The organism is Pseudomonas sp. KD5, from assembly GCF_012932895.1.
GTDB lineage: Bacteria > Pseudomonadota > Gammaproteobacteria > Pseudomonadales > Pseudomonadaceae > Aquipseudomonas.
Window position 1 is genome coordinate 57,672 of the sequence record NZ_JDWJ01000005.1, and the last position, 110,749, is coordinate 168,420.

A 110,749-nucleotide genomic window follows, 5' to 3' on the forward strand; every position below is an offset into this window, starting at 1 on the left:
GATGGCGCGCATCTTTGCTTCGAGCACTTGTCCAGCGGCAGAATGAACAGCTGGGACGTACGCGGCAGCATCGTCCTGCACACCCCGGACACACTGCCGCACAAAATCCAGTTGCCCAGCGAACTGCTCGCTCACCTCAGCACTCAGCTCAATCCGCCAGCCTCCCCCCAAGTACTGGAACGTCTGGCCCGGGAGCTGGATGACAGTTTCAGCAACGACACTCTGTGCCTGGCATTTCACCAGGGATGGACCGAGCGCCTGAGAGAGCAGATCGACGGCGGGTACGATGACAATCTGCTCGCCTGGCTCAAAGCCAGCCCCTGCCTCCAGAACCCTACGTCGCTGCTCGAACAGTGGGGGACTCTCGGCCATCCGTGGCACCCGAACTACAAGACCAAACTGGGCTTGAGCGCCGCTCAGGTCATCGCTTTCTCGCCAGAATTCGAAGCGAGTTTTCCGATCGTGCTGTGCGCCCTGCACCGCCAGTACGCACATGTTGAAGCGCTGGCGGGCACCACGGATTACTGGGATTGGTGGCAAGGTCACTTCCCACAGGCCGCCGAGCAATTGCAACGCCATTTGCAGCAAATGGGCCTGGACGCAAAGGACTACCTCCCGCTGCCGTCGCACCCATGGCAAGCCCATGAAGAGCTGCCACGTTCGTTTGCCAACGAGATCGCCGACAACCTGCTGATCGTCACTGACATCGTGGCTTTTACCGGTCACCCGACCATGTCCTTCCGCACGGTCTTGCCGCAGGCCAGTCGCACGGCACCGATGGTCAAACTGCCGGTGGCTTTGCGCCTGACCAGCGTGCAGCGCACCGTGTCGCCGCGCTCGGCCCGGATGGGTCCGCGCATCAGCCAACTGATATTGGACATCCTCGATCAGGAACCGCAGATTCAGCGCCTGCTGAACATCGTTCCAGAGCGCATCGGCGTGCATTACGCACCACTACCGGCCGATGACGAACGCTCCCGGCATGCTGGCGTGCTGTATCGCGACAACCCGCTGACCCTGCTGCAAGTAGGCGAGTTGGCGGTGCCGGTCGGCAGCCTGTTCGCCGTCAACGAATTCGAACAACCGTTGCTGCGTGATTGGGTCAGACTGGCTCAAGGCCGGGACGACAGCGAGGCCATGCTGACGTTCTTCGATGATTACCTGTCGATTGCGGTACCAAGTCTGCTGGGCATCTATCTGATGTACGGCGTGGCGTTCGAAGCGCATCAGCAAAACAGTTTCATGGTGATGGGCGCTGACGGGCAGTTGAATCGGCTGCTGTTGCGTGATTTCGGCGACGTTCGTATCGATCGCAAAACCCTGCACGCCAAGGGTATGGATATCCAGCTGCACGATCCGAAAATGACCCTGTATGACGACGCCGGCTTTGTCCGCGACAAACTCCTGCACACCACTTTCATGTGCCACCTCGGTGAGCTGACCTTGCTTTGTGCCCGCCACTGGAATGTGCCGGAAAATATCCTGTGGGAGCGATTGGCAGCGCACGTTGCACAGTGCTTCGAGACCTTGCGCGAGCGCGTTGAACCGGCACGTTGGGAATGCGAGCGCCAGGCCTTGCTGGAACAGGATTGGCCCGCCAAATCGTTCATGCGCATGCGCTTGCTCGACAGTCATGCCGACATCGTCGGACGCCTGAGTAACCCGCTGCGACCCAACACCCATGCTCGCTGACAGTCGCGCCCTGCGACTGCTGATCGTCATCCAGTTTGTCTCCATGGGCGCAATGGAAATGAGCGGCCCGTTCTGGCCCTTGCAGATCCAGCATCTGCTCGGGCCCGAAGGCGCCGGCTACACCGCGCTGTTATCGGCGATGGTCTATGCCGGCCCGATGCTGGCGGCCATGCTCCTGACCCCCCTGTGGGGCCGGTTGGGGGATCGCACCGGACACAAACCGATGATTGTTCGGGCGTTGCTGGCCCTCGCACTGTGCCAAGGGTTGGCGGCTATCACCCTCGACCCGTGGCTGCTGGTGGGCATTCGCGTGATGCAAGGCGCATTGGCCGGTTTTCTCGCTGCCGCGCAAGCCTACGCCTTGGCCTGCTGCGACAGTGCCAAACGAGGTCACACCCTGGCCCGCCTGCAATCGGCAACCGCCGTCGGCTCGTTGATCGGCCCGGTGCTGGGTGGCTGGCTAATGGACGTCTCGGGGTTTGCCTTGCTGTGTTATGGCGCGACGGCGATTTGCCTGCTGTGCGCACTGGGGAGTTTTTTCCTGCCGGCCGACAAAGCGCGAACCACGAAGAAAAAACCGGTTGAGCCGGTTGCCCTGCCCAAAGGCTGGCTCAGTGGAATCCTGTTGGTGATCGTGTTGATTCAGGCGGCGAAGATGATGCCGCAGTCGTTCTACGCCCTGTACGTCGCGAACATCCTGCATGCCCCAAGCTGGCTGATCGGTGCCACCTACGCGGCGAGCGCCGCGACCCTGGCCATTTCCGCCCCGCTGTGGGGACGCCTGTTCGACCGCTGGCAGCCGGCCTACACCTTGCGCGTCATCGAAGGCGTGGCCTGGTTATGTGCCCTGACGCTGGCGGCCACGGCATTGGCCAATGAATGGCTGGGCTTTCTCGTCAGCCGACTCGTCTGGGGTATCTGGCAAGGCGCCCTGCTGCCCGTCGCCTATGCCCTGATCGCCAACACCGTTTCCATCACCCAGCAGGGCTTCGCGCTCGGCCTCGGCAACAGCGCGGCAAAGGCTGGTGCTCTGCTCGGTGTCGTCCTTGGCGGAATAGGCATGGGCCTGGTGGGCCTGGCCCACAGTTTCTGGCTGGTGGCGCTGACCTACGCCATAGCCGCCATCGGTATCCGCTGGGTGCGCTCGTTCAACGCCACGCCTGACCGCTCGACCTTATCGCCCCACACTTATCACAACTAAAAAAGACCACGTCATGACCCGAACCAAACTCTCCCTGCTGATCCCGCTACTTGGCACCTTCAGCGCCCAGGCCTGGGCCGAGGACACCGAGCAGCAGCCCGGTACATTGAACATGCAAGCCACCGTCGTCTCCGCGACTCGCAGCGAAGCGAGCATTGCTTCGATTCCGGGCTCGGTCCAGGTGATCGACGAGCAGCAAGTCCGTGAGCAGAGTGGTGCGGGTCGCCGGGTCTCCGACATCCTCGGGCAACTGGTCCCAGGTATTGCGCCATCCAGCGGCGGGATGAGTAACTTCGGCCAGACGCTGCGCGGGCGCAACATGCTGGTGTTGATCGACGGCGTATCGCAGAACGCCACGCGCGACAACTTCCGCCAGCTCAACAGCATCGCCCCGGCCAGCATCGAACGCATCGAAGTGATCTCCGGCGCCAGCAGCATTTACGGTGCCGGTGCTTCAGGCGGCATCATCAACATCATCACCAAGCGCAATCAGGGCCAGGACATTGCCTACAGCAGCAAACTGGGCCTGACCAGCGGTAACAACCTCAACAGAAAAGGCTTCGCCTACGAAGCTTTCCAGAGTGTCACCGGGCGCAAGGATGCGTTGGACTGGTATGTGTCTGCCGACCTGACCCAGCGCAACGATCAGTTCGACGGCAACGGCAACCGCATCCCCCAGGACACCTCCCAGGGCAGCAACATGGATACCGAAACCTATGACCTGCAAGGTCGTTTCGGTTATGAGCTGGATGCCGACAAGAAACTCAGCCTGTCGCTGCAGGACTACAAGGACCAGCAGGACACCGGCTACACCAAAGACCCGAAAAACTCGCAGCAAGCGGTGGCAGTCAAAGGTCTGAAACTCGACGACCAACCCTATACCCATAACCAGGCGGTCAACCTCAACTACACCGACAAGGACTTCTACGGTCAGGGCCTGCAACTGGAAAGCTACTGGCGCCGCGCCGATGCACTGTTCTTTCCGGACCTGTCGCGGGGCAAGGCCGGGATCTCCGACAACAACAGTGTGCAGGACGTCTACGGCCTGCGCGCGGCCATCGACACGCCGCTGCCGTCGATCGGGAGCGCCACGGGCAATCTGGTCTGGGGGGCTGACTATGACAATGAGCGCTCCCGTCAACGAGGTGATCAATACACGCTGAAGGGCCTGACCTATACCAAGACCGGCACCACCTACGAGCTGGGCCCGGACATCGAAACCACCACCAAATCGCTGTTCGGGCAGATGTCCTGGGACATCGGTGACTGGACCTTGCGTGGCGGTGTACGCCGCGAATGGATCGAAAGCGACGTCTCCGACAGCATCGCCTACGGTCAGATCGTCCAGACCGGCATACGCGCAACGCTGCCCGGCGACACCCTCAAATACGACGCCACGCTGTACAACCTGGGGGCGGTCTACCACCTGAGTGAAAACCAGGACGTCTTCGCCAATTACAGCCAGGGGTTTTCGCTGCCGGATATCCAGCGCTTCATGCGTGACGTCAGCAGCACCTTCGACATCCAGAGCCTCAACGCCCAAGCCATCAAGGTCGACAGTTACGAGTTGGGCTGGCGTGGCAACTGGGACCAGTGGCAAGCCGACGTCACCGTGTACGAAAACACCTCGGACGTGACCCAGTTCTACGATGCCAATGATCGCGTATTGCGTCTGATCAATCAGAAAGAGCGAGTTCGCGGCATCGAAAACAGCCTGACCTACCGCGCGACCGATCACTGGTCGGTGGGTGGCACTTATGCCTGGGCCAAAGGCGAGACCGAGCAGAACGGCAAATGGATCGATCTGCCGGCCACGCGCATCTCACCTGCCAAGACCACACTGTTCGTCGGCTACACCGAAGACGACTACAGCCTGCGTCTGCAAGGCATGCGTTTGGCCAATTACGATGCCGCCGCCAAGGACAACAATGGACGCGACATCGAAGGCTATACGCTGGTGGACCTGCTCGGCTCCGTGCAACTGCCGGTCGGTCGTCTTGAAGGCGGCGTGTACAACCTGACCAACCGCACGTACCAGAACCTGTTCACCCAGGCCAACGCCAGAGCGCCGTATGCCAACGCTGAAGGCCGCACGCTGAGCATGAGCTACTCGATCGATTGGTAAAAACCGGAGCCGGCTTGCCAGCGATGCGATCTCGCGGCAATCGCCGGCAAGTCGGCTCCAGTGTTACAACCCGCGCAAATCCCGCTCTTCGATCGGCCGGCTCTGACGCAGGCGCTTGCCGCCCAGCACCACCCAGTCGATCAACCGGAACAGGCATTCAATGCCGAACGACAGCAGCAACGCGCCGCTCATGCCCCAGATCATCGCTTCCGGCGTCAGCAGGATCTGGTAGCTGTAGCCGTTCCAGGTTTCCTTGCGAATATCCGGGTCGGCCGCCAGCACCACTTGCAGGAAGCGGATGTACCACGGGCCCTGCATGGCCTGGAATTGCTTGTCCAAAGCCAATTGACGGGTGAGCAAGGTGCTCAGGCTGTCGGCATCGCTGCGAAAGATCGGGTCTTCGCTGGCACGGTAATGGGCCACCAGCGCCTGCATGTCGCCCTTGAAAAATTGATTGGCAGTGCCCTGAAAACCGCTCAAACCGCTCTGCGCCTCGATCAGATGCGCCTCGACCCGCTTGGCATAGTCGCTGATAAACCCAGGCACCTGGACACCAATCAACAGGCCTGCCGCAAACAACACCAGCCGTAGATAACTGAGCAACATGGGGGGAGAGATCCTTATTCGGTCTTGCCCTGGCTGACGCATTCACCGCGTCGCCAGAGGCTCCATTGGCCCGGTTCGTAGCGGGTCCAGGTTTCGTTTTCGGTCAAGGGTTCGGTGGCGATCACCGTGACCACGTCGTTGGGCGTGGTTTCGGCCTGGAAGTCGACGATCACATCGACATCCTTCAAGCGTGCCGGGCCGAACGGGGCACGACGGGTGATCTGCGCCAGCTTGGTCGAGCAGTAGCAGAACAACCAGTCGCCATCGCTAAGCAAGCAGTTGAACACGCCTTTGCTGCGGTACTCGGCGCAAGCGGCCACCAGGTCTGGCAGCAGTTCTTCGATGTCCACCGGCTCGGGGAACGCAGCACGCACCCGGTTGAGCAAATCGCAGAATGCCGCTTCGCTGTCGGTATCGCCGACGGGGCGGTAGAAACTGGCGGTCGGGTTGAAGTCGGCCAACTGGCCATTGTGGGCGAAACACCAGTTGCGACCCCACAACTCGCGCACAAACGGATGGGTGTTGGACAGGCAGACCTTGCCGACATTGGCCTGACGGATGTGGCCGATTACCACTTCGCTCTTGATCGGATAGCGCTGCACCAGGTTCGCCACTTCCGACTCGCTGCTCGCCGCCGGGTCCTGGAACAACCGCAGGCCACGGCCTTCATAGAAAGCGATGCCCCAACCGTCACGGTGCGGTCCGGTGCGGCCGCCGCGCTGCATCAGCCCGGTGAAGCTGAACACGATATCGGTCGGGACATTGGCGCTCATGCCCAATAACTCACACATGCTCGGACTCTCGATGAAAGGCAGGGGCACTGTTACAGACGCGGTTCAACCCGCAAACGCTGCGGGTTGCTCGGTACCGGTGGCCGGCCGTAACGATCATCACCGGCACCGCCAAACGGTTGATCGCCTTCAGGCTCGTCGGCCCGCGCCGCAGCCTTGGCGGCCTCCGCCCGCTCCTTGCGAGCCTTGGATGCGCGCTCGATCGGGAAACGGATCGCCACGAGCACCAGGTAAAGGCCGAAGGCAATCATGCCGTACATGAACAGATCGGAAATCGCCCGCCAGGCGTTGTTGCCGACCTTGAACAGCAGATCCAGCGCAGTAATGGCAATGGCCGGGGCGACCTTTTCCTTCACCGGGTCGATGATGGTCGGGCTGAACAGCAACACCGCCATCAGCAGCCGCAGCGGCTCACGTAGCCAGCGCCACATCCAGCGGGTGATGCGCATCCACACCAACAGGCAGCCTAAAGCGGCAAAGGCGTAGAGGCCCCAAGCGATCAGATAGTCGTTCTCGGTCATGGTGTCCATGGCAAGGCAGGCAAAGAGGCGCTTATAGTAACGACTTTTCGCACTTCAGGCTGCCCCGCCGTCTGCGATCCCCCAATTTCGTACAACGTTCGAGAGTCCTTCATGCCCCTATCCGCCAACGTTTCCGACGCGCCCATTGCCCACAAGGCCGACGGCGATGACCCGTATGCCTGGCTGCAGGAGCGCGACACCGACGCAGTGCTCGATTACTTGAAAGCCGAAAACCGCTATCAGGAGGCGCAAACCGCCGATCAGGCCGGGCTGCGCGAAACCCTGTTCGAAGAGATCAAGGGGCGGATTCTCGAAACCGATCTGTCGCTGCCCTCGCCCTGGGGCCCGTACCTGTATTACACCCGCACCACGGCCGGCGACGAATACGCCCGTCATTACCGCTGCCCACGTCCGACCGATGGCAGCCTGCACATCGACGAAAGCCAGGAACTCCTGCTACTCGATCCGAACGTGCTGGCCAAGGGCGGTTTCTTTTCCCTGGGCGCGTTCAGCGTCAGCCCGGACCACCAGCGCCTGGCCTACAGCATCGATTCCAGTGGCGAGGAGGTTTACACGCTGTTCGTGAAGGAATTGTCCAGCGGCCGCGTCAGCGAACTGGAATTCCAGGACTGCGACGGCAGCATGACCTGGGCCAATGACAGCCTGACGCTGTTCTTCGGTGAACTCGACGACACCCACCGCCCACACAAACTGTTCCGCTATCGGCTGGACGGCACCGCCGCCGAAGAAGTGTTCCATGAACCAGACGGCCGATTCTTCCTGCATTGCTACCGCTCAAGTTCCGAACGGCAATTGCTGCTGTCGCTGGGCAGCAAGACCACCAGCGAAGTCTGGGCGCTCGACGCCTCGCTGCCGCACCAGGCCTTTACCTGCCTGGCGCCGCGGGTCGAAGACCATGAATACGACGTCGATCACGGCAAACTCGATGGCGAGTGGACGTGGCTGATCCGCACCAACCGTGACGGCATCAACTTCGCCCTGTACCAGGCCGCCGACACCGGCGTCGCGCCGACCGAAGCCGACTGGCAGAACCTGATTCCCCATAGCGACACGGTGATGATCGATGGCATGAGCCTGAACGCCGAGGCCATGACCTTGAGCCTGCGTGAAGGAGGCCTGCCGATCATCGAAGTCTACCCACGGGACTTGGTGCCGTATCGCGTGCAATTACCGGATGCGGCTTACAGCCTGCATGTGCAGAACAGCCTGGAATTTATCAGCGACAGAATCCGTCTGCGCTACGAGGCCTTGAACCGTCCGGCGCAAATCCGCCAACTGATCCTGGCCACCGGCGAGCAGAAAGTCCTCAAGGAAACCCCGGTGCTCGGCCCGTTCGACGCCGACGCGTACGTCAGCCAGCGGCTTTGGGCGACGGCACCGGACGGTACGCAAGTGCCGATCAGTTTTGTGGTCAAACGCGAGTTCCTCGGCAAGCCGACGCCACTTTATCTGTACGGCTACGGCGCCTACGGCGAAAGCCTCGACCCATGGTTCTCCCACGCCCGCCTGAGCCTGCTGGATCGCGGGATGGCATTTGCCATCGCGCATGTTCGCGGCGGCGGTGAATTGGGCGAAGCCTGGTATCGCGCCGGCAAGCAGGAGCACAAGCACAACACCTTCAGCGACTTCATCGCCTGCGCCGAACACCTGATCGCCAACGGCTTCACCACCTCATCGCAGCTGACAATCAGTGGCGGCAGCGCCGGTGGCCTGCTGATCGGCGCGGTGCTCAATCAGCGGCCGGAGCTGTTCGGCGCGGCAATAGCCGAAGTGCCGTTCGTCGACGTGCTCAACACCATGCTCGACCCGGAGTTACCGCTGACCGTCACCGAATACGACGAATGGGGCAACCCGCAAGAGCCAGACGTCTATGATCGGATCAAGGCCTACGCACCGTATGAAAACGTCACCGCGCAAGCCTATCCGGCAACGCTGGTGATCGCCGGCTACAACGACAGTCGCGTGCAGTACTGGGAAGCGGCCAAGTGGGTGGCGAAATTGCGCGCGACCAAAACCGACACCAATCCCCTGCTGCTCAAGACTGAATTGGGCGCCGGGCATGGCGGGATGAGCGGGCGCTACCAGGGATTACGTGACGTAGCCCTCGAATACGCATTTGTTTTGAAGGTTTTGGGCATTGCCTGAGGAACTTGGCCCGGCGTCCCGGTCTTAACACCAGACGCCGGACCCGACACAACCCACAGGGGATAATTGGTGACTGAAGGCCCGCCCCCGCAAAAGACCACAAGAAAAAGACCGTGACGACATGTCAGAACCGACCTTACTGAACAAAGAAATTCGCGACTGGCTGATGGACTGCGGCCTGTTCGATCAACTGCTGCCGGCCGACTTCGTGGCGGCTTCAGGTTACTTCAGCATCAGCACCATCGCCGAAGGCGAAGAGATTTTCCGTGAGGGCGATGCCGGCAGTTTCATGTGCATCATCCACACCGGCCAGGTCGCGGTGCAAAAGACCAACAGCGAAGGGCAACGGGTGACCATGGCCACCTTGCGCAGCGGGCGGGCGTTCGGCGAAATGGCCGTGCTCGACGGCGAACGGCGCTCAGCCAGTTGTGTGGCCGCGAGCAACTGCCAGTTGCTCAACCTGGGTAAGGACTCCCTGGAAAAGATGCTCAACGAGGCACCGAAAATCGCCGCCAAGATCATCCGCGCCCTCGCCGTCTCCCTCTCCAAACGCTTGCGCATGGCCGACGGACAACTGCTCTCGCATTAACCGCCCGGCGTTTTGATTTTGGTCGTGCTCGGCTCAAGGCCCGGCAAGGTCTGGTCCTTGGGCGGGTTGGGCATTTCGATCGGCGGCAACAACGGTGGCCCACCGTTGCCGGTCTTGGGCACAGTGGTCGGGGTAATCTGCGGGTACGGCGTCGGCGTGGCAGTGCCGGGTGAACCGGGTATCGGCGTGGGGCCGGTGGGGATGGTTTGCTGCTCCTGGGCCTGCACTGCAGTTATCGAGAGCGCGGCCAGGGCAATGGCCGTTAGAATGGTGCGCTTCATCAATGGCTCCGTTGGCCTTGTGGTCTTTTGCAGGCTACTCCCAACCGCGTTCGTTTGCCTTCTTCCGTCTGTCCATTTCTCCCCATGAGAGCCCCATGAAACGTTTCGTTCTGCTCGACACCACCCCCATTCCTGAAAACGGCGGTGCCCTGTGCCTGTTCGAATACGGCGAGGACTTCGTCATCAAGATTCAGGGCGGCGATGGCGGGCAGTTGATGAACACCCGCATGCACGGCTCCGAAGATGCCCTGGCGGAAATCCCCTGCCGCAAGGTCGCCGGCCGGCCGAATTCGCGGGTATTGATCGGCGGCCTGGGCATGGGCTTCACCCTCGCCTCGGCGCTCAAGCATTTGGGCAAGACCGCTGAAGTGGTGGTCGCCGAACTGGTGCCCGGCGTGGTGGAGTGGAACCGTGGGCCGTTGGGCGAAAAAGCCGGCAACCCATTGCTCGACCCGCGTACGGTGATCCGCCTGGAAGACGTGGCCAAGGTGCTGCAAGCCGAGCCGCAGGGTTTCGATGCAATCATGCTCGACGTCGACAACGGCCCCGAAGGCCTGACCCAGAAGGCCAACAGCTGGCTCTACTCCGCCGGCGGCCTGAGCGCCTGCGCCAAGGCCCTGCGACCCAAGGGCGTGCTGGCGGTGTGGTCGGCCAGCGCTGACCGGCAGTTTTCCGACAAGCTGAAAAAGGCCGGCTTCAAGGCCGAAGAAGTACAGGTCTTCGCCCACGGCAACAAAGGCACCCGCCACACCATCTGGATTGCCGAGAAGCTCAAGGGCTAGGCTAAACTTCAACACATAACCGTCATTAGTCTTTTACAAAGGTGAACCCATGAGTTCGTCAACGCCTCCAACCAACACCTCAAAGTTGGACCGCATCCTCGCCGACAACCAGCGCGACAAGGAAATGGGTTACCGCGACAAGGCCCTGAAGATGTACCCGCACGTGTGCGGCCGCTGCGCCCGTGAGTTCTCCGGCAAACGCCTGAGCGAACTGACCGTGCACCACCGCGACCACAACCACGACAACAACCCGCAGGACGGCTCGAACTGGGAACTGTTGTGCCTGTATTGCCATGACAACGAGCATTCGCGTTATACCGATCAGCAGTATTTCGACGAAGGCTCGCTGAGTACGCCAAAGATTGCCAAGGCGACGCATAACCCGTTTGCGGCGTTGGCCGGACTGATGAAGAAAGAAGACTGAAGATCTTCGCCAGCCATGCTGGCCTCTTCGCGGGCAAGCCTCGCTCCTACAGGATTACGCGACTACCGCGTATGACATTGATCCGTAGGAGCGAGCGGTGCGGCGATCCGACTTGCCCGCGAAGGCTATATCCCTGACACCACCAATCTCCAAACTGAACACCCCTCCCCCAATCCCCGTATAATCGCGCTTTTTTCCCGAAGGCACCCCGCTCGTGGCAGACAAACGGTATAGCTGCATTGGTTTGTATAACCCCAAATCACCGGAGAACGTCGGTTCGGTGATGCGCGCCGCCGGTTGCTATGGCGTGGCGTCGGTGTTTTACACCGGCAAGCGCTATGAGCGCGCCGCCGACTTCGTCACCGACACCAAGAAAGTCCACTACGACATTCCGCTGATCGGCATCGATGACCTGAAGAAAATCCTGCCGCTGGGCTGTGTACCGGTCGCGGTGGAACTGGTCGACGGCGCCCGCTCGCTGCCGGAATACACGCACCCGGATCGCGCCCTCTACATCTTCGGCCCCGAAGACGGTTCGCTGGATAAAGAGATCCGCGACTGGTGCGAAGACGTGGTCTATATCCCGACCACCGGCTGCATGAACCTGGCGGCCACGGTCAACGTGGTGCTGTACGACCGCATGGCCAAGGGCAACAACACCCGATCGGGCCCGAAATTCCGCTGAATCACCGCACATCCGATGGAACGAGCCGACCGCCTCGACAGTCAGCTTAATTATCCATTCTTGAAGCCTGGAGACAGATCATGAGCGACCTCAAACGCGTAGAGCGCATCGAATCCACCCCGTTCCAGACTCAGCCCGCGCAGAACGTCCAGGGTTGGGAGCGCATCGGTTCCCTGGCCGGCGGTGTGGTGATGGTCGGCAAAGGCCTGCGGCGTGGTGGTGTGTTCGGGTTGCTTCAAGTGGCCATTGGCGGCGTAGCGATGGCGCGGGGTATTACCGGGCACAGTTCGGCGAAAAGCTTTCTGGAAAAGAGCCGTCAGGACATGGTTAACGCTCGGGCCAGGATTGAGCGTGCCGGGGAAGAGTTGAGTCGGTTGAAGGCCAATGCCAAGGCGGCGACCAAAACCGCCACCGTGACCGGGAATGATTCTTTGAAGTCGCCGAAAGCCGGGGTTTGATCCGGAATTTTCGGTGAGGCTCAGGGCCTCTTCGCGGGCAAGCCTCGCTCCTACGGACAATAACGCGATCGCCACAACCTGTAGGAGCGAGGCTTGCCCGCGAAGGCGGTATTACTGAAGCAACCCGGTATCAAGCACTTTGGAAGACTCGCCAATAACGCTCTCACTGAGCTGAACAAATTCCTTGGTATCGACACTCTCCAAACGCATCGCCCCACGCAATACATCATCCAGCGAACGCTTGTTGCGGGTCTTCAGGCGAATCTCGCGATCCAGTTCCTGCAGCAACACCACCGCTTTGGCCACTTGGGCCGGGTTGATCTGCTCCCCGCGCAAGGTCGTGACCTTCTGGCTGGCCTTGGCCAACTTGCTCTGCAAGCCCTCATACCGCTCGTCACTCATGCCGCCCGCTCGGCGCACCAGTTCGATGGCGTAATACTCGGCAAACCCTTCGCTGATCCAGTCGCTGCGCTGGCTGTCGTTGATCCGCCCGAACACCTGAGCCAATTCACGCATCAAGGCACTGGTGCCGCTTTCGCTGACCAGCGGCAGGCGGCTATTGAGATAGATCGATTCCCGCGCGGCCAGGCTGCCACGCCACATCGGGTCATTGGCGCCGACGATCAGCAGTTTGCTGGGGTGACGCGGAAAAACTTCCTGCACTTGCGGCCACACGAACGTCAGCAGCGTCAGCACATCCATGCGGCGCATCCCCTGGCCTTGGGGCGAGGCCACGGTGACTTCGGTTTCCCCCAACCGAGTGCGACGGCTGCCGAGGTTACCGGCGAGCATCCAGCCAGTGGGACGGTCGAACAGACGCGAGACGTTATCGATGCGGAACTTGTTTTTGCCAATCCGCGGCCAGCCGGTTTCGACGCTTTTCCAACCGGTGGGCAATTCGAATTCCAGTCGTGACACCAGCTCGATACCATCCTGCTGATCGAGTTTGGCCGCAGGCACCAGGTCATCGCCACGCATCAGCGCCCACGTTGGCGTCATGCGCGTGTCGAAGCTACCGCTCTTGCGCCCATGGCTGATGCGCACGCGGTAGGTCAGGCTGGCCTTGTCGGCGGCCGGGCGCCAGACACCACGGGCCTGCGTGCCCGGTGTGAGCTGCCATTGGCCATCGGCCTTGAAATCGCTGTAGTGACTGCCGTCGCCCAAGTCGAAATCCAGACTGCGCACCGCCGAGCCTTGGGCCAGGGTCAGGCGCACTTCGGCCTGATCGCTTTGCGGCAACAGGCGCACGTGATAATCCAAATCGACTTTCTTCGCCGCCCACACGGGCGAACTCAAGGCCAGCAGACCGACAGCCAACGCCCGCAGCACTCCCACCGCCATACACACTCCTATTGTGGCGAGCGAGCTTGCTCGCGCCGGGCTGCGTAGCGGCCCAAAACTCTCGTGATCACCGCCGATTTTGTGAGTGCTGCGCACTGTAGCGCCAGCCCGGTCAAGCGGGAGCAAGCTCCCTCGCCACAGACTAAATGGCATCGGGAATTAACCCGCGCGAAAAATCAGATGATCTTCCCAATCGTCTTCGGCCACGCTGCCTTCGGCGAGCATGCGCCCGGACTGGGAAATACGTTCGTGATGCACCGCATCACGATCACCGCACACCAGGTGATGCCAGAGCGGCAGGTCCTTGCCTTCGCTGACCAGTCGATAACCGCAGGTCGGCGGCAACCATTTGAACTCATCGGCCTTGCCCGGCGTGAGCTGGATGCAATCGGGGACAAAGTCGCGACGGTTGGGGTAATCGGTGCACTGACAGGTTTTGAGGTCCAACAGTTTGCAGGCGATGCGCGTGTAGTAGACGGCGTTGTCGTCTTCATCCTCGAGCTTTTGCAGGCAGCACAGGCCACAGCCGTCGCACAGCGATTCCCATTCCTCTTGATCGAGTTGATCGAGGGTTTTGCGTATCCAGAACGGTTCGACTTTGGCGGCCATGGCTCAAGCTTCAACATCAGGTGGTGAAAAGGCCGCCAGTCTAGTGCCAAGGCACCGGCGGGCCAAGCATTGGCGACTGCCGGTACGACGGCACTTGTCAGTTTTTGCGCTACCCAGTAGCTTTGCCAGTCGCAAGGAGCCCTACCCAAGTGCCATTAACGCTCAACCGCGTTGCATTCAGGTGAACTGCTGGCTCAAGAAATCCTGGCGCTCAGCTCAACTGTACCCGCCGGTTTTTTACGACGACCCCCACTTTCAAACGTAAAGGAATCTCTTGATGAGTGCTAATCCACGCGTTGCCGATTACGCCATTCACCCTCAGTTCACCGATCGCTGGTCGCCCCGCGCCTTCACCGGCGAAACCATTCCCGAAGAGACCTTGCTGAGCTTCTTCGAAGCCGCCCGCTGGGCGCCATCAGCGTACAACTCGCAGCCTTGGCGGTTTCTCTATGCGCGTCGCGACACGCCGAACTGGGAGCGCTACCTGGGCCTGCTGAACGAGTTCAATCGCAGCTGGGCACAGCACGCCTCGGCGCTGGTAATCGTAATCTCGAAAACCACCTTCGTGGCACCTGGCGCCAGCGAAGAAACCCCGGCGCTGTGGCACACCTTCGACACCGGTTCCGCCTGGGGCCACCTGGCGTTACAAGCGAGCATCAGCGGCTGGCACACCCACGGCATGGCCGGTTTCGATCAGGAGCTGACCCGCAAGGAGCTGAACATTCCTGAGGGTTATGCGCTGCACGCCGCCGTGGCGATCGGCAAGCTGGGCGACAAGGCGACACTGGCCGAGTACCTGCAAGCACGTGAAGAGCCAAGCCCGCGTCGTCCGCTGAGCGAGTTGGCGGCTGAAGGTAATTTCACCCTCTAAACGCGCCGGACCTGATCATTCCCACGCAGAGCGTGGGAACGATCAGCTGGGTGAACTCAATACCCGCGCGCGAAATCCACTTCCCCACGCAACGCTTCACCCGCCTGATACGCCCGCAGGTTCTCGACAAACAGCTTCACCATCGCCGGTGGCGAAGTCGGTGCCGAGCTGTGGCCGGTCAGCAGCAGTCCCCACGCGGTCCAGAACGGATGACGTTGCGGCAGTGGTTCCTGACGGCAGACGTCGATCACAGCCCCGGCCAGATGCCCTTCCTTCAAGGCTTCCACCAGATCCGCATCGACCACTGCAACGCCGCGCCCGACGTTGATGAACAACCCGGTTGCCTTGAACTGCTTGAACAGGGCAGCGTCATACAGGTCGTGCGTATTGGGGGTATTCGGCAGCAGATTGATCACGTAATCCACCTCACCGACCAGGCGCGGCAAATCGCTCAGCGCGCCGACTTCGACAAAAGGCGCCTGCTCCCGGGCGGTGCTGGCGATGCCGTATAACTCGACGCCAAACGGCAGTAGAAACTGCGCCACTGTCTGACCGATGTCACCGGTGCCGACAATCAGCACCTTTCGTCCAGCCAGGCTTTGACCCTGGCGATTGTCCCATTTGCGCTCGACCTGGCTGACCAGCCGCGCCAACACTTCGCGCTCGTGGCCGAGCATGTAAGTCAGCACGTATTCAGCCATGACCTGACCAAAAATCCCGACCGCGCGAGTCAGCCGATAGTGCCGTGGCAAGCCATCGGCCAGCAGCGGCGTGATACCGGCCCAGGTCGACTGCAACCATGCAGGCATGTGACCCTGACGCAACAGCGTCGCCAGCAGGTCCGGCTGACCAAGCCAGACCTGGCAGTCGGCGGCCTGACGGGCCAGTTCGGCGGAGTCGCCGCTGGTCAATACTTCCAGATCAGGCGCTGCCTGACGCAACAGTTGGGCATACACAGGGTGGTCGTGTTCAGCAATCAGAACGCGCATGTTTCAAACCTTTCAAAAACAGTGCAGACGACCGCCGACGGAGGATCACTCCATCGTCACGGCCATCGCCAAAATCATTCCAGTGTTTCATAAGGCTCTGAACAGAGCCTGTCTGCCGATTACATCGGGTCGTTGCGGCGCAGCAACTCTTCCGGCAAGTGTTCGATGTATTCATCCTCGGCCGGTGGCATTTGCAGGTGGTAGCCCTGCTTGTCGAGGTTCTCCAGTACTACAGCAATGTCTTCGCGCGACAGCTTGCGCTCGGGGGTCAACACCAGGTCGAAAGCGTGGATGGCTTTGCCGAAAGCCGCCATCAGGGGTTCAGGCACGCGCTCCAGTGCATCGCTTTTGAGCACATAGAGGTACATCCCGCTTTTCTTCGAGCTTCGATAAATCGAGCAAATACGTTTCAAGGCTGTTCTCCGGCGGTGGCCAGGCTGTCGAGCAGCGCCTGGCCCATCAATTCGCGGCGCCAGCCACGCAGCGAATCAGGCAATTGGTAAGGACCATTGGGGAAGCCGCTCTTGAGCAGCGCTTCCAGGGTTTTCTTGCGCAGCATCAGCTCCGGCGCGATGTTCAGGCGCTCGGCTTCGGCCTGGCCGATGGCGCGCAGCTGTTTGACCAGCGCGGCGGCTTCCACCGGCAATGGCTCCGGCACCGCTGGCGGCCACTGATCAGGCGACACACTGCCAGAGCGCTTGATCAGATCAAGCAGAAATTCGCCGTCCTGACGCACGGTGCGCGGGTGCATGTCTTCGATTTTCGCCAGTGCGCCGAGGTTGTCCGGTTGGGTGCGTGCCAACGGCCACAGTGAATGTTCACGGATAATGCGGTTGCGCGGCAGATCACGGGCGCGGGCTTCACGCTCGCGCCAGGCGCAGAGTTCACGCAACACGGCGAGTTGGGCGCGGGACAGCTTCCAGGCCAGTTTGGCGTCGCGATAGACCTCGTACGGGTCGACCTCGCGCCGCAGATTGGCGACCAGCTCGGCTCCGTCTTCCAGGACCCACGCGTATTTTTCGTCAGAAAGCTTCGGACGCAGCTGTACGAAAACCTCTGCCAGATGCACAGCATCTTCGGCGGCGTAGCTGATCTGAGTCTCGGACAGTGGACGTTGCAGCCAGTCGGAACGGGTCTCGCCCTTCGGCAGGTCGATGCCGAGCACCTCCTGCACCAGCCGCGAATAACCCATGGAGAAACCCAGGTTCAGGTAAGCGGCGGCCAGTTGGGTGTCGAACAGCGGCGCCGGCAGGCTGCCGGTCAGGCGCAGCAGGACTTCGAGGTCTTCGCTGCACGCATGCACGACCTTGACCACGGCCTGGTTTTCCAGCAACGCGGCCAGAGGCTGCCAGTTGTCGATGGTCAGTGGGTCAATCAGGTAAGCGCGTACGCCATCGCCGATCTGCAGCAGGCCTGCGATCGGGTAAAAGGTGTCGACCCGCATGAATTCGGTGTCGAGGGCAACGAATGGCAGCTGCTGCCACTCGGTGCAAAACTGACCGAGGCTATCGTTGTCGCGAATCCAGTGAATATCGATGGCCACACGGCTCTCCCTTGAAGAATGGCGCGCAGTATATATCGCCCCCGGCGATTTCCGCGCATCCACTGAACAAGAGCTTTAGCGAAAATACCTGCCGAACAGCAAGAATTGTCTGACAGGTGAAGACTAGCTGTCCTTACGCAACACGTAGACCCGCATCCGCGTGCAACCCGGTACCAAGTCCTGGTGACTGAGCAAGCAGAAACCCGCCTGCCTGAACTCGGCCTCAAGCTCGGCCTTGCTGGCCTGTGGCTGGGCCTGTGCGCCCTCCACGTCCGAACGCTCGAGCTTGAAACGCCCATCAACCCGCACCGCCACAATCACCGTATCGCGACTGACCCGGTGGAATTCGCGCAACATGGCCAATCGATGCTCGGGACAGGCGATGCGTTGAAACAGTTGCAGGCAAAAAATGCAGTCAACCGCATTCGCCGACAAGCCGATGGTGAAGGCTGAACTCTGAAAGGTCTTGATCCGTTTCAGCAGGTTCTGCGGATGGTGGGTGCTAGCATGATCGAGCATGTCCTGAGATGGATCGGTCGCGAGGATCACCCGGTTCGCATGCTCGGCCAGCACCGGCCAGAAACGCCCGACTCCACAGGCCACATCAAGAATCAATCCCGGTTCGCCAGCGACCTGCAGCGCGTTACGCACCAATTGCTCTTCGCGCCAGAACGTCAAACGCCCCGCCAGGCCGCGCGGTCGCGGCTGTTTACAGACGCGGGCGTGTTCCTGATCGTAGCGCCGGGCGAACTCAAGCTCGAAGGCGGATGGGGGCTGCGCGGACATGTGTAATGGCTCTTGTTGGATGTTCCAGGCGCCGCAGATTAGCGGTCGTTACGTGAAAAAAAGGTCGAGTCGCTCATTTTTTGGCCAGCACACCGTCGCCCATTGCGCCGCGGCATCCGGCGAACATATCCAGCCCCGGGTTGTAGACCGTGCTGTTGACCTCCAGCAGACCGAGCATCGAATGGAACAGGTTGTCCTGGCTCAAGGGCTTTTCACGATTCTGCTGCAGGCAATGGGTGTCCACCGAGAACGACTTTTGATAGCTGTCGGAGAACCACGCCATCATCGCTACATGTTTCTGTTGTTCCGGTGCGAGCATGTAAGGCGTGCCATGCAGGAACAGGTTGTATTCGCCCAGCGACTCGCCGTGGTCCGACAGATATAGCATCGCGGTATCAACTTTGCCCTGGTTGCTGCGCAACAGATCGATCAGGGTCGACAGCACGTGGTCGGTATACACCAGCGTATTGTCGTAGCCATTGACGATGCTTTCGCGGCTGCAATTGTTCAGCGCATTGCTTTCACACACGGGCGTGAAGTGTTCGTACTCTTTCGGGTAGCGCTTGAAGTATTCCGGACCGTGACTGCCCATTTGGTGCAGGACCAGCACGGTGTCTTTATTCAGCGTGTCGATGAAGTGCTGCATGCCTTGCAGGAGAATTTCATCGCGGCACTCACTGTTGGCGCACAGCACCGGGTCTTTCAGGTTGCTCACGTCGTCGACAGTGACCCGATCGCAGGTTCCTTTGCAGCCTGACTGGTTATCGCGCCAGATCACCTCGAGACCGGCGTGCTTGAGCACGTCCAGCAGACCTTCCTGATTCTTCGCCTTGCTGGCGTCGTAATCCTTGCGGCCCATGTTGGAGAACATGCAGGGCACCGACACTGCCGTTTCCGTGCCGCACGAATGCACATCGGTGAAGGCGATCAGGCCGGATTCCTTACTCAGTTTCGGCGTGGTGTCGCGGTCATAACCCAGGATGCCGAAGTTCTCGGCCCGGGCACTTTCGCCCACCACCAGTACCGTCAGGGATTTACGGTCATGGGCCTGCCAGGCCGGTTTTTTCTGGGCATCTTCACCCAGTTTGGCGAATGGTTGCCGTGCAGACACCACTTGCTCACGCAGATAACCGAACGAGGCACCGATGTAGTTGCTCGGCACCACCATCAGGCGCAATTCATGGTGATTGCGAAACAACGACGACAGGCCTTGATAGTTGACCAATGCGACACCGCCGATCACTGCAACCGAGGCGACGCTCACCAGCACTTTACTTAATAACTCACGGTGCCAGCGACGGTAATTAACCGGGATTTTCCACAACAACCACGACGGCAAGACGCCGAGCAACACGATATAAACAAACAGTTTTAGCGAGAGTAAGTCGCGTACTTCCGTGGCATTGGTTTCGGCGAAGTTACGCAACATACCGGCGTCGATCAGCACGCCATATTGGCTCATGAAGTACGCCACACCGGCACTGATCAGAAAGATCAGCGTCAACACGGGTTTCATCACGGGCCGGAATGCCAGCAAGGTCAGCACAATGTTGAAGGCCGCCAGGATCATCAGCCCGAACGCGACACGCATGACGATGCCTTGACCGTCTGCTGCGGTGATATCGAAGAGGTGTTGCCAGAGAACTAAATTGAACCCTGCCAATAGAAAGGCACTGGAAACCAACGTCACCCATTCGGGGCGCACGGCTTTGAACTTCAACATGTGATCGGCTGTTCCTGAAAAGAAGTGCCCGCGGCAAATGTGAAAATTTCATTGACCGAGAGGCCACAAATCTTAAGCAGTCAACCATCAATATTTCGTGAAAAAGAAGCCAACGAATAGTTGGCTTCTGGCATTAGGCCAAAACGTCCAACACTGGCGACCCGTTTCAAGCCTGATGCAGATACCAGCGCCAGTCCTGCTCACCGACTTCGCCCATGAATTGCCGGTATTCGGCTCGTTTTACTGCCAGATAGACGCCAAGAAACTCACTGCCGAACGCTTCCCTGGCCCAATTCGAGCCTTCCAGCGCTCGCAACGTGGTCAACCAGTCGGTCGGCAACAATTGCGCAGCCTGGGCGTAACCGTTGCCCTCCACCGGCGCCCCGGGGTCAAGTTGCTCGCGGATGCCGCGATGAATACCGGCCAGGATCGCCGCCGCTGCCAGATACGGGTTGGCGTCGGCACCACAGATGCGATGCTCGATATGCCGGGAGAATGCCGGCCCGCCGGGCACCCGCAAACTCACGGTGCGGTTGTCCACGCCCCAAGTGGCCGCCAGGGGTGCGTAGCTGTTGGTCTGGAAACGACGGTACGAGTTGGCGTTCGGACAGAACAACAGCAACGCATCGAGCAATGTGGCGAGCATCCCCCCGACCGCGTGTTTGAGCAGCGGCGTGCCGTCCGGGGCCTCGCTGGCGAACAGGTTATTACCGTCCTTGTCCGCCAGGCTGACATGCATGTGCATGCCGGTGCCGGCCAGGTCATCGAACGGCTTGGCCATGAAACAAGCCGTCATCCCGTGCTTGTGCGCCACGCCCTTGACCAGCCGCTTGTAGCGCACGGCTTCGTCCATCGCCTGCAAAGCGTCGGTGCGGTGTTCGAGGGTGATTTCCACCTGCCCCGGCGCGTATTCAGAAATCGCCGTGCGCGCCGGAATGCCCTGGAGCTTGCAGGCGCTGTAGAGGTCGGCCAGAAATGGCTCGATCTGTTCCAGTTCACGCAAGCCGTAGACCTGAGTCCCGCGTGGCCGCCCGCCATCGACATCCCGCGCCGGTTGCGGCCGACCGTTGCCGTCGCGCTGCTGATCCAGCAGATAGAACTCCAGCTCCGCCGCCATCACCGGGTAATAACCGTCGGCCTGCAAGCCTTCGATGACCTTGGCCAGCAGGTGCCGTGGGTCGGCGATGGTCGCGGGCATGCCCTCCTGCGGATGCATGCTGACCTGCACCGCCGCCGTGGGAATCAATCGCCACGGCATGCGCTGCAAACTGCCGCTGACGGGATAAGCGCGGCAATCGATATCACCGACGTCCCAGACCAGACCGGAGTTTTCCACGTCATCGCCATTGATGGTCAGTCCCAGGATGGTACTCGGCAGTGGCCGACCGCTTTCATACACCGCCAGCAACTCATCGCGATGCAGCAATTTGCCGCGTGGCACACCGTTATTGTCGAGGATGAACAGCTCGAACATCTCGATATCCGGGTTCTGTTCAAGAAACGTCAGGGCTTGTTCTTTGGTAGCGAAGGATGTCGTGGCACAGCTCATGGGAATTCTCGTCTATCCGCGTCAGGCAAACGCACAGGCGCCGCCGGTTTGATCCCGGCGCACAGCGCGGGACCTATCAGAACAATCAGCGGGAGATGCAGGAATCCGGCGGGCGCGCGTGACGGCAGTGCCACAGCGCCCAGAAGGCCAGTTCGGAAGGGAGTGCGACTGGACAACCGTCCATAGAGAAGACCGCAGTAAACAGATGCGCAGCAGCGTCACACGGGCGGTTAAGCCGTTAAATCGGGATTTGAAGAACCTTGGGTGTGGATTGGCTAAACAATTGATTATTCGCTAAAGGGGATTAGCCGAGCGGGACGTTATTTAATTTCTAAATACTGCTCCTGACTTTCTGATTTGCCGCCTCCAAGGCTCGCGCGCCTAATCGGCTCCTTGTTCCTGAAGGTCCGATTATGGAAAACGTTCGCGCAACCTCCCGCCCTGCCCTCTGGCTGATGTTCAGCATCATTCTTGTCGCCCTGAATCTGCGTCCTTCCATGGCCGCTGTCGGCCCGTTGCTGTCTGCCATTCGCGGTGACATCCCGCTGAATTTCAGCATGGCCTCGCTGTTGACCATGTTGCCCGTCATGGCCATGGGACTGGCGATGTTCTTTGGTATCGGTATCAGTCAGCGCTTGGGCGAGCAGCGCACCGTAGTGCTGTCGCTGCTGATCATCGGCCTGGCCACGGTGTCGCGGTTGTTCCTTGATTCGGCGGCGGAACTGATCCTGAGCGCCGTGCTGGCCGGCGTCGGCATTGCGCTGATTCAGGCGCTGATGCCCGCCCTGATCAAGTCCCGTTTCAGCGACAACGTTTCCGTGTGCATGGGTCTCTACGTGACGTCGATCATGGCCGGCGCGGCAATTGCGGCGTCATTCGCGCCGTTGGTGATGACCCGCACCGGCAGTTGGCGAGTGGGGTTGGCGATCTGGGCGGCACTGGCGCTGGCGGCGTTGCTGTTCTGGTGCGTTCAACGCACGGGAATGCCGACATTGGGGGAAAAGTCGTCCCGCAAAGAATCCTTTTTCCGCAATTCCCGCGCCTGGCTACTCGCAATCTTCTTCGGCCTGGGCACGGCGTCCTACACCTGTGTGCTGGCCTGGCTGGCGCCGTACTACGTGGAAAAAGGCTGGAGCGAACAACAGGCCGGCTTGTTGCTGGGCTTTTTGACGGCCATGGAAGTGTTGTCGGGGCTGCTGACACCCGCCATCGCCAACCGCAGCCGTGATCGGCGCCTGGTGCTGGTGGTGTTGCTGGCCCTGATCATGGCCGGTTTTTGCGGGCTGATTCTGAGCCCACGACACCTGAGCCTGCTGTGGCCGTGCCTGCTGGGACTGGGCATCGGCGGGCTGTTCCCGATGAGCCTGATCGTGTCGCTGGATCATCTGGACAATCCCCAACGCGCGGGCGGGTTGACCGCCTTCGTGCAAGGCATCGGTTACCTGATCGCCGGCCTCTCGCCGCTGATCGCCGGGATGATTCGCGATCAACTGGGCAGTTTCGAATGGGCCTGGTGGTCACTGATGGGCGTCATGGCACTGATGATCCTGATGGTCCTGCGCTTCGATCCGCGGCATTACGCCAAACACATTCATTAACCCGGAACCCCCATCATGAAACGCACAGGTTTTGCTGCCGCTCACGTCGGCATGTTGCTCTGGGCGCTGTTGATTGCCGTCTCGTTTTCCGCGGCAGCCCAGGTCAGCCAGGCCATCGACCCGATTCTGCTGACCGGGTTGCGCTTGTTGTGTTGCGCCTTGGTGTTTTTGCCCTTGTTGCTGTTCAAGGGCGATACCGCCATGACCGCCCGCGGCCTGCTCGGTCATGCCGTGCTCGGCATGTTGCTGGCACTGTACTTCGGCTCGTTGTTCGAAGCACTGCGTTACACCTCGGCGGTGAACACCGGGACGATGTTTACTCTGGTGCCGTTGCTGACGCTGCTGTTCGAAGCCATCCTGACACCCGACAGCCGCCTGAAACAACGCGTGTTGCCCATGCTGGTTGCCGCGGCCGGCGCCGTGCTGCTGGTATTGAAAGGCGCAGGTCCCGGCGAACTGCCGTCGCTGTACGCGGTATCGGTGTATGCGGTCGGTTGCCTGGCAATGGCGCTCTACTCGCCCCTGAGTCAACGGCTCAAGGCCAACAGTCTCAAGGGGCGCGGCCCGGTGGGCATGACTTTCTGGAACATGCTGTTCGGCGCACTGTTTCTATTGGTGTTCTGTGGGTTCAGCGGCGGCTGGCGCTCGGCGTTGTTGCTGAGCGGGAGCGATATCTGGTGGTTGATCTACCTGGCACTGTTCGCCACCCTGACAACTTTCTGGCTGCTGCATCGAGCCATTGGCGTGATCGCTCCTTCTTCAGTCATTTCCTACATCTACCTAAGCACCCTGTTCATCACACTGTTCCACTGGTTGTGGTTACGCCAGTCGCCACGCGCACTGGAAATCTTCGGCGCGTTGCTGGTGGGCGTAGGCATGTTGGCGCTGTTAATATCCAGCCGCGATGCGATGCCTGCACAGCAATCAGCGCTGAAGGCCTCTGGCCATGTTTCGGGTGATTGAACTCACAAGTCGTGTTCATAACACTATCTGTCCCACAACCGACCATGAAACATCCTACAAGGCATTCTCTTGGCACTATCGTTCCGTTAGGATCGTTCGCACACGTTTGCGCACAGTCGGCGCAAGGAGCACAGCGGGACAGAACGGATGCTGAACAGTAACTTGCTTAGAAAGCTCGATATGCAAGACCTCATGGTGTTTGTTGCCGTGTATGAGCAAAGCAGCGTCACAGGTGTGTCGGAGGCACTTTGCGTCAGCCAGTCCACCGTGAGTTACTGCCTGAAGAAACTGCGCACAAGTTTCGAAGACGAGTTATTCATCAATACCCGCACGGGTATGCGCCCCACCTACAAAGCCAGCACCATGTATGCCCATGTGCTGAAGATTCTCGAAAGCATCAACCTGTGTCACGCCGGGACACCGACGTTCGATCCGTCTCTGCAACCGGTCACCTTCAATATCTGTGCGCCGGAATACTTCGAGCAACTGATCCTGCCGCGCCTGTTGAAGAGCTTCGATTTCGCCGACCTGCCGGTGATGGTCAACATGCACAAGTTCGAAACCGACATCCCGGCCGAAGAACTGCGCGACGGCAGCCTCGACCTGGTGATCTGTTTCGGCCCGAACTTTCATCGAAGCCACACCGACTTCAACTCCAGACGGCTACTGGAGGACGATCTGGTCTGCGTCTTCGACAAACGCGCCACGCCGCTGGAGCCGCGCTTGAGCCTGCAAGCGTTCACTGAACGTCGGCATGTATTCCCGACGCCCTGGACGTCCACCACCAACATGGTTGACGGCTGGCTGGCTCAACAGGCCCACAAACGCCAGATTGTCGCGCGCTCCAACAGCTACAGCGCGGCACTGAAGATGATCACCGGCACCGACTTCATCCTGACCTTGCCCCGGCGTATCCAGCAATTGCTGGCCAATGAGGCGATCTTCAATCACTGCGAAGCGCCCAATGGTTTGCCGGGCTTCACCCTGGACATGCAGTGGAGTCAAAGCGTCGACCAGGACAGCGCCAACACCTGGCTGCGTGAGCAAGTGATCAAGGCCTGCGCCGAGCAGGAAATGGCCTGAAATTCAGAGGCCGATGGCAGTCTTGGTGTAGGACTCTCGATCGATGTCGATGATTTCCACACATAGCTGGACCTCAACACCGACCGGCCATTCGCACACATCCTGCACCACCGCCAGCAGGCTGTCTGATAACTGCTTCTTGATCTGCGGCGAGCGACCGCTCAACAACGCCAGTTTCACATGCACGAACGCCCGCTCACCCGGTGCAGTGCCCACCCTGAAAGTCTCGACCTTCACCGCACGGGCCTTGATGTCGAACTCTTCAAACTGCCCCGAAGCGACCAGCGCGTTGTTGAGTCGCATCAATGCCACATCGGCATTCAGTTCGGACAGGTTGGCGGTGTATTCCATGTGCAGGTGGGGCATGACGGGGTTCCTGAGGATTGGCAGAAAGATCGTAGATATAACACCGCCCTGCTCACTCTGTCAGCGGAAGGATCGGACGTTCACTCATGAACGCCTCCAGGCGCGAGCGCAGCCAGCGTTCAGCCGGATCGCTGTCGACATGGCTGAGCCAGACCATGGACAGGTCCAGGGTCGGCGTCTTGAACGGAAACGGCTCCTTGAACAGTTGGCCTGACGCGGCCATCGCCTCCGCCGTGTAGTCCGGCAGGCTGGCGATCAGATCGGTGCCGGCGAGCAAGGCCGGCAATGAGCTGTATTGCGGAACGGACAGCACGACGTGGCGTGTTCGGCCGATCTCTGCCAGCCATTCATCGGCGTAGCCACTGACATTGGCGGTGTGGGACACCAACACATGCGGCCGCGCGCAATATTCATCGAGGGTCAACGGCGTGTCCGACGCATCTGCACGCAAGATGCTGGGCTGGATATGTCGCAACAACTTGCGTTTGGCGTTGGCCGGCAGGCCGCGGGTCTGGCTGATGCCAACGGTGATATCGCCAGACGCCAGCAAGTCGGGAATGCGCCAGTAGTCGACATGCTGGACCACGAACACCACCTTCGGCGCTTCCTGGCGCAAAGAACGCAGCAGTGGCGGTAACAGACCGAACTCGACATCGTCCGACAGACCGATGCGAAACGTCATGGTGCTGCTGAGCGGATCGAAATCGTGGGTCAGGCTCAAGGCCACCGACAGCGAATCCAGTGCCGGCGACAGGTGCTGAATAATCTCCTCGGCCCGCGCTGTCGGCTCCATGCGATGGCCGACCCGAATGAACAGCGGATCGTTGAACATCGTCCGCAAGCGATTCAGCGCCGCACTGATGGTCGGCTGACCGAGGAACAGCTTCTCCGCCACCCGCGTGACGTTGCGTTCGAGCATCAATGTCTCGAACACCACCATCAGGTTGATGTCGGCCTTGCGTAGTTCGTTGCGATTCATCCGTTGCACCCCGGTCCCCAAGACTGGATGACAGTTTAGGGAGGTGTCGCGATCGGCGTCTATGCAGGTTGGCAAACGACCCGATCCATAAAAACCGGGGGCACTCACCACTCAAGAGCGCCCGGCTGAAACGAAGCTGCCCTGACTGAGCAGCTTCAGCGCCCGGAGCCTATATCTCCCTGACCGGCGTCTGCTCTTGAGTCCCTTTGATCAAACCAATGGCATGCACGCAATCAGACTTATTGACGTAAGCCTCCCCACTGGCAATCGTTTCATGATTCCCCGCCCGCAAACGCCAGCGCCATTGGCCCTTGCCGGTCTGTGAGGTGCCACGGGTTTGCCTGTAAATCTCAAAGTACATTGATCGCTCCTTGCGATGGCTGATTACGACAGATCAGAGACCTGCGAAACCAGAGTAGATGAGGAATTTTTGCGGCAACGTCTTTCAATGTCAGGGGATATTTCGAAGGAAAAACCTTGATTGCCGAAACGATCAATGAATACGGGGGACGGTAATTAGAACGACTGGGCGGAGTAACTTTTCCTGTGGGGGGACATATCTTTCTTACGCTGTTGTGCTGATTTTTCCGACACCAAAAACTTGGGGAAAAAGCGGGACGGACGCGAAAGTGGCCCGATGAAAAAAACTGCGCAAACGAAAAAGCCCCGTAGATTTTCATCTACGGGGCTTTTCTATGTATGGCGGAGAGATAGGGATTCGAACCCTAGGTACCGGTGAAGGTACAACGGATTTCGAATCCGTCCCATTCGGCCACTCTGGCATCTCTCCAACGGCGCGCATCATAACAGCACAATCGCCGGAAGCGAACCCCCTTTAGCGATTTTTTTCCGTGCTATCAGATGCTTGCGTCGATTAAAGCGGTACGCCCAGACGGTTGGCGACTTCTTCGTAGGCTTCGATGACATCACCGAGGCCCTGACGGAAGCGGTCCTTGTCCATTTTCTTCTTGGTGGCCTTGTCCCACAGACGGCAGCCGTCCGGGCTGAATTCGTCGCCCAGAACGATGGAGCCGTCGGAGAACACGCCAAATTCGAGTTTGAAGTCGACCAGCAGCAGGCCGGCGTCGTCGAACAGTTTGCTCAGGACTTCGTTGACCTTGAGCGACAGTTCTTTCATGCGAACCAGTTGCTCGGCGGTGCCCCAACCGAATGCCACGACGTGGGATTCGTTGATGAACGGGTCGCCCTTGGCGTCGTCCTTCAGGAACAGTTCGAAGGTGTAAGGGTTGAGTTTCATACCCTCTTCAACACCCAGGCGCTTGACCAGGCTGCCGGCGGCGTAGTTACGCACGACACATTCGACCGGGATCATGTCGAGTTTTTTCACTAGGCATTCGTTGTCGCCCAGCAGTTTGTCGAATTGAGTCGGCACGCCGGCTGCTTCGAGTTTCTGCATGATGAAGGCGTTGAACTTGTTGTTCACCATGCCTTTGCGGTCGAGCTGCTCGATACGCTTGCCGTCGAACGCCGAGGTGTCGTTGCGAAACAGCAGGATCAAGCGGTCAGCGTCATCGGTCTTGTAAACCGATTTGGCTTTGCCGCGGTAGAGTTCTTCACGTTTTTCCATGATGGGCTCCGCTTGCTAAGTAGGTGGGCTAGGCGATGTGTCGCCAGTCGAGCCCTGAATCTTGATCGGCCAGTTGCAGCCAGTCCGGGTCGCACCCGAGGGTGTCGACAAAACATTGCCGGGCCAGCTGCGGCAGGTTGTTCTTGCTGCTCAGATGGGCCAGGACCAGGTGTTGCAGGCCTTGCCAGCCCAACTCGGCCACCAGGAATGCCGCCTGATGGTTGTTCAAATGTCCCAATTCACCGCCCACCCGCTGCTTGAGAAAGTACGGGTAGTGACCGCGAGCCAGCATGTCACGGCAATGGTTGGCCTCGATCATTAACGCATCGAGGTCCCGATAGCCGTCCAGCACCTTGTTGCAGTATGAGCCCAGGTCGGTCAACAGGCCGAAACGCCGCTGACCGTCGCTGAAAACATACTGCGTCGGCTCCTGTGCATCATGGGCCACGGCAATGACGCCGATGCTCAGAGGGCCGATTTGCAGTTGCTCGCCGCCAGCCAGAAAGCCTGCGGGTTCAATCGGTTTGCGCATCCCGCGCAGGGTCCCGCGACTGAGGTAGACAGGCAGATTGTAACGCCGAGACAGCAAACCCACGCCATGCACGTGATCGGCATGTTCGTGGGTCACAAGTATCGCGCTCAACTGCGCAGGGTTTACCCCAAGGCGCAGCAGGCGTTTTTCGGTTTCCCGCAAGGAGAAACCACAATCCACCAGCACATACGTGTCATCGCTGGCTACCAGCGTGCCGTTCCCTTGGCTACCGCTGCCGAGAACGGCAAAACGCATGCGATCAGCCCAGGTTGTCCTGAATCACGGTCAACACTTTGCGCGCCACGTCTGCTGGCGCCACGGTGTTGATGTTTTTCTCGACGGTAACTTGTACGTTCTCGCCGACCTTGCTCAGGCGAACCTGATAACGCTCGGCGCGGGCTTCAACTTCTTCTTTGTTCGGCTTGCTGCCGAACAGGCTACCGAAGAAACCTGGTTGCTCATCCTTCTTCTCGGCCTTTTCGGCGAGGTTGATGTAGTACAGGCCCAGGCTGCGGTTGATGTCTTCAACACGCCATTCGCCCTGTTCCAGCGCACGACCGACGCTCGACCAGGCACGATCCAGGTCGGTACCGACGTTGAGCACCGGGTTGCCGCTGCCATCCTCGGTCAGGCTGACACGGCTTGGCGTATCGTAATCACGCGAGGCCAGCATGGAGACCGAACCGCCCTTCTCCGAAGTGCGGCTCATGCTCGCGAGCATGTCGTCGACCAATGCTGCATCCAGGCCGGTGTTGACCGAACGATTGGTGAAGTCGACGTTGGCGGTGCTGCCGGCAGGACGCTCGGCGCTGACCACATAGACTTCACTGGTGTTGCGCTGCACGCCTGGCTCGATACGCACCCGTACGCGGGTTTCGCTGTCGGCGCCGACACCGGCTGCGCTCAGGCGCTTGGCCATGGCTGCGGACAGTTCGTCGGAATGCTGCCAGGTAGTCGTGAACTCACCGGTTTGCGGGCGCTGTTCGTCCAAACGGAAACCGTTGTCCTGGAAGAACTGCACGGCCACTGGCCAGACTTCGGCCGGTGGGTTCTGAGCCATGATCCAACGCGAATCGCCGCTCTTCTGCAAGGAGTAGGCGCTGATATCAGCCGCTGCCGACAGCGGCTGCGGACGAGGCACGACATATTCGCCCTTGGCTGTATCGTCAGCCACATTGCGCGGGATCGGCAACAGTGGATCCAGACGCTTGGAGGTGCTGACGTTTGGTGGCAGTTGCATCGGTGCAGTCTGTTGCGCTTCCAGGTAATCGCTACCACGGTCACGGAAGTAACCTTCCGGGCCCCAGATCCATCCGCAGCCACTGGTGCTGGAGATAATCAAGGCAAGTGCGGAAAGTCCGGCCATTCGCTTCATGCGTAGTACTTCCTCAATTAAACCAGGACGCCGGACTGGCGCATGGCCTGCCGCAGCGGTTCGTGACAGGCAGCACTGAGCCAGGTGAGCGGCAGACGGATACCGTCCGGCATCAGGCCCATTTCATGCAGCGCCCATTTCACGGGGATAGGGTTGGATTCGATAAACAGGGTTTTATTGAGCGGCATCAGCTTTTCGTGGATCGCCCGGGCTTTGACGGCATCACCGGCCATCGCAGCGGCGCACAGCTCGCTCATGGCGCGCGGTGCAACGTTGGCGGTCACCGAAATGTTGCCCTTGCCACCGAGCAGCATCAGCTCGACCGCGGTCGCATCGTCACCGGAGTAGACCAGGAAGTCGCTGCTCACGCCGGCCAGGATGTCCTTGGCGCGCTGCAGGTCGCCCGTGGCTTCCTTGATGCCGATGATGTTCTTCACGGTCGACAGGCGGATTACCGTCTCGGCCTGCATGTCGCACGCGGTACGACCCGGCACATTGTAAAGAATCTGCGGGATATCGACCGCTTCGGCGATGGCGCGGAAGTGCAGGTACAGGCCTTCTTGCGTCGGCTTGTTGTAATAAGGGGTTACCAGCAGGCACGCGTCGGCGCCAGCGTTCTTCGCATTGGTCGTCAGTTCGATCGCTTCACGCGTCGAATTGGCGCCCGTACCGGCGATCACCGGAATACGCCCTGCAACCTGGGCAACCACGCGACGAATCACTTCGATGTGCTCGTTCACGTCCAGCGTGGCCGACTCACCCGTAGTGCCGACCGCCACGATGGCGTTGGTGCCCTCTTGCAGGTGGAAGTCCACCAGTTTGCTCAGGCTGTCCCAGTCGAGACGACCCTGTGCATCCATGGGTGTGACCAGTGCCACCATACTGCCCGCAATCATGCAACCGCTCCTGCCGGAAAAAGAGAGCGGTAATGGTACTGGCGCCAAGATGCTTGTACAAGCGAAGTACTGCGCTGCCGCCATTCCCCTTGGCGCTGCTTTTCGCTACCCTTCAGACTTTGATCGGTACTGATAAGCTCGTACGCCGGGTTCCAGCCTCCATTTTCGGCATCACAAGCCCCGATCCAGCGTTGCCACCCCTCGCTCTTGCCACACTGGAGCACGTTGCAACCTTCGGCTGGGGGTTTGTGAATTCGCATCCGCAGGCTCGTCCCCGGTAAAAAAGCCCATAAACAGTATCGACCGCTCATCGCTTTAGGAATGCTGCATGTCCACCCCCACAGTTCGCGAACAATTCCTTGTCATCAGTGCCCTCGGCGCCAACCCCATGGAGCTGACTAACGTCCTGTGCCGCGCCAGCCATGAAAACCGCTGCGCCGTGGTCACCTCTCGCCTGACGCGTCATGGCGAATGCAGCGCGCTGATCCTCGAGATCTCCGGCAGCTGGGACGCCCTGGCGCGCCTCGAAGGCAGTCTGCCGGTGCTGGCCAAACGGCATGCTTTCACTGTCAACGTGGTGCGCAGCGCAGCCCTGGAGAACCGTCCCCAGGCCCTGCCGTACGTCGCCTACGTCAGCTCAGCCTACCGCCCGGACATTATCAACGAGCTGTGCCAGTTCTTCATGGACCACAACGTCGAGCTGGAGAACCTGACCTGCGACACCTATCAGGCTCCGCAGACCGGCGGCACCATGCTCAACGCCACATTCACCGTGACCCTGCCGGCCGGCACCCAGATCAGCTGGCTGCGTGACCAGTTCCTGGATTTCGCCGACGCCATGAACCTGGACGCACTGATTGAACCGTGGCGCCCACAAAACCCAATGTAAGGAAGCTTTCATGGCCGTAGCCATCGACCAACCGGTTGCCGACTTCGAAGCACCCGCCACCAGCGGGCAGACCGTCAGCCTCGCGGCCCTCAAAGGCAAGCAAGTGGTGATTTACTTCTACCCGAAGGACAGCACGCCGGGCTGCACCACCGAAGGCCAGGGTTTTCGCGACCAGTACGCGGCGTTCAAGGCGGCCAACACCGAGGTGTTCGGCCTATCTCGCGACAGCCTGAAGTCTCACGAAAACTTCAAGTGCAAGCAGGAGTTCCCCTTCGAGCTGATCAGCGACAAGGACGAAGCCATCTGTCAGCTGTTCGACGTGATCAAGCTTAAAAAGCTCTACGGCAAGGAATATATGGGTGTTGATCGCAGCACGTTCCTGATCGACAAGGATGGCGTGCTGCGTCAGGAATGGCGCGGCGTGAAGGTGCCGGGGCATGTGGATGCGGTTTTGGCGGCTGCTCAGGCGCTGAACAAGGCCTGATTTTTTGGGCGTCTATTCGGACGCCTTCGCGGGAAAGCCCGCTTCCACTGGGATGGTATGAACCCTGTGGGAGCGGGGCTTGCCCGCGAAGAGACCCTCAAGTCGACGATCAAAGCAGCGGTGCCACCTCCGGCTCCTTGCGCGGCCAGGCATCCAGCACGGCTTTGAACAGCGTTGCCAGGGGAATCGCAAAGAATACGCCCCAGAAGCCCCACAACCCGCCAAACAGCAGCACCGCGCAGATGATCGCCACCGGGTGCAAGTTGACCGCTTCCGAGAACAGCAGCGGCACCAGCACGTTACCGTCCAGCGTCTGAATAATCCCGTAGACCGCCATCAAATAGATGAACTGATCGCTCCAGCCCCATTGGAACAGTGCAATCAGCAGCACCGGCACGGTCACCACCACCGCCCCGACATAGGGCACCACTACCGACACACCCACCAACAACGCCAGCAGCGCAGCATAGTTGAGCCCCAGCGCCACGAAAGCGATGTAGGTCACGCCCCCGCAAATGAAGATTTCGATGACCTTGCCGCGAATGTAATTGGCAATCTGCCGGTTCATTTCCTGAGCGACCCGGGTGATCAGCGCTCGCTCCCGCGGCAGGTAACCGCGCACCCACTGGCCGATCATTTCCCGGTCCTTGAGGAAGAAGAACACCAGGATCGGCACCAGCACCAGGTAGATCATGATGTTCACCAGCAGCGGCAAGCTCGACAACGAGAACGTCAGCGCCCACTGGCCGAATTTACCGATCTCGCCCCGCGCCACTTCGATTGCCTGTAGCACTTGCTCGTCCGACACCAGATGCGGATAACGCTCGGGCAGCAGCAATAGCAGTGATTGCCACTTGGCGAGCATGCCGGGCAATTCGTTGAACAGCGTGATCAACTGATGCCAGAGCAATGGCACCACGACGATGATGAATACCAGCAGCCCCCCCATGAACAACGCGAAGACCAGCCCCACCGCCGCGGCACCCGGCAGGCGCAGACGCTCAAGGATCACCACCAACCCCTGCATCAAATACGCCAGCACCATCCCGGCCAGCACTGGCGCAAGCATCCCACCCAGAGTGAGAACGGCGGTAAATGCCAGAAACAGCAGCACCGCCAGCACCACGGCCTCTTCATCCGAGAAATAACGCTGAATCCAGTCGCGTAACACTTTGAACATCAATAATCCTTAGGAACGAACGCAGCAGGTTTCAGGCTTTTTTCAACCAATAGCGGTAGACGCCCGCCTCATCTTCTTCACGAAGCAGCGTATGACCGGCCAATCGGGCAAAGGTGCGAAAATCGCGCTGAGAGCCCGCATCCGTGGCAATCACCTTGAGCACCGCTCCACTGGCCAGTCGGTTGAGTTCCATCTTGGCCTTGAGCAACGGCAGCGGACAATTCAGACCGCTGGCGTCCAGCTCGGCGTCGTGGGTTACAGCGTCAGTCATCGAATCACTCCTGGGCAGGGGTTAAGCCGCTTAGAATATCTGGTCCCAAGCGTAGTGTCCGGCTACAGTAAGGTCTTTGTCGACTAAGGCTTTGTGCATGACTTTTTTGCGCCCTACCCTGCTGACGCTCGCTTGCCTGCTCGCCTCACCGGGCTTCGCCGACGACTTGCCGTCACTCGGTGACGCCAGTTCTGCCATCGTCTCGCCGCAACAGGAATACCAACTGGGCCGTGCGTGGCTGGCGATGCTGCGCAGCCAGGTGTCGCAACTCAACGATCCGCAACTCAAGGATTACGTCGAGTCGAGCGTCTACCGACTGGTGGAGACCAGCCAGGTCAATGACCGACGCCTGGAGTTCATCCTGATCAACAGCCCACAGCTCAACGCTTTCGCTGCGCCGGGCGGGATCGTCGGCGTCAACGGGGGCTTGTTCCTCAACGCCCAGACCGAAGGCGAATATGCCTCGGTCCTGGCCCACGAACTGGCCCACTTGTCGCAGCGTCACTTCGCCCGTGGTGTCGAAGCCTCGCAACGCATGCAAGTTCCTATGATGGCTGCATTGCTGGCCGGGATCGTGATTGCCGCTGCCGGCGCAGGCGATGCCGGGATCGCAACCATTGCCGGCACCCAGGCGGCGGCGATGCAGGAACAACGACGGTTCTCGCGCCAGAACGAACAGGAAGCCGACCGTATCGGCATCATGAATCTGGAGAAGGCCGGTTACGATCCGCGCTCGATGCCGACCATGTTCGAACGGCTGATGCGCCAGTACCGCTACGATGCCAAGCCGCCGGAATTCCTGCTGACTCACCCGGTGACCGAATCGCGTATCGCCGACACCCGCAACCGTGCCGAACAGGCCAAACCGGGCGGTATCGAAGACAGCATGCGTTATCAGCTGATTCGTGCACGCGTGCAGCTGATCTATGAAGAAACCCCAGGCTTGGGTGCCAAGCGCTTCCGCGCCCAACTCGATGAAAACCCGAAAAACGACGTCGCGCGCTATGGCCTGGCAATCGCCCAGATCAAGGGCGGCCAGCTGAATGAAGCTCGCGAGAACCTCAAGCAGCTGCTGGCCAAATCGCCGAACGAGATCATCTACAACCTGGCGCAGGTCGATCTGGACATCACCAATAATCGTCTGCCCGATGCTCAGTCACGGGTTGACCGGATGCTGACTCAGTATCCGGGCAACTACCCGCTGAATCAGGTGCGTGTTGACCTGCTGCTCAAGCAGAATCGAGCAGCCGATGCGGAAAAGGCGCTGGAGAACCTGCTCAAGACCCGTCCCGAAGATCCGGACGTCTGGTACCTGGTGGCCGAGACTCGTGGTCTGTCTGGCAACATCATCGGCCTGCATCAGGCTCGTGCAGAGTACTTCGCACTAGTCGGCGATTATCGCCAGGCGATCCAGCAACTGGACTTCGCCAAGCGCAAGGCGGGCAGCAACTTCCCGCTGTCATCGCGGATAGACGCACGGCAACGCGAGCTGATGGAACAGGAACGCATGATCAAGGACATGATGGGCTGACTGCTTCAGGGACAAAATTCAGATACAAAAAAAACCGCCTCTTTCGAGGCGGTTTTTTATTCAGCCGACAACCGGTTTATTCAGCCAGTTTGAAGGTGATGAAGCTGGCGCGCCCCTGGCGCAGAACCCGCATCGACACCGAGCGGTTCTTCGGCAACGCCTTGGCAATCTCGGTGAACTCCTTCGTGGAGCCGATCGCCTGGTTGTTCAGGTGAGTGATCACATCACCAGGCTGCAAGCCGATCAGAGCAGCAGGACCGTCCTGCACGTCCTTGATTACCACACCACCTTTAAGGTCGTAGGCTTTCTTCTGCTCATCGGTCAATTCGGCCACGGAAACACCCAGGCGATTGCTGCTGCGCTCTGCGCCAGATTTAGGCTGGGCGTCCAGCTCTTTGCCTTCTTCAGGGATAGCGCCGACGGTCAGCTCGACATTCTTGCGTTTGCCTTCGCGGATCACCTCAAGATTGGCTTTCGAGCCGGCCTTCAGCGCACCCACCAAGTGCGGCAGATCGGCGGACATGACGATCGGTTGACCGTTCATGCTCAGGATCACGTCGCCCACTTGCAGGCCCCCCTTGGCAGCCGGACCGTCATCCTGGATCTGAGCCACCAACGCACCGGCCGGTTTCTCAAGACCGAACGACTCGGCCAGATCCTTGCTCACTTCCTGGATCACCACACCCAACCAGCCACGGCTGACTTTACCGCCGCTTTTCAGCTGATTGGAAACGTCCATCGCCACATCGATAGGGATCGCGAACGACACGCCCATGAAGCCGCCAGAGCGGGTGTAGATCTGCGAGTTGATGCCGACCACTTCACCGGCCAGGTTGAACAGCGGACCACCGGAATTACCCGGGTTGATCGGCACGTCGGTCTGGATGAACGGAACATAGTTTTCGTTCGGCAGGCTGCGACCGATGGCACTGACGATGCCTTGGGTCACTGTGTGATCAAAGCCGAACGGCGAGCCGATGGCCACGACCCACTGACCGGCTTTCAGGTCCTGCGATTTGCCGAGCTTCAGAACCGGCAGGTTCTTGCCTTCGATTTTCAGCAAGGCGACGTCGGAACGCGGATCGGTACCGATCAACTTGGCTTTCAACTCACTGCGATCGGCGAGGCGCACGAGAATCTCATCGGCATCGGCGATCACATGGTTGTTTGTCAGGATGTAGCCGTCAGACGAAATGATGAAACCCGACCCCAGGGACTGCGCTTCGCGCTGGCGATCGCCACGAGGTGAGCGTGGCTGCTGTGGCATACCACGCTCAAAGAACTCACGCAGCATCGGCGGCAAGCCTTCAAGGTCAGGCATTTGCTCGCTGGACACTTTGCGTTCCGGCAACTTCTGGGTAGTACTGATATTCACCACCGCGGGCGAGGCCTGCTCGACCAGTTGCGTGAAGTCAGGCAAGTCGGCCGCTTGCGCAGTGACCGCCTGACCGAGCACCAGCACGGTGGCAAAAATGGAGAGATAAGACTTCAAGCGTGGTATCGACATACGGCTCCCGTTACGACGAGCATGGTTAAGCGATATGGAGCAAGGAACACCGGAAACGATACGCCGGTATCTTTGTTCCGGGAACAACAAACAAGGCCAGAGCCGAGGGGCTCTGACCTATAAAAAATTTTCGGGATATTTGCAAATGAAAATGCTCGGCAAAACATTTCGAAGCCTCAGCGACGGGGCAGCTATTGCCGACCTCCCGCACCCTACAGCCCCAATTGACGAGCATGGCTGATCAGCTCACTGCTTGTTGGTAGCCGCGGCATCGTTGCGCATGGACAGCGCAATCCGTTCGGCGGTGCCTATCGGTATTTCACCGACCACGGTCACCATTATTTCGCCTTGCGGAGTGGTCAAGCGACGGGACACAGCGACTGTTGGCCCCAGTTGGGTACGGGTGTCGGTGACTGTTGCCCCATTCAATGGCTCAAGGAACACCGAGAATCGGGCCAGACCGTCGTCGAACATCAAACTGTTGACCTGGACTTTGGTATCCGGATCCTTGTGAGAGGTACTGCTGGTCAGTTCGAAACCTGGCGGCAACCAGTCCGAATGCCAGACCTGCGCAGTCTTGACGGCGGACGCCTTGTCACTATCCAGGTTAATGGGCTTGCACTCGGAACCTGCCTGCAAATCGCTGTCGGAAGGCACCTCGGCAGTATCCAGCCGGGTGAACTGGAACCGTTCCAGCAGTTGCCCTTTGTCATTGAGCAACAATGACTTCAACGGCAAGCCTGTTTCCTTGTCCAGATGCAGCTCAAAACCATAGCGGTGCTGATCGCGAGGCGTCAACGAGACGATCACCGCCGAACGCCCGGCCACGCGCGACTTGCCGATGACGGCAAGGTCATACCAATTCTTTAGCTTTTGTGGATCGAGTGCACGAGCAGCGGAGTTGGGTGAGTCCCCCAGCCCTGCTATCAGGGTGCCGCTGACGCATTGAGTATGCCCATCAATGCGCACGACTTCCTGGGCCGAACCGTCGAGCTGAAGTAAACGCTCTTGGACTTTGCCATCCTGGACGCGATGCCAGATGTTATGGGTAGAAAAACTACCGTTACGCTCGTAGACGAAAGTACCGTGAAAGCTCTGCGTTTGCTCCGCCTGTCCCAGACGCTTCAGCCAGTCCTGGGCTTCATCGGCGTGGGCTGGAACAATAAACCAGCCACTGAGCAGAAGCGTAAGTAGAGGTATGGCGCGCATGATCCTCCTTAACGGTTTTCCAGGCTTGCTGCACGAGCGTAAGGCAGAGCGCTCTCAGTACCTTTCAGTGCAGCCTGTTGAGCATGTTGGCGCAAGTAACCTGGCAGACGCTGATCGTGCCAGCCTGGCTGACCTTGCAATACGCCGTTGGCCATAGGGCCAGTGGCATCCGAACTCTCATTGTAGCCTGCCAATACAGCGGGGCCCTTGACCTGAGGAGTGGTCAGACCTGGCTGATTAGAATGCTGAGCCAGTTCGACACCTGCGATCTCGTCCTGGTTGTACAGACGTACACCTGCCAGCACGGCAATGGTCACCGAAGCAGCGACTGCCAAACGACCCAGGCTGCGCCATGGACCGCGGGAGGCTTTTGCCGGTACGGCTTCGTCAGCCAGCGCAGCAGAGACTGCCGCAGCGATGTCCAGACGAGGAAGCAGCAGGTCCTTATGCATGACCGCCCGAGCGATCTGGTAACGAGCCCAGGTATCGCGGGTTTCAACATCGTCAAAGGCATTCAATACCCGACGCAATTCCAGTTCGTCCGCTTCGTTATCCATCACTGCGGACAGCGATTCCTGCAGGGCTTCACGACTCATGGCGTTCCTCTCTTGGCTGTCGCCGCTGTCTCAGTTTTCCTGCAACAACGGCTGCAGGGCTTTATCGATGGCCTCCCGGGCGCGGAAAATCCGGGAGCGCACGGTACCCACCGGACACTGCATGACGCTGGCAATGTCCTCGTAACTCAGACCATCGAATTCACGTAAAGTTAAAGCCGTACGCAAATCTTCTGGCAGTTGCTGAATGGTTCGATGGACGGTGCCTTCGATCTCATCCCGCAGCAATGCACGTTCTGGCGACTCGAGATCCTTGAGGCCATGATCGCCATCGTAGAACTCTGCATCCTCGGAACTGACATCGCTATCCGGCGGCCGACGGCCGCGTGAAACCAGATAGTTTTTCGCCGTGTTGATGGCGATACGGTAAAGCCACGTATAAAACGCGCTGTCTCCGCGAAAATTACCAAGTGCACGGTATGCCTTGATAAAGGCTTCCTGTGCGACATCCTGGGCTTCATGGGTGTCGTGCACGAAACGCACGATCAACCCGAGAATTTTGTGCTGGTATTTCAGCACTAGCAGATCGAAAGCTCGCTTGTCGCCGCGTTGAACGCGCTCGACCAGCTGCTGATCCTCTTCCTGGGTTAGCATGAACACTCCTCGATAAGCTCGAAGGAGGCTTGCATTACTGAACGACCAGACTTGCAAACATAGACTCGGGCTTTTCGCAAAAGTTCTCCCCCTTCAAGCAAGTTTCCTGCGGGCTCTGATTTGGCACGCACGAAAAACGCAGCGCGGGAAACCCAGGCTGCGCGAATAATCTTGTCATCGGATTCGTCAGCAAGGACCTAACCGCAAGTCCCGCACCGAAACCGACACTGTTCCTTGTTTCAGGCAACCTTCTATTGATCTTGAGCCTTTGGCAAAAGTTCCATATTTATAGCCGCCTGACACCGACATTGTGCAACCGTGAAGCGAAAAAGACTGTTAAATCCACGATACAGTCGCCTTGTCGCCAAAGCATGCAAAAAAACTTCCGACGAAGCGTCCAGTCTTTTCCGTCACAGTAGTTTCACAATGCCATGTGGGCTCGACTATTGTGCCGCTCCCCCCCTCTATATACTAGAGGGCTGTGCGGTTGTCTGACCTCGCCTGTCCAGATGTCCAGCGCCACCCCGAACCGGGTCGCTTTGAGCGGAATCCTGAAATGAGCCAACAGTTTCAACACGATGTACTGGTAATTGGCAGCGGTGCTGCCGGCTTGAGCCTTGCACTGACCTTGCCCGGTCATTTGCGCATCGCGGTATTGAGCAAAGGCGACCTCGCCAATGGCTCGACCTTCTGGGCCCAGGGAGGTGTCGCCGCCGTCCTGGATGACACCGATACTGTCGAGTCCCACGTCGACGATACCCTCAACGCCGGGGGTGGCCTGTGCCATGAAGACGCCGTGCGCTTTACCGTCGAGCACAGCAGAGAAGCGATTCAATGGCTGATCGACCAAGGCGTACCCTTTACCCGTGACGAACAATCCGGCACCGAAGACGGCGGTTTCGAGTTTCACCTGACCCGCGAAGGCGGTCACAGCCATCGACGCATCATCCACGCCGCCGATGCGACGGGTGCGGCGATCTTCAGAACCCTGCTCGATCAGGCCATACAGCGGCCCAACATCGAGCTGCTGGAACAGCGGGTCGCGATCGATCTGATCACCGAAAAGCGCCTGGGCCTTGAAGGCGACCGCTGCCTCGGCGCCTACGTCCTCAACCGCAGCACGGGTGAAGTCGACACTTACGGTGCGCGCTTCGTGATCCTTGCGTCGGGCGGCGCGGCGAAGGTCTACCTCTATACCAGCAACCCTGATGGCGCCTGCGGTGATGGCATCGCCATGGCCTGGCGTTCAGGCTGCCGGGTGGCGAACCTGGAGTTCAACCAGTTCCACCCGACCTGCCTTTATCACCCGCAAGCCAAGAGTTTCCTGATCACCGAAGCCCTGCGCGGCGAAGGCGGACACTTGAAGCTGCCCAACGGCGAACGCTTCATGCAGCGCTTCGATCCACGGGCCGAACTGGCACCACGGGACATCGTCGCCCGCGCCATCGACCATGAGATGAAGCGCCTGGGTATCGACTGCGTTTACCTGGATATCAGCCACAAGCCTGAAGACTTCATCAAGACGCACTTCCCGACGGTCTATGAGCGCTGCCTGGAATTCTCCATCGACATCACCAAACAACCGATTCCGGTGGTGCCGGCGGCGCACTACACCTGCGGCGGCGTGATGGTCGATCAGCGGGGCCGCACCGACGTGCCGGGCCTGTATGCGATTGGTGAAACCAGCTTCACCGGCCTGCATGGCGCCAACCGCATGGCCAGCAACTCGCTGCTGGAGTGTTTCGTTTATGCCCGTTCGGCGGCGGCGGACATTCTTGAGCAGTTGCCAGAGGTGTCGATTCCGACCGCCCTGCCCGTCTGGGATGCCAGCCAGGTCACCGACTCTGACGAAGACGTGATCATCGCGCACAACTGGGACGAACTGCGGCGATTCATGTGGGACTATGTGGGCATCGTGCGCACCAACAAACGCCTGCAACGAGCCCAGCACCGAGTGCAGTTGTTGCTGGACGAAATCGACGAGTTCTACAGCAACTATAAAGTGAGCCGAGACCTGATCGAGCTGAGGAACCTGGCTCAGGTAGCAGACCTGATGATCCGGTCGGCCATGGAACGCAAGGAAAGTCGCGGCCTGCATTACACCCTCGACTACCCGAACCTGCTGCCGGTCGCCCTGGACACTATTCTGGTGCCGCCCACCTACGCCGACTGAACTTGAGCCGAACCCGCAGGCGTCGGTGCACATCCGCCGCCTGCGAATCCCGCGGCACGCATATCGCCCTGATGCCTCGCTCGCCCCGCAGGCGAAAGCGCAGCACCACAACCAACGGCAGCGCCAGGCTGTCCGGCCGTAGCTGTACGGGTTGCCAACCTTGCGCCTCACTCCACAACTGCCAACCATCGGCATCGCGACGCAAGCCGCGAAAGGCCTGTGGGTGTGTCAGCAGAATCTGTCGCGGCAATACCCACATGCTGTGAGCCACGCACAACGCTACGCCGAGCAGATTGGCCCAGAGTGGTATCGAGAGAAGAAACAGCGAACCCAACGCGAACAGCTGGGCGAGAAGATAAGCCGCCAGCAACTGCCGTGAGGCATGCCAGCGGCATTCGAACGCATTACTTGGGCTGGACACGATCCAGGATCATGCGAACCATGCGCTGCAGCTCCGGATCTTCCGATTCGGCGCGCTCCATGAACCAGCCGAACATGTCCTGATCCTCGCACTCCAGCAGGCGGACATACAGCGCGCGATCTACCTCGTTCAGATTCGCGTAAACCTCTTTCACGAACGGCACCAGAAGCACGTCAAGTTCCAGCATGCCGCGACGGCTGTGCCAAAAGAGGCGGTTCAGTTCAACGTTATCGACCATGGAGCGCTCCTCAAATAGGCCGCAAGTATACAGCCCCGAGGCGAGTCGAACAGTCGGCTTTGGTCGGCACTGACGATCCTTTGTGAACTACCCATTTCAAGGGCGCCCCCTTATGATGTCCCTCAGACTCTTTACCCTGCGATGACCCATGGCCGATTCTGCTTTTTTCTGCACCCTGTCTCACGAAGGCGTTCTCGCGGTACGCGGCTCGGATGCCAGCAAATTCCTGCAAGGCCAATTGACTTGCAACCTCAATTACCTGAGCGACACCCAGGCCAGCCTTGGCGCGCGTTGCACGCAGAAAGGCCGGATGCAGTCGAGTTTCCGCATTCTGCTGGAAGGCGACGGTGTGCTCATGGCGATGGCCAGCGAGCTGCTGGAGCCGCAATTGGCGGACCTGAAAAAGTACGCGGTGTTCTCCAAATCGAAACTGACCGACGAAAGTGCCGGCTGGGTTCGTTTTGGCCTTGAGCATGGCGATGCGGCACTGGCCAGCCTGGGCCTGGCGCTACCGGCAGGCACCGACAGCGTCGTGCGCAATGACGGCCTGATCGCCCTTCGCGTCTCGCCTGAGCGCGCTGAACTCTGGGTGAACGCCGATCAAGCCGACACCATCAAGGGCAAGCTGTCCGTCCTGCTGGCCGAAGGCGAACTGAATCAATGGCTGCTGGGCCAGATCCGCGCTGGGATCGGCCAGGTCATGCCAAGCACCCGCGAGCTATTCATCCCGCAGATGCTCAATCTGCAAGCCGTCGGCGGCGTGAGCTTCAAGAAGGGTTGCTACACTGGCCAGGAAATCGTTGCGCGCATGCAATACCTGGGCAAACTCAAGCGTCGTCTGTATCGCTTGCAACTGGAAGGTAGTGAACTGCCTGAACCCGGCACGCCACTGTTCTCCCCGACTCACGGCAGTTCGATTGGTGAAGTGGTGATCGCTGCTCGCACCGAGCAGAACATTGAACTCCTGGCCGTGCTGCAAGCCGAAGCTGCAGAAGATGGCAACCTGCACCTTGGCGCACTCGAAGGCCCGGGCCTGCACTTGCTCGACCTGCCTTACCAACTGGATCGTGATCGCGAAATCCAGCGTTAACAGCAGCACTTGTCGCAATACCCTAGAGAAAAGAAATGAGTGAGCTGGCGGATAAGGTCCAACAGGATTTGGTTGAGGCCATCGATAATGATGACCTGGTTCTGCCAACATTACCGGAAGTGGCCCTGCAGATTCGCAAGGCCGCCGAAGACCCGGAAATCAGTGTCAGCACCCTGAGCAAAGTGATCGGCCGCGATACCGCGCTGTCGGCGCGGCTGATCAAAGTGGTCAATAGCCCGTTGCTGCGCGCGACCCAGGAAGTGACTGACTTGCACACGGCCATCACCCGGCTGGGTGTCAATTACAGCAGCAACTTGGCCATCGGCCTGGTGATGGAGCAGATTTTCAATGCCCGTTCCGAAGTGGTGGAACAGAAAATGCGCGAGGTCTGGCGCAAAAGCCTGGAAATCGCCGGCGTCAGCTATGCGTTGTGCCGCAGCTACACACAACTCAAGCCTGATCAAGCGGCGCTCGGCGGGCTGGTGCATCAGATTGGCGTGCTGCCGATCCTGACCTACGCCGAAGATCACTATGAATTGCTGTCAGACCCGGTCAGCCTCAACCATGTGATCGAACGCATCCATCCGCTGCTCGGCGATAAATTGCTCAGGGTCTGGGATTTTCCGGAAATGCTGGTGCAATTGCCGGGGCTGTATCTGGATTTCAAGCGGCAATCGGCGCGGGTCGACTATGTCGATCTGGTGCAAGTGGCCAGCCTGTATTGCCACAAGGACACCGATCATCCCCTGGCCCGTATCGACCCGTTCAGTGTGCCGGCCTTCAAGAAGCTGGGAATCGATCCGGAGAACGAGGCGATGTACAAGGATCTGGAAGAGTCGCGGTCGATGTTTTACTGATTTCTGTAGCGAGGGGGCTTGCCCCCATTGGACTGCGCAGCAGTCCCTTCTTGGGGCCGCTTCGCAGCCCAACGGGAGCAAGCTCCCTCGCCACAACAAGCCTCTTTCCACAGGTGTGAGTGTGTTCACTCCCCCGCAATAAAACTTACCCGCACTTTCAGCCCCGCCAATTCGCCATCGTGCAGGCTGATCTGCGCCAGATGGGCGCGGCAGATCTCGCCGACAATCGCCAGCCCCAATCCCGACCCAGCCACCTGCTGATTGCGCCGGTAAAAACGCTCGAACACCCGCTCCCGTTCCTCAAGGGGAATTCCCGGACCATCGTCCTCGACCTCCAGCACCGCCGGCGCCGTGACCCGCAGAATCACATTGCCACCCGGTGGCGTGTGGGCCAGTGCGTTGTCCACCAGATTGCTCAACAGCTCGTTCAGCAGCGTCGGCTCACCACGCATCCACACCGGCTCGTCAGCTTCCAACGCCAGTGCCACGCCACGTGCATGAGCCAGCGGCGCCATGGCCATGCCCAGTTCACGGGCCAACTGACTGAGGTCGAGCAATTGCGCACCGCCCTCGGCGATGGCCCGGGCGCCATTCTCGACCCGTGCCAGCGAGAGCAATTGATTGGCCAGATGGGTCAGGCGATCCGTACCCTGGGCGGCCGTTTCCAGGGTGCTGCGCCAGATTTCGGGTTCGCTCGAGCGTAAGCCCAGTTCGAGACGTGCCTTGAGCGCCGCCAGCGGCGTGCGCAGTTCATGGGCGGCATCGGCGATGAATTGCGCCTGGCGCTCGAACTGCCCGCGCAAACGCTCGGTAAAGTGATTGAGCGCGCGCACCAGCGGCCCCAGCTCGTGCTGCACTTCCACCAGCGGCAAGGGCCGCAAGTCATCGGGTTGACGCTCTTCCACCGCGTTGCGCAAGCGCTCCAGTGGACGCAGCGCCGCACTGACCGCAAACCACACCAGCAACAACGCACCGATCGCCAGCATGCCCAGCCGCAATAAGGTGTCGGCCATCAGGCTGCGCGCCATGCGGACCCGCGCCTCATCGGTTTCCGCCACGCGGATTTCCGCCATGCCGTTCATGTTCGGTTCGCTGACCGCTTTGAGCAGGCTGACCACCCGCACGTTCTGCCCTTGATAAGTGGCATTGTAGAAACGCGCCAGTGCCGGATAGTCATCGGTGCGCGGCGTTCCCGGTGGCGGTGCCGGCAGGTTTTCGTAGCCCGAAATCAGCTTCTGATTGATATCGTTGACCAGGTAAAAAATCCGCCCGGCGCTGTCGTAGGCGAACGTGTCGAGAGCCACGTAAGGCACGTTGGCGCTGAGGCTGCCGTCGCGCTGGGACAGGCCGGCGGCGATGGTCCGCGCCGAGGCCAGCAAGGTCCGGTCATACGCGGTGTCGGCGGCTTCGCGACCGTTCCAGTACGCACTCAAACCACTGGCGATCATCAACACCACCAGCAGCAGCGCGAGGTTCCACAGCAACCGCCAACGCAGGCTGCTGAGCTTATGCATCGCGGCTTTCCAGCAAATAGCCAAGGCCACGGAAGGTCACGATGGCCACCGGTTGGCCGTCGAGTTTTTTGCGCAAGCGGTGGACGTAGATCTCGATGGCATCGGGACTGGCCTCCTCGTCCAGGCCGAAGACCTGAGCCGCCAATTGCTCCTTGCTCATCACCCGGCCGGGACGGGCGATCAGGGCTTCGAGCACTGCCTGCTCGCGGGAGGTCAGGGTCAGCAATTCTTCGCCGAGGGTGAAGCGCCGGGTGTCCAGGTCATAGGCCAGCACGCCACAGCGCTGCTGGCGTTCACCGCCGAGCACACTGCGGCGCAGCAAGGCTTTGACCCGGGCCTCGAGTTCGGTCAGTTCGAAAGGTTTGGCCAGGTAATCGTCAGCCCCCAGGTTCAGGCCATGGACCCGATCCTTGACGTCGCTGCGGGCGGTCAGCATCAGCACCGGCAGGTTCTTGCCCCGGGCCCGCAAGCGCGCCAGCACTTCGAAACCGTCCATGCGCGGCAGGCCGACATCGAGGATCGCCATGGCGTATTCCTCGCTGCTCAAGGCCAGGTCGGCCGCCACACCGTCGTGCAGCACATCCACGGTCAGCCCGGTGCTCTTGAGCGCCTGGGCGACACTTTCAGCAAGCTGCAGATGGTCTTCGACGAGCAGAACACGCATGGATCTTTACCTCATTCAGGGATGGTCGACGCCATTCTTTGGCGCGGAGTTTACAGCCGCATCCGTCGCTGTGAAGCCCGAAAACCGTGAAAGTCAGCTGAAAGGTTAGCGAAAGGTAAGCCGGTTAGAGTCCAGCCACGGACAGTTTCGACTGCCGTCGCTACCGCACATAGCGTACGAAAAACGCCTCGAAGCGTTTTCGCCAAATAAGAACAATAAACGGAGTATGTCACCATGCTGTCCATGCAGCTTCAGGCTCGCCCGCCTGTTCGTTTTTCCCGCCTCAGCCAGACCGCCCTTGTCAGCGCCGCCGCCCTCGCCGGCTTTTCGCCGTTGAGCCAGGCTGCCTTCTTCGAAGACAGTAAGGCAACCTTCGAAACCCGCAACATGTATTTCAACCGCGACTTTCGCGACGGCACCAGCGCCCAGCAATCCAAGCGGGACGAATGGGCCCAGGGGTTCATGCTCAATCTGCAATCGGGTTACACCGACGGCACCGTGGGGTTCGGTGTCGATGCACTGGGCATGCTGGGGGTAAAACTCGATTCGAGTCCGGACCGCACCGGTACCGGCCTGCTACCAACCCATGACGACGGGCGCGCGGCGGACGAGTATTCCAAGCTCGGCCTGACCGGCAAAGTGAAGATCTCCGCCACGGAACTGAAAATCGGCAGCCTGATTCCGGAACTGCCGATTCTCAAGCCCAACGACGGCCGCATTCTGCCGCAGACCTTTGAAGGCGGGATGCTGACCTCCAAAGAGATCAAGAACCTGACCTTCACCGGCGGCCGCCTGGAGAAAGCCAAGGACCGCGACAGCACCGACTTCGAAGACATCGCCCTCAACAACAAGAACAGCCGCTTCGCCGGCACCGTGGCCGGCAAGCATTTTGACTTTGGCGGCGTGGACTACAAGTTCACCGACAAGATCACTGGCAGCTACCACTTCGCTCAACTCGATGAAGTCTACAACCAGCACTTCCTCGGTGTTGTCGCTTCGCAACCGTTCGGCCCCGGTACTTTCGGTACCGATCTGCGATTTGCAATCAGTGACGACGAGGGCGCGGCCCGTGGCGGCAAAATCGACAACAAATCCCTGAACGGGCTGGTGAGCTACGCCTTGAACGGGCATAAACTCAGCGCCGGCTATCAGCACATGTCTGGCGACAGTGCCTTCCCCTACGTCGATGGCAGCGATCCGTACCTGGTCAACTTCGTGCAGATCAACGACTTTGCCGGCGCCGAAGAACACTCCTGGCAGGCACGTTACGACTACGACTTCGCCAAACTCGGCATTCCCGGCCTGAGCTTCATGAGCCGTTACGTGAGCGGTGACAATATCAAGCTCAAGAACGGCGACGAAGGCAAAGAGTGGGAACGCAACACCGAGATCAAATACGTCGTACAAAGTGGCGCCCTGAAGGACGTTGCCGTACGCCTGCGTAATGCCACCTACCGTTCCAATTACTCCGCTCGCGATGCCGATGAAGTGCGTCTGCTGGTGAGCTATAGCGTTGCCCTTTGGTAATTCAGTACGTCCATAACAAAAACTTAAGGAGACTTGAATGAACCTATCACTGCGTAAAGTTGCTCTGGCCACCGGCATCATGCTGTTCGCCGGCCAATTGCTGGCCGAACCCAAACGCCCGGAATGCATCGCCCCGGCCTCGCCGGGCGGCGGTTTCGACCTCACCTGCAAACTGGCGCAAAGCGCGCTGGTCAACGAAAAACTGCTGACCAAACCGATGCGTGTGACCTACATGCCCGGCGGTGTCGGCGCCGTGGCGTACAACGCGGTGGTCGCACAGCGCCCGGCCGATGCCGGTACGCTGGTGGCCTGGTCCAGCGGCTCGCTGCTGAACCTGGCGCAAGGCAAATTCGGGCGTTTCGATGAAAGCGCCGTGCGCTGGCTGGCGGCCGTTGGCACCAGTTATGGCGCCATCGCGGTGAAAAGCGATTCGCCTTACAAGACCTTGGACGATCTGGTCAAAGCCCTGAAGAAAGATCCGAGCTCCGTAGTGATCGGTTCCGGCGGCACCGTCGGCAGCCAGGACTGGATGCAAACCGCCCTGATCGCCAAGGCCGCCGGCATCAACCCGCGCGACCTGCGTTACGTCGCCCTCGAAGGCGGCGGTGAAATCGCCACCGCCCTGCTCGGCGGCCACATCCAGGTTGGCAGCACCGACATCTCCGACTCCATGCCACACATCCTGAGCGGTGACATGCGTCTGCTGGCGGTGTTCTCCGAGAAGCGTCTGGACGAGCCGGAAATGAAAGACATTCCGACCGCTAAAGAGCAAGGCTACAACATCGTCTGGCCGGTGGTTCGCGGCTTCTACCTCGGGCCAAAAGTCAGCGACGAAGACTACGCCTGGTGGAAAAACGCCTTCGACAAACTGCTGGCCTCCGAGGACTTCGCCAAGCTGCGCGATCAGCGTGAACTGTTCCCGTTCGCCATGACCGGCCCGGAGCTCGACACCTACGTGAAGAAGCAGGTCGCGGACTACAAAGTGCTGGCCAAAGAGTTCGGCCTGATCCAGTGATCGCCTCTGTCTAGCGGCTGCGGCCCCGGTTCTCGGGGTCGTGGCCCAGGAGTTCCCCATGCTCATACAACGCATTTTTGCTTCGGTGCTGTTGCTGGCCTGTGTCGGCCTGGCGCTGATGGCGTGGCCGTATCAAGCGGCTTTTTCCTACGAACCAGTCGGGCCTCGCGCCTTCCCCCTGCTGATGCTCGGCCTGATGGGCCTGGCCTTGCTGTACATGGTATTTCGGCCGGCGCCGATCGTGCACAGCGATGACGACCCGAAACTGGACCGCGAAACCCTGATCAAGATCGGCATCTGCGTGGCGCTGTTGCTGGTGTTCGCCGGGGCCTTCGAACCTCTTGGCTTCATCGTCGCCAGCATTCTGATCGGGGTCCCGATGGCACGCCTGTATGGCGGCCGCTGGCTGCCCAGCGCGGTGATCATCAGCCTGATGGCCATCGGTCTTTATCTGCTGTTCGACAAGTTGATGGACGTGCCACTGCCGTTGGGCGTGCTCGACGTTCTGGAGAACTGATATGGATACTCTTGGCTATTTGGGTCAGGGCTTCGGCGTTGCGCTGAGCCCGTACAACCTGGTGACCGCATTGTGCGGCACCCTGATCGGCACCGTCGTCGGCCTGCTGCCGGGGCTGGGTCCGATCAACGGCGTGGCGTTGCTGATTCCGATCGCGTTCGCCCTCGGCCTGCCACCGGAGTCGGCGTTGATCCTGCTGGCGGCGGTGTACCTGGGTTGCGAATACGGCGGCCGGATCAGCTCCATCCTGCTGAACATTCCGGGCGAAGCCTCCACCGTCATGACCACCCTCGACGGTTACCCGATGGCCCGCAAGGGTCTGGCCGGTGTAGCGCTGTCGCTGTCGGCGTGGAGTTCGTTCATCGGTGCCTTCATCGCGACTTGCGGCATGGTGCTGTTCGCCCCGTTGCTGGCGAAATGGGCGATTGCCTTCGGACCGGCGGAGTATTTCGTACTGATGGTGTTTGCGATTGTCTGTCTCGGCGGCATGGCCGGCGACCGACCGCTGAAGACCTTCATTGCAGCGTTGATCGGTCTTTTTCTGTCGAGCGTCGGCATCGATGCCAACAGCGGCGTATACCGTTTCACCGGGGATAACATTCATCTGACCGACGGCATTCAGTTCGTCGTGCTGGTATTGGGCCTGTTCTCCATCAGCGAAATCCTCTTGCTGCTGGAAAAAACCCACCGTGGCCAGGAAGCGGTGAAAGCCACCGGGCGCATGATGTTCAACTTCAAGGAAGCTTCGGCGGTGTTCGTGGTGAACGTCCGTTGCGGTTTGCTGGGCTTCATCATGGGCGTATTGCCGGGTGCCGGCGCTACGCTGGCCAGCGCTGTGGCCTACATGACCGAGAAACGTATCGCCGGTGCCAAGGGCACTTTCGGACAAGGCGACATGCGTGGCCTCGCGGCTCCGGAAACCGCCATCGGCGGCGCAGCCTGCGGTGCCCTGGTGCCGATGCTGACCCTCGGTGTTCCGGGCTCGGGGACCACGGCGGTGATGATCGGCGCATTGTCGCTGTACAACATCACCCCGGGTCCACTGTTGTTCCAGCAGCAGCCAGACATCGTCTGGGGCCTGATCGCGTCGTTGTTCGTCGCCAACGTGATGCTGGTGATCCTCAACATCCCGATGATCCGCATCTTCACCCGCATCCTCGCCGTGCCGAACTGGGCACTGGTGCCAGTGATCGCGATCATCACCGGGATCGGCGTCTATGCCGTACACGCCACCACCTTCGACCTGTTCCTGATGATCGGCATCGGCATCTTCGGCTACATCTTGCGCAAGCTGGACTTTCCGTTGTCGCCGGTACTGCTGGGCTTCATCCTCGGTGGTCTGATGGAACAGAACCTGCGTCGCGCGCTGTCTATTTCCAACGGTGCACTGGAAATCCTCTGGTCGAGCCCGATCACGTTCGGTTGCTGGGTGCTGACTGCAATCATGTTGCTGATGCCGCTGCTGCGCATCTGGCGCAAACGTTCGGTCGCCCGGCGCGCTATCGCCGATGTCTGATCGAACACCCTTCAAAGCCTGGTGGGGTACACCGCTGGTCGGTCTGCTGGGCGGTTACCTCGCCAGCCAGATCGGCTGGCCTCTACCGTGGATGGTCGGCTCGTTACTGGCGATCATCCTCGTGCGCTGCCTGACACCCTGGCAATTGGCGGAAATCCCTGGCGGGCGCAAGTGCGGCCAGTGGGTTGTCGGCATCGGCATCGGCCTGCACTTCACCCCGGTGGTGATGGAGCAGGTGCTGAGCCACTTCGGTCTGATCTTCTTCGGTGCGTTGGTCACCAGCCTGTCCGCGGTGGTCGGGGTCTGGTTGATGCGGCGTACCGGCGAAGATCGCGCCACGGCGTTCTTTTCCAGCATGCCTGGCGGCTCGGGGGAGATGGTCAACCTCGGCGCCCGTAACGGCGCGGTGCTCAGTCGCGTCGCGGCGGGGCAAAGCTTGAGGGTGCTGGTGGTGGTGTTGTGTGTGCCGGCGGCGTTCAAGTATCTGTTGGGCGACGGTGCGCCGGCCTTGCATGCTGCAACCGTCAACTGGTGGTGGCTGGCCCTTCTGTTCCCGGCGGGCGCCCTGGCCGCCTGGATTTGGGAGCGCCTGCGGCAACCCAACCCCTGGCTGTTCGGGCCGTTGCTGGTAAGTGCGACAGTGAGCATTGGTTGGGACCTGCACATCGGCCTGCCCAACGGCGGCAGTCAGATCGGCCAGTGGCTGATCGGCAGCGGGTTGGGCTGCCACTTCAATCGACAGTTCTTCCGACGGGCGCCGTCCTTCATGGGCCGGACCCTGATCGGCACGGTCTTGACCATGTTGATCGCCACACTGGCGGCGCTGGGTTTGAGTGTATTGACCCATCTGGATCTGCGTTCGCTGACGCTGGGCATGATGCCCGGCGGGATCGCCGAGATGAGTTTGACGGCTGAGACCCTGCAATTGTCGGTGCCGCTGGTGACGGCGATGCAGGTGATGCGGCTGTTATTCGTGTTGTTTTTGGCGGAGCCGTTGTTCAGGTATTGGAACCGGGAGCCGGATTCTCCCTGATATGAGTCCTGTGGCGAGGGGGCCTGTCGGAACGCCGCATCGCCCCGTTCGGCTGCGAAGCAGTCGTAAAATCTGAGGACTTCGGTGTGGTTGGTTTTGGGGCCGCTGCGCGACCCAACGGGGGCAAGCCCCCTCGCCACAATCTTCACACCGGCGGCAACCGCCACTCGATCGGCGTCTCGCCATTCTGTTCCAGAAACTTGTTCGCCCGACTGAAATGCCCGCACCCGAGGAAGCCGCGATAAGCCGACAGCGGCGACGGGTGAACCGACGTCAATACCAAATGCTTGGTGGCGTCGATGAGTTTCTGCTTGCTCTGGGCATGCGCGCCCCACAGCAGGAACACCAGATGCGGCTGGTGCTCACTGACCACTTCGATAATCCGGTCGGTAAAGTGCTGCCACCCCTTGCCCGCGTGGGCGTTGGCATTCGCCCGCTCCACGGTCATGGTGGTATTGAGCATCAACACGCCCTGCTCCGCCCAACTCTGCAGGTAGCCATGGTTGGGGATGTCGATGTTCAGGTCGCGTTTCAACTCTTTATAGATGTTCACCAGCGACGGCGGCGCCGGTACACCCGGTTGCACCGAGAAGCACAGCCCATGGGCCTGACCCGGGCCGTGGTAGGGATCCTGCCCGAGGATGACCACCTTGACCTTGTCCAGCGGCGTGGAATTGAGCGCATTGAAAATCAACGGTCCCGGCGGATAGATCTCCTTGCCCGCCGCGCGCTCCTGTTGCAGGAATGTGCGCAACTCTGCCATGTAAGGCTGGTCGAATTCGGCACGGAGGGCCTCCTTCCAGCTCGGTTCGAGTTTGATACGGTCATCAGCAGTCATGGTTACATCCGGCAAAAACAATGGGGCGAACCCTAGGAAAGCCCATCACGCTTGTCAATTGATCTGACGCAGATCCGGCATTTTCCTATAGAGCGATCATACTGAACGCTCAAATTCCCGATCGAGGTCATGATGAATCTGCACTTCGAAGAACTCACCGGCACCGACGGCGCACGCATCGGCATCGCCAGCCTGGATGCCGAAAAGTCCCTCAACGCCCTCTCCTTGCCGATGATCAACGCCTTGCGCGATCAACTGGACGCCTGGGCCAAGGAACCACAGATCGTTTGTGTACTGCTGCGCGGCAATGGCGACAAGGCCTTTTGCGCCGGCGGTGAAGTGCGCAGTCTGGTGGAAGCGTGTCGCGCCCATCCCGGGGAAGTACCGCCGCTGGCTGCGCACTTCTTCGCGGCAGAATATCGCCTCGACTTCAAGTTGCACACCTACCCGAAACCGTTGATCTGCTGGGGTCATGGTTACGTGTTGGGTGGCGGCATGGGGCTGCTGCAAGGGGCGGGCATTCGGGTTGTCACGCCGAGCAGCCGATTGGCGATGCCGGAGATCAGTATCGGTTTGTACCCGGACGTCGGCGCCAGCTGGTTTCTGTCGCGGTTGCCCGGCAAGCTCGGGTTGTTTCTCGGCCTGACCGGCGCCCGGATGAACGGTCGCGATGCAATCGATCTGGACCTCGCGGATCGCTTTTTGCTCGATCAACAACAGCAAGACCTGATCGAAGGTTTGCTGCAATTGAACTGGCAGGAACAGACCGCCATGCAACTCAACAGCCTGCTCAAGGCCTTGCAACAAGAAGCGCTCGTAAAAATGCCCGAAGCGCAGTGGCTGCCGCGACGCCAGCAGATCGACGAGTTGCTGGATGTCAGCGACGTTCGTTGTGCCTGGAAGGCCATCAGTGCGCTACGCGTTCATAAAGACCCGCTGCTCAGTCGTGCGGCCTGCACCATGATTGAAGGCTCGCCCCTGACCGCTCATCTGGTGTGGGAACAGATCGCCCGCGCCCGGCACCTGTCGCTGGCTCAAGTCTTTCAGATGGAATACACCATGAGCCTCAATTGCTGCCGTCATCCGGAATTCAGCGAGGGCGTGCGTGCGCGGTTGATCGACAAAGACCAGAAACCTCACTGGCACTGGCCGGATATCAACACGGTGCCGGAGGCGGCGGTGGAAGCGCATTTTCACAAGGTTTGGGAAGGTCGGCACCCTCTGGCCGATCTGTCGGAATACTGAAATCCGGGCACAAAAAAAGCGGCGCTTCATGCGCCGCTTTTTATTGAGGAATTAGCGACGGCCGCCTCGGCCATCGTTATCGCCATGATCGCCTCTTCCGCCACGGTGATCCCGCCCACTGTGGCCACGAGAATCATCGTTCCAGTTACCGCGACTATGGCCGCCCCAACCGTCGCGACGACCATCCCAACCACCGCGGTCATGACGGTCCCATCCGCGATTCTGATTACCGCGGTAGTCGTAATAGCGCGGCGCCGGTTGATAAACCCGCGGCTGGTAGTAATAACGTGGCGATGGCTGGTAATACCGTGCAGGCGGTGAGTAATACCTGCGCGGAGCTGTGTAGTAACCACCATCGGAGTAGTAAGACCCGCCACCGGAGTAATACGGCGCTGGGGACGTGTAGACATCCGAGCGGTAGTAGCTGTCGCCATCGGAATAGGGCACGCACGCACCAAGAAGCAATCCCGATAGAACGATCAGCAGAATTTGGTGGAGCTGTTTTCGACAGAGCATGGCGGCCTCCTGGACCGCGAGTGAGCCACACCAGCGACGCTGGCAGGCGACAGTCAATTGTTCGGCGACTGTCGAAAGATCAGACAGTGAAATCGGGATCTGGTGCGTTTCTGTAACACGCCGAAACAAGTAGCCGATGAAAGGTTTTTCATCCTGCCCAAAAGAAAACGGCGCCTGCGTAAGCCGGAGGCGCCGTTGTATTCATGAGTTGATTAGTGGTGCCCGCGACCGTATCCACCGCGGTAATAACGGGGTCCGTGTCCACCGTAGTAATAATAGCGATAGCCACCGTAAACACGCGGGCCGTAATAGCCGCCGTAATAGTAAGGTGAGTAATAGCCGGGGTAGTAATAAGGTGCCGGATAAACATCGGCAGGACCTACGTAGTAGTAGCACCCGGATAGACCCAAACCCAAAAACACACTGAGCAATATTTGGCGGAGCTTTTTCTGACAGAACATGGAGGCCTCCTGAAAGACCTGCAACGGCAGTCGAGTCACACCTGTTTTGACTTTAAAACAGGCTCCGAGTGCCTGATCGCATCGACCTTCAGATCAGCGGCTAGCCGTCCTTCTACGGTGCATGCCCATGCGCAGCGCACCATGACAAGGCAAAGCGCCCTGCCCCATTGATCTCCTCCGCCCTTCCATGCCCCCAGCCAGAGCGCTCAAGTCAACTTGGCACGGCTCTCGCTTAACCAAAGACGTGCAGGAGTCATCACAGGTTCGCGGCACCACAATTTGCAATGGCTGACTAGGGTTCCGGCTCGCAATCGCGAGTGACTGGTCCGAGAGTTGGCGACCTCCAGTTGAGGTTACACGGCGGGACAAAAGCCCGGGAGACAAGCCACCGTTCGCGGTGCCGCTGCCTTCCTGTCCGCCCTTGATCAACTGGAGAACCATCCCATGTCTCGACTTCGTTTACCCACCCTGCTCGCCGCTGCTTTTGCAGCCCTCGTGAGTGTCTCGTCCCAGGCCGCGCAGAAAGACCATTTCAGCGTCTGCTGGACTATCTACGCCGGCTGGATGCCCTGGGAATATGCCGGCAGCCAGGGCATCGTCGACAAATGGGCGAAAAAGTACGGCATCAAGATTGATGTGGTGCAGCTCAACGACTACGTCGAATCCATCAACCAATACACCGCCGGCCAGTTCGACGGCTGCACCATGACCAACATGGACGCGCTGACCATTCCGGCGGCCGGTGGCGTCGACAGCACGGCGCTGATCGTCAGCGACTTCTCCAACGGCAACGACGGCATTGTGCTTAAAGGTGAAGGCAAGAAAGTCGCTGACCTCAAAGGCATGGACGTCAATCTGGTGGAGCTGTCCGTGTCCCACTATCTATTGGCCCGTGCTCTGGATTCGGTAGACCTCACCGAGAAGGACCTGAAAGTGGTCAACACCTCCGACGCCGACATCTCCGCCGCGTTCAACACTGAACAGGTCAACGCCGTCACCACCTGGAACCCGATGCTCTCGGACATCAAGGCCAAGCCTGCGGTGACCGAAGTGTTCAATTCCAGCCAGATCCCCGGCGAAATCATGGACATGATGGTGGTCAACAGCGCCACCCTCAAAGACAACCCGGCTCTGGGCAAAGCCCTGACCGGTGCCTGGTTCGAAGTGGTCGCGTTGATGAACGCGAAAAACGCCACCAGCCAGGCCGCCCTCGAACATATGGCCAAAGCTTCGGGTACCGACCTGGCCGGTTTCCAGGCGCAACTCGACACCACCAAACTGTTCGCCACGCCCAAAGAAGCCCTGGCGTTCTCCACCAGCAAGCAACTGCCCGACACCATGCGCAAGGTCGCCGAGTTCTCGTTCCAACACGGCTTGCTGGGTGAAGGCGCCAAAGACACCAGCGCCATCGGCATGGCCTTCGCCAATGGCGTGACCAGCGGCGATAAAGGCAACCTCAAGCTGCGCTTCGACCCGACTTACGTGCAGATGGCCGCCGACGCCAAGCTCTAAGACAGGAGGAGCTGGCCATGCGCCTGATCAATCGCCACCCGGATCGCCCGAGTCGCCTGCTGTTGGTGATCCTGCCGTTCGCCCTGGTGCTGTTCGCCTACTTCATGGGCTCGGCCGAACGGCTGATGGACAACCCCAACGACAAACTGCTGCCCAGTGCCGTGCAGATGACCGACGCGGTGAAACGCCTGGCCTTCACCGCCGACACCCGCACCGGTGAATACCTGCTCTGGCAAGACACCGCCTCCAGTCTGCGGCGGTTGGCCATCGGCCTCGGCATCAGTGCGCTGGCCGGGCTGTGCCTGGGCATCGCCGCCGGTACGCTGCCGCTGTTTGGTGCGCCGTTGTCGCCCGTGCTGACGGTGCTGTCGATGGTGCCGCCGTTGGCGATCCTGCCAATTCTGTTCATCGTGTTCGGGTTGGGGGAGTTGTCGAAAGTGATGCTGATCGTGATCGGCATCACCCCATGCCTGGCCCGTGACCTGGAACAGCGCGCCCGGGAAATTCCTGTGGAATTGCTGATCAAGGCGCAGACCCTCGGTGCTTCCACCTGGACTCTGATGCTGCGTGTGGTGCTGCCGCAATTGCTGCCGCGCCTGCTGATCTCGTTGCGACTGATGCTCGGCTCGGCGTGGTTGTTTTTGATCGCCGCCGAAGCCATCGCCTCCACGGACGGTTTGGGTTACCGGATCTTCCTGGTGCGCCGCTACCTGGCGATGGACGTGATTTTGCCCTACGTGGTGTGGATCACCCTGCTCGCCTGGCTGATGGACTGGGGCCTCAAGCGCCTGACCCAACGGGCCTTTCCCTGGCACCAAGGTGCCTCCAAATGAGTTATGAAGGGGCGCGGGCATGAGCTTCATCACAGTGAAAAACGTCTGGCAGCAATACGCCGATCAGGTGGTGCTTGAAGGGCTGAACCTGAGCGTCAACGAAGGTGAGTTCTGCACCTTGGTCGGCGCGTCGGGTTGCGGCAAATCGACCTTCCTGCGGCTATTGCTCGGCCAGGAACGCGCCAGTCGCGGCGAGATTCTGTTGGACGGTCAGGCATTGGCTGGCGAACCGGATTCGAGCCGTGGCGTGGTGTTCCAGCGCTACTCGGTGTTCCCGCACCTGACCGTGCTGGACAACGTCGCCCTCGGCCTCGAACTGCCGCGCTCGCCATTACTGGGGCGGTTGTTCGGCAGCACTAAAAAAGAGGCACGCGATCATGCCTCGGTGTTGCTGCACAAAGTCGGCCTCGGCCATTCGCTGGACAAGTATCCGGCGCAACTCTCCGGTGGCATGCAGCAACGGCTGGCGATTGCCCAGGCATTGATCATGAAGCCGCGGGTCTTGCTCCTCGACGAACCGTTCGGCGCCCTCGATCCGGGCATCCGCAAAGACATGCACAGCCTGCTGCTGGAGCTGTGGCGCGAGACGCAACTGACGGTGTTCATGGTCACCCACGACCTGTCCGAAGGTTTCAGTCTCGGCACCCGTTTGCTGGTATTCGACAAGGTCCGCGTCGACCCGCACGCCCCCGGCGCCTATGGCGCACGCATCACCTACGACATCCCTTTGAACAGCGACCGCCGCGCCAACCGCGCCGCCGTCGACGCCCTGCCAGCTCAGTTGGCAGGCACGCTTCGTATCGCTTAGAGGAATCTGCACATGACTGATTCGACCCAACTGTTCCCGCCGTTCGCCGAAGAAATGCTCCCCGGCGGCGGCCATCGTTCATTCGTTCTGAAACGCGGCCAATTACTGCGCCTGACCGACCTGCGCGGCGGTGCCAACGTCAGCCTGACGCTGCTCAACGCCAACGAAAAAACCGAACGCCTGAACCTGCCCGACAGCCTCAAATGCCAACACACCGCCAAGCTCACCACCGGCCATTGCCTGTACTCGGACATGGGCCGCGTGCTGGCGGCGATCACTGCCGACACCTGTGGCTGGAGCGACAGCCTCGGCGGCGTGCTCTGCGCTGAAGAAGTCGCACAAAAATATGGCCAGGGTCGCTATCAGGAACTGCGCAACGGCTTCTTCCGCAACGGCACCGACAACTTGTTGGTGGAGCTGGGCAAGTGGGGGCTGGGCCTGTCCGACCTGCTGATGACGCTCAACCTGTTCAGCCGGGTGAACGTCGATGAGGCTGGCCGTTTCCACTTCGTCGAAGGCAATTCCAAGGCCGGTGATTACATCGAGTTATACGCGCCGATGGACACCCTGGTGGTACTCACCGCGTTGCAACACCCGATGGATCCGTCGCCGGAATATGCACCGAAACCGCTGAAGCTGAGCTGGATGAACGCTGATGCCAGCGTCGCCGAACACTGCCGCACCTCGCGCCCGGAAAACGAGCGCGGCTTCATCAACACCGACCGTCTGTTCGCCTGAGGATCGCTGCCATGTCACTCGCTATCGCCACCGCCCACAAGCAACCAGAAACAGCGGTCTACCGCGCCACCATCCCGGCCGGCGAACCCTGGCTGATGGAGGTCAAGGCCGGCCAGACCCTGCGTATTCTCGACCTGGAAGGCAATCAGGCGGTCGACACTCTGTTCTACAGCCTTGCCAATCCCAGGGAACGCTATGACGTGCAACGCACGTTGCGTCGGCAGAACAGCGTCTACCTGAGCACCGGCAGCGTGCTCTATTCCAACCTCGGCAAGCCAATGCTGACCATCGTCGAAGACACCTGCGGGCGTCACGACACCCTCGGCGGTGCCTGCGCGCAAGAGAGCAACACCGTGCGTTACGCCCTGGAAAAACGCTACATGCACAGCTGCCGCGACAACTACCTGCGCGCCTGCGCCCACGACGGGCGCCTGGGCAAGGGCGACATCGGGCCGAACATCAATTTCTTCATGAATGTGCCGGTGACGGCCGATGGCGGGCTGACGTTTGAAGACGGGATTTCAGCGCCCGGCAAATACGTCGACCTGCGCGCCGAGATGGACGTGATCGTGCTGATCTCCAACTGCCCGCAACTGAACAACCCGTGCAACGCCTACAACCCCACGCCTGCGGAGCTTTTGGTATGGAACTGAAACTTGCGCGTTTGCGGCGGTGGTTGTTTGCCCTGTGTCAGGCCCGCTCCGGCCAGTGCCTCAAAAAGTAAAAACACCACAAATACCAATGTAGGAGCGGTGGTGTTTTGAAGTGAATTGATTCTGCCGTCGGGGACGACCCCGGCGCTCATCGAAAAACTGCGGGACGGCCCGCATCCCAGGTCGAAGCTGATGCGCTATCGCCTCCAGGGGTTATGCCATGTTCGAAAAAGTCCTCATCGCCAACCGTGGCGCCATTGCCTGCCGCATTCTGCGGACCCTGCGAGAGTTGCAGGTCAAGGGCATCGCCGTTTATTCCGAAGCCGACGCCGCCAGCCGGCATATCCTGCAAGCCGATGAAGCTCACAGCCTGGGCGAAGGCGCGGCGGCCGGCACTTACCTTGCCGTGGACAAAATCCTCGCCATCGCCAAATCCACCGGCGCTACGGCGATCCATCCCGGCTACGGATTCCTCTCGGAAAACGCCGCGTTCGCCGAGGCCTGCGAAGCAGCCGATATCGCCTTCATCGGCCCCACGCCTGAGCAACTGCGCGTGTTTGGCCTCAAACACACCGCCCGCGCTCTGGCCAAACAACACGGCGTGCCGATGCTCGAAGGCACCGAACTGCTCGACAGCCTTGACGCAGCATTGATCGCTGGCGAACAGGTCGGCTACCCGGTGATGCTCAAAAGCACCGCCGGCGGTGGCGGCATCGGTATGCGCGTGTGCCGCAGCGCCGCCGAATTGGGCGAATCCTTCGAAGCGGTCAAACGCCTCGGGCAGAACAACTTCAGCGACGCCGGCGTGTTCATCGAGAAGTACATCCAGCGCGCGCGACATCTGGAAGTGCAGGTGTTCGGCGACGGCCAGGGCGAGGTGATTGCCCTCGGCGTGCGCGACTGTTCGGTGCAGCGGCGCAACCAGAAAGTCCTTGAAGAAACCCCGGCGCCCAACCTGCCCGACGGCATGGCCGAAGCGCTCTGCCTTGCTGCAATCAAACTCGCCAAGGCAGTGAACTACCGCAGCGCCGGCACCGTGGAGTTTGTCTTCGACAGTGACGCCCAGCGTTTCTATTTTCTTGAAGTGAACACCCGTTTGCAGGTGGAGCACGGTGTCACCGAGCAAGTGTGGGGCGTGGATCTGGTGCGCTGGATGGTGGGACTGGCGGCCGGAGATTTACCGCCATTGAACGCATTGAGCCAAGGCTTGAAAGCCGACGGCCACGCGATCCAGGCAAGGCTCTACGCCGAAGATCCGGGGCGCGATTTTCAACCGAGCCCCGGCCTGCTGACGGCGGTAAGTTTCCCCGTCGCCGATGGCAAACACCTGCGCATCGACACGTGGGTCGAGGCCGGTTGCGAGATCCCGCCGTACTTCGACCCGATGATTGCCAAGGTCATCCGCTGGGCGCCGACTCGCGAAGAGGCCCGCGCTGATCTGCTCCAAACCTTGGGCGACAGCCTGCTGTACGGTGTGGAAACCAACCGCGATTACCTGCGACAGATTCTGCTCGATGTGCCCTTTGCCAGCGGCCAGCCATGGACCCGTTGTCTGGAAGCGCTGGTCTACCAGGCCAACACCTTCGAGGTGATCAGCGCCGGCACCCAGACCAGCGTTCAGGACTATCCGGGGCGTCTCGGTTACTGGGCGGTGGGTGTGCCGCCGTCGGGGCCGATGGACAGTCGTGCATTGCGTTTGGGTAATCTTTTACTGGGTAACGATGAAGGCGCAGCGGCCCTGGAAATCACCATGAGCGGGCCGATGCTGCGCTTCAATTGTGATGCGGTTGTGGCGGTGACCGGTGCGCAGATTCCATTGACGCTGAACGGTGAAGCGGCACCGATGAACACCGCGCTGCTGATTCCGGCCGGGGCCACAGTGCATCTCGGCACAATCGCCGGTGCAGGCGCTCGCAGCTATCTGTGCCTGCGCGGCGGCCTGCAAGTGCCGGATTACCTGGGCAGCAAAAGTACCTTCACCCTCGGTCAGTTCGGTGGCCATGGCGGTCGTGCGTTGCGTGCCGGGGACGTGTTGCATGTGCCAGCCTTGATCGACCGTAGCGCGGGTGTTCAATTGCCTGATGAACAGGTCACCGAGTTGCCGGCCGTGCGGCAAATCAGGGTGATCTACGGCCCCCATGGCGCACCGGAATACTTCACCGAACACTACATCGGCACCTTCTTCACCACTCAATGGGAAGTGCATTTCAACTCGAGCCGCACCGGTGTGCGACTGATCGGGCCGAAGCCGGAATGGGTACGGGCCGACGGTGGCGAAGCCGGGTTGCATCCCTCGAATATTCACGACAATCCGTACGCCATTGGCGCGGTGGATTTCACCGGTGATATGCCGGTAATCCTCGGTCCCGATGGTCCGAGCCTCGGTGGGTTTGTCTGCCCGGTGACGGTGATCGAAGCGGATCTTTGGCAGCTCGGGCAACTGAAGGCTGGAGACAAGGTGCAGTTTTTGCCGATCGATCTGAAAACCGCTCGCTCTCTGGCAATGCAGAACCATTGTGGCGAGGGGGCTTGTCGGAACGCCGCATCGCCCCGTTCGACTGCGAAGCAGTCGCCAATCAGTCAACTCGATACATCTGATGCTGCGCGATTGCAGGTATTGGGGGCGCTTCGCGACCCAACGGGGGCAAGCCCCCTCGCCACAGGTAATGTGTTCCCACAGGGGGTTGTGTCGCCTGTGGTGCTGGATATCGGGCAGGACGATACGCGGCTGGTTGCACGCCTTTCGGGCGACACGCATTTGCTGCTGGAAATCGGCGCACCGGAACTGGACCTGGTCCTGCGCTTCCGCGCCCACGCGCTGATGCAGGCATTGGAAGGCAAACGCCTGCACGGGGTAATCGACCTGACGCCGGGCATCCGTTCGCTGCAAGTGCATTACCAACCGGAGCAACTGCCGCTCGCCGATCTGCTGGGCATCGTCGCCGGTGAGTGGGACGCTGTGTGCGCCGCCAAAGACTTGCAGGTTCCCTCGCGCATCGTGCACCTGCCGCTGTCCTGGGATGACCCGGCTTGCCAGTTGGCCATCGAGAAATACATGACCACCGTGCGCAAGGACGCCCCATGGTGCCCGAGCAATCTGGAGTTCATCCGGCGCATCAACGACCTGCCGAACCTCGACGAAGTGCAGCGCACGGTGTTCGACGCCCGCTATCTGGTGATGGGGCTGGGCGATGTCTACCTCGGCGCTCCGGTCGCCACCCCGCTCGACCCACGGCATCGCCTGGTGACGACCAAGTACAACCCGGCCCGCACCTGGACCGCCGAAAACTCGGTGGGCATCGGTGGCGCCTATATGTGCGTATACGGCATGGAAGGCCCCGGTGGTTATCAATTCGTCGGCCGGACCTTGCAGATGTGGAATCGCTACCGCGAGGTCGCCGCGTTCGATGGCAAACCGTGGCTGCTACGGTTCTTCGATCAAATCCGCTTCTACCCGGTAAGCGCCGACGAACTGCTGCGCATTCGACGGGATTTCCCGCTCGGGCGCTTCGCTCTGAACATCGAGCACAGTCAGTTGAACCTGGCGGATTACCAGGCGTTTCTGGCGAAGGAAGCCAACAGCATTGCGGCGTTTCGGGATCAGCAAAAAGGTGCGTTCAACGCCGAGCGCGAGCGCTGGATTGCCAGCGGTCAGGCGCATTTCGACAGTGAAGAACCGGCGCCGCAAGTGACCGAAGAGGCACTGTTGGCCGACGGTCAGCAGAGCATCGACAGCCACATCGCCGGCAACCTCTGGCAGGTTCAGGTGGAGGTCGGCAGCCAAGTGGTCGCCGGAGATGTGCTAGTGATTCTGGAGTCGATGAAGATGGAAATCCCGCTGCTCGCGCCCATGGCCGGTGTGGTGCGCGAGATTCGTGTGCAACCGGGCTCGCCAGTGCGCGCGGGACAGCGCGTCGTGGTGCTGGAACTCGACTGAAGCCATTTCAACAAGGATCTGAACCATGAACATCAATCTGCAACTCGACGCCCTGCGCAACGCTTACCGTGACGGCCACATCACGCCTCGGCAACTGCTGCCGAGCCTGCGGGAAAAAGCCGCGGCGCTGAACCCGGACTATCACTTGTTCATCCATTTACTCAGCGCCGAGGAACTGGAACCGTACCTCGCCGCCCTCGATGGTCGTGACCCAGGCAGCCTGCCGCTGTACGGCGTGCCGTTCGCGATCAAGGACAATATCGATCTGGCGGGCATTCCGACCACCGCGGCGTGCCCGGCGTTTGCCTACGTGCCGGAGCGTTCGGCAACCATCGTCGAGCAACTGCTGGCGCTGGGCGCGATCCCGCTGGGCAAGACCAATCTCGACCAGTTCGCCACCGGCCTCAACGGCAGCCGCTCGCCGTATGGCGCTTGCCCGAACAGCGTGTTGCCGGAGTATCCGTCAGGCGGTTCCAGTGCCGGGTCTTCACTGGCGGTGGCGCTCGGCGTGGCGAGTTTCGCCCTGGGCACCGACACCGCAGGTTCCGGACGCGTACCGGCGGCGCTGAACAATCTGGTCGGTTTGAAAGCCACCAAAGGGCTGATCTCCACGGCCGGGGTGGTTCCGGCCTGTCGCACGCTCGATTGCGTCACGACCTTTACGGCCACGGCTCGGGAAGCCAGTCAGTTGTTGGCACTGACCGCTCATCTCGACCCACGGGATGAATACAGCCGCAGCAATCCGCTGTGGAATGACGGCTCGGCCTTCGGCACGCCGCGCGCGTTTCGTTTCGGTGTGCCCCGTGCGCAGGACCTGGCGTTCTTCGGCTGCCCTGAAGGCCCGTTGTTGTTTGGCGACGCCATCGACCAGCTCAAAACCATGGGCGGTGAAGCGGTCGAACTGGATTTGTCGCCCTTCCTTGAAGCGGCGCGGTTGCTCTACGAAGGGCCATGGGTGGCTGAGCGTTACAGTGTGGCCGGCAAATTGATGGAGCAAAATCCTCAAGCCGTGTTGCCAGTGATTCGTGCCGTGCTGGCCAAGGCCCCGGCGGTGACCGGCGTGCAAACCTTCCGCGCCCACTACCGGCTGCAAGTCTTGAAGGCGCTGTGCGACAGAGTATTGGAGGGCCTCGACTGCGTGCTGACGCCAACCATTGGCCGTCCGGTGACGTTGGCGGAACTTGCCGCCGAACCGGTACTGCGCAACTCGGAACTGGGCTACTACACCAACTTCATGAACCTGCTCGATTACGCTGCCGTCGCCGTGCCCAGCGGATTGATGGGCAATGGTTTGCCATGGGGCGTGACCTTGTTTGGTCGCGCGTTTACCGATCAGTATCTGTTGAGCGTGGCGGATGCCCTGCAACGTCAGCAGGGCTTGGCGTCACCCGCACCGGCCGCCATCGCGCGCAATGACCGGGCACGACTGGTGGTCTGCGGCGCGCACCTGGAGGGGCTGGCGCTGAACTGGCAACTCAAACAGCGTGGAGCGCGGCTGGTAGAAACAACTCAGAGTTCTCCCGATTATCAGCTGTATGCCTTGGCCGGCGGCCCACCGTATCGCCCCGGCATGGTCCGCGTTAAAGAGGGCGGCGTGGCGATTGCGGTGGAAGTATGGGAATTGCCGAGCAGTGAGCTGGGGTCGTTCCTCACCGGGATTCCCGCTCCACTGGGATTGGGCAAGGTGCAACTGGCGGATGGGCGTTGGGAGAGCGGGTTTATCTGTGAGCCGTATAGGTTGGACGGGGCGGTGGAAATCAGTCATTTGGGCGGGTGGCGGGCGTATTTGAAAAGCCTGGGTTGATCGCCTGATCACCGGCAAGGCTCCTTCAGGAATGTGCGAGCGTTAGCTTGCACATGGCGGCTTGCGGGACGATCATGCGCAGCTCGTGCCAAGCAAACCGGCCATTACCGAATGACCCTTTCATGAATAAGCCAGACCTCTGCCCGGCCTGCGGCGCTTCCAACGACTGCAGCCTGGCCGACCCACGAACCGTCGATCGTGCCTGCTGGTGCTACGGCGTCAGCATCGACCCGGCGGTGTTCGAAACGCTGCCGGCCGAGCTGCGTGACAAGTCCTGCCTGTGCCCGGCCTGCGCCCGGGTCGAGGCGCAGTTGCAAGCAGCCGCCTGGCCGATCACGTAACATACGCAGCCCTTTTCCCACCGATCCCTGGCCATGCGCGTTGACCGTTTCCTCAGCAACCTGCCCCGCTTCAACCGCAAGCAGGTACGCCTGTTGCTGGTGGAAAAGCGCGTCAGGGTCGACGGAACTATCGTCAGCGATCCTCACACCGAGGTGCTTGAGTTCAGCCGCGTGGAAGTCGACGACGAAGTGCTGCAGGTCGGTAAACCGGCCCGCTACTTCATGCTGCACAAACCGCCCGGCTGCGTCAGCGCCACCCGCGACCCGCAACACCCGACGGTGCTCGACCTGATCCATGAAGCGGACAAGGATGACCTGCACATCGCCGGTCGCCTGGACTTCAACACCACTGGCCTGATGCTGATCACCAACGACGGCACCTGGTCGCGACGCCTGACCCAGCCGCAGACCAAACTGCCCAAGGTGTACTACGTCGAGACGGAGCAGGAGATCACTGCCGACTACGCGATCACATTCGCCAAAGGCCTGTACTTCGCCTTCGAAGACCTCACAACCCAACCTGCCGAGCTGGTCTTGCTCGGGGCAAAATCGGCGCGCCTGAGCATCGTCGAGGGCCGTTATCATCAGGTAAAACGGATGTTCGGCCACTTCGACAACAAGGTGTTGCGCCTGCACCGCGAGCGCATGGGGCCGCTGCTGCTCGACGACGCGTTGAAGCCCGGCGAATACCGGCCGCTGAGCGTCGAAGAGATCCGATTGATCTAAGCCGACGACCGCTCAGCAGAAGTTGTCGAACATTTTTCGAAAGATACTTGCGCGATGACGTGACCCCTGCTTGAATCAGGACGTCGGCGCGAAATGTGACCGGCGAGTCACCAAAACTACTCTAAGAAACTTTTTGCCGGCAGAGAACCCTCAGGTTCCGCCTTCCCCCGGCAAACTGCCCGCTTATAACAATACCCGTCGACCGGCGTGCAATGGATCGACATGGGCCTTCAAAAATTCCAGGCGTATGCCTACCTGTCACAAAGCTCGTGCAATCTGATTTGCGCGCATACCCGCTTGCCAGGAGTCTTATGTCATGAGGCCAGAAATCGCTGTGCTGGATATACAGGGTCAGTATCGGGTTTACACGGAGTTCTATCGCGCAGACGCCGCAGAAAAGACCATCATTCTGGTCAACGGCTCGATGTCCACGACTGCGTCGTTTGCCCAAACCGTGAAAAACCTTTATCCGCAGTTCAATGTGGTGTGCTACGACCAGCCCTACGCGGGCAAGTCCAAGGCTCACAACCTGCATGAGAAAATGCTGACCAAGGAAATCGAAGGGCAGATCCTCCTGGAGCTGATCGACCACTTCGCCGCCGAACACGTGCTGTCGTTTTCCTTTGGTGGCGCCGCCACGCTCGTCGCCCTCGCCCACCGGCCACGGCGCATCGAAAAGGCTGTGATCAGTTCGTTCTCGCCGGTGGTCAACGAGCACATGCTCGACTACCTTCAGCGCGGTGTCGATTACCTCGGCAACCGGGACGGTGACCGCGTCGGCCACCTGGTGAACAGCACCATCGGCAAACACCTGCCTTCGCTGTTCAAGCGCTTCAACCACCGTCACGTCAGCTCATTGGCCGAACACGAATACGGGCAGATGCACTTCCACATCAGCGACGTGCTCAACAGCGACCGCAACTGCTACCTGAACGCGGCAAAGAAAATCAATGTGCCAGTGCTGTTCATGAACGGCGAATGGGACGAGTACACCGCCCCCGCCGATGCCAGGCTGTTCGCCGGCCATGTACAACACAGCACCTTCAGCACCCTTCAGGCCACCGGCCACTTCCTCGACATGGAACATAAAACTGCCTGCCAAGACAGCCGTAACGCATTGCTGGGCTTCCTGAAGCCGACGCAACACGAAAGCCGGCCGCGTTACCACTACGTCCAGGACCACCATGCATTGGCAATCTGAAACAGAGTCATCGCGAGCAAGCCCCGCCCTACTGTGTTGAACGCACTCCCGTAGGCGCGAGGCTTGCCCGCGAATGACCGCCAAGCGGTCCCTGTTTGTGTTTCACCCGACGCTAAAGCCATCGCGCATAAAGAAAAACTTCAAATCCGCGCTCACATCTGGTACAAAGTCAGCCGCTCTGAGCGGGTGTCGTATAATGGCATTACTCCAGCTTCCCAAGCTGATAACGAGGGTTCGATTCCCTTCACCCGCTCCAATGTTTTCAAGGTCTCCAGCGGTGCATGAACATGCCTGCAATCAGTTGGGGGCCGTTTTGGGGTCCGTTTCGCCCGACGTGTTCCACTTAGCTATCGATGTAGAACCTCGATATCAGTACGAGGCATTTCGTCCGATGCCGAGGCTTCCGGATGTAGCGCTGAAGCCTTCTGACTTGTAATCAGTAGGTCCCAGGTTCGACTCCTGGTACCGGCACCATACAAAACAAAGGCTCGCAGCAATGCGGGCCTTTTTTTTGGTCTACAGGTATTAAGCCACGTAACAAACGTGACGCGAACGGGCAGTAAGGCCTCCCCCGTCTGAGTACTCACCAATTCAGCCAGCGACTCACGTCTCCGGCCTGACGTAGTAACTGGAGAAAGACATGAAATGGATGGGGCTGGATTGGAAGTTTTTTACGACGAGTGTCATTGCTTTAGCCGCCCTAGCAGCATCTATATATTTTCCGCAATCAGAGTTGAACGGGCATTCCCTTACGGCTCGCCTCATTTCATCTTCCGCGCTACAAGTACCCGCCGATTCGAAAATCCAAGATCTGCAGATAACCGTAAACGGACGCGCAATAGCTTCCCCCTACATCTCCTCTCTGATTTTAATTAACACCGGTTCCAAGCCAATATCTAGCGCTGACTTTGAGTCCCCCCTGGTGCTGAGCACGCGCAATGATTCAACGCTGATAACAGCGCAGATCACAGGATCAGAACCTGCAGACATACCCGTTAAAACTCTTGTTGAAGACGGCAAATTGAAGATTCTGCCCTTCCTTTCGAATCCGAAAGATCAGATCAAAATCACGCTCGTAAGCTCGGGAGGTTTGGATCTGGTAGTAAAGGCGAGGATCGCGGGAGTGAAAGAAATAACCTACGAGGACATGACACAACCCAGCCCGAACATTGTTAGAGCTGTGGTGTCCACGGTATTGGCCTTAGCGTCCGTATCGATGTACGCATTTTTCTTTAGCGTAGGCCCTTCGCGTCCCGGCGTAAGAGTCGATACAGGCATACGCCTTATAACTGTTATCTGCTTAGCAGCCGCAGCAGTAACCTACGGCAGTCGATTGATAGAATTTTTCGGCAATGGGGCCACAGCATTTGTTGTCTCGACACTCCTTTTTGTTTGCGGATCACTTTCTGGTGTTTACCTCGGCGGTAGGAACCGTCGCAGGTATGGAGACTAGCTTCCCAACGAGGGTTCGATTCCCTTCACCAAATAGCCGCACAGCCTGATGCCACCCCCACATAGGTGCCAATCCTAAAATTCGTGGGGGCGCGAAAAAACAGTAATATTAGTAATATCCCCCCAGAAAAATAGCCACAGCCCTTGTAGATCAAGGCATCCAGAGCTTTTTGGAAAAGGCGATATTTAAGCAATAGGAAGGCGATATTATTACCTTTCTTAAAAGCTATATTTCTATTCCTTAAAACCCAATGAATCCGGGGGTTTGACAGAAATATTACTTTTCATATCGCTTCATATTACCTTCCCTTGTAATACCGAAAGCCCAGTAAAACCGGGGCCTCCAGACTCATTGGAACCCCCATATAGCTGATATCGCTCGTTTTGAAACGACCACTCACCACTTAAGAATCAATCTCAATAAAACGACGTTTTTTCATGGAGCCTGGATCGGTTGCAAAAAGGGAAAACAAATCGTCGATCGCGTTCAGTTCTGTGAAATCCATAAAATGCGCTACAGCCCCCGCCAGTCTTGGCCTGCAGAGAATTTAAGCCTCTCTTCGCACACCATCGATCTCCGCTCAAAAAAGATCGCGCACGTTTTCGAAAGCCTTCCGAAACCCATGTTTTAAAAGTTCCTACCCAATGAAACCGGGGGTTCCAGCGTCACCCCGTCCGCGACCGCCCTGAGTGCCGCTGTGCAACCGCTCTGCATTTCCCTTCAAAACTTTGCACTCTGTGAAATGGCCGATCCCCTGAAGAGCCCCACGGCCCGCCTGGGCTGCAGGTTCGTCTGCACTACATCCGGATTTGCACAAAAAAAGGACGCAAGGCCCGTCGGCGGGAGGGGGATAAGTGCTTTTCATCGTTTTTTTTTTGCCATCGAAGAGTTTTCGAATCGGGCTGCTATGTTTTTCTGATATCGGAGAGCGATTCAAAGGGACACTGCGATGGACGAGAGCTGGATGCTAAAAATTAGCTATAAGGAACACGGTCTTCCGAGAGAGGTATTCATAACCACTCCCATAGGTGCGAGAGCAGATGAGTACGCTGCGCTGTTTAATATTCTTAGAGACTGTGAAAAACGGAAAGGCGTTGCCATCGATTTGGCGGTAACCGGAGCAGAGCAGTTGCATCCGCAGGTGACAGCGTTAGGTATAACCGACGTTACGTGGGAGTTCGTGTAAGAGTTGAGAACTGGTACGAATGGACCTTCCCCAAACCATTCATCCACTGCATTGGATCCTCCGCTAACAAGCCCCACAACGGCCATGGCGATAAGGCGCAATGTCCTGGTGAACTCGGCGGTCAGCGCTGATCTCGGCCGCAGCACCAACATTGCCCGCGTGGACGTGAGAATGCCGCTTGACCCGGATCCATTGCCGCAGCTGCTGGACGCAACACTGGCAAGGATGGCTCACACGGGTTTTGTTTTAAGTGGCATTGAATACATTGACGGTTGCGCTTACGCGCAATCTTGGTGGTGTCGACTGGAATAGCTGGTGTTAGAAAACGACTGTTCTGAGCCGACCGAAACAAGAGCAGAATCCAAGGACGCGCTGACACACTTTCTAGGCCAACTTCTACCTGGTGACAGACAAGTATAAGCCCGAACACCCGGGCTTATACTTATGTAGCAAACCGCAATTTACGCAGCCAACCCGTACACGTTAGCCATATACGCATTAACGTCTTCAAAACCACTTTGATGGTCCGACGAAAACATATCCACATTGAACATGATCAACTCTGAAAATTGACCTTCCCAAAACAAAACACCACTGGCCGGGCCACCTATAACGAACGGGGACGTTGCCGTGTCTGCTGCAGCTGTCACGTCTGTAGCACGCACGCCATTTGATCGGGCTTTGAGCTTTGCGCCGTCCCAAACGATCCACACCGCGTTCCATTGTCCAAAGGCAATTGGAAACTCGATAGTCGCCGCACCATAGAGGAAGTTCATCTTCGCCACCGCATTCGCTGGGGTCGACAATGCCGCTCGAACAGTTGAGCTGGTAAAACGTCCCAGACAAATCTGCGTAGAGCCCCCTGGTAAAGCAGGCTTGATCAACACCAGGAGCGAGAACGGCTTAGTGGTGTCGAGCACCCCGGTGGACAGTGGATAACGTGTCGTCGCCGCCGGCGTGAAGGCCAATGCGGAATAACCACCCGGTACCGCGTTATCCACCAGGGCGGCCTGGTTGGCCGCGATCGACTGCATGACCGCCATGGCACTCGGTCCGCCTAACGACAAGACTTTGCCACCGGCAAACGTGGCGTAATCCGCGTCCGCCTGGATCCACCCGGCGAAGCCAGGTGCACCTTTAATAAGCTCTACCAGCATCGGTTCTTGACCGGCGGGTTCAATGGACCAAGGGAGTTCGATTCCTGCAGGCATGTTGATTGTTCCTTACGCTACGAGGCGTGAATGACGGGCCAGGTAATGGCGAATAAATTCAGGGACGTTAAAGCCCTGTTCGTAATAGGTGCTGCGGGTCCGTGACACCGCGCACACGTTGCCGCCCAGTTGATACCAGCCAGCGACACCTGAACCTACGTCCATGCCGTAGCGGACAGCCGCAAGGTTTCCGGTAGGTACAGAGGCCAGCGTCAGGACAATGGTGTTCGCGCTGTAGGCGATATTGCTGATCGGGGTGTCACCGTTGCTGTCTCGGTACACAAACCCATCCTGTGCAACTTGAGGCGGCCAATCGGTTTTTTTCACTACCTCGAAAGTCCCTGGCGGCAAGGCCAGCGTGATGGTGACCACTGCTCCCACCCGAGAGACGCTTTGCATTTGCAACGGTGTCCAGGTTCTTCCACGCTGGAGCTGCAACCGAAAATCGCTGTAAACATCACCCATCATCATTCGGCCTTCAGCGGTCAAATGCTGAACATCGCTCACGGGGTACGGATACAACGTGCCTACCAGTTCCGTATCGGCGCGGTTGTTCGCGGCATCCAGCTGCGGATTGGCCACGCCGTTATCCGGCGCGACTCCCGCGATCTGCCAAAGGGCAATTTTCGGATCAAAGAGCTGGCCGGTACGTGCCTTTATTGCTGGTTTAACCGCGTCTGCCCAAGTGGCGTAGTCCGCTGCCCAGTTCGCTCCGGCCTCACCCTGTACACGGGTGATGTAGTGGCACTCGGTAGTCCGTTGATACAGGGCGGCACACAGCACGGATTTCTCCGTGAACGTCATGAGGTTGGTCCAGTTATTGGTCCCTGGCAGGAAACCGCTGGCGGGGGTGTCCCCCTGCCATGCCGTGTAACCGATTACGCCTGGCTGGGCGATGCCTTCGCGGCATTGCTGTCTGGCCCAGGCAAACGCTTGCATGGTGATGGGGTACTGACCCAAAGGCGTCGCCGGGTCGTACAGGGGGACCAGATCGGTCAGCGTGGCGCCGTCGACCAGCCCGTTGCTTCCTTGCATCTGAAAACGACCGTTCAGCGAGAGAACGCTATGGGGCCATTGCGCGCTGGTGAGCTTTGCACCCGCTGCAGCGCCCGTGCCCGCGCCTCCCTGATTCGATTGACCAGCCCCGGGCATCAGTTCGATGGGAACTGCACGGCTGACAACCAACGTGTCATGAATGCCGTTTCGACGTTGCAGCGCGTCGTAGATCTGCCCGCCTTTGTCCTGGACTGCGGCAATGTTGTGGGTGTCGGTCTTGCGAATATTGCTGACGGCATAGGCACCGCGGACATCCGAAATCGGATAGATCGGATTGGCCCCCACTCCCAGGAGCGCTTTGAGCTTGGGCGACGGAATGAACGTCAAACGTCCTTGAGGATCTGCCGACAACACCTGGTGCGGCGTGCCGGCCGGATCACGGGCATAAAAGAGCGTCTGCCCGGAAAACCCGGTGTGCCTGGACGACTCGGATTTCGTCAACGTCAGGCCGTTCATTTCGTGAACGCCATCGGGGCGAATCGCATGCACTTTTTTGCCATGGATCATATGGACCCACGGCGCCCGGAAAGCATTCCGATGGAAGCGTTTCGATGCCAGCGGGTAGGTCGAGCGGGCGATTGCCTGCAGGCTGCTCGTGCTGGGATACCCGCTTTGTTCAACGGCTTCGCCGGCGACATTCTTGTACACGATCAAAAACTGGCTGCCAGCTGCAGACGCGACCGTGAAGGTTTGGCCACTGACCGTCGTCGCTAATCCGTGTGCGATGTCATTTTTGACGCCGGCCACCAGTTGTGTGGCGTCCCGGGCCACTTCGGCACGATTCGCGGCGGACTCGGCTGCTTGGAGTGATTCGGACACATCATTGAACTGCACGCGGATACGGTAATCCCGGGCGTCCTTGATTACCCGCAAGTCGTACAAACCATTGGGCGCCGCAAATTGCACCAGGTTCTCTTCGGCTATGAACGGGTTAGAAAGGATCTCACCATTGGCCTTGAGTAATCCGTTGGCTTTGCTTTCGGTACCGCGCAAATACAGGTAGCAAGTCGCTCCGACGAGAGCGTTTCCTTGATCATCCTGGGGAAAGAAATTCTTGAGTTCCAAATTAGGCTCCGGTGATGGGCTTAAGCTGCCCAGCAAGCGTTTGGCCGGTACCGGCGTTGGTGGTGAAGTTCGCGGCGTTGCTGGGGACGGGGCTGGATCCGTGCATATGGGTCGCGATCTCGGTATTCATCTGCGTGACCAGGTCAATCAAATCGCACAGCACCTGCAGCACGTTCACGTCTGCTGATCCCAACCAGGTCTTGGGTGCGATGCTGCGACGGGCGCCTTCGATCCGCTCGAGCAGATCGCCCCCCACGGTAAGGTTGAGTTTCTGGGCCACGACCTGGTTGAGGTCCCGCCCGCTGGCCAGGTGCAGGTCATCCAGTGCGGCCAGGCTGGCGGATCCGCCCGACAACAACTTGAGCGCGCCGATCGCCTCGATCGTCTTGATGCCTCCGACCGACTCGCTCGAATGGTCGTCCACTTCCACCTTGCTGCTCTGGTGGCGCTCAGCGTTGGTCAGGCTCTCAACCTCCCGCTCGATCGACTTGTCCAGGATCCGGCCGTCGGTCTGGCGCAGCCAGTTGCCGTCCGCATCGGCGCGTTGCTGGGTCGCTTCGCTGTGCTGCCACACCTGGTCACCTTTCGGCACCTTCGGCAGGCTGAGTCCATGCGGCAGAATCGCCTGGATAAAAGGCTTGCTCGGCAGACCGTAGGCGAAGGACACGACCACCCGGGTTCCTTCTTCGGGGAAGGCGAAAAAGCCCATCTCATCGCCCCCCATGGGCATGGGCAGCGGCACGCCGGCCAGAACCGGCAACTGCGGATCCGGCTCGTCATCCTCACCCAACAGTTCCAGGTCCACCGCGAAGCGTGGACGGAAGTCGTCGCAGATCCCGGCGCCGGCCGGGGCATCGGCCACCCCCACCACACGAGCAAAGCGCGGCAGGTGATAACCACCGGTGAGTTCGGGAAATTGCCGCTCTACGCTGCGGCAGATTGCGTCTTCCATCGGATCGCCATTTGATTGCCGGTGAGCGTCACGTTGGTGATCCGCTCGCCTTGGTTGATGGATGCTCCTGGTCGCAACCCGGGGAGGGCCGCGATCATCGCGCTCTGATTGTTCTGGTAGCCATTGAACAGCTCGGCGGGCAGCTGCAGCGGCGATCGGGAACCGAAGAAACCGTCTGCCCAACTGCCCACAAACACTTCGCCGTCCCCCTGCTGCTGCCACATGAAATCGGGAATCCCGAACACCCGGGGCAAGCTGTCCATGGCCTGGTATCCGGCGGCGAGGTTGTAAAAGAACGGGGTTTTGACCTTGGCGTAAGCCTTGTCAGGTACGCGAAAGCTCAGCCCGGTTTTCTGGCTGATCTCGGCCAGCACTGTACTCAGATCCGCATGGCGCAGATTGAGCGGCAATGGGTTGGCCAGGATCGCGGCCAGCTCGCGACAGAACAGCACCTGCTCGATCGCGTTGGACGACGTGCAGCGCTCGACGTAGCCGATGAAGTGGCGCTGCAGCGGGCTGTCGTTGTAGCCGATATCAAGGGTGACTAACCCCTTCACCGGTGCCGCTGCCTGGATGGTCAGCGTTGCTCGGCCTGGGGTTCGCAGTTCAAGGCGAACGTCATCGCTGACCAAGGGATACATCACACCGCCAATGGTCAGCACCTTGTGTAGTTTCATGCTCATGACCCACCGCCCAGGTAGTTATCCAGTTTTTTCAGGGTGGCTTCGAAGCCGGTCAGTTCCTCACCTGGTGCGCCGGTTTCGCTTGCACCTGGTGCAGTCACGGACTGCCCCGACGCACCTTGCTGGGTTACGCCCTTACCGACCCGGCGCGTCTCGACCCGCTCAGGGTTAGAGAGTTTTTCCGACAGCGTGAATTGAACAAGCCAGGCCCGAAGAGAATCGTCTTCCCGGGCACTGACGCCGTCGGAAAACTGCACCTGGCGCACGCCAAACGCGGATGCGGTGTCGTTTACGACTCGGTAGGTTTTGAGTTGGCCACCGGTGCCGGTCGCTTCTGCCAGGCGCATCAGGTTGCGTAAATACGTGTTATCGACGAATGGGATCTGCAAGGTGACCGCCAGCGTCTTGGGCTTAAACCCTTTGTGGGCCGAATCGGTGTTGCTGGTCTGTCCGGACAGGTCGTCGCTTTCGATTCGCAGGTTGGCGGTGACCTTGAGGTTTTTTCCGCGCACCTGTTCGCCATCGAGCAATAAAGTCATAGGCCCACCAGTTCCCGAACAAAGCCCAAGCCTTTCAGCGATCCGACCAGGAGCAATCCGGCGGACAACCCCCACTCGTGACCTGGTGCTTCGCCCTGCAGCAGCTGGCGACGCAACTCGGCGGCATTACCCGGGCCGATCAGGCGCGCGCGCATGGTGTCGTCTGCAGTACCGCCGGCGAACTGCGACTTGAGGTCGGCCAGCTTCTGGGCCTGTCCCTGGGCCTGGCTGGCTTTGCGGGCAGCCAATTGCGCCAGATCGGCCATCGGCGAACTGTCCGCGTAGCTTTCCAATGCCGACAGCTGACTGTTCAGGGCTTGCGTGGCGGCCTTGGTCACGGCGCAACGCTCCAGAGGCAGTGCGCCCCAGCGCGGCAGTGTGCCGGCGGTTGGCAGTTCCCACTTTTCAGCATCCAGCGCGAACAGGTTTTTCGCTCGGCGTTCGGCGCGCTGCAGGTCTGGCATGGGCAACACGGCATTGAATCGGGCCAAGGTCGCGGCGAACTTGTCGTAGCGCGTCCCCAGGAACATCACTGCCAGGGCGTATTGCGGACCAGCCGGACGCCCGTCGTCGCCGGTGTCCTCCAGCTTCTCGCCCAGCTGCTGCAACAGGTTGGGCGCAGACAGGTAGCGCTGGTATCCGCGCCCCTGCCCCACACCACTTTGAAATGGCGTCACCACCAGGCAGGCCGGTACCTCACCCAAGGCATCGGTCAGCCCTGCGCGGCCAGCGGCCACGGCGGCTTCGGCTGCAGCACCGACCGGACCGGGTGACGTGGTGGCCAGGTCGGCCAGACCTTCCAGGCGTTGCCCGGTGCTGGTCAGCTCGCTGCTCGCCAGATCCTTTGCCGCCTCGAGGTCCTGAAGCCACTGTGTCGACTGTTCCGGCCAACGCATGGTAATGGGTGCCCAAGTCATACCGATGCGGACTCCCATGCCACTGCGTTGAGGGCGTCCAGGTCCGAAGTCGATCGCGCCAGTGCCAAGGCTTGCTTGAGGTCGTTGGCTTTGCGCAGCCGCTGCATTTTGAATTCAGTGAACTCGTCACCGATCTGGCGCAACTGCTCGGCGGTGTGATCCCGGAAGGCTTTCAACCCAGATTGATCCTGACAGGCGTAATCGCCGCCGATGCCGCGCAAAATCATGCCGGTCAGATTCAATTGATCCTGAAGCTGGGTTTCGTAGAAAAAGCGATCGCCCAATACCGCCGACCAAAACCCGCCAGTGATCTCCTGCAGACATGCCGAATTGACCGCCGCTAACTGGGCGACGTAGCGCAGCTCGATCACCGCTGGGATGTCGTCGATCCAATGGCCATTGCCCCAGATCTGGCCCGGGCCTGGCACTTCCAGCGTGTACCCCGTCGGCAGCGAACCTGCACGCTCGATTACCAGGGGTTCGCGGGTCTCGGTGTTGTAGGCCGTCAACCCACGATAGGAGTCAACCAACTGCCAGCGCCGCCCATCCCAAAGCGCCGCCTTTTTTTCCGGTACCGCTGGCGGCGCGACTTCAACGCACCCGCCTGGGATCAACCAGACATCCGGTTCCAGCGGCGAGCGATCAGCCACGGCTTTGCCGGTAAAGATGCCCAGGTGATCGGTTTGATAGACGACTTTGGTGTCCATAACGGGTCTCAGTACTTAATGCAGGCAAGGAAAGCGATGTTCTGCGGGCGCGTTTCAGCGCCCCCGGAATAGCCGACGGTGATGGCGTGCGTGTGATCGCCCACTGTTCCAATGGAGATGTTGTGAGCGTGCGCACCTGCTGACGTGGTGGCGGTTGCAAAGGCGGGGTTGTCACTCCCGTTCAGTGGGTTTCGTGGTTCTCCCGGAGTGCCATAGTCCGCACCGTCCGGGGTTAGGTCGCCGTAGTGGACGTTGTGGGTGTGCGCGCCCTGCGTGTCGCTCCAGGCACCATGCGTGTGTCCACCAGCACCTGCCGCGTTGCCGCCGTGGTTGTGACTGCGAGTTTCATCCGCCTGAGAACTGCCCAGCACCCGGCCGACATCGATGCCCCGGCCATCGTCAAGGACACGGATGAACTTGCCGCGTGGGTCAGGCAAGTTGAAGGTGTTGACGCCGTCACCTGAACCGTAAGTGGTGCCGATCTTGGCAAACAACGCGGCATACACCGTGCGCGACACCGCCGCGCCGTTGGCCCTCAACCAGCCAGGTGGTGGCGTGGCCATCGCAAACGTACCGATACGGCCGACCTCGGAGTCAGCAATGATCTTGCGCATTGCGTTGAGTGCCTTGGTGGTCGCTAGGATTTCGCTGCTGTCGGAACCCGGATCGTCGCTTTTGGCATTGGGCAACTCGCCCAGGTCGACGTCCTCTTTGGTGGTAGCACGGGCGCGCAGATTCTCGTAGTCGCCGTTGCGCAGTGCGAACTGCTTCACCAGGGCGCCGGTGATTGGCTCGCTTTGGCGTAGATCAGTGATGGTTTCCGATGTGTCTACTCTGGCCAGTTCCACCAGGTAATGGGCTGTGCCGTTGCTGTCGACGTAATCCGTCTTCACGGCGCCGAATACCACCTTCCAGACAGCGACCGCGTCACTGCCTTCGCGGGCCAGTGCGACGTCCAGCCAGGCTTTGACCGGTAGCGCCGGCAACTGCACCTGGACAGGCTCGGCCAGTTCCACGCGGATCCCTTCCACGTAGGCAATCCCCGCCTTGATCTGGTACAGCCCGAAACTGCGTTCCAACTGCAGGCTGTCGGCCAGATAGCAAGCACGGCCAAACACGTCGCGATTGCTCATGCGCTCGCGCCGATCGATGCCGTTCAGGCGCATCGTGAAGTCGTGCTGCCAGGTGCTGGCGTCGACCGTGATGCCCGTCAGCGCCTGGGCACCGTTGAACTCCACCAGGAAGTTGCGGGTGACATTGTTTCCGATCTGCAGTGGCGGAATGTTCTTACGCTTCTGCTGGACCGGAACCGTCGCAACGGCCAGCAGCACACCTTCGGCGGCTTCCAGGCCAATCCAGTTGAAGTCCCAATCGCCAACATCGGAGCCCACCATCAGGCTGTAGATCACCTGGTTCGGGCTGACGTAACCTTTGCGGTCGTAGGCCTTGGTGAAGACGATCTGGTTCGCCGGCGGTTTGCCGGCCGCTCGATCTACAGGGGCATTGGGGTCAAGGCCAGGAACAAGGGCAAGAACGAAGCGAGCAATATCAAGCTTCTCCCCAGCGCCTTGCTTTTGGGCAATAAGACTTTCGCCGGCAAGGGTAATGCTAGCTCCCATGGGGGCTCCTAAAATGAATCGTTCAGAAAGGTGAGAATTGCGAGCTCGTTGATCACGACCAGGCGGCTTGCGCTGTCATCCAACGTGGCGATCAGGGTCTGTTGGTCATCGTTGAAGTCGGCCACGCCGATGTTCAGTTTCACCGGGGTAATCGTGACGAAGTCGTAACGCCGGCAAGTGCGGCCGTATTGCTGCATCAGGACACGCAGCAGCACTGGGTTTTCGCTCAACTGCGTATCGGACAGGTGCAGCAGAACCACGTCCCAATCGAGACCTGGCAGGCGCTCCTGGATCTCCACATATCCCACGCCCAAGCGTTCGAAAATGCGGGCCATACCGGCGGTGCTGCCCGCGTCCACGGCGTTGATAAACGCGTACTTCACCCGCAGGCGGTACAGCCTTTCGGGCTCGCCGTGAAAGCGCTGAATGTCACGCTGCCAGGCCAACAGATCGAGCACGCTCAGGTGGCAGGTCTCGGCGTCCATTTGCTGCAACGGCCAGTGCAGCCAGTTTTCGACCTTGGCCCACCAGGCTTGCGCGGCCGCTTTGAGCTTGGCCAGCTCCGGCCCGTCAAGCCAGAAAGGTAGGCTCAACTTAAGCATTCAGCCCCACCTCAACCCCGGACAGGCGCGGGATGGTCAGCTCGGAAATGATGTCGGCGTTGTCGAAGTGCAGCGAGTCGATGCCCGGGAACTGCTGGTGCAGTTCCTCGCCCAACCGGCTGAAGGAAAAACGGGATTGGGGGTGAGTCAGCGTCGGCTGGTAGTCGCTGGCCGTGCTCTCGCGAAACGCGGCACGGATGTACAACTCGATGTCAGCTTTCAACGCTGGCCAGCGCTCGGCACCGACTTCGGCCTTGGGCCAGACCGTCAAACGTACGTCATGCAGCGTGGCGGGCATTTCCAGCACCAGCAGGTCGTCGCCGTGGCCATGGTTGCCTTGGTCGCGGATGTAGCTGTTGATTTCAGCCAGGAAGGTGTCCGCCGGCGAATCGGCCTCGAACAGCACGAAGGCGTTGGCGCTGCCGGGCCCCCGGGGCGCGTTATGCTCAAAATAAACGCCATCGGGCTGCACACCCGGGAACGCGGCAATCATGGCGCGATACACCGCGTCGGTGTGCCACTGGTTGACCGCTGAGAACTGATTACGCACGCGCAGGCGCAGCTCGTCGTCGGGCTCAGTGTCGGCGCCGGGTTGGCTCAGCCAACCGTCAGCGTTCACCACCTGGACCACCCCTGGCACGGGCTCCGGCAAAATCGAAAAGTAACCTGGTGCGAGATTGAAGCCACTGCCGGCCTGCTTCGCTCGGGCCAACACCCGGATCTGGGATTCGCCATCGGCAAAACTGGCCGCTGCCACCGTCACCAGCTCGTACACGTTGCCGTTGATCGCAATCGACTGCACGCGGGTACCGGCCGGAATTTCCAGGAGGCCGGCCAGCGCGCTGCGTGTGAACAGCAATAACCCTTCGGCCTTGGTCGCTGGCTTGCGCGTGACGTTGACCGCCCAGGCCAGCATGTCCAGCCAGGCGCCGATGGCGGTTTTTACGAAGAAGTTTGGCAACACGGTGCCGGCGATAAAATCGATCAGCCACATGACCGGTTTGGTCACCAACGCGGTGATCACTCGCCAGAATGGCGACCAGGCGCTGGTGTTGCTCAACTTGCTGCCCTGGGCAACGACTTCAAGTTCCCAGGCGGCGCGCAACTTGGCCTCGGTGGTCGGAATGCCGGCGTCACTCAACGCCTGTTTGAAATCTACGTCACTCACAGCACTACCTCGACAGATCCGAATTCAACGGTTTTGGCCGTGACCAGGTACTTGCCCTTCCCTTCTTCCAGGATCCGGACGGTGCCCGGTACCAGGCGTACGTCAGCCTCCACCAACAGTTCCAGCTGCTGGATGCAGTCGGCTTGACGGAAGCGATCGCGCTCAGCGACCAGCGTTACCAGGAGGCCGCTTTCGCGGATCATGTGACCGATGTCCTGAGCGATGCTGGCCCGATCGTCCACCAACAGCGGCTGGTTCGATGGGTCCAGGGTCAGGTCGTTATTGGTGATCAGCAGATCGATATAGAGACTCATCCGCCGACTCCCATCGCGACCATGTTTTCCAGCTCCAACGGGGTCATTGGCTTGGCGGTGTGGATCTCGACCTTCTCCACACGCATTCCCTTGTTCTGATTGCTGGTGTTTTGAATGCTGGTCAGCAGGCCGCCCGGGGGCACAGACGATGCCCTCGACGGGGAAAGGCTCGGGATTACCGCATTGATGGTCTGCTGGGCTTTCTGCGCGGCGCTGGCAGTGCTGGCCGCGTTCACCGCCGCGTCGACACCAGGCACTTCGGGCATGCCGCCAAATCGTGCCTCGATGTTCACGCCCGGGATGCTGTTGATCATCTCGATCAGGCTGTTAATCGCCTTGTAGAAGACGCTGACGATGCTGTCCCAGGCGCCCTTGGCCATGGCCGACCAGCCGCCCATAGAGTTGAACCAGTCGGACAGGGTCTTGAACTGATCACTGACCCATTTGAAGGCGTCACTGTTGAGCAGCGCCGTGGTCCATTCGTCCCAATAGTAGACGGCAGCGACCACCGCCGCGACCAAAGCCACGACACCGACAATGATTAAAGCAATCGGGTTGGCCAGCAGCGCGCTATTCACCAGCCAGATGGCGGCTTGCCAAGCGAGCATCCCGACCTTGACCAGGCCCATCCAGCTGTACAGCAGCACCAGGCCGGCCACGAAAGCGATGGTCATGACGGTGTGAAACAGGAACATCGCGATACTGCGGTAGCCGGTCCAGGTCAGGAGCTTCCAGACGGTCAGCATCCCCAGCCACACCATCTTTGACATGCCAACCGCCAGCGTCAGCAGGGACATGCCGGCAATGATGCCGAGGATGGTCAGTGTGGTAATGCCGATCACGCGAGTGATATTGGGAAAGAGGGTGACCCAGCGCATCAGCGCCTTGCCGATCGCCACCATTTTTTCCATGAACGGAGCCAACACAGGAATCAGCACCTGACCAAACAAGGCGCGCATGCTTTCCACCAGGGACGCCCATTGCGCCCATGGATCCACCATGGCCTTCGCCATCTGCTCGGCATTCTCCAGGCCTCGGACTTTGCCCAACTGATCCAGGCCAATACGCAGCCGATCGGTGTCCTTGGCCAATGCCGTGATCACGCGAGCGCCCTCGCCGCCGAAGGCCTCAATCAGCTTAGTACCGGCCGACGCGCTGTTCAGATCACCAAACTTGCCCTCCAACTTGCCGAGGATGTCGAGCATCGGCAGCAACTTGCCGTTCTGGTCGACAAACGTCATCCCCAGCTTTTCCGAGGCGCTGCCGATGTTCTCGAAGAATGATTTGTAGATCCCGCCGGCGTCCCCGCCTTCCATGGTGCTGCTGAGCGAGCCGATCACTGCGAACTGCTCGGCCAGGTCCACGCCGGCCGTGGTGGCGATCGAGCCCACTTCCTTGAAGGCGTCCTTCAACTGCGCGCCGTCGGTGCGGAACAGCTTCACCGCCAGTGCGGTTTGCCCGCCCAGTCGCTCGACCCACTCGGTTTTGCCGAAGGCGTCAGCCTGGCCCTTAAACAGGTTGTACATGGTGCCCACATAGGCGCTGGTGGTTTCCGTATCGGCCTTGGTCGCCTTGGCCAGCACGTTGCTGGTGTTGGTGATTGAGGTCAGCTGGCTGGCGGTCAATCCTTTGATAGCGCCGTCGATCGTGGCCGCTGACGCCACAAAGTCCCGAGCGTTGGCGGCGTAGTCGACGGAGAACGCCAATGCCTTTTGATTGAGCGCGGTCAGGGCGTCTTCAGCCACGCCCAGCGACCTGACCTCGCCCAGGGCGCGATTCATCTCCAGGGCAGGCGCCAAAGACTGGGTGATCGCCACGCCAGCGCCGACCATGCCACCCAACCCCAAGCCCATCGTCTTGATGTTTTTTTCGCTCTGCTCGGCAAGATCGGAAAATCCCATTTTCACCTTGCCCAGGGGCGCGGTGACCTTGTCGGTTAGGCTCAAGATGAAGGCCAGGCGGGCAGCGCGGTCAGCCATGTGTATTTATCCGTTCAGTGCATGGACGATGCCGTTAGCCACGGCGATTTCCATGCGTTTCCAGTGTTCGTCCTCCAGCCACCTGGCCGTGCCCATCACCTCGGGTGTGGGCTCTTGACCAGGAAGCCAGCGACTGGACAAGGCCATCAGTTGACCTAGTCCGTCCTCGCTCAGGCGCTCAGCGTGCTCGAGGGCTTTTTTACGATGATTTCAACGTCCGGCGCGTACTCCTCGAGCAGGGCTCCGGCGATCTGCATCGTCATCACCGGGTTGGCCATCAGCGAGCGCAGATCGGTGCGCTGATCGGCTGCCACGGTGTTGCTCAGCAGGTTGTGGGACGGCGCGACCTTGTTGTTGGCGGTCATGGCGTTGAAGTACTTGGTCACGTCTTGCGGGGTCATGGAGAAGGTGAATTCCTTGTCGCCGACTTCCAGGGTGATTTCGCGTTTATCGATCATCGTGTTGTTCCATTCAGATTTAAGGGTGATGGTCAGCGCAGGCAGATCCGGCGCACGTGGTCCTGCAGCCCCAGGATCATTTGCCGACTGAGGGCGAGTTGATCTCTGAGGGTGAAATAATCCGATCGAGCGTCTGCTGTGAGTTCGGCGGTTCCTGCATCAGCCACGCCGCCGGCGCTGGCTTGGGTGGGCTTTGCGGTGCTGCAGCTGGCGGCGAGGCGCAACCGCTTACGACCGTCGTTAACATCGCGGCGCAAGCCATCGTTTTGATTGAGCGCATCGCTCAGCTCCTGGGTACGTTGAAGATCGATCTCTTCGCGTGCGGCCAACATTTCGCCGCTGATTCGGGCCGCTTCGCGCAGGCCACTGACTTCGAACTGGGCGAAATCGCGTTCACTACGGGCGGTGTCGCGGTCTTGGACGACTTGGATGAACCAAAACAGTGGAATCAATCCGGTCAAAGCCACCGCGAGAAAAAGGCGCAACGGGGTAATGATCATTTCGCGCACAGCTCCGCTTCTGCCACACGCCGTGCATGCAGTCCGCGAACGAACTGTTTGCGCCCCTGGGCATCGGTAACGAATGCCCACACCGGTGTTTTGCCATCCGGGGCCCAGGCGATCGCTTTGCAGCCGTCAGCGATACGTCCGGCATTGACCAGGCCGACTGCTCGACTGGCGCACGTACTCGGCACGCCAAAGTTATGCGCATGACTACTCAGCGCGTCGAAGGTGTTCTGCCCCACTTGCTGATTGGTGATGCAGTCAGCCAACTGCAGCTGACCTTTCTCGATCACCAATTGCTCCACCTGGTTACAGCGAGCGTCTGACCAGTAGTCTCCGATCACGACCGGATAAGGGCTGGTATGACGGGTGATGCCTTTGCAAACAGTCGGCAGTCCCCGGGCCAGCTTGTCGGCATAGACGACGTTCTGGCCATTGCCTTCCCAGGTGCCCAGGAACGCCAGCAGCCCAGAACTGCACAGGGCGATCGCGCCGGCGGTGATCTTGCCGCGCAGGCTCATGGCAGCAATACCCGCAACAGCGTCGGACCGAACATCTGAAGGATCGCCCACAAGGTGCTGGCAATCGCCAATGCCCAGGTGATCTTGCTGCCGATGGCGGACACAACAACGGTCAGCTTCTGCTGGCCGACATTGAGCTCCGACAGCTGACCAGACATGTGTTCGAACTGCTGTTCCAGCTTGGTGACGCGTGTGGGGACCAATTCATGCCGGGTCTCCAGCTGGCCCAGACGGTAGGCAATCATGGCGATCTCACCCTCTACGGCGGTCAACCGGCCATGCGCCGAAAGTGGTGCAGCGATTTTCTGCCGCAGACTGTTTGTCATCGGCGGGTTCCTTTCTCGAATGTGGTCTGGCATGGCGTACAGCGTGTGATCCCGCCAAGCGCCTGGCGCGCAGCAGGGATCTCGTCCTCGCAAGTCGCACAGTGGGTTCGGCTCGGTCCCGTTGGGCGCGGCTGGGCGAGTTGGGCAGCGATTGAACGCTCACGCTCCAGCTCCTCGATCGCTTTGGCGTTGTCGAGCCAATCCCCCATCAGCGCAGGCCCTCGATCTCGGCAGCAGCCAGGTACGGCACGCCGTTAATGCGAATGAAGTCCGGGCTGGTGACGTCAAACGGCACTCTGTGTTTGGACTTTTCACCGCCTTGCGGATCGATGTTCAGCAGGCTGGAGACCTTCAATTTGCAGCCGAAGGCCTCAACACGCAGTTCCTCTTCGCCGGCCTTGGCGAAGAACACGGAGTCGAAAGGTTCAAGTTCGCGAAAACTGCCGGCAGTGCGTGCGGCTTCAATCAGCAGGTTGAAGTTGCTGGTGTCGAATTCCATTTCCCCGCTGGCCGAGACGTCACCGTCAACGTGACCATTGGGGACGCCGCCGCTCTGCGCCACGGCCGTGTTGTCAGTGATGTCGAGGGTGCAGTTTTCAACGTGGACCAGCAGATCGCCCAGGTTCACGTCGAAGTTCTTGCCGCCAATACGTGACATAGGGGGTTACTCCGAATCGTCGTTGGAAAGATCGAGGGCGATGTTGGCCATCAGGTCTTTCGGGCAGTTGAGGGGCCGGATCTTGATGTAGAGCTCGACCTTGGTTTTGCTGAGCCACACCAGGACGATGTCGCCGTCCTTGGGCGCCTCGATCTCACCAGGGAAGACCTGGCCGGCGAACGTGGCGGACTTGGCCATCTGGCGCAGTGGTTTCATCAGCGCGCTGATCGCGGCGACCATACTGTTGGGGGTGTTGTTAAGTCGGCGATCGGCGACGCGGCGGATCAGTAGCGGGCGCACCTGGCGCGCGGCTTTGTCAGCCAGGCGCAAGTACTCCACCACCTGAAAGTCGCTTGCCGGTGCATCGAGCATGTTGCCGTCGCCCCAGAACACGCCCGGGTAATCCGGGTAGGTCTGCGACACGGAGAAACGCGCCTTATCCAGCTCGGCACGGATCGCCGATGGCAGCGGTACGCCTTCGACGTCAGCCGGAACCGCGCCCAAGCCCAGCACCGCACCGGAAGCCACACGCATGGGGCTGTCGGCAATGCTCACGGCAGCATTCGCCAGGCGACCGGCCAGCACGCCCAGGTCATTGCCGTGCAGCTGAGGCACGACCAGGACACGCGGCGCGGCCAGATCGGCAGTGATGGCCCGCTGCTCGAGCAGGTATTGATCCCAGGTCTGCAGCACGGTGATGCCGGCACTCGCCGCCATGACGAATGCACGGCGGCCGTAGACGTTGTTCAGCGAGATCGCCGCGTCATGCATGGCCGACAGTTGTGCGGCAGTGGTCACCGGTTTGGTGATCACCACCGCCTCGACCGAAAAGCCCTGCTGCTGGGCGTTTTCCAACGCTTCGGACCACTCACCGTCCGCCGCGATCGGCGCCGCCAGACAGGCCCAGCGATCGCCACCATTCAGTCGGGCGGCAGTGATCTGGGTTTTCAGGTCACTGGCTGGAATGCCCAGCGCGCTGTCCAGATCGCTATCGTTATTCAGAGGGATCAACTGGCCGATGCTCTTCGCGCCGGGGCCGATGAAAAGGAAATAGCGCTCGATCTCAGTCACGGCACCCTGGCCCAGATTGAGATTGTTTACGCTGACTTTGCCGAGTGCCATGCAGTGCCTCGCTAGCGGGGTGAATTAAGGATTTGTTGGAGCACCTGGTTCAGCAGCAAGCCGGTGTCTCGTTCGGTGCTGACGCCGATGAACTGGCGCTTGGGCAAGGGGATTTCCCAGCTCTGCGCGCCGCTGCTCTCGGCTTTTTCATCGCCCAAGATTCGGATCAGCAGCCCCGCCTTGGAGTAATTCACATGCTCCTGAATCCAGGCCACTGACGGCCGGGACAAAGATTTTTTGCCTTTCTGGCGAACCTTGAAGCCCAGACGACGCAGGCGCTTGGCCTGCTTTTCCGTGGCAGCCAGGCCCACGGGAACAGTGTTCCACTTGCGCATTTGGGCGGCGGTGCGACGCTCGCTGACGCCGTTGTGTTGCTGTGCGGCGACCCAGCTGGTCAGCGCGTTACGCCACCCCAGTTCGGCTTCGTCAGCGCTCACACGGGTGACGATCATCAGCTTGGCCAGGCCGGCTTCCATCTTCTTCTTGCCTTTGGCCGGCCCCTTGCGCGCCTCGAAAGGCGAGCCGTCCAGGTTCTGCTGGTCCCGTGCCCGCTTGCGGCTCATCGTCCGCACGCGCTTGGTGACGTTGTTCAGCAGACGCCGGCGCAGCTGCGGCGGCAGGCTGAGCAACGCCAGCTGCTCACGCACGCCCAGGTAGCCCCGGGCATCGAGCTCGAAGGTGCTACGCGCCACGGGTGCCCACCTCGCCGTGCTCGGCAATCCACAAGTCAAACGGGACAAATGCCCAGGTCTTGCCGAAGGCCTCGATCTCGCCGGCGGGATCTTCGGCCAGGTATTGCGGCTCGTTGAACTCGAGGGTGATGTCCACGTCGGCCAGGTCGTTGTCGAGCATGGTGATGTCGAACTTCGGCGCCGGCAGTTCGTCGCGGTCGCGCTCCTGGTCATTGGTTTCAAGCCAGCTACCCACCAGGGCCATCAGACGCCCCGGGTGATCGGCAAAACGCTCCAGCGCGATCGTGGCGCTGTAACGCATGTCACCCATGCGCAGGCCGTCGAGGTCGGGTTTCCAGATCAGCTCCAGGTTCACCTGGTCGGTCCAGCTGTCGAGCTGTTCCGGCAGCACCAACTGCCGCTCGATCAGGTACGTGGTGAGGGCGCGAAGTTTGATCACAGCAGCACCGCCGTAATGCGGCCACGGCCCTGCAGCGAGCGGACCGCCTGCTGGCTAAACTCGAGGAAGGTTTCACCACGCTCGGGCAGCTCTTTGCCGGTGTTCTCCGCACTTTCGCGGCGGTTCACCGTGGCGAACTGGGTCAGCAAGCTGGCTTTGGCACGGCAGTAAACAGCACGCTTGTACGTCGCGGCGTGAAATGTGCGCTCAGGTAGCACCATAGGGTCGGCAGATTCCACGACCGTAACTCCGGCGTTCTGCCACTGGCTTTTGCGCTTGGCCAGGTCGCCGTTGACCTCGATCATCGCAGTGGTCAAGTCTGTGACCAGCATCTCTACCAGGTACTCCGCCGGCAGGCGGTAACCCTTCTGGAACTCAGCCAAGGAGAGGTTCGGCCAGAAGCCGTCGTTCTCGATCGCCTGTTCCACAAAGGTGGTGGGTTTCCCGGAAAAGCTCATTGCTGGGCACTCGAATAGGGGCGGGAAAACTGTTTCAGTGGGTCAGGCCATAAATGGTTGGCTCACATCCACAGTTTCTCGCCGGGGGGGTAGTCGGTTATTCGGGGGCTTTGTTAGCCAGTTCTTTTGTCAGAGCCTTGCGAGCACCTTCTAGGCGCGTGCCGACACCAATGCCTTCGTACAGCGCTTCCGCACGTTCGAAGTGAGTGATGGCTTTCGCAAAGTCGCGCTGATCCAAGGCCAGAATCCCCAGCTGCTTGTGATAGCGAGCCGGGATGCGCTCGAAGAGCTTCCATTCACCATCCACCAAGGGCAGCAGGTCGGAGAGGTAAGGTTCGGGGCTACGCTTGGCCTTGTACTCAGCCTCAGCCCAGTCGATCACCTCATCCGCGACAAAGGTCGGCACATCACGTTTGAAACGCTCAGGCAGCTGCTGGTTTTGCCCCATCGCGAAGTTCGCCAGGTCCAGGCCGGCTTCGAACTGCGCGGTGTCGAATAGCCAGACCAGGACCTGCATCACTACCGAGTTCGGGAAACTCAATCCGGAATCGCGGTAGCGCTGCACATAGTCCAGGTACTTGGGCAGCAGCTCGTCACGCTTGAGTTGCTGACGCAGTTCGCGGCTATTGATCGCGCTGATGCGCTCCAGGTCCTGCGCCAATGCGTCTTCCATCAGCTTCAGGTGTTTCTTGCCGTTGGCTGGACTGGACAGCGCAGTGGCGGATGAATAGGCCATCGCTTCGGCACCGGCGCGGGCAGCTGCTGGACCGTCGGCCTGAATGCGGCGTTTGTGCGCCAGTGCCAGGCTCATCAGATCAGCTCCACTTTTTCAGCGGCCGCGAACTTCTCCAGCTGCTCGATCACGTAGCCTTCGTTGCGACCGTTGTAATCCTCAACACGGGAACGTTTCGGGTTCTCGATCAAGTGACGGCGCCAGCTGCTGTCCTGGAAGTAAATCGACAGGTTGTCCCAGCTGGTGACAACAACGGCGTTGACCGGGAAGTGCGGTACGGTGAAGGTCGGCAGACCGCCGTAGGTCGCAATGACCTGCGCGCTTTCAATGCGTTCTTTCTCAGTCGGTTTGCCAGCCTGATTCGAATACAGCTTGGCCTTGTCGCTCGCCAACAGATCACTGCCAACGATGGCAATCAGGTCACCGCCGTCACGGAACACGGAGTCGATCATCTGCTTGACGTCGTGCACCAGGGCGTCGAGGTTTTCGTAGTCGCCACCAGCGCCGAGGGTGATTTTTCCTGCGGTCGCGCCTTCCTCAAGAACCTGCTCAGGGATCTGCTCGCGAGCGATTTGCAGCCAGCCCTTGTTCACGTCCTGCAGCATCGGGTTGGTGGTCAGATTGGTCTGGGGGGCTGCGGTCAAGCCGTGCCAGCCAATCATGATGCGATCCAGAGCGATTTGCTTCTGCACTGCCGCCGAGTAGCGATCGGCAAAGTCCGGGAACTTCGCCCAGCTGTCGATCTTGGCAAACGGCAGGCCAACGTCCGACTCAGTGTGGAACAGCTCGTAGCCCAGGCCGTTCAGGTCAGAAACGTCTTTCGCTTCGCGGTCGGTGGTCTTGGTGTTGGTGCGGCTGGTCACTGGACCATTCACACCGAACATGACCTTCTCGCCCTTGATCTCAGTCACCGGCACTACGTTGATACGTTCGAGGAAATCCGCCCGCTCGGTGATCTTGTCGTTCAGTTCCTGGGCAATGCTCGGCTCGACGTTGAACTGGCGAGTCACGTCGACACCGTAGGTTTCGGCGATCGCTTCACGCAGCGAGGTGTATTGCTTCAGAGCACGATTGCTCAAAGATTGCTGGCTCATGTCACAGCACCCGCTTTTTGATTTCGGTGGAACCGGTGGTTTTCGGCAGAGGCTGACCGGTGGTGGTATTGAAGGCTTTTTCCAGCAGCGCTTCGATGCGATCGAGACGCTTGCTGTCGCCGCCTTTCTTGGCGAACTCGCGATCCGTTTCGGCTTCCGTCACGATGGCGTCGACGGCTTCTTTCACGTCATCGACTTCAGTGGTCGCCGGGTCGGTGACTTCAACAGTCGCCGGTTCGATCACAGCGGCGAGGCCGGTGACGACGAGGCCGAGTTGTTCGATCAAGGCCTTCAACGCCTTGGCTGTAGCTTCATCCATTGGGGGTTTGCTCTCGGTGGGGGTGGTCTGGGTCGTTTCGGTGGGGGTTTCGTCAACAGCGAAGCGCTTAAACAGGCGGGTCAGCATGTTGGTCAACATGCCAATCTCGCCCTTGGGCTCCTCATCACCCAGCACGCCAAGAGGTACAGACGCGGCGTAATGCACGGGCTCGCCGGTTTTGCGGGAAAAGTAGAGTTCCTGGGTGCCCAGGCTGGCCGGCGAATCGGTCACGGCAAGGCCGGACAGGTAGGCTTTGCCGCTGTTCGCGAAGTTGGGTGTAATTTCGATGCTGGTGAACAGCTTCTCGCCCTGGTCATTGAGGCAGAGCAACTTGTCATTAGGCTTGAGCTGGGCTTCCAAACCGACTTGGCCCGGTTCCAGATCGTCCGCTTCTTCCACCAGGCGTACCGCGAAGACGGTCCCGTAGGAACCGGGCCAGCGTTCGTGTTCACACCAGATCACCGCCGTGTATTTGGTTGGGCTGTAGGTCTCAGCGATATCACGCAGTTCCTGGGGAAGGATCTCGCGACCATCAGCGGTGGTGCCGCTGGTGGCGACACGTTTCCAGAACGAAACAAGGGAACGGGGCATGGGCGATAACTGCGCTCAATCGGTGATTTGAGCCGCCACGATATGCACCGGCCCACCACCAAACAAACGGTTCACTTTTGCTTTGGTCCTATTTCGCGGATATAGGTCAACCCCGGATTTTAAGCCCACGTTTACAGCGTTTTCGCCGCATAGACTGCGGCCATGCCATACGCCCCCGAACTTAAAGAAGCTGCTAAACGCCTCTATTTGCGCCGCTGTAAGCCGCGTGAAATTCAGGCGCAACTGTCCCTGCCCAATATCCGAATCATTTACTACTGGATCCGCCAGGGTGAGTGGGACGACATGCTGTCGGACGAAGAACCGCTGACGGCAGTTGGCCGGCGAATCACCCTCCTCCTGGACAAATCCACATCACTGACCAAGGGCGATCTAGACGAGCTCGATCGCCTGACTACCGTCCGCGATCGGCTGTTGAAGCAATCCGCGAAACCGGTACCGGCGTCGATCGGTGATCCGCCGGCGGACGATGGCCAGCGTAAAGAAGGACAACGGAACGAGCGCCGGGAGCGAGGCGATCGCAACGACAAGGGCGGGAAGAAGCGCGAGAAGAAGGCAAAAAACGAAGTCGGCGAGCTGACCGAGGTGGACTTCCTCGACAAGTTCATCAGCAAGATGTACGGCTACCAGAAGGAGTTGTTTGCCGCCAAACAGAACCCGCTGACTTGCCGAATCCGGAACATCCTCAAAAGCCGCCAGGTGGGCCTGACCTACTACTTCGCCGGCGAAGCGTTCATGGACGCCGTGCTGACCGGCGATAACCAGATTTTCCTGTCGGCCAGCCGTGCCCAGTCCGAGATTTTCCGCAGCTACATCGTGTCATTCGCACAGGAGTGGTTCGGCCTGGAGCTGACCGGCAACCCGATCGTGCTGAGCAAAAACGGCAAGCCATGGGCCGAGTTGCGTTTCCTCAGCACCAACAGCAGCACCGCCCAGGGTCACCACGGCCACGTCTACGTTGACGAATATTTCTGGATCCGCGACTTCGAAAAGCTCAACACCGTCGCCAGTGCCATGGCCACGCATAAGAAATGGCGTAAGACCTACTTTTCGACGCCGAGCGCTGTATCGCACCAGGCCTACCCGTTCTGGACCGGCGAGAAATTCCGCAACAGCAAACGCAAGAACGCCAAGGATCCCTGGCCGAGCGAAGCCCAAGCCGCGGCTGGCTCGCTGTGTCCGGACGGGCAATGGCGCAAGGTCATCACCATCCTCGACGCCATCGCCGGCGGCTGCGATTTGTTCGACCTCGAGCAGCTGCAGCTGGAGTACGACGAGGACAAATTTCAACAGCTGTTCATGTGCAAGTTCATCGACAGCACGCAGAGCGCCTTTTCCCTGGTCGACCTAGAGCGCTGTTATTCCGACCTGTCGTTGTGGACCGACTACGACCCCGACGATCCACGCCCGTTCGGCAATAGCCCCGTCTGGATCGGCTACGACCCCAGCCGCACCCGCGACGATGCCAGTTGCGTGGTTATCGCCCCGCCGCTCGAGGATGGCGGCAAGTTCCGAATCCTGGAAAAGCACAGCTGGCGCGGGCAATCGTTCAAGTACCAGGCCGACCAGGTCAAGAAACTCACCGAGCGCTTCAACGTGCAGCACATCGGCATCGATACCACTGGCATCGGTTACGGCGTGTTCGACCTGGTGCGCGACTTCTACCCGCGTGCGACCTCGATCCACTACAGCCTTGAGACCAAGAACACCTTGGTGCTCAAGGCACAGGACACCATTCAGGGCAGTCGCATCGAGTGGGACGCCGGCTGGAACGATATCGCTCAGGCCTTCCTGACGATCAAGCGCGGCACCACCGGCGGTGGTCAGGTGACCTACAGCGCGTCACGAACCGACGCCTCCGGTCATGCCGATATTGCCTGGGCGATCATGCACGCCCTGGCCCATGAACCCCTCAACACCAACAAACAGCGGCGCAGCCGCTACACATTTAGCGGATCAAGCACCCATGGGCAAACCAGCAAAAAACCAGCAGCAACTGCCGGCAACCGGTCCGATGCGGGCGTTTTCATTCGGTGCACCGGAACAGGTTCTGACCGAGAACATCGGGCACTACCTGGGCGTGTTCGCCACCCACGACGGACGAACCTACACGCCACCGGTGTCACGCCAAGGCCTGGCCAAACTGCTGCGCGCCAACGCGCACCACGGCGCCATTCCGGGATTCAAGCGCAACCTATTGCTGCGTGAGTTCGTATCGTCCAAAGGCTGCTCGATCAAGACCATGAGCTGTGCAGCGCTGGATTTTATGGTGTTCGGCGAAGCGTACTTCCGCCGTAACCGCAACGCGTTCGGCCAGGTGCTGGAGATGGACCACCTGCCCGCGATCAACATGCGGGTCAAAGTGGGTGGCGGGTTTGTAATGCTGCAGAAGGACGGCAAAGAGTTGGAGTTCAACGAACACGAGGTTGAGCACGTCATGAACTATGACGTGGAACAAAACATCTACGGCGTGCCTGAGTACCTGGGCGGCATGCAGGCGTTGCTGCTCAATGAAGCCGCTACCCTCTTCCGCCGGCGCTATTACAGCAACGGCGCCCATGCAGGCTACATCTTCTACACCAACGACCCGAACCTGACTGAGGACGACGAAGAGTCGTTGCGCGAACAGATCAGTGCAAGCAAGGGTGTGGGCAACTTTCGCTCGCTATTCGTGAACATCCCGGGCGGTACCGAGAAGGCAATCCAGATCATTCCTGTTGGGGATTTCCAGGCCAAAGACGAACTGGAGAAGGTCAAGAACATCACGCGCAACGACGTGATCGCGGCTTGGCGCATGAACCCCGCATTGGCCGGCATCATCCCGGAAAACAACGCAGGCTTTGGCGATATCGAGAAGATCGATCGGGTGTACACCAGCAACGAAATTCGCCCGATCTGCCAGCTATTCAACCAGTTGAATGACTCGTTACGCGAAGACAGGCGATTCACCTGGAGAACTCAAAAAGACACAGTTGATTCCACTACACAATCCGCATAAGCAAGAGTTTGCCACTGTATATTGTGGCAAGATAGTGGCGATTGACTGCCCTGGGGAGGGACACAATGCGAGTTATTTGCAAATGCGGACACAAAGGGCGAATCGCTTCGCGAGACCAGTTATCGGAGGATTTTGCGAAGCTCTATTGTCAGTGCCTGGATGCAAAGTGCGGGCACACGTGGGTTGCGAATCTGACGTTCTCCCACACGTTAAGCCCGTCGGCTCAGTCATTCGAAAGAATGTTGTTCGACCGTTTGAGAGACATGCCAAGTGCAAAACAGCGTGAGTTGTTTGAGCAGTTGGGATCACAAGCGAGGGTATAAGTCGCAAACCGCCGACTCAAAGATGTCGGCGATCGATTACTTCGAATGATCTATTTCAGGCACAACGACTGGGGGCTATCAACTGCAGACCCTTTTGGGTTGGTAACCAGAATTTCAGTGACCCGACGGACTTGTTGCTGGTCCAGCTCACCTAAACGACGGTAGAGCTCGATCAGACGGTGTTCAATTTTCGTCAGACCAGGCCATTCGAATTCGGTCATTCCAACGCGGTCGCGTTCATTTGTCGTGCGATCCAACATGCTTACTACTCCATAAGTGCATTGCTGAATCGATTATCCGGGCGGGAACTGGCTTTAGACGTTAATTCCTATGGCGGGCGGCGTCGTCGGCCATGGCTTGCAGGAAACGACGAATGGCTTCCTGGTCGAACGGCGTGATGCTCCTGTACTGCGTCACGAGTCGATCTTCTATCTCGGAAAGCGCGTCATTTGGCAGTGTGGCGCGAACACCATTGACGATAAAAGCCACGTCGAAACCCAGCTCACTGGCAGCCAGACTCAGGTAAGACGCCGGAGCATCGCTAGCACCAGACTCATAGTTGCCTTGGGTACGTTTCGAGATACCGAGCTTTTCTGCGAGCTGGTCTTGAGTCAGCCCCGCCTGAGCACGCAGTTGTCGCAGACGCGCGCCAATCTCTTCTGAGAGAGTCAAATTTTTTCCACTCTTGTATTTACATTGGCAATCTTTTGCCACATCCTGCGCTTGCCATCACACGAAAGCGCAAGGAATTGCACTATGCACAACACCACCACCCCCGAGCAAGCCCGCCAACAAGCGCGTGAAGTCTTGGAAAAGCGCGGTCAGTCCGCGAAAGACTTTGCTGTATTGCACAACCTGAATCCCAGCACCGTCTACGCAGTGCTGAGCGGCCAGAGCCGTTGTCGCCGTGGGGAGGCACATCGTGCCGCCGTACTACTCGGTATCAAAGACGGCGTGATTGAACAGTAACGGCACTGGGCTACAGGGAAAAGCAGAATATGGAAGACGCAGTTCTAAAGACTCGCCGGGAAGTTGTCAGCGCAATTATTTGCAGTTACCCAGGTGGACGGGAATGTGCTGCAGCGCGCATCGGTTTGGCGCTGAAAAAATTCGATAACCACGCCTATGAGAACAACAACAGCCGACCACTGACCGACGCTCAGCTTTTTCAATTGGAGCAAGAGTCCGGCACTCAGCATTTGCCCACCTACGTTGCGGCTATGTACGGCGGTTTGTTCGTTCCAGTCCCAGATCCAGAAACTATGGATAACGTCGAGATGTACACCCTCTCGGTACAGGTCGCCGCCAAGCGCGGCACCGTTGACCAAGAGATCGCCAAGGCATTGGCGGATGGATGCATCACCGAGCTCGAGGCGGAACACATCCTTAATGCTCACAACCTACACATGGCGGCACGTCACGCCGAAGTGCTCGCATCCATTGACCTGTACCGCAACAAATCAGGGGCTATCCAATGACTGACCAGCCTGCAGTACAGCAATATCAGGACATCCTCAAATCCGCTGCGCTTGGGTTCCTGGAGCGCCACCGATGCGAACATCTGAGCCACGATCAGCAGTTGTTCGACCGCGCAGTGCAGCACCTGGTTACCGACTATGACGTCCTGACGACGATGGCTGAAAAGATGGTGCACCTGGCCTGCAGCGATATGTCAGCGGTACGCGACCGGCATCGTCTGGACATCGTCAGCAGCACGTCGGCGCACACCGTCATCATCGACCCTGCCACCGGTAGCGCTTGGTCCATCCCGGTCAGCGTTATCTATGAACGCATTCTCAACGCACCGGACAACGGTCGCTTCCGCGTAGCCGCACCGTAACACCCCACCCAATAAACCGCCTGCCTCCCCCGTGGGTTTGGGTGAGCTGCGTCCGAAATTGAGGTTTGACGATGGAAAACGCCATGAACATCAACGCAAAACTGACGCCAGGTCAGGCCCAAGCGCTCTTGGCCAGCCTGCGCGAGCAATACCGTCTCAGCCTCAATGATCTTTGGTACGCGGACCAATATCGATTGATTCCCGATGGCCTACGCCACGGATCAATTCTTGCCAACAGCCCTGTGATGGCCGCGCAGAAACATCTGATCGGCGCCCTCACCCAAAGCCTCGGCCTCAGCCTCAAAGTAGCGAAATAACCATGAGAGACGATCTGCGTCACGACGTCCTGCAGCGTATCGAGTCCGAATTCGGCCTTAAACACCGTGTCCCCACTAACTACATGCGGGGTGGCACTTGTCCCAAGTGCAACAAAAAAGAGCTGTATACCCGCTTCGACAGTCCGTGGCAGCTCATCTGTGGCCGTCAGGAAAAGTGCGGCCACACGGTGCATGTGAAAGAGATCTACGACGACCTCTTTGAAGACTGGAGCAAGCGCGTTCCCGCTACTGAGAACGCCCCAACAGCAACTGCGCGTGCATACCTAGAGTTTTCCCGCGGCTTCGATATTTCATTGATCGGCGGTTGGTTTACACAGGAGACGTACTACTCCGCTCAGCACGATGCTGGCAGTGCGACGGTACGCTTCGCCCTAGAGAAAGGCGGATATTGGGAACGCCTGATCGACAAGCCTGCGCGCTTCGGCAAGATGAAGGCCCGCTTCAAGCCTGGGGAGTCCTACAAAGGTGTGTGGTGGTGCCCGCCGTGCGTCGACGTGCTCGAGGCGAAAGAGATCTGGATTGTCGAGGGCATCTTCGACGCGCTTGCCCTGGTGCACCACAACATCGCCGCCGTATCAGCGATGTCATCTAACGCCTTCCCTGCCGACTCTCTGCAAGCCTTGGTGGCGGCTCGCCCAGGCAACCTGCCAAAGCTGGTTTGGGCGCTTGATAACGAACCAGGTGCGCACGCTTACACCAAGCGCTGGGTCCGTATGGCCCGCGAACTGGGCTTCACCTGCGAAGCAGCGCAGATCCCCCAGAGGGACAACCGCAAGGTCGACTGGAACGATCTGCACCAGCGTTGGCAATTCCTGGACGAAGGCGAGAAGCGTGATGCTCAGGTCGACAAAGACATTACCACCGCCCGGCACCACGGTGCCCTTCTGATCGCGGAGAACGCCACCGAGAAGGCCTTGGTGATGTTCGACTGGAAGCGCCGCAGCGAATTCCACCTGGAGTTCGGCAACCGCCTGTACTGGTTCAAGCTCGACCTGGAGAAGTACAACAAGGCGATCCAAGAGCTCGAGGACAGCGACCACCACGATGATCAGCAGCTGAACAACAAACAAATGCGGGCCAAGGCCATGCAGCAGTGCGGCGCGCTGCAGCGCATTGCTACCTGCAACCCCAAGGCCCTGTACTACCAGGAAAACAAACTCACCGACGAGTCCTGGTACTACTTCCGGATCACGTTCGCCCACGATGCGGCGCCGATTAAAAACACCTTCACCAGCTCGCAGATCGCCTCGTCTGCAGAGTTCAAGAAGCGCCTGCTCGGCATTGCCCCGGGCGGGATGTTCACTGGTACCACCCAGCAGCTGGACGCCTTCATTGAGGAGCAAACCGACGCCCTCAAAACCGTTCAGACCATTGACTTCACCGGCTACACCCGTGAGCACAGCGCGTACGTCTACGGCGACGTGGCGGTGCGCGATGGGAAAGTGTTCAAGCTGAATGAAGAGGACTTCTTCGACATGGACCGGCTGAGCATCAAGACTCTCAGCCAGTCGGTGATCCTCAATCTGAACACGGACCTGGAGAAGTTCGACACCGAGTGGATGGACATCATCTGGCAATGCTTCGGTGCCAAGGGCCTGGTCGCGCTCGCCTTCTGGTTCGGCTCGCTGTTCGCCGAGCAGATCCGGCAGCACCAGAAAAGCTACCCCTTCATGGAAATCATCGGTGAGCCAGGCGCCGGTAAGTCCACGCTGATCGAGTTCCTATGGAAGCTCTGCGGTCGTATCGACTACGAGGGTTTCGACCCAACCAAGGGCACCCCAGTTGCTCGAGCACGTAACTTCGCCCAGGTCGGCAATCTGCCGGTGGTGCTGATCGAATCGGAGCGGGAAAAGACCGATGGCAGCCAAACCAAACAGTACGATTGGGACGAACTGAAAACCGCCTACAACGGCCGCAGCGTCCGCTCAACCGGTGTAAAGAACAACGGCAACGACACCCGCGAGCCTCCTTTCCGTGGCGCTGTGGTCATCGGCCAGAACCACGCGGTAAACGCTTCCGAACCCATTCTGCAACGCTTGGTGCACATCGCCATGACGAAGGATGGACAAACGCCGCAAACCAAACTGCAGGTGGAAAAGCTCGAGCGTATGCCGGTCGACCGCGTCAGCGGCTTCCTGGTCAAGTCCACCATGATGGAAAGCAAGGTGATGGAGACCGTCCGCGAAAAGGGCCCCAAATATGAACAGCATCTGCTGGCCCTGCCTGAGATCCGCACCGTCCGGATCGCGAAGAATCACGCTCAGCTGCACGCCCTAGTCGATGCCCTGGTTCACGTTGTCCCACTGAAAAAACATCAGGTGGACGCGGCCCACGCCGAGATCCAGAGCATGGCCAAGGAGCGCCAGCTGGCGATTAACGCTGATCACCCGATCGTCGTCGAGTTCTGGGAGCTGTACGAGTACTTGAACAGCACTGCAGGTGGGCTCAACCACTCCCGCAATGACGGCCTGATCGCGGTGAACCTCAACGACTTCGCCAAGGAAGCCGCAGAGAAACGCCAGAAAGTCCCGGACCTGACTGAGCTCAAGCGCCATCTGAAAACCAGCAAATGCCCAAAGTTCGTTGAGACCAACAGGAACGTCTGCTCGGCATGGGATACCGATGCCGCTGAAAAACCGAAAACCGTGCGGTGCTGGATCTTCCAGGCTGCCTGATACCACTAATAGAGGAAATCCCCTGATGCAAGTCCAAGTCATCACCGGTGACGGCAGAGACGGATCAACAAACATGCTCAAGCACTTAATGGAGTTACGGGATTGGATCAGCAAACCAGCAACCGTTTATGCAGAGGCCTACGGCGCCACCGGTCTCGTCGAGACTCTTAAGGTTCGTGCAGCGAATGAGAAGGAAATTCTAGTGTTGGACTGCAGCAGAGAGCAGATCCAAGCACTGCTGCAATGGCAGTCAGCAACTGACGACATGATCGAGCTCGAGGACCTAGTGCTTCACCTGGTAAGGCGAGTGAGCTCATCAGGAACACTACAAAACGAAGGGGGTCGTCGTGAGTAGGCTGGATCGCTTCATGCGGGAGAAAGAAGTGCTGGGGGTGACTTCGCTATCTAGAACCACACTTTGGAGGGAAATAAAGAGAGGAAGATTTCCTAAGTCGGTTGTGATTTCTGCTGGGCGTGTGGGATGGCGAGAGTCGGCAATTTCAGCGTGGCAGAAAGCGCCTGACTGTTGGATAGCCGATGACCTAACTGATTCCAACAAACGCACAAGGTAGAAATGTGTCGAGAGCTGCATTTCAGTTTTTTGAGAAATTGAAATGCACCTATGATCTAGGTATGCTCCATTTCAAATAGAAGGAATTTTGAAATCATGGTCAAGTCACCGCCAAAGCTGATGCCCAATCCGTTTGAGATAATCATTAGAGATCATGCCAAGCAAACGGGCGCTTATCTCGAGCTCAGCCAAGCACTCGACGCGCAAGGTCGCTACCTGCATTTCGACAAGCTACGTTTCAGATTTCCTAAAGAATTAGATGCCAGCTTGGCTTGGTCGGTTGTTAGAAATGCGAGAAATCGGCAACTAACGCCAGTAATTGAACTTGGTGAACCACCGAAAACATGTAAATTTCTATACACACCTGCTATGCATATCGCAGTATCCGCCTGCGATCAACATACGACTACCGCCGCGCTAGAATGGATGTGCTCTAAAATCGGAGAGTCCAAACAGCTACAGTATTTACTAAATGATCTTGTTGAAGATGAAGCGATCAGCAGTAGCCAACTTGAAGGTGCCGCAACGACTACTAAAGCCGCAAAGGACTTATTAAAAAGAAAACGCGGCGCCAGAACACCAGATGAAAAGATGATCATCGGCAACTTCAAGATGATGGGACATGCTTGGGAGTGTAGAGACAGAGAACTTTCACTTGACTTGATAACCGACCTGCACCAAGTTGGTGTAGAAGGAATAGACGATGACCGCTATCACCCCGGCGAATTCCGAAACAATGATGATATTGTAGTGGAAGATGGAGACGGCAATGTGGTTCATCAGCCGCCATCAGCGGAAAATTTACAAAAGCGGCTGCAATCAGTAATTCAGTGGGTCAATACAAACCACACCGACATAAACAGTCAAAATTACATTCACCCAATGATAAAGGCGATCATTCTCCACTTTATCATTGGCTATGAGCATCCATTTCACGATGGCAATGGAAGGGTCGCTCGATCGTTATTTTATTGGTATTTATTTAAGCGCGGTTTCGGGGGCTTCAGATACATAGCTATAAGCACGCTATTAAAAATAGCTCCGATAAAGTATGGAAAGAGCTATCTATACACCGAAACGGACGATATGGATCTAACATATTTCATTGACTACCAATGCCGTGTCATAGCACGTGCCATCAGGCAATTTAAGAAAAATTACGATGCAGCTGTAGAAGCTATAGATCAATTTAATACATTCCTCTATGCGTCCGGACTATTTGGAAAACTCTCAGACAAACAGAGAATCATCTTCAATGTCGCCAGAACTGGAAACAGTAAATTTTTCACTGCAACCAATGTAAAAGAAAACCTAGGCTGTGCTTACAATACAGCTTCAACTGCTCTTAATGGCCTGGTAGATTTAAAGCTTTTCCGCAAGGTAAAAAATGGGAACGAATGGGTTTACTCCATGATTGAGCCAAAACAAATATTAAAAGCATGGGACAAATAGAGGCCGCACAGCGGCCTCACCTAATTAGGTTTCGCTGCAATGACGTTTTTCTGTAGCCATATGGCCCAGCGTTGCAGCGCTTTCTTTTTTTCATTGAAATAGTCATAACGATCGTAGTGCTTTGACGATACATCTCCGAATGCATGTCCCTGGATGCGATCCTTAAGCTCTTTGCTCAATTTCGCAACGCCCATCAATGTCTTACAGGTCCGTCGGATATCACGCAGCGTAAACGGGCCATTAAACTTATCCGTGTGCCGGCTGTAGAGTTTGGTCACAGCACGGGACAGTGAGTTGGCGTGCAAGGCACTGCCCTCGACCTTACCTTCAAATGGATACGTACTTGTTGGACTAATTTCATCCATCGCCTTCAGACTCTGGCGCATCAGTTTGTTATAGGGCACAACATGCAAAGAGCGCTCGCCTTCAGCGCTTCGGCCTTTCTTGTTCCGAATAATCAAATGATCATTTAGGAAATGCCGGCGCTCCGTCGCCAATAGTTGCTCGGGGCGCTGGCCCCCGGACGCGATCAGGAACTTGATAAGCTCCGCCGTGACCAAGCTCAGCTTTTCCGGCAGTAACTGCCACAGTAGGGCTAACTCCTCGACCGACAATGCCCGTTCTCCTGGTGTTTCCCAATCAGCCTGCACGGGAACGCTGGAAACCGGATTGCTCTTCAACCCGAACTTTCTATCATTTTTTTGATAACTACGAGGATTGAACTCCTGTTCCAAGCCCACCTGGAAGGCAGCGTGCAGCTGCGACCGGAGTCGATTGCAGTATGTGGTCACACCGGCAGCGATCATCTTGGCAATAATGTCTCGGATATCGCCCGGTCCAATCAACGCCACCGGTCGATTGACCAAGTCGGGGAAAGGGTCTGACACGTAGTGCCTAAAAGACCACTTAACATCATCAGCGGAGGCCGCACCCTCTGCAGCTAGCTTGCCCGCGTACCCGTCGAGCAGATTCTGGAAGGTGCCAGGCGACACCGAGATTTCCTTCTCCACTCGGCAGAGATCACGAGCCGCGGCTAAACCGAGTGTCGGCCATGTGCCGAGTTTGTTTTTTGATTTCGTTCCATTCACTCGTCGCTGGAAATAGAACTCTTTTGTCCCGTTTGGACGGATCCTCAGTATCAGCACGCCCTCGCCTTTCGCGCTGCGACCGTCCGAGACCGTGTATTCCTTTTCTGCAGGCTTCATTGCCTTGATTTGTTTCTCTGTGAGCATTTGGGGGCCGTTACTGGGGGCCGTTGGCCTGAAATAAGGGGTTTTTCAGTGAAACAGCATGAAATGACCGACTTTCTGCAAAGCCCCGTTTCCTCTGGGTTTTCGGGGCGTAAGCATACATCCCGCCCCTGTATGAAACACTACCTGCCTAAGCTTCCCAAGCTGATAACGAGGGTTCGATTCCCTTCACCCGCTCCAATCAGATTTCAGTCTCACGTCGTTTTTTGACGGGGGATGCAGGTAAAGAAAAAACCGGCCTTGATGGCCGGTTTTTTTGTGCCTGGGATTTGGGGGCCCTCCAGTCCTTGACGCCTCCGGCCCCGCATACTAGCGAATGCTATACTTCCTACGGATTGCATGAAGTGTGCAACGTTCCCCACGGGCGCAGATACCGACTGCAAATCTCAGTTTACGGCTGCGGGACAGAGGAGGCCTACGGCCAACACGAGATGGGAGGTGTGGCATGAACCGACACTATTACATCAGTGACAATCTCGACGATCTCGAAGCCCTTGAAACCGAACTGGAAGCCAACGGCATCAATACCGAACAAATTCATGTGCTCAGCGAACAAGTGGCTGATGTTGAAGAACATCATCTCCACGAGGTCAACTCGTTGATGAAACAGGATGTTGTTCACTCTGGCGAGATTGGTGCAGTGGTTGGTGTGCCACTCGCAGCGCTGATCCTTGGCGGTGCCTATTGGCTGGGCTGGACCGAAACCGCCGCTGGCTGGGTACCTTTTATCTTCCTTGCCATTGTTATATTTGGCTTCTGCATCTGGGAAGGCGGCTTTTTTGGTATTCAGGTACCTAACGCGCACTTCCGCAACTTTAAACAGATGGTGGAAGACGGCAAACATATCTTCTTCGTGGATGTTGATCCGAATCAGGAGCCGGTATTGGATCGGGTCATTGAACATCATCCAAAACTGAAGATCGCCGGCACGGGTACGGCATCCCCTCACTGGACAGTCGCCTGGCTGCACAAATGGCATCAGTTCAAGCGAACGATATAACGCCATTTACTGCGGGTTGACCCCGGAGGCTCAAAGCCGTCCGTTGGCTGCTTATTGACCGAAGAAAACGACCCGACTGAGGAAAACGTAATCCGCCTCGGTGGCCATCAGCCCGACGAGCACCAGCAAACACAACGGTGGCACCAATATGGCGTAGACCATGGCCAACCGCTCCCAGGCCATGTGCATGAAGATGGAGACAATTAAACCTGCCTTCAACAACATGAAAGTGATAATCAGGGCCCACCGAAGGTAACCATGGAAGTGAAAATAGTCGACCAGATACGACATCGTGCTGAGGACGAATAACAGCCCCCAGATTTTCAGGTACAAACTGATTGGATGTTGCTGACCCTGAGCATGCGCCATCACCCGTGCTCCTCTACCATAAATAGAAGAAAGCAAAAATAAACACCCACACCAAGTCCACGAAGTGCCAGTAAAGCCCGGCTATTTCGACGTTCTGATAGTTTCCGGAGCGCTCATAATCTCCTCGCATGACTTTCATCGCCACAATGCTGAGATAGATGGCGCCGATTGACACATGCAGTCCGTGAAAACCGGTAATCATGAAGAAGCTGGCCCCAAATTGAGCCGCGCCCATGGGGTTCCCCCAGGGACGCACGCCTTCGGCGATAAGCTTGCTCCATTCAAATGCCTGCATGCTGACGAAGGTCACGCCCAAGGCCGCGGTCGCCAGCATCAGGGCCGTGGTTTTCGCACGATCACGGCGATAGGCGAAGTTAACGGCCATGGCCATGGTGCCGCTGCTGCTGATCAGTACAAAGGTCATGATGGCGATCAGAATAAGCGGGATTTCTCTGCCGCCAATCGTCAATGCGAACACTTCACTGGGGTTCGGCCAAGGGGCGGTGATGGTCATGCGGACCGACATGTAGCCGGTTAAAAAGCAGGTGAATATAAACGTATCGCTGAGCAGGAATATCCACATCATCGCCTTGCCCCAGGGGACCTGCCTGAAAGCCTCCCTATCCGAGGCCCAGTCGCTGGCGATGCCCTGCCATCCCGGGGCAGGCGGCGGGCTTGGTGGATTGGATGAACTTGACTCGGCCGGTGCTAATGGGTGCGATGCCATGGCTTTTCACCTCAGGCCGCAGAATCTGGCGATGGCTTCATAGGTTTGCGGCGTGCTGGTCAGCAGCGCGAAGAGCACGAACCAAAGACCCAATAAGTAGTGCCAATAGGTGGTACAGAGCTCTACGCTGACGCGCAGTTGCGGCAACGGCACGTGACGCAGGAATTTAGCGACGGTTATGCCCCAGGCAATCAGCCCGCCCAGCAGGTGAAGGCCATGCACACCGGTTAACAGGTAGAAGAAACTGTTGGCCGGATTACTGGCGACAAAGTAGCCCCAGGCGACAAACTGCTGCCAGACCCAGAGTTGCCCCACCAGAAAGGCAATTGCAAATACACCGCCCACTACAAAACCCATGGCCGTTGCGTCCAGTCGAGCCTGTCGGGCGGCCATGCGCGACCATTGCAGTGCGATGCAACTCAGTACCAGAAAAGCCGAATTCACCCACAACGGCCATGGATTGGCTAACGGCGCCAAGGGGTCTGTCAGGGGTAGCCAGTCGGCCATTTGTGAGCGGGCAATGAAGGCGAGCAGGAAGAGAAAGAATAACGAACTCACCACCGCCAGAAACAAGCGCAGGCCTACCCTTGCGGCTCGGCTTCTATCGGCGTCGGCCTGAATACCTTCAGGATCGCGATTCCAACTGCCGCCGGGGTCAGCGTCGTCGGCGTTTCTCAATAGCAGTCTGTTCATGTTTTAACGTCCGCTATCTTGGTTCCGGCACTGAGTTGCCGCATTTGCTCCAGCTCCTCGGCAGAGACCGTTTGCGGCACGAAATCCTGCTCTATCCCCGGCACGCTGTAGTCATAAGCCCAGCGATGCACGACCGGCAGTTTCGCTCCCCAGTTACCGTGTACCGGTGGGGTGTTCGGCGTTTGCCATTCCAGACTGGCCGCGCCCCAGGGATTACTGCCTGCGGGCTTACCTTTAAATGCACTCCAGGCCAGGTTGAACACGAACAGCAACTGGGAAACGCCGACGATCAATGCGACCACCGTAATGAAGGCATTCAACTCTTGCGCCGACTGCGGGATGAACGCGTAGTTTTCATAGGCGTAGTAACGGCGCGGCATGCCCTGGAAACCCAAGTAGTGCATGGGGAAGAAAATGGCGTAGGTACCCAGAAAGGTAATCCAGAAATGCAGCTTGCCCAGGGTGTCGTTAAACATCCGCCCGGTGACTTTCGGAAACCAATGATAGATGCCGCCGAATACCACCAGTACCGGTGCGACTCCCATGACCATATGGAAATGGGCGACGACGAAATAGGTGTCCGAGAGCGGAATGTCCACAATCACATTGCCGAGAAACAACCCGGTCAGACCGCCCACCAGGAAGGTGACAATAAAGGCCAGGGCAAACAGCATCGGCACGGTCAGATGAATGTCGCCCCGCCACAGGGTCAACACCCAGTTATAGACTTTCAGTGCAGTCGGCACTGCGATGATCAAGGTGGTGACGGCGAAGAAAAAGCCAAAGTACGGGTTCATCCCGCTGACATACATATGGTGCGCCCAGACCACAAAGCTGAGCACGCCAATCGCAATAATCGCCCACACCATCATTCGGTAGCCGAAGATATTTTTACGCGCATGGGTGCTGATCAAGTCGGAGACCAGGCCAAACGCAGGGAGAGCAACGATGTAGACCTCCGGGTGGCCGAAGAACCAGAACAGGTGCTGGAACAAGATCGGGCTACCGCCCTGATGATTGAGCTGCTGCCCCAGCGAGATCATCGCCGGCATAAAGAAGCTGGTGCCCAACAGCTTGTCGAACAGCATCATGACCGCACTGACAAACAGCGCCGGGAAGGCCAGCAAGGCCATGATCGAGGCCATGAAGATTCCCCATACGGAGAGCGGCATGCGAAACAATGTCATGCCGTGCGTGCGTGCCTGCAATACCGTGGTGACGTAGTTCAGCCCGCCCATGGTGGCGGCGACAATAAAAATCGCCAGAGAGACGAGCATCAGGACAATGCCCCATTCGACCCCGGGTGTCCCCTTGGTGATGGACTGCGGCGGATAGAGCGTCCAGCCCGAACCGGTGGGACCGCCCGGCACAAAGAAACCGGCGAGCAATACCAGTACCGCCACCAGGTAGAACCAGTAGCTCAGCATGTTGACGTAGGGGAAGACCATGTCGCGGGCGCCCACCATTAGTGGGATCAGATAGTTACCGAAGCCGCCCAGAAACAGAGCCGTCAGCAAATAAATGACCATGATCATGCCGTGCATGGTCATCGCCTGATAGTAAGTATTGGCGTCCATGAACGCCAAACTGCCGGGGAAGCCTATCTGTAAGCGCATCAAGTCGGACAACACCACGGCGATAAGCCCCACGAACAGAGCCGTCAAGGAGTATTGAATGGCTATGACCTTGTGGTCCTGACTCCAGATGTATTTGGTCAGGAAACTTTTAGGCTCGTGCAGTGCTTCTGATTCGGCTTGCTCCGCATAGGCCATCACGTCATCCTCCTGTCGAAGTTTCGGTGTACTGCTGGCTGCTTACGGCTATTTCCCTGGCTGCGCCTTGCTCGTATCAGCGTCGGCATTCGCTTTGGATTTGATAAAAGCGATCAGTGCATTCAACTCCTTATCGCTGGGAGCAAAGACCGGCATGACGGGTGCATAACCCTTGACGATTTTGGCAGCGGGATTAAGAACCGAGTCTTTTATATAGCCCTCATCGACCTTGATGCTCGTACCGTCGGCAAGGGTTTCGGTCTTGCCGTACAGACCCTGCCAGCTGGGACCGATGCCCTTGCTGCCATCGACACTGTGGCAGGCCAGGCAGCCGAGCGATTCGGCCAACTGCTGTCCTTGCGCCGCCAGGTCTTCACCTGGGCCCGGCGCTTGGCCGGCAGCAGATTCCTCGCCTTGTCGCGCAGCACCCAGTGATTTGATCAGGGCGATGAGTGCACCCAATTCATCGTCATTGAGAGTATAGGTCACCATGACCGGCGGGTAGCCTTGTACCAGACGGGCCTTCGGATCGAGGATCGACTCTTTCAGGTAAGCCTCATCGACCTGCACGCTGGTGCCATCGGCAAGCTGTTCAGTGCGGCCATACAAGCCCTTCCATCCCGGGCCGAGACTGGCACTGCCATCCTGGCTATGGCAGGCCCCGCAACCGTATTTTTCGACCAACTGGCGGCCTTTTTCCAGCACGCTGTCCTGACTGGGCTTGGCAGCTGTCGATAATGTCTGTGCAAACGTCGGTTGGCTTTTCAGCCATTGATCGAAGGCACCCTGCTCTTCCACGATCATCTGGCCGCGCATGTTGTAATGACCGACACCACAATATTCAGCGCAAAGAATTTCATACTTCCCGGTTCTGGTCGGTGTAAACCAAAAGTACGACACCATCCCCGGCACCATGTCCATCTTGCTGCGGATTTGCGGAACATAGAAATCGTGCAATACATCTTTTGATCGCAGTAAAACTTTCACCGGCTTATCGAGCGGAAGACGAACTTCATTGCTTTTTATCAGTACATCGTCCTGCCCGGCAGGATCATTGGGATCAAGGCCGAGGGAGTTGGTGGAATCAACAAATTTGATATCTGACTTACCCAACTTCCCGTCTTGGCCGGGGAAGCGAAAGGCCCACTGCCACTGTTGGGCGATCACTTCAAGTTCATAGGCATTTTTCGGTACCCGGATAAAATCATCGTAAACAACCAGGCCTGGCGCCAGCATGGCGACAATACCTACCGAAGTAACGATAATTAACCATAGTTCCAGTTTTTTACTTTCTGGTTGGTAGTACGCCCTGGATCCCTCCTTGTGACGATAACGCATCACCGCCACCGCCATAAAAACCGTAATGGCGATGAAGAATATTCCGCTAATGATCAGGGTGATAAACAGGGTGGTGTCTATGGATCCCCAGTTGGAAGCTGCCGGTGTTGCATGCCAAGGCGCGAGTATATGGAAGAGTACTGATGCAATAACGATTAGTATCAAGATAATTGCTATTGCCATGTTCTCTTCATCCTGTTCCTGTTGCTCATTGGTTATGCCAAAGCATCGCCACTGACGTCCAAGCAGGGCCGACAACTGCCACCCATCCCGATGACAAAGTCAGTAAGAAGTATAGAGCCATCGGGCTGTACCGTGAGGCGGGCAAGCGAGGCCCGGTTGCCAGCTATACTCAATGACAGATTACGAACGGCAGGAATCGGCCAGAAGCGGCCCAAAAGGCGAACCCTGCCTATGCGTAACAGTCAGATAAGTGATGACATTGAGAACAACAGCCACAGAATCCAGCAGTCCACGACGGAGATTTCGTCATGAGTGCCCTGACGATCGAAGGCTGGTGCAAGCCCAGCCCCGACCAGAAGTCCATCCCGATCGGTGAGATCCATTTTGACGTCGATGACCCCCTTCATCTGCGTCTGGAGCAAGCTGAAGAACGTCTACAAGAGACCCATGAGCCCGAAGCCATGGTCGATGTCGACATGAGCACAATGGATTTGGTCTTGCCAGAGGGATATGGCCCCTTGTCCGACTGCCAGATGCGCGTCTATCTGCATTACGAGCGCGGTCAGTTCCATTTGGTCGGGCATCGAGCGAGTGATGGAAGCTTGATCTACACCAATGCGGTTTTGATTGATCAGTTGCTTTAGAAACGCCGCATGATGCGCGGGAACGCAAAAACCGGTCCGCAGCGGCCGGTTTTTATGCCTGAAATTTGAGCATTCCTTGCGCCTCAGCGCCGCGGCAAAACCCTGCAATACAGAAAACGGGTTCTACCCAAACCATCGCGACATGCCCTCCTAGACTCGTTTCATGCCGGTCAACCATCCGTATCCAGGGTGGGTTGGTGGTTATAGTGTTGATTAGTGATTTTCAGTAGGTATAGTAACCACAAGCACACCACAGGGAGGTGATGTGAATAGCCGGTTTTTGATAAGCCAAATCGTTGCGGACGGCTGGTATCTGGTACGAATCAGGGGGAGTCATCACCACTTCAAGCATCCGACCAAGCCTGGACTGGTGACGGTTCCTCACCCGAAAAAGGACCTGCTCAAGAAAACGGCCATTAGTATTTTGCAACAGGCGCTGCTCTGACGAACCGATGGACTGCGCCCTCGGAGGATAACAAACATGCTTTACCCCATCGCGATTTCCATGGGTGATGACGAACACGCCTGGGGCGTAGAAGTTCCGGATATTCCAGGTTGCTTCTCCGCCGGGGAAGATCTGGATGACGCCATGGCCATGGCTCGCGAAGCCATCGAAGGTCATTTCGAGATTCTGGCCGAAGACGGATCACCGATTCCGCCCGCCAACAAAGTGACCCTGCATGCGGCTAATCCACAGTACGCAGGGTGTACGTGGGCCGTGGTGGATATCGATGTCACCAAATACCTGGGCAAGGCGCAGAAACTCAACATCACCCTGCCCGGCTATCTGCTCAACCGCATCGATGAGTACGTATTGCACCATCCGGAAGAGAAAAGTCGCTCCGGGTTTCTAGCCTCGGCGGCGCTCAAGGTCTTGCAGCAAAGTTGATAGCCTGAAAATCGGATCAATCAAGGGGACAATGTGTCCCCTTTGATTCGTCAGCGCGTTGCCACCATGAACAACCGCGGAAACGGCAGCAGCACCGAACCATCGCTCAGCGCCGGATAGACCTGCTCGATTGCCGCTTGATACTGCTTGAGATAGTGCACCCGTTCCACGTCATCCAATGGTTCGAGAAAAGGCCGCAAACCGGAGCCTTTGAACCACTCGACCACACCCGATGCGCCGTCCGCGAGCGGATGATAGTAAGTGGTGCGCCATACATCGACGCGAGTGCAGTGGCCACGCAGCATTGAGTAGTAGCCGCTTGCACCCTCCATTTCCGTTCGCTGGCCAGCAGCCCTTGCCAGCTTGTCAGCCCACGGGCCGTTCGCTGCGACCTCGCGCATCAACCGGTGCGACGGTTCGTTGAGGTTATCGGGCATCTGGATCGCCAGGCTGCCGCCGGGCGTGAGCCTGTTTACCAGCGATGGCAGCAGCCTGGCGTGATCCGGCACCCACTGCAGCACCGCATTGGCGAAAATCACATCGAACGGGCCGGTCTCGTTCCAGGTATCAATGTCAGCGGTGTCAAAACGTACCTGAGGCAGGCGCTTGCGGGCGGCCTCGATCATATCGGTCGAACTGTCCAACCCACGCACCGCGGCATCGGGAAAACGCTGCACCAGCAACTCGGTCGAATTGCCGGGGCCGCAACCGATGTCGATGGCCGAACGGACGTCC

120 protein-coding genes, 2 tRNA genes and 1 riboswitch (2 of these 123 only partly in view) are annotated in these 110,749 nt (G+C 59.0%); of the genes, 54 read left to right on the top strand and 68 right to left on the bottom strand.

Going from position 1 to position 110,749, the window contains the following annotated elements; translation table 11 throughout:
* The 3 genes in view from AF70_RS12355 to AF70_RS12365 are tightly spaced (at most 13 nt apart) and all read left to right on the top strand, a layout consistent with a single transcriptional unit that may run on beyond the window.
* Positions 1 to 1,692 carry the 3' portion of an IucA/IucC family siderophore biosynthesis protein gene (locus AF70_RS12355; protein WP_028939348.1) on the top strand. It extends 231 nt beyond the left edge of the window, so only the last 1,692 of its 1,923 coding nucleotides appear in the window; its start codon lies beyond the left edge, outside the window; it ends in the stop codon at positions 1,690 to 1,692.
* A complete protein-coding gene (locus tag AF70_RS12360; protein WP_028939347.1) occupies positions 1,682 to 2,893 on the top strand; it encodes an MFS transporter in 1,212 nt (403 codons plus the stop codon). The genes AF70_RS12355 and AF70_RS12360 overlap by 11 nt, the downstream gene beginning before the upstream one ends.
* A gap of 13 nt (positions 2,894 to 2,906) precedes the next feature.
* Positions 2,907 to 5,018 (top strand): TonB-dependent receptor, encoded by a 2,112-nt coding sequence (locus tag AF70_RS12365; protein ID WP_028939346.1) that lies wholly within the window; start codon positions 2,907 to 2,909, stop codon positions 5,016 to 5,018.
* 63 nt (positions 5,019 to 5,081) lie between these two features.
* Here AF70_RS12365 and AF70_RS12370 read toward each other — a convergent pair whose 3' ends face one another.
* Genes AF70_RS12370 through AF70_RS12380 form a run of 3 tightly spaced genes read right to left on the bottom strand, consistent with a single transcriptional unit; the run spans position 5,082 to position 6,945 of the window.
* Complete coding sequence (locus AF70_RS12370; protein ID WP_019580813.1) at positions 5,082 to 5,624, bottom strand: DUF2937 family protein; 543 nt, start codon at positions 5,622 to 5,624, stop codon at positions 5,082 to 5,084.
* A gap of 14 nt (positions 5,625 to 5,638) precedes the next feature.
* Positions 5,639 to 6,415, bottom strand: coding sequence for a class II glutamine amidotransferase (locus tag AF70_RS12375; protein WP_019580814.1), 777 nt, complete (start codon positions 6,413 to 6,415; stop codon positions 5,639 to 5,641).
* Between the two features lie 32 nt (positions 6,416 to 6,447).
* A complete protein-coding gene (locus tag AF70_RS12380) occupies positions 6,448 to 6,945 on the bottom strand; it encodes a hypothetical protein (protein ID WP_019580815.1) in 498 nt (165 codons plus the stop codon).
* A 102-nt stretch (positions 6,946 to 7,047) separates the two neighbouring features.
* Here AF70_RS12380 and AF70_RS12385 point away from each other — a divergent pair, with 102 nt between their 5' ends.
* Both AF70_RS12385 and AF70_RS12390 read left to right on the top strand, forming a co-directional pair.
* Positions 7,048 to 9,102, top strand: coding sequence for a S9 family peptidase (locus tag AF70_RS12385; protein WP_028939345.1), 2,055 nt, complete (start codon positions 7,048 to 7,050; stop codon positions 9,100 to 9,102).
* A 121-nt stretch (positions 9,103 to 9,223) separates the two neighbouring features.
* Entirely contained in the window at positions 9,224 to 9,691 is a 468-nt protein-coding gene (locus AF70_RS12390; RefSeq protein WP_019580817.1) for a cyclic nucleotide-binding domain-containing protein, read from the top strand.
* Here the strand turns inward: AF70_RS12390 and AF70_RS12395 are convergent.
* A complete protein-coding gene (locus tag AF70_RS12395) occupies positions 9,688 to 9,972 on the bottom strand; it encodes a hypothetical protein (RefSeq protein WP_019580818.1) in 285 nt (94 codons plus the stop codon). The two genes, AF70_RS12390 and AF70_RS12395, sit on opposite strands and share 4 nt — an antisense overlap.
* 95 nt (positions 9,973 to 10,067) lie before the next feature.
* On the opposite strand from AF70_RS12395, the gene AF70_RS12400 reads away from it, so the two are divergent.
* From AF70_RS12400 to AF70_RS12415, 4 genes are all read left to right on the top strand, one after another.
* A complete protein-coding gene (locus tag AF70_RS12400) occupies positions 10,068 to 10,754 on the top strand; it encodes a spermidine synthase (protein ID WP_028939344.1) in 687 nt (228 codons plus the stop codon).
* Between the two features lie 49 nt (positions 10,755 to 10,803).
* Entirely contained in the window at positions 10,804 to 11,178 is a 375-nt protein-coding gene (locus AF70_RS12405; RefSeq protein WP_007942195.1) for a YajD family HNH nuclease, read from the top strand.
* 214 nt (positions 11,179 to 11,392) lie between these two features.
* Positions 11,393 to 11,863, top strand: coding sequence for an RNA methyltransferase (locus AF70_RS12410; RefSeq protein WP_007942196.1), 471 nt, complete (start codon positions 11,393 to 11,395; stop codon positions 11,861 to 11,863).
* Positions 11,864 to 11,943: 80 nt separating this feature from the next.
* Positions 11,944 to 12,321: a DUF2892 domain-containing protein gene (locus tag AF70_RS12415; RefSeq protein WP_019580820.1), complete on the top strand. Its 378-nt coding sequence runs from the start codon at positions 11,944 to 11,946 to the stop codon at positions 12,319 to 12,321.
* A 111-nt stretch (positions 12,322 to 12,432) separates the two neighbouring features.
* Here AF70_RS12415 and AF70_RS12420 read toward each other — a convergent pair whose 3' ends face one another.
* A complete protein-coding gene (locus AF70_RS12420; protein WP_028939343.1) occupies positions 12,433 to 13,662 on the bottom strand; it encodes a hypothetical protein in 1,230 nt (409 codons plus the stop codon).
* Positions 13,663 to 13,821: 159 nt separating this feature from the next.
* Complete coding sequence (locus AF70_RS12425) at positions 13,822 to 14,271, bottom strand: YcgN family cysteine cluster protein (RefSeq protein WP_007942199.1); 450 nt, start codon at positions 14,269 to 14,271, stop codon at positions 13,822 to 13,824.
* Positions 14,272 to 14,548: 277 nt separating this feature from the next.
* Between AF70_RS12425 and AF70_RS12430 the strand changes: the two genes are divergently transcribed.
* On the top strand, positions 14,549 to 15,142 hold the full coding sequence (locus AF70_RS12430) for a nitroreductase family protein (RefSeq protein WP_007942200.1): 594 nt from the start codon (positions 14,549 to 14,551) through the stop codon (positions 15,140 to 15,142).
* A 56-nt stretch (positions 15,143 to 15,198) separates the two neighbouring features.
* Here AF70_RS12430 and AF70_RS12435 read toward each other — a convergent pair whose 3' ends face one another.
* The 6 genes from AF70_RS12435 to AF70_RS12460 all read right to left on the bottom strand — a co-directional run bounded on the left by AF70_RS12435 (position 15,199) and on the right by AF70_RS12460 (position 21,657).
* Positions 15,199 to 16,131 carry a D-2-hydroxyacid dehydrogenase gene (locus AF70_RS12435; protein WP_028939342.1) on the bottom strand — a complete coding sequence of 311 codons (933 nt, stop codon included), beginning with the start codon at positions 16,129 to 16,131 and terminating at the stop codon, positions 15,199 to 15,201.
* A gap of 119 nt (positions 16,132 to 16,250) precedes the next feature.
* Positions 16,251 to 16,544, bottom strand: a complete 294-nt coding sequence (locus AF70_RS12440) for a YcgL domain-containing protein (RefSeq protein WP_019580824.1) — start codon at positions 16,542 to 16,544, stop codon at positions 16,251 to 16,253.
* Positions 16,541 to 17,674 (bottom strand): ribonuclease D, encoded by a 1,134-nt coding sequence (rnd, locus tag AF70_RS12445; protein ID WP_019647999.1) that lies wholly within the window; start codon positions 17,672 to 17,674, stop codon positions 16,541 to 16,543. Before rnd ends, AF70_RS12440 begins: the two co-directional genes overlap by 4 nt.
* Positions 17,675 to 17,797: 123 nt before the next feature.
* Positions 17,798 to 18,460, bottom strand: coding sequence for a class I SAM-dependent methyltransferase (locus AF70_RS12450; protein ID WP_019580826.1), 663 nt, complete (start codon positions 18,458 to 18,460; stop codon positions 17,798 to 17,800).
* Between the two features lie 73 nt (positions 18,461 to 18,533).
* Positions 18,534 to 20,183, bottom strand: a complete 1,650-nt coding sequence (locus AF70_RS12455) for a phosphoethanolamine transferase (RefSeq protein ID WP_019580827.1) — start codon at positions 20,181 to 20,183, stop codon at positions 18,534 to 18,536.
* Positions 20,184 to 20,349: 166 nt separating this feature from the next.
* On the bottom strand, positions 20,350 to 21,657 hold the full coding sequence (locus tag AF70_RS12460) for a glutamine synthetase family protein (RefSeq protein ID WP_371929204.1): 1,308 nt from the start codon (positions 21,655 to 21,657) through the stop codon (positions 20,350 to 20,352).
* Positions 21,658 to 22,145: 488 nt separating this feature from the next.
* On the opposite strand from AF70_RS12460, the gene AF70_RS12465 reads away from it, so the two are divergent.
* The 3 genes from AF70_RS12465 to AF70_RS12475 all read left to right on the top strand — a co-directional run bounded on the left by AF70_RS12465 (position 22,146) and on the right by AF70_RS12475 (position 25,376).
* Positions 22,146 to 23,330 carry a cyanate transporter gene (locus AF70_RS12465; RefSeq protein ID WP_028939341.1) on the top strand — a complete coding sequence of 395 codons (1,185 nt, stop codon included), beginning with the start codon at positions 22,146 to 22,148 and terminating at the stop codon, positions 23,328 to 23,330.
* Positions 23,331 to 23,345: 15 nt separating this feature from the next.
* Positions 23,346 to 24,293 (top strand): DMT family transporter, encoded by a 948-nt coding sequence (locus AF70_RS12470; protein WP_028939340.1) that lies wholly within the window; start codon positions 23,346 to 23,348, stop codon positions 24,291 to 24,293.
* 147 nt (positions 24,294 to 24,440) lie between these two features.
* The gene (locus AF70_RS12475) at positions 24,441 to 25,376 is read left to right on the top strand and encodes a LysR family transcriptional regulator (protein ID WP_019580831.1); all 936 of its coding nucleotides are present in this window, start codon (positions 24,441 to 24,443) and stop codon (positions 25,374 to 25,376) included.
* Between the two features lie 3 nt (positions 25,377 to 25,379).
* On the opposite strand, the gene AF70_RS12480 is transcribed toward AF70_RS12475, so the two are convergent.
* The 8 genes from AF70_RS12480 to dapA all read right to left on the bottom strand — a co-directional run bounded on the left by AF70_RS12480 (position 25,380) and on the right by dapA (position 31,112).
* The gene (locus AF70_RS12480) at positions 25,380 to 25,742 is read right to left on the bottom strand and encodes a 5-carboxymethyl-2-hydroxymuconate Delta-isomerase (protein WP_019580832.1); all 363 of its coding nucleotides are present in this window, start codon (positions 25,740 to 25,742) and stop codon (positions 25,380 to 25,382) included.
* 52 nt (positions 25,743 to 25,794) lie between these two features.
* Complete coding sequence (locus AF70_RS12485; RefSeq protein WP_018926773.1) at positions 25,795 to 26,721, bottom strand: LysR substrate-binding domain-containing protein; 927 nt, start codon at positions 26,719 to 26,721, stop codon at positions 25,795 to 25,797.
* A gap of 169 nt (positions 26,722 to 26,890) precedes the next feature.
* On the bottom strand, positions 26,891 to 27,082 hold the full coding sequence (locus tag AF70_RS12490) for a DUF1508 domain-containing protein (RefSeq protein ID WP_019580833.1): 192 nt from the start codon (positions 27,080 to 27,082) through the stop codon (positions 26,891 to 26,893).
* A gap of 339 nt (positions 27,083 to 27,421) precedes the next feature.
* Positions 27,422 to 27,511 (bottom strand) — tRNA-Ser (locus AF70_RS12495).
* 84 nt (positions 27,512 to 27,595) lie between these two features.
* A complete protein-coding gene (purC, locus tag AF70_RS12500) occupies positions 27,596 to 28,309 on the bottom strand; it encodes a phosphoribosylaminoimidazolesuccinocarboxamide synthase (RefSeq protein ID WP_018926775.1) in 714 nt (237 codons plus the stop codon).
* A gap of 28 nt (positions 28,310 to 28,337) precedes the next feature.
* Positions 28,338 to 29,096, bottom strand: a complete 759-nt coding sequence (locus tag AF70_RS12505) for an MBL fold metallo-hydrolase (protein ID WP_019580834.1) — start codon at positions 29,094 to 29,096, stop codon at positions 28,338 to 28,340.
* Positions 29,097 to 29,100: 4 nt separating this feature from the next.
* Positions 29,101 to 30,216, bottom strand: coding sequence for an outer membrane protein assembly factor BamC (bamC, locus tag AF70_RS12510; RefSeq protein WP_019580835.1), 1,116 nt, complete (start codon positions 30,214 to 30,216; stop codon positions 29,101 to 29,103).
* Between the two features lie 17 nt (positions 30,217 to 30,233).
* Positions 30,234 to 31,112, bottom strand: coding sequence for a 4-hydroxy-tetrahydrodipicolinate synthase (gene dapA, locus AF70_RS12515; protein WP_007941448.1), 879 nt, complete (start codon positions 31,110 to 31,112; stop codon positions 30,234 to 30,236).
* 328 nt (positions 31,113 to 31,440) lie between these two features.
* Here dapA and AF70_RS12520 point away from each other — a divergent pair, with 328 nt between their 5' ends.
* Both AF70_RS12520 and AF70_RS12525 read left to right on the top strand, forming a co-directional pair.
* Entirely contained in the window at positions 31,441 to 32,001 is a 561-nt protein-coding gene (locus AF70_RS12520) for a glycine cleavage system protein R (RefSeq protein ID WP_007898662.1), read from the top strand.
* A 10-nt stretch (positions 32,002 to 32,011) separates the two neighbouring features.
* Positions 32,012 to 32,485 carry a peroxiredoxin gene (locus tag AF70_RS12525; RefSeq protein WP_018926778.1) on the top strand — a complete coding sequence of 158 codons (474 nt, stop codon included), beginning with the start codon at positions 32,012 to 32,014 and terminating at the stop codon, positions 32,483 to 32,485.
* A 109-nt stretch (positions 32,486 to 32,594) separates the two neighbouring features.
* Here the strand turns inward: AF70_RS12525 and AF70_RS12530 are convergent, their stop codons facing one another.
* Positions 32,595 to 33,665, bottom strand: a complete 1,071-nt coding sequence (locus tag AF70_RS12530; protein WP_007941446.1) for an AI-2E family transporter — start codon at positions 33,663 to 33,665, stop codon at positions 32,595 to 32,597.
* Between the two features lie 31 nt (positions 33,666 to 33,696).
* Positions 33,697 to 33,936: a sulfurtransferase TusA family protein gene (locus tag AF70_RS12535; protein WP_007941445.1), complete on the bottom strand. Its 240-nt coding sequence runs from the start codon at positions 33,934 to 33,936 to the stop codon at positions 33,697 to 33,699.
* A 97-nt stretch (positions 33,937 to 34,033) separates the two neighbouring features.
* Here AF70_RS12535 and AF70_RS12540 point away from each other — a divergent pair, with 97 nt between their 5' ends.
* Positions 34,034 to 35,467, top strand: a complete 1,434-nt coding sequence (locus AF70_RS12540; RefSeq protein WP_019580839.1) for a M48 family metalloprotease — start codon at positions 34,034 to 34,036, stop codon at positions 35,465 to 35,467.
* 76 nt (positions 35,468 to 35,543) lie between these two features.
* Here the strand turns inward: AF70_RS12540 and AF70_RS12545 are convergent, their stop codons facing one another.
* The 4 genes from AF70_RS12545 to rpoE all read right to left on the bottom strand — a co-directional run bounded on the left by AF70_RS12545 (position 35,544) and on the right by rpoE (position 39,391).
* On the bottom strand, positions 35,544 to 36,974 hold the full coding sequence (locus AF70_RS12545) for a DegQ family serine endoprotease (RefSeq protein WP_019580840.1): 1,431 nt from the start codon (positions 36,972 to 36,974) through the stop codon (positions 35,544 to 35,546).
* A gap of 246 nt (positions 36,975 to 37,220) precedes the next feature.
* A complete protein-coding gene (locus AF70_RS12550; RefSeq protein WP_019580841.1) occupies positions 37,221 to 38,183 on the bottom strand; it encodes a MucB/RseB C-terminal domain-containing protein in 963 nt (320 codons plus the stop codon).
* Positions 38,184 to 38,191: 8 nt separating this feature from the next.
* Positions 38,192 to 38,779 (bottom strand): sigma-E factor negative regulatory protein, encoded by a 588-nt coding sequence (locus AF70_RS12555; RefSeq protein ID WP_019580842.1) that lies wholly within the window; start codon positions 38,777 to 38,779, stop codon positions 38,192 to 38,194.
* Between the two features lie 30 nt (positions 38,780 to 38,809).
* Entirely contained in the window at positions 38,810 to 39,391 is a 582-nt protein-coding gene (rpoE, locus tag AF70_RS12560) for an RNA polymerase sigma factor RpoE (RefSeq protein WP_003172477.1), read from the bottom strand.
* 556 nt (positions 39,392 to 39,947) lie between these two features.
* Here rpoE and nadB point away from each other — a divergent pair.
* The gene (nadB, locus tag AF70_RS12565; RefSeq protein ID WP_019580843.1) at positions 39,948 to 41,564 is read left to right on the top strand and encodes an L-aspartate oxidase; all 1,617 of its coding nucleotides are present in this window, start codon (positions 39,948 to 39,950) and stop codon (positions 41,562 to 41,564) included.
* Here nadB and AF70_RS12570 read toward each other — a convergent pair.
* Together AF70_RS12570 and AF70_RS12575 are read right to left on the bottom strand one after the other, a co-directional pair.
* Positions 41,533 to 41,985: a protein YgfX gene (locus AF70_RS12570; RefSeq protein ID WP_028939339.1), complete on the bottom strand. Its 453-nt coding sequence runs from the start codon at positions 41,983 to 41,985 to the stop codon at positions 41,533 to 41,535. The genes nadB and AF70_RS12570 overlap by 32 nt on opposite strands.
* On the bottom strand, positions 41,969 to 42,223 hold the full coding sequence (locus AF70_RS12575) for a succinate dehydrogenase assembly factor 2 (protein ID WP_007941436.1): 255 nt from the start codon (positions 42,221 to 42,223) through the stop codon (positions 41,969 to 41,971). Before AF70_RS12575 ends, AF70_RS12570 begins: the two co-directional genes overlap by 17 nt.
* A 148-nt stretch (positions 42,224 to 42,371) precedes the next feature.
* Between AF70_RS12575 and AF70_RS12580 the strand changes: the two genes are divergently transcribed.
* Positions 42,372 to 43,313: a folate-binding protein YgfZ gene (locus AF70_RS12580; protein WP_028939338.1), complete on the top strand. Its 942-nt coding sequence runs from the start codon at positions 42,372 to 42,374 to the stop codon at positions 43,311 to 43,313.
* 35 nt (positions 43,314 to 43,348) lie between these two features.
* Complete coding sequence (locus AF70_RS12585) at positions 43,349 to 44,170, top strand: HDOD domain-containing protein (RefSeq protein ID WP_019580846.1); 822 nt, start codon at positions 43,349 to 43,351, stop codon at positions 44,168 to 44,170.
* Positions 44,171 to 44,295: 125 nt separating this feature from the next.
* Here the strand turns inward: AF70_RS12585 and AF70_RS12590 are convergent, their stop codons facing one another.
* Positions 44,296 to 45,684, bottom strand: coding sequence for a sensor histidine kinase (locus tag AF70_RS12590; RefSeq protein WP_028939337.1), 1,389 nt, complete (start codon positions 45,682 to 45,684; stop codon positions 44,296 to 44,298).
* The gene (locus tag AF70_RS12595) at positions 45,677 to 46,348 is read right to left on the bottom strand and encodes a response regulator (RefSeq protein ID WP_007941432.1); all 672 of its coding nucleotides are present in this window, start codon (positions 46,346 to 46,348) and stop codon (positions 45,677 to 45,679) included. The genes AF70_RS12590 and AF70_RS12595 overlap by 8 nt, the downstream gene beginning before the upstream one ends.
* A 234-nt stretch (positions 46,349 to 46,582) precedes the next feature.
* On the opposite strand from AF70_RS12595, the gene AF70_RS12600 reads away from it, so the two are divergent.
* Genes AF70_RS12600 through AF70_RS12620 form a run of 5 tightly spaced genes read left to right on the top strand, consistent with a single transcriptional unit; the run spans position 46,583 to position 51,956 of the window.
* Positions 46,583 to 47,875, top strand: a complete 1,293-nt coding sequence (locus tag AF70_RS12600) for an OprD family porin (RefSeq protein WP_028939336.1) — start codon at positions 46,583 to 46,585, stop codon at positions 47,873 to 47,875.
* A gap of 37 nt (positions 47,876 to 47,912) precedes the next feature.
* Positions 47,913 to 48,890, top strand: coding sequence for a tripartite tricarboxylate transporter substrate binding protein (locus AF70_RS12605; RefSeq protein WP_018926791.1), 978 nt, complete (start codon positions 47,913 to 47,915; stop codon positions 48,888 to 48,890).
* A gap of 58 nt (positions 48,891 to 48,948) precedes the next feature.
* On the top strand, positions 48,949 to 49,407 hold the full coding sequence (locus AF70_RS12610) for a tripartite tricarboxylate transporter TctB family protein (protein WP_018926792.1): 459 nt from the start codon (positions 48,949 to 48,951) through the stop codon (positions 49,405 to 49,407).
* A gap of 1 nt (position 49,408) precedes the next feature.
* Positions 49,409 to 50,923: a tripartite tricarboxylate transporter permease gene (locus AF70_RS12615; RefSeq protein ID WP_019580849.1), complete on the top strand. Its 1,515-nt coding sequence runs from the start codon at positions 49,409 to 49,411 to the stop codon at positions 50,921 to 50,923.
* Positions 50,916 to 51,956, top strand: a complete 1,041-nt coding sequence (locus AF70_RS12620) for an AbrB family transcriptional regulator (protein ID WP_028939335.1) — start codon at positions 50,916 to 50,918, stop codon at positions 51,954 to 51,956. Before AF70_RS12615 ends, AF70_RS12620 begins: the two co-directional genes overlap by 8 nt.
* 145 nt (positions 51,957 to 52,101) lie before the next feature.
* Here AF70_RS12620 and ung read toward each other — a convergent pair whose 3' ends face one another.
* Positions 52,102 to 52,794, bottom strand: coding sequence for a uracil-DNA glycosylase (gene ung, locus AF70_RS12625; RefSeq protein WP_019580851.1), 693 nt, complete (start codon positions 52,792 to 52,794; stop codon positions 52,102 to 52,104).
* 132 nt (positions 52,795 to 52,926) lie between these two features.
* Between ung and AF70_RS12630 the strand changes: the two genes are divergently transcribed.
* Positions 52,927 to 54,039, top strand: a complete 1,113-nt coding sequence (locus AF70_RS12630; protein WP_019580852.1) for an enoyl-CoA hydratase/isomerase family protein — start codon at positions 52,927 to 52,929, stop codon at positions 54,037 to 54,039.
* Positions 54,040 to 54,090: 51 nt separating this feature from the next.
* Here AF70_RS12630 and AF70_RS12635 read toward each other — a convergent pair whose 3' ends face one another.
* Together AF70_RS12635 and AF70_RS12640 are read right to left on the bottom strand one after the other, a co-directional pair.
* Complete coding sequence (locus tag AF70_RS12635; protein ID WP_081791034.1) at positions 54,091 to 54,555, bottom strand: hypothetical protein; 465 nt, start codon at positions 54,553 to 54,555, stop codon at positions 54,091 to 54,093.
* Between the two features lie 212 nt (positions 54,556 to 54,767).
* Positions 54,768 to 55,016 (bottom strand): hypothetical protein, encoded by a 249-nt coding sequence (locus AF70_RS12640; RefSeq protein WP_081791033.1) that lies wholly within the window; start codon positions 55,014 to 55,016, stop codon positions 54,768 to 54,770.
* Between the two features lie 281 nt (positions 55,017 to 55,297).
* Positions 55,298 to 55,398, top strand: a riboswitch (guanidine-I (ykkC/yxkD leader).
* 62 nt (positions 55,399 to 55,460) lie between these two features.
* Here AF70_RS12640 and AF70_RS12645 point away from each other — a divergent pair.
* From AF70_RS12645 to AF70_RS29825, 14 genes are all read left to right on the top strand, one after another.
* Positions 55,461 to 56,528: a putative urea ABC transporter substrate-binding protein gene (locus AF70_RS12645; RefSeq protein WP_028939332.1), complete on the top strand. Its 1,068-nt coding sequence runs from the start codon at positions 55,461 to 55,463 to the stop codon at positions 56,526 to 56,528.
* 17 nt (positions 56,529 to 56,545) lie between these two features.
* The gene (locus AF70_RS12650; RefSeq protein ID WP_019580859.1) at positions 56,546 to 57,361 is read left to right on the top strand and encodes an ABC transporter permease; all 816 of its coding nucleotides are present in this window, start codon (positions 56,546 to 56,548) and stop codon (positions 57,359 to 57,361) included.
* 19 nt (positions 57,362 to 57,380) lie between these two features.
* Complete coding sequence (locus tag AF70_RS12655) at positions 57,381 to 58,169, top strand: ABC transporter ATP-binding protein (RefSeq protein WP_018926801.1); 789 nt, start codon at positions 57,381 to 57,383, stop codon at positions 58,167 to 58,169.
* A gap of 12 nt (positions 58,170 to 58,181) precedes the next feature.
* A complete protein-coding gene (locus AF70_RS12660; protein ID WP_019580861.1) occupies positions 58,182 to 58,907 on the top strand; it encodes an urea amidolyase associated protein UAAP1 in 726 nt (241 codons plus the stop codon).
* 11 nt (positions 58,908 to 58,918) lie between these two features.
* The gene (locus AF70_RS12665; RefSeq protein ID WP_019580862.1) at positions 58,919 to 59,560 is read left to right on the top strand and encodes an urea amidolyase associated protein UAAP2; all 642 of its coding nucleotides are present in this window, start codon (positions 58,919 to 58,921) and stop codon (positions 59,558 to 59,560) included.
* 220 nt (positions 59,561 to 59,780) lie between these two features.
* On the top strand, positions 59,781 to 63,497 hold the full coding sequence (gene uca / locus AF70_RS12670) for an urea carboxylase (protein ID WP_028939331.1): 3,717 nt from the start codon (positions 59,781 to 59,783) through the stop codon (positions 63,495 to 63,497).
* A 25-nt stretch (positions 63,498 to 63,522) separates the two neighbouring features.
* Positions 63,523 to 65,301, top strand: a complete 1,779-nt coding sequence (atzF, locus tag AF70_RS12675; protein WP_028939330.1) for an allophanate hydrolase — start codon at positions 63,523 to 63,525, stop codon at positions 65,299 to 65,301.
* A gap of 122 nt (positions 65,302 to 65,423) precedes the next feature.
* Positions 65,424 to 65,642, top strand: a complete 219-nt coding sequence (locus AF70_RS12680; protein WP_019580865.1) for a cysteine-rich CWC family protein — start codon at positions 65,424 to 65,426, stop codon at positions 65,640 to 65,642.
* Between the two features lie 33 nt (positions 65,643 to 65,675).
* Positions 65,676 to 66,368: a pseudouridine synthase gene (locus tag AF70_RS12685; RefSeq protein WP_028939329.1), complete on the top strand. Its 693-nt coding sequence runs from the start codon at positions 65,676 to 65,678 to the stop codon at positions 66,366 to 66,368.
* 316 nt (positions 66,369 to 66,684) lie between these two features.
* A complete protein-coding gene (locus AF70_RS12690) occupies positions 66,685 to 67,569 on the top strand; it encodes an alpha/beta fold hydrolase (protein ID WP_019647962.1) in 885 nt (294 codons plus the stop codon).
* A 182-nt stretch (positions 67,570 to 67,751) separates the two neighbouring features.
* Positions 67,752 to 67,825: transfer RNA gene (locus AF70_RS12695), tRNA-Gly, on the top strand.
* Positions 67,826 to 68,209: 384 nt separating this feature from the next.
* Positions 68,210 to 69,022: a hypothetical protein gene (locus AF70_RS12700; RefSeq protein WP_028939328.1), complete on the top strand. Its 813-nt coding sequence runs from the start codon at positions 68,210 to 68,212 to the stop codon at positions 69,020 to 69,022.
* A 949-nt stretch (positions 69,023 to 69,971) separates the two neighbouring features.
* Positions 69,972 to 70,208, top strand: coding sequence for a hypothetical protein (locus AF70_RS12705; protein ID WP_028939327.1), 237 nt, complete (start codon positions 69,972 to 69,974; stop codon positions 70,206 to 70,208).
* Between the two features lie 51 nt (positions 70,209 to 70,259).
* The gene (locus AF70_RS29825) at positions 70,260 to 70,520 is read left to right on the top strand and encodes a hypothetical protein (protein WP_081791032.1); all 261 of its coding nucleotides are present in this window, start codon (positions 70,260 to 70,262) and stop codon (positions 70,518 to 70,520) included.
* Between the two features lie 149 nt (positions 70,521 to 70,669).
* Here AF70_RS29825 and AF70_RS12710 read toward each other — a convergent pair whose 3' ends face one another.
* The 26 genes from AF70_RS12710 to AF70_RS12835 form a co-directional block, all read right to left on the bottom strand.
* Positions 70,670 to 71,419 (bottom strand): LamG-like jellyroll fold domain-containing protein, encoded by a 750-nt coding sequence (locus tag AF70_RS12710; RefSeq protein ID WP_028939326.1) that lies wholly within the window; start codon positions 71,417 to 71,419, stop codon positions 70,670 to 70,672.
* A gap of 12 nt (positions 71,420 to 71,431) precedes the next feature.
* Positions 71,432 to 73,540, bottom strand: coding sequence for a hypothetical protein (locus AF70_RS12715; RefSeq protein ID WP_028939325.1), 2,109 nt, complete (start codon positions 73,538 to 73,540; stop codon positions 71,432 to 71,434).
* Position 73,541: 1 nt separating this feature from the next.
* On the bottom strand, positions 73,542 to 74,492 hold the full coding sequence (locus AF70_RS12720) for a hypothetical protein (RefSeq protein WP_028939324.1): 951 nt from the start codon (positions 74,490 to 74,492) through the stop codon (positions 73,542 to 73,544).
* Positions 74,465 to 75,175: a hypothetical protein gene (locus tag AF70_RS12725; protein WP_028939323.1), complete on the bottom strand. Its 711-nt coding sequence runs from the start codon at positions 75,173 to 75,175 to the stop codon at positions 74,465 to 74,467. The genes AF70_RS12720 and AF70_RS12725 overlap by 28 nt, the downstream gene beginning before the upstream one ends.
* On the bottom strand, positions 75,172 to 75,714 hold the full coding sequence (locus AF70_RS12730; protein WP_028939322.1) for a hypothetical protein: 543 nt from the start codon (positions 75,712 to 75,714) through the stop codon (positions 75,172 to 75,174). Before AF70_RS12730 ends, AF70_RS12725 begins: the two co-directional genes overlap by 4 nt.
* A complete protein-coding gene (locus tag AF70_RS12735) occupies positions 75,711 to 76,631 on the bottom strand; it encodes a hypothetical protein (RefSeq protein WP_028939321.1) in 921 nt (306 codons plus the stop codon). Before AF70_RS12735 ends, AF70_RS12730 begins: the two co-directional genes overlap by 4 nt.
* Positions 76,628 to 77,338 (bottom strand): hypothetical protein, encoded by a 711-nt coding sequence (locus AF70_RS12740; protein WP_028939320.1) that lies wholly within the window; start codon positions 77,336 to 77,338, stop codon positions 76,628 to 76,630. Before AF70_RS12740 ends, AF70_RS12735 begins: the two co-directional genes overlap by 4 nt.
* Positions 77,339 to 77,346: 8 nt before the next feature.
* On the bottom strand, positions 77,347 to 78,957 hold the full coding sequence (locus AF70_RS12745; protein WP_028939319.1) for a phage tail protein: 1,611 nt from the start codon (positions 78,955 to 78,957) through the stop codon (positions 77,347 to 77,349).
* A gap of 8 nt (positions 78,958 to 78,965) precedes the next feature.
* Complete coding sequence (locus tag AF70_RS12750) at positions 78,966 to 79,559, bottom strand: phage tail protein (protein ID WP_028939318.1); 594 nt, start codon at positions 79,557 to 79,559, stop codon at positions 78,966 to 78,968.
* Positions 79,552 to 80,727, bottom strand: coding sequence for a baseplate J/gp47 family protein (locus tag AF70_RS12755; RefSeq protein ID WP_028939317.1), 1,176 nt, complete (start codon positions 80,725 to 80,727; stop codon positions 79,552 to 79,554). The genes AF70_RS12750 and AF70_RS12755 overlap by 8 nt, the downstream gene beginning before the upstream one ends.
* On the bottom strand, positions 80,724 to 81,041 hold the full coding sequence (locus tag AF70_RS12760) for a DUF2590 family protein (RefSeq protein WP_028939316.1): 318 nt from the start codon (positions 81,039 to 81,041) through the stop codon (positions 80,724 to 80,726). The genes AF70_RS12755 and AF70_RS12760 overlap by 4 nt, the downstream gene beginning before the upstream one ends.
* Entirely contained in the window at positions 81,038 to 83,020 is a 1,983-nt protein-coding gene (locus AF70_RS12765) for a phage tail tape measure protein (protein WP_028939315.1), read from the bottom strand. The genes AF70_RS12760 and AF70_RS12765 overlap by 4 nt, the downstream gene beginning before the upstream one ends.
* Positions 83,021 to 83,026: 6 nt before the next feature.
* On the bottom strand, positions 83,027 to 83,167 hold the full coding sequence (locus tag AF70_RS12770) for a hypothetical protein (protein WP_032830952.1): 141 nt from the start codon (positions 83,165 to 83,167) through the stop codon (positions 83,027 to 83,029).
* A 23-nt stretch (positions 83,168 to 83,190) separates the two neighbouring features.
* Positions 83,191 to 83,478, bottom strand: a complete 288-nt coding sequence (locus AF70_RS12775; protein WP_028939314.1) for a putative phage tail assembly chaperone — start codon at positions 83,476 to 83,478, stop codon at positions 83,191 to 83,193.
* 32 nt (positions 83,479 to 83,510) lie between these two features.
* Positions 83,511 to 83,978 (bottom strand): lysis system i-spanin subunit Rz, encoded by a 468-nt coding sequence (locus tag AF70_RS12780; protein WP_028939313.1) that lies wholly within the window; start codon positions 83,976 to 83,978, stop codon positions 83,511 to 83,513.
* Positions 83,975 to 84,502, bottom strand: coding sequence for a lysozyme (locus AF70_RS12785; RefSeq protein ID WP_028939312.1), 528 nt, complete (start codon positions 84,500 to 84,502; stop codon positions 83,975 to 83,977). Before AF70_RS12785 ends, AF70_RS12780 begins: the two co-directional genes overlap by 4 nt.
* Positions 84,499 to 84,828, bottom strand: coding sequence for a hypothetical protein (locus tag AF70_RS12790; protein ID WP_231508961.1), 330 nt, complete (start codon positions 84,826 to 84,828; stop codon positions 84,499 to 84,501). The genes AF70_RS12785 and AF70_RS12790 overlap by 4 nt, the downstream gene beginning before the upstream one ends.
* Entirely contained in the window at positions 84,825 to 85,037 is a 213-nt protein-coding gene (locus AF70_RS12795) for a TraR/DksA C4-type zinc finger protein (protein WP_028939310.1), read from the bottom strand. The genes AF70_RS12790 and AF70_RS12795 overlap by 4 nt, the downstream gene beginning before the upstream one ends.
* Positions 85,037 to 85,486 (bottom strand): DUF2597 family protein, encoded by a 450-nt coding sequence (locus AF70_RS12800; protein ID WP_028939309.1) that lies wholly within the window; start codon positions 85,484 to 85,486, stop codon positions 85,037 to 85,039. The genes AF70_RS12795 and AF70_RS12800 overlap by 1 nt, the downstream gene beginning before the upstream one ends.
* 6 nt (positions 85,487 to 85,492) lie before the next feature.
* Positions 85,493 to 86,608 carry a DUF2586 domain-containing protein gene (locus tag AF70_RS12805; protein WP_028939308.1) on the bottom strand — a complete coding sequence of 372 codons (1,116 nt, stop codon included), beginning with the start codon at positions 86,606 to 86,608 and terminating at the stop codon, positions 85,493 to 85,495.
* Between the two features lie 11 nt (positions 86,609 to 86,619).
* Entirely contained in the window at positions 86,620 to 87,300 is a 681-nt protein-coding gene (locus AF70_RS12810) for a virion morphogenesis protein (RefSeq protein ID WP_028939307.1), read from the bottom strand.
* Positions 87,290 to 87,739, bottom strand: coding sequence for a phage tail protein (locus AF70_RS12815; RefSeq protein ID WP_028939306.1), 450 nt, complete (start codon positions 87,737 to 87,739; stop codon positions 87,290 to 87,292). Before AF70_RS12815 ends, AF70_RS12810 begins: the two co-directional genes overlap by 11 nt.
* Positions 87,736 to 88,197 (bottom strand): head completion/stabilization protein, encoded by a 462-nt coding sequence (locus AF70_RS12820; protein ID WP_028939305.1) that lies wholly within the window; start codon positions 88,195 to 88,197, stop codon positions 87,736 to 87,738. The genes AF70_RS12815 and AF70_RS12820 overlap by 4 nt, the downstream gene beginning before the upstream one ends.
* A 97-nt stretch (positions 88,198 to 88,294) precedes the next feature.
* Positions 88,295 to 89,008 (bottom strand): phage terminase small subunit, encoded by a 714-nt coding sequence (gene gpM, locus AF70_RS12825; RefSeq protein ID WP_028939304.1) that lies wholly within the window; start codon positions 89,006 to 89,008, stop codon positions 88,295 to 88,297.
* Positions 89,008 to 90,024, bottom strand: coding sequence for a phage major capsid protein, P2 family (locus AF70_RS12830; protein WP_032830951.1), 1,017 nt, complete (start codon positions 90,022 to 90,024; stop codon positions 89,008 to 89,010). Before AF70_RS12830 ends, gpM begins: the two co-directional genes overlap by 1 nt.
* A 1-nt stretch (position 90,025) precedes the next feature.
* On the bottom strand, positions 90,026 to 90,934 hold the full coding sequence (locus AF70_RS12835; RefSeq protein ID WP_028939302.1) for a GPO family capsid scaffolding protein: 909 nt from the start codon (positions 90,932 to 90,934) through the stop codon (positions 90,026 to 90,028).
* A 162-nt stretch (positions 90,935 to 91,096) separates the two neighbouring features.
* On the opposite strand from AF70_RS12835, the gene AF70_RS12840 reads away from it, so the two are divergent.
* The 3 genes from AF70_RS12840 (at position 91,097) to AF70_RS12850 (ending at position 94,273) form a co-directional block, all read left to right on the top strand.
* On the top strand, positions 91,097 to 93,160 hold the full coding sequence (locus AF70_RS12840) for a terminase large subunit domain-containing protein (RefSeq protein WP_028939301.1): 2,064 nt from the start codon (positions 91,097 to 91,099) through the stop codon (positions 93,158 to 93,160).
* Positions 93,072 to 93,950: a phage portal protein gene (locus AF70_RS29830; RefSeq protein WP_028939300.1), complete on the top strand. Its 879-nt coding sequence runs from the start codon at positions 93,072 to 93,074 to the stop codon at positions 93,948 to 93,950. The genes AF70_RS12840 and AF70_RS29830 overlap by 89 nt, the downstream gene beginning before the upstream one ends.
* A gap of 65 nt (positions 93,951 to 94,015) precedes the next feature.
* On the top strand, positions 94,016 to 94,273 hold the full coding sequence (locus tag AF70_RS12850) for an ogr/Delta-like zinc finger family protein (RefSeq protein ID WP_081791031.1): 258 nt from the start codon (positions 94,016 to 94,018) through the stop codon (positions 94,271 to 94,273).
* A gap of 50 nt (positions 94,274 to 94,323) precedes the next feature.
* Here the strand turns inward: AF70_RS12850 and AF70_RS12855 are convergent, their stop codons facing one another.
* Together AF70_RS12855 and AF70_RS12860 are read right to left on the bottom strand one after the other, a co-directional pair.
* Positions 94,324 to 94,533 (bottom strand): hypothetical protein, encoded by a 210-nt coding sequence (locus AF70_RS12855; protein WP_028939299.1) that lies wholly within the window; start codon positions 94,531 to 94,533, stop codon positions 94,324 to 94,326.
* A gap of 61 nt (positions 94,534 to 94,594) precedes the next feature.
* Positions 94,595 to 94,945, bottom strand: a complete 351-nt coding sequence (locus AF70_RS12860) for a helix-turn-helix domain-containing protein (protein WP_028939298.1) — start codon at positions 94,943 to 94,945, stop codon at positions 94,595 to 94,597.
* A gap of 84 nt (positions 94,946 to 95,029) precedes the next feature.
* Here AF70_RS12860 and AF70_RS12865 point away from each other — a divergent pair, with 84 nt between their 5' ends.
* The 8 genes from AF70_RS12865 to AF70_RS12900 all read left to right on the top strand — a co-directional run bounded on the left by AF70_RS12865 (position 95,030) and on the right by AF70_RS12900 (position 101,149).
* Positions 95,030 to 95,242, top strand: coding sequence for a DNA-binding protein (locus tag AF70_RS12865; protein ID WP_028939297.1), 213 nt, complete (start codon positions 95,030 to 95,032; stop codon positions 95,240 to 95,242).
* Between the two features lie 29 nt (positions 95,243 to 95,271).
* Positions 95,272 to 95,751: a YmfL family putative regulatory protein gene (locus AF70_RS12870; protein WP_028939296.1), complete on the top strand. Its 480-nt coding sequence runs from the start codon at positions 95,272 to 95,274 to the stop codon at positions 95,749 to 95,751.
* On the top strand, positions 95,748 to 96,113 hold the full coding sequence (locus AF70_RS12875) for a hypothetical protein (RefSeq protein ID WP_028939295.1): 366 nt from the start codon (positions 95,748 to 95,750) through the stop codon (positions 96,111 to 96,113). Before AF70_RS12870 ends, AF70_RS12875 begins: the two co-directional genes overlap by 4 nt.
* Positions 96,114 to 96,184: 71 nt before the next feature.
* Positions 96,185 to 96,430, top strand: coding sequence for a hypothetical protein (locus tag AF70_RS12880; RefSeq protein WP_028939294.1), 246 nt, complete (start codon positions 96,185 to 96,187; stop codon positions 96,428 to 96,430).
* 2 nt (positions 96,431 to 96,432) lie between these two features.
* A complete protein-coding gene (locus AF70_RS12885) occupies positions 96,433 to 99,126 on the top strand; it encodes a toprim domain-containing protein (RefSeq protein ID WP_028939293.1) in 2,694 nt (897 codons plus the stop codon).
* Positions 99,127 to 99,151: 25 nt separating this feature from the next.
* Positions 99,152 to 99,481 (top strand): hypothetical protein, encoded by a 330-nt coding sequence (locus AF70_RS12890; protein WP_028939292.1) that lies wholly within the window; start codon positions 99,152 to 99,154, stop codon positions 99,479 to 99,481.
* 13 nt (positions 99,482 to 99,494) lie between these two features.
* On the top strand, positions 99,495 to 99,698 hold the full coding sequence (locus AF70_RS12895; protein WP_081791030.1) for an AlpA family transcriptional regulator: 204 nt from the start codon (positions 99,495 to 99,497) through the stop codon (positions 99,696 to 99,698).
* A gap of 95 nt (positions 99,699 to 99,793) precedes the next feature.
* Positions 99,794 to 101,149, top strand: a complete 1,356-nt coding sequence (locus AF70_RS12900; RefSeq protein WP_028939291.1) for a Fic family protein — start codon at positions 99,794 to 99,796, stop codon at positions 101,147 to 101,149.
* 20 nt (positions 101,150 to 101,169) lie between these two features.
* Here the strand turns inward: AF70_RS12900 and AF70_RS12905 are convergent, their stop codons facing one another.
* Positions 101,170 to 102,381, bottom strand: a complete 1,212-nt coding sequence (locus AF70_RS12905) for an integrase family protein (protein ID WP_028939290.1) — start codon at positions 102,379 to 102,381, stop codon at positions 101,170 to 101,172.
* Positions 102,382 to 102,844: 463 nt separating this feature from the next.
* Between AF70_RS12905 and AF70_RS12910 the strand changes: the two genes are divergently transcribed.
* On the top strand, positions 102,845 to 103,399 hold the full coding sequence (locus AF70_RS12910; RefSeq protein ID WP_018926809.1) for a hypothetical protein: 555 nt from the start codon (positions 102,845 to 102,847) through the stop codon (positions 103,397 to 103,399).
* Between the two features lie 51 nt (positions 103,400 to 103,450).
* Here the strand turns inward: AF70_RS12910 and AF70_RS12915 are convergent, their stop codons facing one another.
* From AF70_RS12915 to AF70_RS12935, 5 genes are read right to left on the bottom strand one after another with little or no spacing between them, the layout of a single operon-like run.
* On the bottom strand, positions 103,451 to 103,768 hold the full coding sequence (locus AF70_RS12915; protein ID WP_028939289.1) for a cytochrome C oxidase subunit IV family protein: 318 nt from the start codon (positions 103,766 to 103,768) through the stop codon (positions 103,451 to 103,453).
* Between the two features lie 13 nt (positions 103,769 to 103,781).
* A complete protein-coding gene (locus AF70_RS12920) occupies positions 103,782 to 104,495 on the bottom strand; it encodes a heme-copper oxidase subunit III family protein (RefSeq protein ID WP_026286474.1) in 714 nt (237 codons plus the stop codon).
* A gap of 6 nt (positions 104,496 to 104,501) precedes the next feature.
* On the bottom strand, positions 104,502 to 105,188 hold the full coding sequence (locus AF70_RS12925) for a cytochrome c oxidase subunit 3 (protein WP_028939288.1): 687 nt from the start codon (positions 105,186 to 105,188) through the stop codon (positions 104,502 to 104,504).
* Positions 105,185 to 106,960: a cytochrome c oxidase subunit I gene (ctaD, locus tag AF70_RS12930; protein ID WP_028939287.1), complete on the bottom strand. Its 1,776-nt coding sequence runs from the start codon at positions 106,958 to 106,960 to the stop codon at positions 105,185 to 105,187. The genes AF70_RS12925 and ctaD overlap by 4 nt, the downstream gene beginning before the upstream one ends.
* A 48-nt stretch (positions 106,961 to 107,008) precedes the next feature.
* Positions 107,009 to 108,481: a cytochrome c oxidase subunit II gene (locus tag AF70_RS12935; protein WP_028939286.1), complete on the bottom strand. Its 1,473-nt coding sequence runs from the start codon at positions 108,479 to 108,481 to the stop codon at positions 107,009 to 107,011.
* Positions 108,482 to 108,789: 308 nt separating this feature from the next.
* Here AF70_RS12935 and AF70_RS12940 point away from each other — a divergent pair, with 308 nt between their 5' ends.
* The 3 genes from AF70_RS12940 to AF70_RS12950 all read left to right on the top strand — a co-directional run bounded on the left by AF70_RS12940 (position 108,790) and on the right by AF70_RS12950 (position 110,014).
* On the top strand, positions 108,790 to 109,125 hold the full coding sequence (locus AF70_RS12940) for a hypothetical protein (protein ID WP_018926814.1): 336 nt from the start codon (positions 108,790 to 108,792) through the stop codon (positions 109,123 to 109,125).
* A gap of 265 nt (positions 109,126 to 109,390) precedes the next feature.
* A complete protein-coding gene (locus AF70_RS12945) occupies positions 109,391 to 109,570 on the top strand; it encodes a type II toxin-antitoxin system HicA family toxin (RefSeq protein WP_007984690.1) in 180 nt (59 codons plus the stop codon).
* A 36-nt stretch (positions 109,571 to 109,606) separates the two neighbouring features.
* Positions 109,607 to 110,014 (top strand): type II toxin-antitoxin system HicB family antitoxin, encoded by a 408-nt coding sequence (locus AF70_RS12950; protein ID WP_008036180.1) that lies wholly within the window; start codon positions 109,607 to 109,609, stop codon positions 110,012 to 110,014.
* A gap of 50 nt (positions 110,015 to 110,064) precedes the next feature.
* On the opposite strand, the gene tam is transcribed toward AF70_RS12950, so the two are convergent.
* On the bottom strand, positions 110,065 to 110,749 hold the 3' portion of the coding sequence (gene tam, locus AF70_RS12955; RefSeq protein ID WP_028939285.1) for a trans-aconitate 2-methyltransferase. 86 nt of this gene lie beyond the right edge of the window; the window shows 685 of its 771 coding nt (coding positions 87-771); the start codon falls outside the window, past its right edge — the gene reads right to left on this strand; it ends in the stop codon at positions 110,065 to 110,067.

What these genes read in the sequence shown, in the direction of transcription:
- AF70_RS12895 (WP_081791030.1), top strand. Translation starts at nt 99,495, where the DNA reads ATGCGGGAGAAAGAAGTGCTGGGGGTGACTTCGCTATCTAGAACCACA.
- rpoE (WP_003172477.1), bottom strand. Translation starts at nt 39,391, where the DNA reads ATGCTAACCCAGGAAGAGGATCAGCAGCTGGTCGAGCGCGTTCAACGC.
- AF70_RS12865 (WP_028939297.1), top strand. Translation starts at nt 95,030, where the DNA reads ATGCACAACACCACCACCCCCGAGCAAGCCCGCCAACAAGCGCGTGAA.
- AF70_RS12640 (WP_081791033.1), bottom strand. Translation starts at nt 55,016, where the DNA reads ATGTTCTGTCAGAAAAAGCTCCGCCAAATATTGCTCAGTGTGTTTTTG.
- AF70_RS12545 (WP_019580840.1), bottom strand. Translation starts at nt 36,974, where the DNA reads ATGTCGATACCACGCTTGAAGTCTTATCTCTCCATTTTTGCCACCGTG.
- AF70_RS12750 (WP_028939318.1), bottom strand. Translation starts at nt 79,559, where the DNA reads ATGCTTAAGTTGAGCCTACCTTTCTGGCTTGACGGGCCGGAGCTGGCC.
- AF70_RS12380 (WP_019580815.1), bottom strand. Translation starts at nt 6,945, where the DNA reads ATGGACACCATGACCGAGAACGACTATCTGATCGCTTGGGGCCTCTAC.
- AF70_RS12890 (WP_028939292.1), top strand. Translation starts at nt 99,152, where the DNA reads ATGCAAGTCCAAGTCATCACCGGTGACGGCAGAGACGGATCAACAAAC.
- AF70_RS12840 (WP_028939301.1), top strand. Translation starts at nt 91,097, where the DNA reads ATGCCATACGCCCCCGAACTTAAAGAAGCTGCTAAACGCCTCTATTTG.
- AF70_RS12920 (WP_026286474.1), bottom strand. Translation starts at nt 104,495, where the DNA reads ATGGCATCGCACCCATTAGCACCGGCCGAGTCAAGTTCATCCAATCCA.
- AF70_RS12480 (WP_019580832.1), bottom strand. Translation starts at nt 25,742, where the DNA reads ATGCCCCACCTGCACATGGAATACACCGCCAACCTGTCCGAACTGAAT.
- AF70_RS12455 (WP_019580827.1), bottom strand. Translation starts at nt 20,183, where the DNA reads ATGTTGAAGTTCAAAGCCGTGCGCCCCGAATGGGTGACGTTGGTTTCC.
- AF70_RS12760 (WP_028939316.1), bottom strand. Translation starts at nt 81,041, where the DNA reads ATGAGTCTCTATATCGATCTGCTGATCACCAATAACGACCTGACCCTG.
- AF70_RS12665 (WP_019580862.1), top strand. Translation starts at nt 58,919, where the DNA reads ATGTCACTCGCTATCGCCACCGCCCACAAGCAACCAGAAACAGCGGTC.
- AF70_RS12585 (WP_019580846.1), top strand. Translation starts at nt 43,349, where the DNA reads ATGAGTGAGCTGGCGGATAAGGTCCAACAGGATTTGGTTGAGGCCATC.
- AF70_RS12650 (WP_019580859.1), top strand. Translation starts at nt 56,546, where the DNA reads ATGCGCCTGATCAATCGCCACCCGGATCGCCCGAGTCGCCTGCTGTTG.
- AF70_RS12830 (WP_032830951.1), bottom strand. Translation starts at nt 90,024, where the DNA reads ATGAGCCAGCAATCTTTGAGCAATCGTGCTCTGAAGCAATACACCTCG.
- AF70_RS12420 (WP_028939343.1), bottom strand. Translation starts at nt 13,662, where the DNA reads ATGGCGGTGGGAGTGCTGCGGGCGTTGGCTGTCGGTCTGCTGGCCTTG.
- AF70_RS12745 (WP_028939319.1), bottom strand. Translation starts at nt 78,957, where the DNA reads ATGGGAGCTAGCATTACCCTTGCCGGCGAAAGTCTTATTGCCCAAAAG.
- AF70_RS12720 (WP_028939324.1), bottom strand. Translation starts at nt 74,492, where the DNA reads ATGGAAGACGCAATCTGCCGCAGCGTAGAGCGGCAATTTCCCGAACTC.
- AF70_RS12535 (WP_007941445.1), bottom strand. Translation starts at nt 33,936, where the DNA reads ATGACTGACGCTGTAACCCACGACGCCGAGCTGGACGCCAGCGGTCTG.
- AF70_RS12685 (WP_028939329.1), top strand. Translation starts at nt 65,676, where the DNA reads ATGCGCGTTGACCGTTTCCTCAGCAACCTGCCCCGCTTCAACCGCAAG.
- AF70_RS12520 (WP_007898662.1), top strand. Translation starts at nt 31,441, where the DNA reads ATGTCCACCCCCACAGTTCGCGAACAATTCCTTGTCATCAGTGCCCTC.
- AF70_RS12780 (WP_028939313.1), bottom strand. Translation starts at nt 83,978, where the DNA reads ATGATCATTACCCCGTTGCGCCTTTTTCTCGCGGTGGCTTTGACCGGA.
- AF70_RS12775 (WP_028939314.1), bottom strand. Translation starts at nt 83,478, where the DNA reads ATGATCGATAAACGCGAAATCACCCTGGAAGTCGGCGACAAGGAATTC.
- atzF (WP_028939330.1), top strand. Translation starts at nt 63,523, where the DNA reads ATGAACATCAATCTGCAACTCGACGCCCTGCGCAACGCTTACCGTGAC.
- AF70_RS12940 (WP_018926814.1), top strand. Translation starts at nt 108,790, where the DNA reads ATGAGTGCCCTGACGATCGAAGGCTGGTGCAAGCCCAGCCCCGACCAG.
- AF70_RS12925 (WP_028939288.1), bottom strand. Translation starts at nt 105,188, where the DNA reads ATGAACAGACTGCTATTGAGAAACGCCGACGACGCTGACCCCGGCGGC.
- AF70_RS12700 (WP_028939328.1), top strand. Translation starts at nt 68,210, where the DNA reads ATGAAATGGATGGGGCTGGATTGGAAGTTTTTTACGACGAGTGTCATT.
- AF70_RS12735 (WP_028939321.1), bottom strand. Translation starts at nt 76,631, where the DNA reads ATGACTTGGGCACCCATTACCATGCGTTGGCCGGAACAGTCGACACAG.
- AF70_RS12870 (WP_028939296.1), top strand. Translation starts at nt 95,272, where the DNA reads ATGGAAGACGCAGTTCTAAAGACTCGCCGGGAAGTTGTCAGCGCAATT.
- AF70_RS12540 (WP_019580839.1), top strand. Translation starts at nt 34,034, where the DNA reads ATGACTTTTTTGCGCCCTACCCTGCTGACGCTCGCTTGCCTGCTCGCC.
- AF70_RS12400 (WP_028939344.1), top strand. Translation starts at nt 10,068, where the DNA reads ATGAAACGTTTCGTTCTGCTCGACACCACCCCCATTCCTGAAAACGGC.
- AF70_RS12550 (WP_019580841.1), bottom strand. Translation starts at nt 38,183, where the DNA reads ATGCGCGCCATACCTCTACTTACGCTTCTGCTCAGTGGCTGGTTTATT.
- ctaD (WP_028939287.1), bottom strand. Translation starts at nt 106,960, where the DNA reads ATGGCCTATGCGGAGCAAGCCGAATCAGAAGCACTGCACGAGCCTAAA.
- AF70_RS12790 (WP_231508961.1), bottom strand. Translation starts at nt 84,828, where the DNA reads ATGACAAACAGTCTGCGGCAGAAAATCGCTGCACCACTTTCGGCGCAT.
- AF70_RS12385 (WP_028939345.1), top strand. Translation starts at nt 7,048, where the DNA reads ATGCCCCTATCCGCCAACGTTTCCGACGCGCCCATTGCCCACAAGGCC.
- AF70_RS12605 (WP_018926791.1), top strand. Translation starts at nt 47,913, where the DNA reads ATGAACCTATCACTGCGTAAAGTTGCTCTGGCCACCGGCATCATGCTG.
- AF70_RS12530 (WP_007941446.1), bottom strand. Translation starts at nt 33,665, where the DNA reads ATGTTCAAAGTGTTACGCGACTGGATTCAGCGTTATTTCTCGGATGAA.
- AF70_RS12450 (WP_019580826.1), bottom strand. Translation starts at nt 18,460, where the DNA reads ATGTCCGCGCAGCCCCCATCCGCCTTCGAGCTTGAGTTCGCCCGGCGC.
- AF70_RS12460 (WP_371929204.1), bottom strand. Translation starts at nt 21,657, where the DNA reads ATGTTCGAGCTGTTCATCCTCGACAATAACGGTGTGCCACGCGGCAAA.
- AF70_RS12415 (WP_019580820.1), top strand. Translation starts at nt 11,944, where the DNA reads ATGAGCGACCTCAAACGCGTAGAGCGCATCGAATCCACCCCGTTCCAG.
- AF70_RS12575 (WP_007941436.1), bottom strand. Translation starts at nt 42,223, where the DNA reads ATGGTCGATAACGTTGAACTGAACCGCCTCTTTTGGCACAGCCGTCGC.
- AF70_RS12680 (WP_019580865.1), top strand. Translation starts at nt 65,424, where the DNA reads ATGAATAAGCCAGACCTCTGCCCGGCCTGCGGCGCTTCCAACGACTGC.
- AF70_RS12375 (WP_019580814.1), bottom strand. Translation starts at nt 6,415, where the DNA reads ATGTGTGAGTTATTGGGCATGAGCGCCAATGTCCCGACCGATATCGTG.
- AF70_RS12475 (WP_019580831.1), top strand. Translation starts at nt 24,441, where the DNA reads ATGCTGAACAGTAACTTGCTTAGAAAGCTCGATATGCAAGACCTCATG.
- AF70_RS12730 (WP_028939322.1), bottom strand. Translation starts at nt 75,714, where the DNA reads ATGACTTTATTGCTCGATGGCGAACAGGTGCGCGGAAAAAACCTCAAG.
- AF70_RS12765 (WP_028939315.1), bottom strand. Translation starts at nt 83,020, where the DNA reads ATGGCTGACCGCGCTGCCCGCCTGGCCTTCATCTTGAGCCTAACCGAC.
- uca (WP_028939331.1), top strand. Translation starts at nt 59,781, where the DNA reads ATGTTCGAAAAAGTCCTCATCGCCAACCGTGGCGCCATTGCCTGCCGC.
- AF70_RS12630 (WP_019580852.1), top strand. Translation starts at nt 52,927, where the DNA reads ATGAATCTGCACTTCGAAGAACTCACCGGCACCGACGGCGCACGCATC.
- dapA (WP_007941448.1), bottom strand. Translation starts at nt 31,112, where the DNA reads ATGATTGCGGGCAGTATGGTGGCACTGGTCACACCCATGGATGCACAG.
- AF70_RS12360 (WP_028939347.1), top strand. Translation starts at nt 1,682, where the DNA reads ATGCTCGCTGACAGTCGCGCCCTGCGACTGCTGATCGTCATCCAGTTT.
- nadB (WP_019580843.1), top strand. Translation starts at nt 39,948, where the DNA reads ATGAGCCAACAGTTTCAACACGATGTACTGGTAATTGGCAGCGGTGCT.
- AF70_RS12620 (WP_028939335.1), top strand. Translation starts at nt 50,916, where the DNA reads ATGTCTGATCGAACACCCTTCAAAGCCTGGTGGGGTACACCGCTGGTC.
- AF70_RS12800 (WP_028939309.1), bottom strand. Translation starts at nt 85,486, where the DNA reads ATGTCACGTATTGGCGGCAAGAACTTCGACGTGAACCTGGGCGATCTG.
- AF70_RS12615 (WP_019580849.1), top strand. Translation starts at nt 49,409, where the DNA reads ATGGATACTCTTGGCTATTTGGGTCAGGGCTTCGGCGTTGCGCTGAGC.
- AF70_RS12660 (WP_019580861.1), top strand. Translation starts at nt 58,182, where the DNA reads ATGACTGATTCGACCCAACTGTTCCCGCCGTTCGCCGAAGAAATGCTC.
- AF70_RS12710 (WP_028939326.1), bottom strand. Translation starts at nt 71,419, where the DNA reads ATGCCTGCAGGAATCGAACTCCCTTGGTCCATTGAACCCGCCGGTCAA.
- bamC (WP_019580835.1), bottom strand. Translation starts at nt 30,216, where the DNA reads ATGAAGCGAATGGCCGGACTTTCCGCACTTGCCTTGATTATCTCCAGC.
- AF70_RS12430 (WP_007942200.1), top strand. Translation starts at nt 14,549, where the DNA reads ATGAGTGCTAATCCACGCGTTGCCGATTACGCCATTCACCCTCAGTTC.
- AF70_RS12875 (WP_028939295.1), top strand. Translation starts at nt 95,748, where the DNA reads ATGACTGACCAGCCTGCAGTACAGCAATATCAGGACATCCTCAAATCC.
- AF70_RS12610 (WP_018926792.1), top strand. Translation starts at nt 48,949, where the DNA reads ATGCTCATACAACGCATTTTTGCTTCGGTGCTGTTGCTGGCCTGTGTC.
- gpM (WP_028939304.1), bottom strand. Translation starts at nt 89,008, where the DNA reads ATGAGCCTGGCACTGGCGCACAAACGCCGCATTCAGGCCGACGGTCCA.
- AF70_RS12485 (WP_018926773.1), bottom strand. Translation starts at nt 26,721, where the DNA reads ATGAATCGCAACGAACTACGCAAGGCCGACATCAACCTGATGGTGGTG.
- AF70_RS12370 (WP_019580813.1), bottom strand. Translation starts at nt 5,624, where the DNA reads ATGTTGCTCAGTTATCTACGGCTGGTGTTGTTTGCGGCAGGCCTGTTG.
- AF70_RS12405 (WP_007942195.1), top strand. Translation starts at nt 10,804, where the DNA reads ATGAGTTCGTCAACGCCTCCAACCAACACCTCAAAGTTGGACCGCATC.
- AF70_RS12645 (WP_028939332.1), top strand. Translation starts at nt 55,461, where the DNA reads ATGTCTCGACTTCGTTTACCCACCCTGCTCGCCGCTGCTTTTGCAGCC.
- AF70_RS12915 (WP_028939289.1), bottom strand. Translation starts at nt 103,768, where the DNA reads ATGGCGCATGCTCAGGGTCAGCAACATCCAATCAGTTTGTACCTGAAA.
- AF70_RS12365 (WP_028939346.1), top strand. Translation starts at nt 2,907, where the DNA reads ATGACCCGAACCAAACTCTCCCTGCTGATCCCGCTACTTGGCACCTTC.
- ung (WP_019580851.1), bottom strand. Translation starts at nt 52,794, where the DNA reads ATGACTGCTGATGACCGTATCAAACTCGAACCGAGCTGGAAGGAGGCC.
- AF70_RS12425 (WP_007942199.1), bottom strand. Translation starts at nt 14,271, where the DNA reads ATGGCCGCCAAAGTCGAACCGTTCTGGATACGCAAAACCCTCGATCAA.
- AF70_RS12505 (WP_019580834.1), bottom strand. Translation starts at nt 29,096, where the DNA reads ATGCGTTTTGCCGTTCTCGGCAGCGGTAGCCAAGGGAACGGCACGCTG.
- AF70_RS12880 (WP_028939294.1), top strand. Translation starts at nt 96,185, where the DNA reads ATGGAAAACGCCATGAACATCAACGCAAAACTGACGCCAGGTCAGGCC.
- AF70_RS12905 (WP_028939290.1), bottom strand. Translation starts at nt 102,381, where the DNA reads ATGCTCACAGAGAAACAAATCAAGGCAATGAAGCCTGCAGAAAAGGAA.
- AF70_RS12655 (WP_018926801.1), top strand. Translation starts at nt 57,381, where the DNA reads ATGAGCTTCATCACAGTGAAAAACGTCTGGCAGCAATACGCCGATCAG.
- AF70_RS12950 (WP_008036180.1), top strand. Translation starts at nt 109,607, where the DNA reads ATGCTTTACCCCATCGCGATTTCCATGGGTGATGACGAACACGCCTGG.
- AF70_RS12835 (WP_028939302.1), bottom strand. Translation starts at nt 90,934, where the DNA reads ATGCCCCGTTCCCTTGTTTCGTTCTGGAAACGTGTCGCCACCAGCGGC.
- AF70_RS12595 (WP_007941432.1), bottom strand. Translation starts at nt 46,348, where the DNA reads ATGCGTGTTCTGCTCGTCGAAGACCATCTGCAGCTTGCTGAAAGTGTC.
- AF70_RS12390 (WP_019580817.1), top strand. Translation starts at nt 9,224, where the DNA reads ATGTCAGAACCGACCTTACTGAACAAAGAAATTCGCGACTGGCTGATG.
- AF70_RS12770 (WP_032830952.1), bottom strand. Translation starts at nt 83,167, where the DNA reads ATGGCCTTGTCCAGTCGCTGGCTTCCTGGTCAAGAGCCCACACCCGAG.
- AF70_RS12580 (WP_028939338.1), top strand. Translation starts at nt 42,372, where the DNA reads ATGGCCGATTCTGCTTTTTTCTGCACCCTGTCTCACGAAGGCGTTCTC.
- AF70_RS12900 (WP_028939291.1), top strand. Translation starts at nt 99,794, where the DNA reads ATGGTCAAGTCACCGCCAAAGCTGATGCCCAATCCGTTTGAGATAATC.
- AF70_RS12690 (WP_019647962.1), top strand. Translation starts at nt 66,685, where the DNA reads ATGAGGCCAGAAATCGCTGTGCTGGATATACAGGGTCAGTATCGGGTT.
- AF70_RS12805 (WP_028939308.1), bottom strand. Translation starts at nt 86,608, where the DNA reads ATGGCACTCGGCAAAGTCAGCGTAAACAATCTCAATCTGGGCCAGGGT.
- purC (WP_018926775.1), bottom strand. Translation starts at nt 28,309, where the DNA reads ATGGAAAAACGTGAAGAACTCTACCGCGGCAAAGCCAAATCGGTTTAC.
- AF70_RS12725 (WP_028939323.1), bottom strand. Translation starts at nt 75,175, where the DNA reads ATGAGCATGAAACTACACAAGGTGCTGACCATTGGCGGTGTGATGTAT.
- AF70_RS12795 (WP_028939310.1), bottom strand. Translation starts at nt 85,037, where the DNA reads ATGGGGGATTGGCTCGACAACGCCAAAGCGATCGAGGAGCTGGAGCGT.
- AF70_RS12635 (WP_081791034.1), bottom strand. Translation starts at nt 54,555, where the DNA reads ATGCTCTGTCGAAAACAGCTCCACCAAATTCTGCTGATCGTTCTATCG.
- AF70_RS12935 (WP_028939286.1), bottom strand. Translation starts at nt 108,481, where the DNA reads ATGGCAATAGCAATTATCTTGATACTAATCGTTATTGCATCAGTACTC.
- AF70_RS12885 (WP_028939293.1), top strand. Translation starts at nt 96,433, where the DNA reads ATGAGAGACGATCTGCGTCACGACGTCCTGCAGCGTATCGAGTCCGAA.
- AF70_RS12395 (WP_019580818.1), bottom strand. Translation starts at nt 9,972, where the DNA reads ATGAAGCGCACCATTCTAACGGCCATTGCCCTGGCCGCGCTCTCGATA.
- AF70_RS12910 (WP_018926809.1), top strand. Translation starts at nt 102,845, where the DNA reads ATGAACCGACACTATTACATCAGTGACAATCTCGACGATCTCGAAGCC.
- AF70_RS12785 (WP_028939312.1), bottom strand. Translation starts at nt 84,502, where the DNA reads ATGAGCCTGCGCGGCAAGATCACCGCCGGCGCGATCGCCCTGTGCAGT.
- AF70_RS12465 (WP_028939341.1), top strand. Translation starts at nt 22,146, where the DNA reads ATGGAAAACGTTCGCGCAACCTCCCGCCCTGCCCTCTGGCTGATGTTC.
- AF70_RS12820 (WP_028939305.1), bottom strand. Translation starts at nt 88,197, where the DNA reads ATGAGCTTTTCCGGGAAACCCACCACCTTTGTGGAACAGGCGATCGAG.
- AF70_RS12435 (WP_028939342.1), bottom strand. Translation starts at nt 16,131, where the DNA reads ATGCGCGTTCTGATTGCTGAACACGACCACCCTGTGTATGCCCAACTG.
- AF70_RS12850 (WP_081791031.1), top strand. Translation starts at nt 94,016, where the DNA reads ATGCGAGTTATTTGCAAATGCGGACACAAAGGGCGAATCGCTTCGCGA.
- AF70_RS12525 (WP_018926778.1), top strand. Translation starts at nt 32,012, where the DNA reads ATGGCCGTAGCCATCGACCAACCGGTTGCCGACTTCGAAGCACCCGCC.
- AF70_RS12705 (WP_028939327.1), top strand. Translation starts at nt 69,972, where the DNA reads ATGGACGAGAGCTGGATGCTAAAAATTAGCTATAAGGAACACGGTCTT.
- AF70_RS12490 (WP_019580833.1), bottom strand. Translation starts at nt 27,082, where the DNA reads ATGTACTTTGAGATTTACAGGCAAACCCGTGGCACCTCACAGACCGGC.
- AF70_RS12555 (WP_019580842.1), bottom strand. Translation starts at nt 38,779, where the DNA reads ATGAGTCGTGAAGCCCTGCAGGAATCGCTGTCCGCAGTGATGGATAAC.
- AF70_RS12855 (WP_028939299.1), bottom strand. Translation starts at nt 94,533, where the DNA reads ATGTTGGATCGCACGACAAATGAACGCGACCGCGTTGGAATGACCGAA.
- AF70_RS12740 (WP_028939320.1), bottom strand. Translation starts at nt 77,338, where the DNA reads ATGGACACCAAAGTCGTCTATCAAACCGATCACCTGGGCATCTTTACC.
- AF70_RS12600 (WP_028939336.1), top strand. Translation starts at nt 46,583, where the DNA reads ATGCTGTCCATGCAGCTTCAGGCTCGCCCGCCTGTTCGTTTTTCCCGC.
- AF70_RS12470 (WP_028939340.1), top strand. Translation starts at nt 23,346, where the DNA reads ATGAAACGCACAGGTTTTGCTGCCGCTCACGTCGGCATGTTGCTCTGG.
- AF70_RS12590 (WP_028939337.1), bottom strand. Translation starts at nt 45,684, where the DNA reads ATGCATAAGCTCAGCAGCCTGCGTTGGCGGTTGCTGTGGAACCTCGCG.